This window comes from Fructilactobacillus florum 8D, assembly GCF_000512295.1.
GTDB classification, from domain to species: Bacteria; Bacillota; Bacilli; order Lactobacillales; family Lactobacillaceae; genus Fructilactobacillus; species Fructilactobacillus florum.
The window spans coordinates 1-88,880 of sequence record NZ_ALXG01000045.1; the positions used below are offsets into that span (position 1 = coordinate 1).

An 88,880-nucleotide genomic window follows, 5' to 3' on the forward strand; every position below is an offset into this window, starting at 1 on the left:
GCAGGAGATCACGAGTTCGAGTCTCGTACGGACCGTAAAAAGAACCCTATCATTGATAGGGTTCTTTTTTTGCCTTTAATTAAATATTTTGTTTTTGCTCGAGAGCTTGATAGCTAGAATCATGGTAATCAACAGTAAAATCGTTTTTGAAATTCTGGTAGGTAATAAAAGCGGCGGCTGCGGTTTTTTTCCAAGCCAAACAATCAAATTCACTTTTCCAAGTCGTTAACAAAATTTTTTGATCTTGATTATTTTCAGCCTTTAAATAGTAAACACTTTGCAATCCGTTAGGTTGGTGTGGATTACTAATGAAATCACTGGCTCGTGAATTTAAAACTTTTCGATGTTGTTCGTCAGGAGTTACTTGAATGATGTTGAGATAATCATGCCAGTCATCAGTACCGCTGTGATCAACGACACGATAAGTAATCGGGGTAACGAAAATCGGGCTTTTACCTGAATAATCGATTAGTTGAACACCGCTAGTTCCACTAATCCCGGCAAACAAAGCTAACTGGCGCTTGGGGTAGCGCTTTATAATTTGATTGAGAACGGCTTGCGAGCCAAAAGTTACTGAAATTTTATCAATCATTGTATTATCTCCATTCAATTTGGTTTACATTTAGTGTAGAATAAAGTACCTTAAGTTAAAAGTAAAATTATTTAAAAATGATGAGGTTAGTAAAATGCGTGTAACTATTTTAGGATTTTACGGTGGGTATCCATTTGCAGGCATTGGGACTAGTAGTTACTTGATTGAAACAGGAACCTACAGACTCTTGTTAGATTGTGGAAGTGGAGCGTTGTTGGAATTAGAAAAGCACTGTGACCCTTTACAATTAGATGCAGTTTTATTATCTCATTACCATGCTGATCATATCGCTGATTTAGGCGTTTTACAGTATTATTGGCAACTTCATGACCGACGACCGCGCCGTTCCATTTTGCCAATTTACGGACACCAGCTTGATCAAGCTCATTTTCAGGAATTAACCTGGCCACATGCAACCCAGCGTCAAGCTTACCTGCCTACACAAGTTAATGAGCTCGGGCCCTTTGAGCTTTCATTTTTGCGGACGGTTCATCCAGTACCAGCCTTTGCCATACGGATTGTTGAGCGTGCTACCGGGCATGCCCTGATGTACACTGCTGATTCAGCATTTTTTCCAGGACTTACAAAATTGGCGCAGCGGGCAGATTTGGTTATTGCAGACACTAACTTTGCTGCTAACGATCAACGAAAGCACTGGCATTTGACATCTGTCGAAGCAGGACGCTTGGCTCGTCAAGCACACGTTTCACGACTGTTACTTAGTCATTTGCCCCAAACCATTCCACCTGAGCAATTACGTCAAGAGGCTCAGGCAGAGGCCGGTACAAACGTCACCGTTTTATTACCATCTCAGGGGCAATCATTAGAAATTTAATGAACTAAAGAGGGATTACAGTGAAATTTAAAAAAACGAATGAAGATACAATTAAAGTCTGGGTCGATAGGGCTGATTTAAAAAAGAGACATATTAATTTAATGGAACTGGTTGAGGATCAGGATAAGATTGAGGACTTTTTTTATCAAATTCTAGAAGAAGTTGATGTCAATCATGAATTTTCCAATAATGAGTTAGTTTCATTTCAAGTTATGCCAGTTGCAAGTGGGTTTGAATTAATCATTAGCAAGGATGAAAAATTGGTCGCTAAGATGACTTCTAGTGTCGCTGAACCAGGAGAAAAGTCAGGTGGCGATGAGTTTGATGAAGAGCACTTACAGCGAACGGTTGCACTCCAGTTTACTAATTTCGATGATCTAGTTGCTGCCAGTCAAGCCTTGAGTAAGGCACCGCGTCCTACTGGAGTTGAACTGCAGAGTGCACTTTATCGTAATCAACAAGGGTATGAATTAATTTTAACTTACCGACTGCTACCTAGTGGCGCTACTACTGATTTTTCCGCGGTTAATCAAAAATTAGTTCAGATTGATAACCAACTTGCGCTGGGCTACGAATACGGAAAGTTAAGTCCCCAAGAACCAGTTTATATTGAGAAAAATGACCGTCAGTTGCTGGGAAAGCAGGCGTTGCCGACATTAAATCAGTATTTTGGTTAGAAAATAATCATTTACGTATTTAACTGGGGTCTACAAATGTTAACAGCATGGAATCAGTATCATCAGTTAATTACAGCTAAGGGAGCCAAAGCAGGTCAACCTTATGTCTGCCCGGGATGTCACCAGCCAGTGATTTTAAAACGTGGTCAACAAAAGTTAGCACACTTTGCGCATCAACAGCACCAATTGTGTGGAGCCAGTGAGAGTGAAAGCCCGGAACATTTGCAGGGGAAATGGTTTTTAGCCACTGATCTAAGGACGATTTTTCCTCGAGTTACTTTGGAAAGTTATCTGCATGCGATCCGCCAACGAGCCGACATTAGGTGCGATCAGGTGGTCTTTGAGTACCAGTGTAGTCCACTATCGACCCAGCGACTTTCTGAAAGAATTTATGGATACGCCCAAATTCAGTTAGTTTCTTTCTGGATTCTTGGGAATCGATATTATCAGCAACGTTGTACTGCTTCTTCAGTGCAACGTTTTTTACGTTTTCGAAAGACAATTGGATATTATCTGGTTTTTTTACTAGAACCACAAAATCAGTATCGCTTGCGGTATCAGATCCAATTACACGATCACCACCTGCAGTTTCAAGAACGGAGTTTTACTAGTTTTCAAGCTGTGCAGCATTTTTGGAGCAAGGGGCATTTGCAAACCAAGAAACCCGATTCACTTAGCCATGTAACAAAAACTGTGGCACGGCGATTGCAGCACGGACAGGCTCCCTATCTCGAACTTCAGTTAAGTTGTTATCAGGCCGGGTATAACCTATTGGGATGCCCGTTGATTGTACATTGGCCACGGTTCCAGTCCCCACTAATGAAACCAGATTGGCTGGGATGGCGAATTCGTTGCCTCTTATTGTTGCAAACTAGGCGTGAAATAGCAGTAACAACCCTTTATCAAAGATCTTGCAACTTGATTCGGAGACGAGCAACGTATCCGTGTTTGCACGATGTGAACAATCTGATTTTTGCTCAGTTTGAGGTTTTCTTAACGGCACTAATTCGACAGCGTTTGGTGCAAAGAACTCCAACAGGAGTGATCCTGATAAAAAAAATCCCGTGGTTTTCGGACACTTCTGTTAAACTAAAGGAAATTACAAAACAGGAGGGGAAATAATGACTGCCAAAGCATTGCCTAAAAGAAGTGAGGTTGATCCTCAATTAACGTGGGATTTAACCACTATTTTTGCTAACCAAGCAGATTTTCAAGCAGAGTTAGTGGCTGTAAAAACGTTGGCACAACAGTTAAAAAAGACAGCAGTGACTAAATTTATTAGTGCAAACACGCTTCAAGCAGCGACCGAACAGGTTTTGCAGTTAAATCGAAGATTTGAAAAGGTGCGCGTCTTTGCAGAGTTACAAAATGATGTGGAAACTACTGTACCAAGTACCCAAGCAGCCCTTGTTCAAACTGAACAGCTTGATAATTTAGTCAGTGAAGCTCAGGCATGGTATCCTAATGCGGTGGTAGCCACTGGAGCTACTTTGATTACTACTTGGTTAAAGAGCTATCCGTCATTACAGACTTACCATCGTTTCCTAGAACTAAATTTGCGAGCTGCTGGACACTTGCTTCCAGTAAATCAGGAACAGTTATTGGCGCAGGCAACTCAAATTTTTAATGCGCCAGAAAAAATTTTTAATCAGCTGGATAGTAGTGACTTACCGTTTCCAACGGTAACTGATGAACAGGGAAACCGAGTACAGCTTTCAAATGGTCGCTACGGATTACTATTAGAATCAACTCAGCAAGCAGTGCGGGCTGAGACTTTTCACAAGACTTATGAAGTTTACCAACAATTTCAAAATACGTTTGCCACAACTTTAGGTAGTCAAGTAAATGCTAATAACTTTAGCGCCCGAGTTCATCATTTTGAAAGTGCACAGGCGCAGGCGCTATTCGAAAATGAAGTACCCCAATCGGTGTTTGACACTTTAATAACAGAAGTTCACCGTCACCTGCCACTTTTACAGCGCTACGTGGCTTTACGTAAGCGTTTTTTGCACACGGAACAACTGCACATGTATGATATGTATGTTCCCTTAGCGACTTCGCCCCAAACCAAATATACGTTTGCTGAAGCAAAACAGCTGGCACGACAAGCCTTGCAGGTCCTTGGACCAACTTACCAGCAACTGATGGAGACCGCTTTTAAGCAACGTTGGATCGATGTGGTTGAAAATGAAAATAAGCGAACGGGAGCATACTCTAGCGGATCATACGATACAAATCCGTTTATTTTGTTAAACTGGCAAGATAATCTAAATAATGTATATACTCTAGTACATGAAATGGGACACAGCATCCATAGTGCCATGACTAGAAAGCATCAACCTTATCAAACCGGTGATTATTCTATTTTTGTGGCTGAAATTGCGTCCACAACTAACGAAAATTTATTGACTGACTATCTTTTAGAGCATACTACGGATGACAATCTCAAAAAATACATTCTGAGTCTCTATCTCGAAGGGTTTAAAGGCACAATTTTCCGCCAGACGCAGTTTGCAGAATTTGAAAAATTAATTCATCACGAGGCTCAGCGGGGGACTCCACTAACTGCTAGTCAATTAAACCAGTGGTATCTGCAACTTAATTCGCAATACTACGGTCCCGATTTACAAGCCGATCCTGAAATTCAACTGGAGTGGGCTCGTATTCCTCATTTTTACTATGATTTTTATGTATATCAGTATGCTACTGGTTATGCTGCGGCCATTAATTTGGCAGAAAACTTGGAAACAGGGGGACAAACTGCTCGGCGCCAGTACTTTAACTACTTGCAGGCCGGCAATTCAAAAGCGCCACTAGATATTATGAAAATGGCAGGGGTCGCAATGGATCAATCAGCTTACCTAACTAAGTCCTTTACCCAGTTTGAAAAGCGGCTAGCTGCATTAGAAAAATTAATTTAAAAACCGCCTAGGCGGTTTTTAAAGAATATGAAGATGAGAGTTCGCCGGTGCTTGTGGTTTTTTATTTGTCTCCAGCCGGCTACACAATTCAAATAGCTTGGAATACTCGATATCTTGGATGCGGATCCCCTTGTCAGCAGTAGCGCAGTCAAACAGCACCAAACAATCATGATTGCTCACGCCCATTTCGCGGGACAGCTGTTGATCAGATTGTAAAGCTTTTTCACAGAGTTCTGAATTTCGATCAGTTTTGAACATTTGTAAATCAAGCTGGTTATTCTGCGCAATCTGCCAAACTAGCTCTTCGGAATAAGTTTGTTTTTTGATAAGCAGAGCTTCTTGTAGTTCAGTTAAAAACGAACGCCCCTTCTTACAGCCTTGAAAAAGCGCAGCTTTATAATCTAACGTAAGATGGTAAGCATCTAGGTTACCAGTTAATCCCTCACTAACGGTACTAAGCTCAAACACGGGAATAAATTTAATCCGGACTTTTTGTTGGAGGGCAGTGGCTACTTTTGTAACGTCTTTTTCAGCGGAAATACACTTCGTACAAGTGGGATTAACGAAGAGATACATTTCAAGCATAATTAAACCCTTTCGTGAACTTAAGCTTTTCTTATAGATTAATGTACTTTCAAGAATAACAAATTTTTCCTGATTTTCAATTAATTTGTTTGTGAAGCATAAAAATAAATGTGATATGATTAGCAAAGACATTAGTAGAATTGGGGTGGTTCCGTGATTGAAGACTGGGATTTATTCCTTTTTCCCTACGAACAAGCTGCTAAAGAATGGAAAGATAAATTACGTGGCATTCGTAACGAATATCAAAGTCGTAATCAGCAGTCACCAATTGAATTTGTGACTAGCAGAATTAAGGCAATTGATAGCATCCAAGAAAAAATGAAACGGCGTCAGATTACTTCCGATCGTTTATCAGAAGACATGGAAGATATTTGTGGCTTGCGAATTATGTGCCCATTTTTAGACGATATTTATACCGTAGTTGAAATTTTGCGCAAACGAAATGATATCAGTATTATCTCAGAAAGAGACTATGTGAATAATGAAAAAGAAAGTGGCTATCGATCTTACCACATTGTGTTTTCATATTCGCTACAATTAGTCGATGGGACACGTCAGATTTTAGTTGAAATTCAAATTCGTACCCTGGCAATGAATTTTTGGGCAACATTGGAGCACTCACTTAATTATAAACACGGTGATACTTTCCCAACAGAAATTCATACGCGGCTGCAAAAAGCCTCAGAAAAAGCTTTTCAGCTTGATGAAGAGATGTCTCAAATCAGACATGAACTAGAAAAGAGTAATCCTGCCACGCCGACAGAACAAGAGGAACATTAATAATGCGGATTGCAATCTATGGAAATGATCGAAAAACTTCTAGTGAAGTTGCTACTAAATTATCACAATTAATCCAAAGCTCAGACGAACTCGTTTTAGACGAATTAAATCCGGAAGTGGTAATTTCGGTTGGTGGGGACGGGACGTTACTGTCTGCTTTTCACCACTACAATGATTTGACAGAAAAAGTTCGTTTTGTGGGAATTCACACCGGTCACTTAGGATTTTATACGGATTGGCGTGATAATGAAGTTGAACAATTGGTTAGTAGTTTAGAACATGATAACGGGCAAAGTGTTAGTTATCCGCTCTTAGACATTGAAGTGTCGTATTCTGATCGAGGTAGCAATGATTACATGGTGGCTCTGAATGAATCAACGGTCAAAAAATTATTTGGGACAATGGTTGCTAAAGTATATATTAAGGATCAGTTATTTGAGAATTTTCGAGGAGATGGGCTTTGCATTTCAACACCGACAGGCTCAACTGCTTATAACAAGTCCGTCGGTGGTGCTATTATTTCTCCGAACTTTAATGCCGTGCAAGTGGCTGAGATGGCATCGATTAACAATCGGGTATTTCGCACGATTGGTTCCCCAATTATCGTACCACCAACGGAATCGGTGACAATTGTTCCTATGGTTTCCTTGCATAATGTTCTAACGTGTGATCAGTTGCTGATTGTTGATCGCCCGATCAAAGCAATTACTTACCGAATCTCGCAGCGTCGCATCTATTTTGCAAAATATCGGCATACTCATTTTTGGGAGCGCGTTGGAAACTCCTTCATTGGAGATGATCTAGATGATTAGCTATCAATGGTACCATCAAGGTTCGCAGCCGCTGTTACTGCGAACCTTTTTGTTCCAGCAGGGAGTAACGCGGACATTATTAAAACGGATTAAATATCACGGTGGCTCCCTGTTGGTTAATCAAATTGCGGTTCATAGTGATTTCTCAGTGCAACCGGGCGCTTTAGTGCAAATTATTTTGCCACCCGAGCCGCAAAATCCAGTGTTACAGGTCTCCAATTTACCAATTGAAATTCTACTTGAAACCGAAAATTATTTAGTGGTGAATAAACCAGTCCCACTGGCAACGGTGCCATCACGACTTCATCCAAGAGATACCTTAGCTAACCGAGTTTTGGGTTATTTTGTGCGCTCAAAAGCTGCCAGTCAAGTTATTCATGTAGTCAATCGGTTAGATCGAGAAACGAGTGGTCCCGTTATTTTTGCCAAAAATGCCTTAGCACATGCAATTTTGGACCAAAAATTTCAAACGCACGAGATTCATAAATTTTACGTGGCGGGCCTACAAGGACGGATTCCATGGCGTCATGCTGAGATCAACTTACCGCTGGGCAGAATGGAAGGGTCGTTCTTAAAAAGAACGGTTCGCGAAGATGGCAAACCATCGCGGACGGAATTTTGGCGGGAACGATTTACTGCGACACGTTCCTTAGTTAAAGTCCAGTTACACACGGGGCGGACGCACCAAATTCGGGTTCATTTTGCAGCACTGGGGTATCCGCTATTGGGGGACTGGTTATACAACGACCATCCCACGGATTTTTCACATCAGGCATTGCATTGTTATCAGATGTCCTTTTGGAGTCCGTTGGATCGGTGCCAATTAACGGTTACGGTACCACTGCCAGCTTATTTTCAGACCCTAATTCCAGATTAAAATTTAAGTGCTATGATTAGAAATGGAGAAGCTTATGACGAATCACATTGTACTTTTTGAACCACTAATGCCAGCCAATACAGGTAATATTGCTCGAACTTGTGCTGGGACAGACACGGTCTTAGATCTCATTAAACCGTTGGGATTTAAAATTGACGATAAACATTTAAAACGAGCTGGGTTGGATTATTGGGATCAAGTTCAGGTACATGTTCATGAAAACTTACCATCCTTTTATCAGACGATTGCTGATCCTGAACATGAACTATTTCTTGTTTCCAAATTTGGAACAACGGTTTATAGTAATCGTGATTATACGAATTCAGATCATGAATATTACTTTTTATTTGGTAAGGAAACCACGGGGTTGCCTGCTGGGTTTGAGCAACAACATGCCGATCAGACAATTCGCATTCCGCAAAATGATGATCATATTCGGGCGTTGAATGTTTCGAATACCTGTGCAATTGTAATTTATGAGGTTCTCCGCCAACAGCAGTTTGGATCATTGGACCAGGTTCACCACTATGAGCATGACAAATTAGCAGCTTACAAAGCAAAAATGGGGTGATTTTGTGGCTCGAAAACAAGGAACGAAGCGAAAACCAGCAGCTACTCGGCGTCCACGAAAAAAGCCAGCCAGCAAGCCGTCTCGGGTACATTGGGATCATTGGTGGCGAAAACATTGGCAGGTTTGCATAGGATTTTTATTGGGTGGAAGTTCGCTACTGGGAATTTTTAAACTTGGAATTGTAGGGGTTGGTACGGCAAATTTGATGCGGCTTCTGCTTGGAAATATCTATCTAGCTGGTCTATTGGGGTTGTTATTGATAGGTGGCTGGCTAATTGTAGGACATCCTGCGATTAAAATTGCAATTCATTACTGGATTGGGTTATCGCTAAGTGTCTTGGGCTGGTTGCTCTTTGCTGCGGTTTTGATGTTTAACGAGGTGGAGCAACGCCCCCAATTTTTGCGAATTGTGTGGGAAACTTGGCAACAGCAATTTCAAAGTGGACAGATCACCGCTGATATGGGTGGTGGGATACTTGGAGCCACACTGGCAGCCGGTTTAGTACCGCTCATTTCCAGCATTGGTTGCTTATTTTTGGGAATTTTTTTGGTTGGGAGTGGGATTCTTATTTTCTTCGATGTCCCCTTACTTGCTTGTAGCCGTTTTTTGGTTCAATTAGTGAGTCAAACGTGGCATCGTTTAAATAATGATTGGCACCAGCACCAGCGTAATATTCGCATGCGAAAAGCAGAGGCTGTTGAGCAACCCCCACGTACTAAACAGTCATACACTCCAAAGCCTACTGAGCAAGCGCAGTCCGCAGAGCCGCAACCAGTCATCCACCGAGCTTCGCCAACTGATGATGTTGATGAACCAGACTTTGTCCAACATCCACAAGTGCAGGGTGATTATCAGCTGCCGACAACGGATTTACTAACTAAGTTGGCTCCAACTGACCAAAGTCAAGAAGACCATGATATTGATAAAAATACTGAGATTTTAAAACAGACGCTCCAAAGCTTCGGTGTTGATGCTCAGGTTAAAAATGTGAGCTTAGGTCCATCGGTGACAGAGTACGAAATCCATCCAGCAATTGGGGTTAAGGTTAGTAAAATTGTAAACCTCAGTGATGATTTGGCACTTGCGCTGGCCGCAAAGGATATTCGAATTGAAGCACCAATTCCAGGTAAATCATTGATTGGAATTGAAGTTCCCAATAAAGAGATTGCGACGGTATCATTCCGTGATGTGTTTGAACATCAGGGACAAGCAGCCTGGGAGCAACTTTTGAGTGTTCCACTTGGTAAGGATGTTAATGGAAATGTGCAAACCTGTGATTTAACTAAAATGCCACATCTATTAATCGCAGGTTCAACTGGGAGTGGGAAATCGGTCGCAATCAACGGCTTTTTGACTAGTATTTTACTGAAAGCCGCTCCTTCGCAGGTAAAACTAATGCTGATTGATCCTAAAAAGGTGGAACTAGGAGTTTATAATGGAATTCCTCATCTTTTAAGTCCAGTGGTTTCGGATCCAAAAAAGGCAGCACGTGCTTTGAACAAGGTTGTTGCGGAAATGGAAAAACGATACGAACTGTTTGCGAAAACCGGTCAGCGAAAAATCAGTACTTACAATCAATTTATTAGAGAAAAAAATGAAAAAGAGCAAACTACAGTTCCTCAACTTCCTTACATTGTAGTGGTAGTTGATGAATTAGCTGATTTAATGATGACCGTTTCCAATGAGGTTGAAACAGCGATTATTAGATTGGCACAGATGGGACGAGCGGCAGGCGTGCATATGATTTTGGCCACCCAACGTCCGTCGGTTGATGTCATTACTGGTCTCATTAAAGCCAACGTTCCTTCCAGAATTGCATTTGCGGTTTCTAGCGGAACGGACTCGCGGACCATTTTGGATGCCAATGGTGCTGAGAAACTGTTGGGACGTGGAGATATGCTTTATCAACCAATTGATCAGAATAAACCAGTTCGAATTCAAGGATCCTTCATCAGTGATCAGGATGTTGAAGCCGTAGTTAAGTTTGTTCGTGAGCAGGCTGACCCGGATTATGATGAAGAGATGGTTGTTAGTGACGCTGAACTAGAAGCTGAGGATGAAGCTGCCGACCAAGATCCATTATTTGCAGAAGCGCTTGCATTTGTGGTTTCAGAGCGCAAAGCAAGTACCTCGATGTTGCAACGTCGTTTTCGGATTGGGTATAATCGGGCAGCTCGAATTATTGATGAGTTGGAGCAGCGGGGCTATATCGGAGCGCAACACGGTAGTACTCCGCGAACGGTTTATAAACAGCCTGATGATCAATCATAGCTACAAAAAAAGAAAGGTTTGCGAGGCAACCTTTCTTTTGATTACATACCGCCTAATAATGGAACTACCGCACCAAAGACGACCCCTGCTAGAGTAACGATAATCATGACCCATACAAAGATGAACAGGATTTTTTGGAAGGTAGATCGATCTTTCCATTTCATTCTAAACTACACCGCTTTCTGCTTTACATGGTATTTATTTCAGTGTAACCGTGACATTCTGACTTTGCAAATTTTGTTTAAATGATGGAGGGGTACTTTCAATGGGAACCGTTAAAATTCCAACGACGATCATCGCCTTATTGCAGCAGCAATTGTGGCCGTTAGTATTGTTTGCTGGAGGTGGATTACTGCTGAGCATTTGGCGACGGCTACCATTTTCACCACAGCTAAAACGACTCCGCGTCCTTGATTTCTGGATTTTTCCAGCTAGTTGGTTGGTGCACGTCACGACGTTACAAGCAACCGGAGCCTCATTGCTGCCGATCCTGTTTTGTGGATGGTTTGTGATAGGTTTAGCTTGGTTAAGTTGGCTTTGGTTCGTCGATGGAGAAGTCGTGATGACGCGATTTTGGTTTTTGTTTTGGAGATTTGGAGATTTATACTGGTTATTTTGGTATTTTATTTGTTTAGGTGGAGCGTTGCTAATCCGCATTAAATAAAGCTTTCTTAAAATTTTTTTAAAGGAAGCTTTATTTTTGTGGAGTAAAAATGGAATTAAGTGGTTGAAAGTGGTGCTTTGTGGTAGACTAAAATTAACCGATCAGAAAGCGGGGTGATTTGCAGTGTTTTTTGGTGAATATCGTCACAATATTGATACAAAAGGCCGGCTTATTATCCCTGCTAAATTTAGAAATCAGCTCAAACAACATTTTATGATTACTCGGGGACTAGATGGATGTTTGTTTGGATATACAGCAAGTCAGTGGGAGCAAGTCCAAACCGAGGTTGATCAGTTGCCCTTTAATAAAAGCGCAGCGCGCAAGTTTTCCCGGCTGTTTTTCTCAGCTGCGACTGAGTGTGAACTCGATAAACAAGGACGGGTTAACTTGCCTGAGCCGCTACGAGCATATGCATCCCTCACTAAGCAATGTGTGCTTACTGGTGTTTCCAGCCGTTTTGAAATTTGGGACGCCGCTCGCTGGCAGAAATATAACGAACAAGCTCAAACAGAATTTAATGATATTGCGGAAGATTTGCTGGATTTTTAACAGAAAGGTAGGTGAGATTGATGACGGAGTTTAAACACCAAACGGTTCTATTAACCGAGGCGGTTGATGAGTTGTCAATCAATCCGGCCGGTATTTATGTAGATTGTACTCTCGGAGGTGGCGGTCATAGTCGCCGCATTGCTGAGCGCTTAGAAACAGGTCACTTATTTGCGTTTGATCAGGATGAAGCGGCAATCACTTACAACCAAAGCGAGTTAGCTGATCAAAAGCAAAAGATTACCTTTTTACATGAAAATTTTCGAAATCTAAAGAAAGCACTGCAGGAGCAGGGAATTAGTGAGGTTGATGGGATTGTCTATGATTTGGGGGTTTCTTCTCCACAATTAGACGAGGGGGCGCGTGGGTTTAGCTATCAGCAGGCTGCGCGCTTAGATATGCGAATGGACCGCCGTCAACATTTGGATGCTTGGGAAGTCATTAATCATTATTCATACCAGCAACTAGTGCGAATCTTTTATCGTTATGGTGAAGAAAAGTTTGCAAAGCCGATTGCCCGCAGAATCGAACAAATTCGAACTGAGCATCCGATTGATACGACGACGGAGCTTGCAGACATTGTTAAAAGCGGGATTCCAGCAGCAGCTCGCCGTCATGGTGGTAATCCAGCGAAGCGGGTGTTTCAAGCGGTTCGGATTGCAGTTAATGATGAGTTAGGGGCTTTAGAAAGTTCCTTAGAACAGGCGTTGCAATTATTAAAGTTGCATGGACGCTTGAGTGTAATCACGTTTCAGTCACTAGAAGACCGATTGGTAAAGGGGATCTTTCGAGAAAAGACCACCATACCAGATTTACCAGCTAATCTACCGGTGATTCCGCCGGAATTGAAGCCAAATTTTAAGTTGCCACAGAAAAAACCGATTTTGCCGAGTCAAGTTGAACTGGATAATAATCACCGCGCTCATAGTGCACGGTTGCGGGTCATTGAAAGAATCAAATGATGGTAGGGGGATGCGATCATGATGCAAGATGAATTAGTACGAAAAAGAAATTATGAAGTAACGACGCCGACACCACAGTTGACACCAACGCCAACACGGCAGCCGGTGGTTAACTCACGATTACGTTTATCAGGTTTTGAGAAAACACTGATGGTTACTGGGGTTGTTCTCATTGTTGCACTCATGGTTTCAATCGTGAATACTAAATTTGAAATTGGTCGCTCCCAACGAAAGTTGCAAGACACTACTTCACAAACCACTGAATTGAAAACGCATAATCAAAATTTGAAACAGGAGCTGGACAGTAACGAAAACGATGCCATTGCGAAGATGGTTAAGCAAGACCAACTTTCCATTAACAATGGGCAAGTAAGGGATGTTACGCGATGAATGAACGTCAAAAGATTCAGCAATCAGATAAAGCAGCAAAATCACGTCGAAATTTTGGACGGATTCTGTTGCTTTTTGTCGTTATTGTGTTTGGGTTGATAATTGTATCATTTGCACAAAAGGCAATTTTTAAAACAGCGAATCATGTTAACCTTTCTCGCCAAACTCAGCATTTATATAACAAAACTAGTATCATTAAGGCTCGTCGTGGTAGCATTTACGACGACAAGCAGCAACCATTGGCGGAGGACACTAACACCTATTCGATGTATGCTGTTCTTGACCGAAGTCAGGTTACGGATCGTAAACGTCCAGCGTATGTTCAAGATAAACGCAAAACAGCCCGAGTACTGTCTCAAAATCTCCCAATTTCAGAACAGCGAGCCTATCAGGTTCTAACGGAACATCCGCGCGCCTTTCAAGTTGAATTTGGAAACGCAGGTAATAACATTCCGTTGGCGGTTAAACAAAAGATCGAGAGTCATCGGCTACCGGGGTTAATGTTTATTCCACAGCAAGCGCGTCTCTATCCAAATGGAGTTTTTGCTTCCCACGTTGTTGGGCTGGCTTCCTCAACAACCGATCCAAAAACGAAGCAACCGATGTTGGTTGGTCAAATGGGGATTGAAAAAAACTTCAATGCGGAATTGACCGGTAGAAATGGGCTGAAAAAAAGCCAACATGATAACTATGGCTATCAAATTCCTTCCGAAAAAGGAACAGAGTTACAAGCCCGAAATGGTGACAATGTTCATACTAATATTAACTCCAGCTTAGAGTTGCTGTTGGAGAATCAGATGAACAAGGTTGATGCGGAGGTACATCCGAAGGTTTTGAACGCCATGTTGATGGATGCCAAGACTGGCAAAATTGTGGCAGCAGCGCAACGGCCATCATTTAATCCAACTACTGGAACGGGATTGGACAATGTGTGGCGGGACACTTTGACACAAGATCTTTATGAACCAGGTTCGACCATGAAAATCTTTACAATGGCGGCCTCGATCGATAGTGGAAACTACCGGGGATCTGATTTATACCAGTCGGGAATTTATAAGATTGGTAATCAAATTGTGCCAGACTGGAATCGCAATGGCTGGGGTGATATTTCTTATGACAAGGGTTTTGCACTTTCAAGTAACGTGGCGATGGCTCATTTAGAAGAAAATATGGGACCAAAAACCTGGAATAATTACATCCAACGGTTTCAACTCCTGAAGAACAATGCCTCAAATTTTGATCAACAACCGACTGGAAGCATGCAATTTCAACAACCGATTGAGCAGGCTAATACAGCCTTTGGACAAGGAATTTCCGTTACTGCCCTCCAAATGTTGCAAGGCTTTAGTGCGATTGCCAACGATGGAGAGATGTTGAAGCCCCAGATGATTAATCGGGTAACCACGGCAGATAATCAACATACGGTTAAAAATTATGGAAAAACAGTTGTCGGTCATCCGATTAGTGCAAAAACGGCTGCTGCCGTGCGAAAGCACATGGAAGACGTCGTTTATAAGCCATATGGGATTGGGCAGGATTTCCAGATCCCTGGGTATCGAGTGGCTGCAAAAACTGGAACTGCTCAAATTTCTGATGGCAGCGGTCAATATGAAAATGGTGCTGACAGTTATCTGTACTCTGTTGCAGGAATGGCTCCAGCAAAGCATCCGCGTTATGTCATGTATGTCACAATGAAGCAGCCTCAGCTGGCAACTCAGCCGGCCACGAAGGTGTTGGCAGAGATTTTCAACCCGGTAATGCAACAAGCACTTTCAGTTTCTAAAGGACGCCCCGAACAGGTTCGGATTCCCAATTTAGTCGGAAAAAGTCCAATGGATGCCCAGCAACTATTGAATCAAAAACAAATGGCAAGCGTTGTGATTGGAACCGGTCATGCAATCACGAAACAGAGTCCGGCAGCAGCAGCGCCAAAGGATCTTGCGAGCCGAATTATTTTAATGACAGACGGCCCGATGACCATGCCTGATTTAAACGGCTGGAGTCGTGATGATCTCAATGATCTTGCTCGATTAGTAAATATCAAAATCAATTTTACTGGCGATGGCCACGTGAGCGACCAAAGTATTAAGCCAGGTCAGCAATTTGATGAGAAAAGTACTCTAGATGTTAGTTTGAAATAGCAGCTGAACTCCTAATAGTGAAAGGAAGCGAAATGATGAGTTGGATGATCCCTTTTTTAGCAACATTTTTGATCACAGCTGGATGTACTCCGCTGTTAATTACCTATTTCCGCGCAAAACATGAGGGACAAATGATCCGAGAGGAAGGTCCTAGTTGGCATGAAAGTAAGAGTGGAACGCCGACTATGGGAGGGCTGATGTTCATCATTGCCATTCTGATTGTTGACCTGATTACTGGCTTTGCGATGCAACTATTTGACTCCACGCTCCTAATTCTTCTGTTCGTAATGGTGTTTTATGGTCTGATTGGCATGTGGGATGACAGTATTAAACTGTTTAAACGTCAAAATGAAGGCTTTAAGGCATGGCAAAAATTTGCACTACAAGTACTAGGTTCATTGGTCTTTGCGGTGGTTTATTACTTCAATGGCTTTCCGATGTCACTTCGGTTTTTCGGATTGGGTGAACTACCACTTGGTCCCTTATACATCATCTTCATTGTCATTTGGCTGACCGGTTTTTCCAATGCAGTTAATCTGACGGATGGGTTGGACGGCTTGGTTAGCGGTTTGGCTGCGATTGCTTTTGGAGCTTACGCAGTGATTGCCAACGCACAACAGCAGTATGCGGTCATGTTATTTTGTGTCTCAGTGGTAGGCGCTTTACTAGCCTTTCTCCTGTATAACCACAAGCCGGCTAAAATTTTTATGGGTGATATGGGTTCTTTGGCGCTGGGAGGCTCCCTTGCAGCAGTATCAATCTTATTGCACCAAGAATTGTCTTTGTTGTGGATTGGACTAATCTTTGTGGTAGAAACACTTAGCGTGATCTTGCAAGTGGCATCGTTTCGCCTAACTGGCAAACGAATTTTTAAAATGACCCCCATTCACCATACGTTTGAAATGATGGGCTGGGGTGAATGGAAAATTGATTTTGTTTTCTGGCTGGTTGGCTTGTTTACGGCGCTAACAGGTGTGTTAATCATAATTTAAAAGAGTGGAGTTCAGTGTGATGAAACAGATTAATGCTTATCAAAATAAAAGGGTTTTGGTGTTTGGGGCCGGAATGAGCGGGGTAAATGCGGCTAAGTTACTAGTGAAACTAGGCGCCCAAGTAACTTTAACTGATCAAAAGCCTGCAAATGAAATCCCTGAAGTAGTAGCACTCCAACAACTAGGGGTTAAAATTGTTGCTGGTTCATCCCCAGTGAGCCTGGTTGCCAACCTTGACTTAATGGTGAAAAACCCTGGAATTCCTTACGACGTACCCTTGGTTCAAGCTGCACAAAAACAACAAATTCCCATTATTTGTGAAGTGGAGTTAGCCTATGAAATTTCCGCTGCTCCTGTGATTGGGATCACTGGGAGTAATGGGAAAACAACTACGACCACTTTAATTGCTGAGATGTTAAATGCTGATAAGCACCACGGACATGCTTATGTGGCCGGTAATATTGGTGTGCCGGCGACTAAAGTTGCCGAAAAAGTTACCGCAGAGGATCAGCTTGTGATGGAATTGTCGAGCTTTATGCTGTTAGGCATTACTAAACTACATCCGCACATTGCGGTAATTACAAACATCTTTTCTAATCATCTTGATTATCATAAAACTCGCGAAAATTACGTCAATGCTAAGTTGCAAATTACTAAGAATCAAACGCAATCCGACTATTTAGTGATTAACTTTGAGAAAAAAGAATGGCGCCAGTTGAGTCAACAAAGTCAGGCACAGGTTGTTCCGGTTTCCGTTTCAGGTCGGTATGAGGACGGTGCTTATCAAAAACAGGGTGGCTTATATTTTCGAGATGAGTATCTGTTAGATGCCGATGAGGTTCGCCTTCCTGGTCAATACAATTTAGAAAACGCTCTAGCTGCGATTGCAACAGCAAAATTAGCTGGAGTAGAAAATGCTGCGATTGTAAAGGTGCTCCGTACTTTTGGCGGGGTTCGTCATCGAAATCAATATGTTTTAACGGCTCAGCAGCGGATGTTTTACAACGATTCTAAGGCAACCGATATTGAAGCAACGGAGATGGCACTGTCGAGCTTTAAAAAGCCCGTGGTACTGATCGCTGGCGGCTTGGATCGAGGCTATACGTTTGAAAAGTTAGAACCAGCTTTGCGCCAGCACGTGGTAGCCATGGTTGTTTTTGGCGAAACCGCGGAACTGTTGGCCACGGCTGGGCAACATGCCCAAGTAGCTCATATTAAGCACGTCGCTAATCTTGATGAAGCAGTTGTAAAGGCCTATGAACTAAGCAAGCCGGGAGAGATTATTTTATTATCACCGGCGAGTGCCAGTTGGGATCAGTTTACTAATTTTGAAGAGCGTGGGAATCGCTTTGTTGCGGATGTTTCCAAGTTAACAGGGAAAAAGGAGGAGTAGACAGATGAAAATGGTTGTTTCCGGCGGCGGGACCGGTGGGCATATTTACCCCGCCTTAGCATTGGTTGAAGCATTGCAATCACGCGACCCACAAGCTGAAATCTTATATGTTGGTTCGCAACGGGGGCTTGAAAAGGGGATTGTTACAAAAAAAGGCTTAAAATTTGAAGCATTAAAGATCCAAGGCTTCCGACGTAAACTTTTTTCTTTATATAACTTTGAAACTGTACATCTTTTTTTAAAGAGTGTTCGACAGTCTAAACAAATCTTACGCAGTTTTCAACCGGATGTTGTCGTTGGCACCGGTGGTTATGTCTCTGGAGCCGTTCTGTATGCAGCTGCTAAACTAGGAATTCCAACGGTTATTCATGAACAAAACAGTGTAGTGGGTTGGACCAATAAATTTTTGAGTCGCTATGTTGATAAAATTGCGATTGCCTTTGACGAGGCGCGGTCACAATTTCCTGTTAACAAGGTAGTTTTTACTGGTAACCCGCGCGCTCAGCAGGTGGCAAATGTACGTAGTGATTTTAAATGGTCCCAGCTTGGGTTGCATGATCAGCAACCTACGGTATTAATTTTTGGAGGGAGTCAGGGAGCTTTAAAGTTGAATCAGGCAAGTGTTGCAGCACTTCCAGCCTTTAAAACAAAAGCCTACCAAGTGGTTTTTGTAACGGGGAAGGGAAGATATGATGATGTGATGCAGCAGGTTGATGCTAGTGAAATTGGTAAAAATGTTAAAATCTTACCTTACATTAATAACATGCCAGAAGTGTTGCCAAAAGTTGCTTTGATCGTAGGCCGAGCAGGAGCAACTAGTTTAGCTGAAATTACAGCGCTCGGAATTCCGTCAATTTTGGTTCCGAGCCCCTACGTTACGGCTGATCACCAAACGAAAAATGCCATGAGTTTAGTGAAAAATCGGGCTGCTATTCTGGAAACGGAAACAGATTTATCGGGGAAGTCGTTGGTGACTAAGATTGATTTATTGATGGATGATGAACCTCGACGAGCTGCGATGGCCCAAAATGCTAGGGGACTAGGAGTAGTTGACGCAGCTGACCGATTGCTAGCGGTTTGCGATGCAGCAATCGCAAATCATCAGGTTCATAATAACTAGGTGAGCGACATGAAGGAAAAACGGGGGTTACCTCCTGCTACTGATGGGGGCAATCATTGGGAAAAATATGAGAAACAAAAAAAGCACCGATACAGTCGACAGCGTCCAGGGCGTCAAATCAGACAGCTACAAAAAGAACGGCACCGTAAAAACCGCTTATTTGTCCTACCGGCTTGGATTGCGTTATTGCTGGGAAGTCTAATCAGTGCCTATTTTGCGTCGCCACTGAGTCGAATTGAAACCATTAGATTGGTTGCACCTGCTAAGCAAACGGAACTCCGTCAACATGTTCCCTTTCAAACCGGAGATACGTTAGTTGTGTTTTGGCAACGTAAGGGGCAAACGGTCAAGAAGCTGCAGCGTGCCGATCCTCAGGTTGATCACGTACAAGTTGACCGAAGAAATTGGAATCATATCCAGATTAAGGTGAGTTTATTCCCGATTGTCGCCATGGTTAATCATCATCAGCGACCCTTTCCGGTGTATAGTAATGGCAAGATTGGGGATGTTCCAATTTCCAAACAAGCACAGCAACCCCAACTACGCTTGGATGGTTTGCAAAACCCCGGCCAGATTGCAGAGTTGATTGGTGCAATTCAGCACCTCAATCCTAAATTGCAACGGCAAATTGTAGCTGTGAAGAATCGAGCTACTCGTGATAACCCGCAACGAGTTGAACTGCTGATGGATGACGGTAATGAAGTGGTGCTTGGGATTAATCAAATCAAGGAAAAACTGCCGTATTATCCAGACCTGAAGACAAATTTGAAACAAAAAAGCAGGATTAATTTAGAGTTTAATCCGTATTCGCAACCAATTTAATCTGCTTACTTTTTAAATTTTTTGTTTGTATGGTAAAATTATACTTAATTATAGTAACGAAGCATTATTAAATGAGGGATTAGGAGGTTCCATTCTTATGAAAGAATCTGATATCTGTGTCGGTCTAGACATTGGAACCACTTCGATAAAAGTGATTGTTGCTCAACAAGTTGATGGTCAGACTAACATTATTGGTGTTGGTAATGAAGTTTCTGCCGGAGTTAGTCGCGGAATAATTGTTGATATTGATAAGGCGGCGGCTGCGATCAAAAAAACAATTGCTCAAGCTGAAACGAAATCAAGTGTTGAAATTTCTCGAGTGATTGTCGGCTTACCTGCCGATATGATTAGTATTGACCGCTGTTCTGGAATGATCAGTTTGGATGATAATTCACAAGAAATCAGTGATGCAGAGGTTGTTCAAGTCACCCAAGCTGCCATTGCTAGTAACATTCCTCCAGAACGTGAAGTTATTGATTTGATTCCAGAAGAGTTTAAAATTGACCAGTTTGATGGCATTCCTGACCCTCGTGGAATGGTGGGATCACATCTAGAGTTGAAAGGTCGCATCATTACAGGTCCAAAGACCCTGATTCATAATGTCCGAAAAGCGGTTGAACGGGCTGGACTTGCGATTGACTTGTTGTTGGTTAGTGCTGAGGCAGAGGGTCGCACCATTTTGAGTGATACTGAACAAGATTTTGGTACGATTATCATTAATCTGGGGGGCGGTCAATCGACCGCGTCAGTGGTTCATAATCACGAATTAAAATATGTTGATGTTGATCATGAAGGTGGACAATACATAACGAAGGATATTTCGTCTGTGCTGAACACCTCTCTTAAAGAAGCTGAAAACATTAAGCGCGAGTATGGTTTTGCAGATGTTGAGCAAGCCTCTACTGAAAATCAAATTCCGGTGGAAGTCGTGGGACAAAGCCAACCCGTTAAGGTTAGTGAGTCACTGTTAGCAGAAATTATTCAGGCTCGGCTTGATCAGATTTTTGGTCGTCTGAAGGATAAACTGCAGAGTGCTAATGCTTTAGAATTGCCAGGCGGGCTGGTTTTGACTGGTGGAGTAGCAGCGATGCAAGGCATCGCCGAGTTAGCGGCTAATACCTTTGGAATTAATGTTCGAATCTTTGTCCCCGATCAAATGGGGTTACGACATTCCTCCTTTGCAACCTCGCTAGCTCTGGTCAACTATGCAAATCAGCTAAGTGAAATTGAGCGGGTGATGCGAACAGCATTTGTAACCGATCAAGCAACTCCTAGCAACAACAAGACGAAGCTTGATTATATGGAGCCATCAACTCGTACCGCGCAGATTAAACAGCCTGAGCGAAGTGCGTCCCTGTTCTCGCGAAGGCAATCCAAAGGGGAACCGAAGAAGCCCAAAAAGAGTGGGTCAGGCTTCTCCTTGAAAAATTTCTTTGAATAACAATGGAGGTTAGCAAGATGGATTATGGAATGGATCAAACTACTGGCAAGGGCGCCAATATCAAAGTTATTGGTGTCGGTGGCGGTGGTGGCAACGCTGTTAATCGAATGATTGAAGACGGGGTTGAAGGTGTCGAGTTCATCGCAGTCAACACGGATGTGCAGGCCCTAAATGCCTCAAAGGCGGAAACCAAAATCAATCTTGGTCCAAAGCTGACTAAAGGTTTAGGGGCTGGTTCTAATCCAGAGGTCGGAGCCAAAGCTGCTGAGGAGAGTCAGGAGGATATCACCAATGCGCTTGATGGTGCTGACATGGTCTTTGTAACCGCTGGAATGGGCGGTGGAACTGGAAACGGGGCTGCACCAATTATTGCCAAAATTGCGAAGCAGTCAGGGGCTTTGACAGTGGCAGTTGTCACGAGACCATTTACTTTTGAAGGTCCGGCTCGTTCCCATAATGCTAGCGAAGGTTTAGCTGCATTGAAACAAAATGTTGATACTATGGTGGTTATTTCGAATAATCAGGTGTTAGAAATGGCCGACAAAAAGACTTCCTTCTTAGGAGCCTTGCACGATGCTGACAATGTCTTGCGTCAAGGAGTGCAGGGAATCTCTGATCTAATTACCCGACCAGGATATGTCAACCTGGACTTTGCTGATGTAACTACCATCATGAAAGACAAAGGAACGGCATTAATGGGGGTAGGTTCGGCGAGTGGCGAGAATCGCGCAGCTGAAGCCACTAAAAAAGCGATTAATTCGCCACTATTAGAAGTTTCTATTGATGGTGCCCGTCAGGTACTTTTAAACATCACTGGTGGTTCCGATTTAGGGATTTTTGAAGCTCAGGATGCAGCTAACATTATTCGTGATTCGACTTCGGAAGACACTAACATTATCTTTGGAACTTCGATTGATGAAAATATGGGGGACGAGATTCGCGTTTCTGTGATTGCAACGGGAATTGACAGTGAAAATCCCGAACTTGCTGATCAACCTGATCATGCGGCTTCAAAATCACAACAGTCCGGGCAAGTGGTCCAACCCCAGCGAACTGCTAATCAGATTGTATCGCCAACGAGAAATCCACAAGCTGCTGATGCTACGCAACAACAGCCCGTACAACCTGACCGACGTTTTCAAAATGTGGAAAAGCATGAGTTTGAACCGTTCAGTGCTACTTCAGCTGAGGAACAAGATGCTAGTCAGGACGACAAGAATGATGATATTCCCCCATTTAATTTCAAGTATCGGAATAACAAATAAGGAGGTAAGCAATCATGGCCAAGGGAATTTTTAACAGTTTTTTTGGTGGTATAGATGACGAAACTGAAGATTATCAGCCTAACCCAGCTGATAGCTCAGTTAAGCTGAATCCACGGAAGGTGTTGTCAATGAGTGATAAGCGTATTCCAGACAGTAAAATAAACATTGTTGAGCCACGAATTTTTGCTGATGCGAAAAACATTTCCAACAAATTGATGACAGGGAATGCCGTCTTAATTAAGATGGAAAATGTTGATAATGCTACGGTTCGCCGGATTGTTGATTTTTTAACCGGCACTATCTATGCCATCGATGGCAACTTGCAACAAATTGATGACAAAGTTTATCTTTGTGCCCCTAAAAATTTTGCCGTTGATGGGGATGTTAAACAGCAATTTTATGATCGAAATGAGAACAAAAACTAATGCTATCCACAATAATTGAAATGATTGCCAAACTCTTGAACGATGCGATTAATGTTTATGTATTTCTTATTATTATTGATGCACTAATGAGCTGGTTGCCGGGGGCTCCCAGTTCAAAATTGGGTCAGTTGATTACTCGTCTGGTAACGCCTTTCTTAAAATATTTTGAGTTTGCGCGTATTGGAATTATCGGATTTGGACCGATTTTAGCGGTCATTGCACTAGGTTTTATACAAATTGGAGTTAATGGAATCGCTAACTTTCTAATCACGATCTTCTAATGACAGCAAATGAAAGATTGCAGCAACACGTTCGACCGAGTGAGCGCTTCTTTTTACAAAAAGCAACTGATTGGGTGAGTCAAGCAGATCGCGAGTATCGCCCCGTGCTAACTGATTTTTTAAATCGCCGGGAACGCTACCTAGTGCAAACCATTGTTAATCAGACACCGTCGCTGCAATTCGCCACTAATGGGGGTTTTGCTGATGCTGAGATGCAACGGGGACTGGTTTTTCCAGATTACTTTGTACCACAGCTGTCAGATTTTGAGTTACAGTTGATGGCAATTGACTATCCCATGCGGTTTGCAACGATCAAGCACTATCAAATTTTGGGAGCTCTCTTAGGTACCGGAGTTAAACGTGAAGTGCTAGGTGATGTAATCACAAATCAAAAACACTGGCAATTTTATTGTGAAGCTACCCTTGTTAAATATTTACAAAGTAATCTTACAAAAATTGGATCCACAACAGTTTCAGTATTACCAGTTTCAATGAGCAGTCAACTATTGCCGGAAGATGATTCCGTTCTTGTTCATCAAACCTTGCAGTCATTGCGAATCGATAATGTAATTGCAGCTGCTTTTCATATTTCCCGGCAGGCGGCTAATGATTTGGTGCGACACGGTCAGGTGCGCTTGAACTGGTTTACAGAAGAGCGCCCGGCGGAGTGGTTGACAGTCCAAGACTTGGTTTCGGTTCGTGGTCAGGGACGGTTTGTTTTACAAACAGAAGACGGTTTTTCAAAAAAGGGGAAAATCAAAGCCACTTTGGCGGTAATCAAACATAAATGATGGAGGCAGATCATGGTATTATCAGCAGCAGATATTCATAATAAAAAATTCTCGACCAAGATGCGCGGATATAATATTGATGAAGTTAATGACTTTTTGAATCAGATTATCAAGGATTACCAAATCCTGAAAGAAGAGAATGACCAACTAACAGCTAAATTAAAACAAAGCAGTGATGCGTTGTCTTATTATGATGATTTAAAGGGCTCTTTAAATCAGTCGATTTTAGTGGCACAAGAAGCTGCTGATAATGTCAAACAGACTGCTGATCATCAGGCGCAACAAACGATTGCGGCTGCGCAAAACAAGGCGGATGAATTACTTTCAGCTGCAACTCAACAAGCTAATCAGGTCTTAGCTGAGAGCTCAAAGAAGGCGGCTGCCGTTGTAGTTGCTACTAATGACTATCGGGATAGTATTAAGACTTTTCGGACTAAGATGATTGCGATGCTTCAGACTCAGTTAGAGTTTGCTAACCGTTCGGATTGGACGGAGCTGTTAGAAGGTTCTGATTATCATCAATTCCAAGAGATTAATGATGCCGTTAAACAGCTTGACAGTTTGCGCTCAAACAGTGTAGAATCTGAAAGTAATCAGTCGCTTCCTAAGCGAAAGCAACGATCGGAATATGCAGAACCGACGGTTTTGATTTTTCCAAACGGTGAGGTGCGACCCATTTAATAAAGATATCAAACTAGCTGACTAACTTTTAGCGAGTTGGGGATGGTGAAAGCCCGATAGCATTAGTCAGTTGGCAAATCACTTTATTAACGATTTAAATACAACAAATGAAGAGAATCTTTGGATTCTGAATTTGGGTGGTACCACGAAGACTTCGTCCCTTGCTGACGAAGTTTTTTTGTTTACAAACGGAGGTTAATATGCGAGTTAAAGATACGCTAAATCTAGGAAAAACCAAGTTTAAAATGCGAGGTAATTTGCCGGTTAAAGAATTAGAACGGCAGCAGGAATGGGATGCAAATCAGTTGTACGAACAGCGACAAAAGTTGAATGAAGGAAAACCAACTTTTGTATTACATGATGGTCCCCCTTATGCTAATGGCGATATTCATATGGGTCATGCTTTAAATAAGATTACGAAAGATTTAATTGTTCGATATAAGTCAATGAGTGGTTATCGGGCTCCTTATGTTCCTGGTTGGGATACGCACGGACTTCCGATCGAACAGCAGTTAAAAAATGCTGGTTATGACCGAAAGCAGATGGATACCAACGCTTTTCGCAAATTGTGTCACGACTATGCTTTAAAACAGGTTGATCGGCAACGTGCCGAGTTCAAACGGTTGGGAGTTACTGGCGACTGGGATCATCCATATCTGACCTTACAACCAGAATATGAAGCTGCAGAAATCCGAGTATTTGGTAAGATGGCAGCTCAAGGTTTGATCTATAAAGGATTAAAGCCTGTAATTTGGTCATGGTCATCTGAATCGGCGCTAGCAGAAGCAGAGATTGAATATCATGATGTTGAATCACCATCAGCCTTTTTTGCAGAAAAGGTTTTGGATGGAAAGGGTGTCTTGGATGAACCAGATACTTACATGATTGTGTGGACCACTACTCCGTGGACGATTCCAGCTTCAGAAGGGGTAACCATCGCACCAGACTTTGAATATTCGGTGGTTCAACATGATGATGATCCCAACCGATATGTGTTGGCAACGGAGTTATTGCAAAAGGATGCAGAATTATTTGGTTGGAAAAACGTTCAAACCATTAAGACAGTTCCAGGAAGAGCGTTGGATCGTATAACGGCCTTACATCCTTTTGATGAAAACAAACAATTGGTGACCATGCTTGGTGATTTTGTTACGGCAGATGCTGGAACAGGGATGGTGCATACCGCTCCTGGATACGGTGAAGACGATTATCTAATCGGAAAACAATACGGATTACCGATTTTTGCGCCGGTCGACAATAAAGGTTACCTGACTAAAGCAGCTGGTCCTGATTTTGCTGGTGTTTTCTATGAAGATGCGAATCAAGTTGCACTCGATAAGCTAAAACAGCAAGGTCAATTGATTCATTACATGCCTTATAAGCATAGTTATCCATTTGATTGGCGCACCAAAAAACCGGTTATTTATCGAGCCACTCCGCAGTGGTTTGCGTCAGTTGATCAGATTCGTGATCAGATTTTAGCGGCCATTGAGACGGTTACTTTTCGTCCTAGTTGGGGGAAACAACGCCTTTATAATATGATTAGGGATCGTGGTGATTGGGTGATCTCTAGACAACGGGTCTGGGGTGTGCCACTTCCAATTTTTTACGCAGAAGATAAGACGCCGATCATGACTCCAGAAACCATTAACCACGTGGCAGACTTAATTGCTAAGCATGGTTCTGACATCTGGTTTGAAAAATCGGCCCAAGAATTATTGCCGGCTGGTTTTACTAGTCCGCATTCTCCAAATGGGCATTTTACCAAAGAGACTGATATCATGGATGTTTGGTTTGACTCCGGTTCTTCGCACCAGGGGGTTTTAGCTCAGCGTCCAGAACTAAGCTACCCGGCTGATTTATATCTAGAAGGATCTGATCAATACCGGGGCTGGTTTAACTCGAGTTTGATTACCAGCGTCGCTTTTGCTAAACAAGCACCATACCGCCAACTTGTTTCTGAAGGATTTACGTTGGATGGACAAGGGCATAAGATGAGTAAATCGCTTGGAAATACGGTGGCACCAGCCGATGTTATCAAACAAATGGGAGCAGACATTGTTCGCTTGTGGGTAACTAGTGTTGATACAGATTCAGATGTCCGAGTTTCTATGGAAAACTTTAAAAAAGTTAGCGATGGTTATAAAAAAATCAGAAATACGATTCGGTATCTGTTAGCCAATACCAGTGATTTTGAACCAGATGAAGACGCTGTCTCCTATGAACAGTTGAATCCAGTTGATCAGTTCATCATGATTAAATTAAATCAATTGATTACAGAAGTTCGAACGGCCTATGATCAGTATGATTTTATGACGGTTAATAAAAAGTTGTTTCAGTTTATTACAGGAGACCTCTCTGCGTTTTATTTGGATTTTGCTAAAGATATTCTGTATATCGATAGTGCAAATAGTCAGCGGCGTCGCTCAATGCAGACAGTTTTATATCAATCGCTAGTGGTGCTTACAAAATTGCTGACGCCAATTATTCCGCATACAACCGAAGAAATTTGGCAGTTTTTAGCTGAGCCAGCCTCTTATGTGCAATTGACAGAAATGCCAACGGCGGAACACTTTACTAATGAAGAAGAGTGTCTCGCACAATTTGATGAATTTTTAAAACTAAGAAAAGCTGTTTTAAAGGCGATGGAAAATGCGCGCAATGACAAAGTCATTGGAAAACCTTCTGAAGCTAAGTTGATTTTATATTTAACCGAAGCAGACCAACAGGCGTTATCTAACCTGAAAATTGATGTTGCTCAGATTCTGATGGTTTCGCAGTTAGTTATTAAACCAGTTGTTAGTGCGAATGAAGATGTAACTTCATTTGGAGATCGGCTAGCAATTGAGGTTCAGCATGCTGACGGGGAAACTTGCGAACGATGTCGTTTAATTAAAACCGACGTTGGTAGTGACCCTGATTATCCTGATTTTTGTGCTCGTTGTGCAAAGATTGTTCGCTCGAGTTATCCAGAAACTGCACAGCAGGGTTTTGATGAATAGAAAAGAGCGAGATGCAAGTCTCGCTTTTTTGTTAGGGGGAAATTAGATGCAAGGAGTTGTTAAGAGTTACCAGGCACAGCAAGGGTACGGATATTTGCTTGATCCTGAAGGAAATGACGTTTTCTTTCACATTACTGGCATAATTAGCGGCAGTCCTCAACAAATTCGAGTAAACATGCCGGTTGAGTTCGTTCAAGCCATGGGTAAACATGGCTTTCAAGCTGCAAAAATCAGATTGTTGGGTGCATAATGACATGGAAGCTTGATGATATAATCCTGACATTAGCGGAGGTAAGTATATGGATTTAAAAGAAACTGAAGTAGGTCGTTCGTTAAAATATGATGGCGAAGTGGTTCGCGTAGAACAACTGCGAGTTCGATTAGCTAATGGCGAACTGGCAAATCGCGACGTGGTTTATCATGCACCAGCGGTGGCAATGCTGGTTGTGACCAACGACGATAAGATGGTGCTTGAACGGCAATGGCGGATGCCTGCTAACCAAACACTGTTAGAAATTCCGGCAGGGAAGCTTGATGATCGTGATCAAGGGGAACCATTGTCAGCAGTTGAGCGAGAATTAAACGAAGAACTTCGTTTGCATGCGCAACACGTGCAGCTTTTAAGTGAGTTTTATACCTCTTGTGGCTTTACCGATGAATTTATGTATCTGTATCTAGTTACAGAATTGGAACCGGTTACCCATGATTTGCCGCGTGATCAAGGTGAATTTTTAGAATTGCAGAAAGTCTCACTGCCTGAAGCGTTGCAGTTAGTTGCTGATCATCAAATTAAGGATGCTAAAACCATCATGGCCATCCAAGCTTGGAGATTGATGAAACTGCAGCCGGAGGATAAGGCATGAAAAATGAACCGTCACAATTAAATCAAACTCGCTCGGCCACAAATGACGCTCAAATGTCTGGGGCTGAAGCAGAAACTAGAACTTCACGCTATGGAAAGCAGCCCGGCCAACGGGTGTCAGCGGGTCAATCGGAACAAGAACCATTACCAAAACGTGACTTAGCTTTACAGCGTCAAAATAGACTCGGTCGTCGCTTAAATTGGGCAATTTTTATTTTAGTGGTGTTAATTATTTTAGTATTGCTAATAATGAGGTTTGTTGGTTAATGAATGAAGGGAGCAGGTTTGCATGAAAACTTTTGGAATCATTTGTGCTATGGATGAAGAAATTAAGCTTTTACAGGAGGCATTGACGGATGGTCATTGTCAACAAGTGGGGGCGATTACCTTCTATCAAGGAAAAATTAAGCACCAACCCGTAGTTTTAGTTAAGTCCGGAATTGGGAAGGTCGAAGCAGGAATTACGGCGGCCTTACTATTAACTAATTTTAAAATTGATGTGCTAATCCATTCGGGGTCTGCGGCGGGAATTGGAGAAAACCTTCAGGTCGGTGATGTGGTTTTGTCGACAGAAACGGCTTATCATGATGTTGATTGTACTGCTGATGGAGAAGTACTGGGTCAATTGCCAAACCAGCCGGCGCGGTTTGCTGCAGATGCAGAGTGGCGCGCACGGCTTGCTACAGCCTCGCAAACGGCCCAATTGACCGTGCATCAGGGATTAATTGTAACTGGAGATCAATTTATTGCTGGGGCAGCGATGAAAAAGCGGATTTTAACTGCATTTCCAGATGCACTAGCAGCTGAAATGGAAGGGGCCGCAGTTGGACAAGTAGCGCATCAATTTAAAGTACCTTACGTAGTGGTGCGGGCGATGTCCGATGTTGGTGATGAAAATGCTAACACCAGTTTTAATGAATTTATCGTAAAAGCGGGACAACAAGCTGCGCAAATGTTGGTAGATTTACTAGCAGCGGAACCTCAGATTTAAAGGAAGACGTTATGGAAGAAGTCTATTTAGATAATGCAGCGACAACACCGATTTCTTCGGCAGTTTTGGCAGAATTAACTGATCGATATCAGCATGTTTTTGGCAATGCATCAACCCTCTATGGATTAGGACGAGCGGCTAATCAAGTTCTGGAGCAGGCTCGGCACACCATGGCAACTAGTATTCATGCCGATGACGAGGAGATTGTTTTCACTAGTGGTGGAACTGAAAGTGACAATACCGCAATTATCAAAACTGCCGAAGCTCGCCAAGCACTGGGAAATCATTTGATTACAACTGCTGTTGAACATGAGGCTGTTTTAAAATCAATGGCGTACTTAGAAGAACGTGGTTTTCGGGTTACGTACCTGCCAGTTGATGAAACGGGGCAGCTCTCATTAGCAGACTTGGAAAATGCTCTAGATGATGAGACGATCCTCGTTTCAATCATGAGTGTAAATAATGAAGTTGGTACGCGGATGCCGATTCATGAGATTGGGGAACGGTTAAAAAATCATCAAGCCTGGTTCCACACGGATGCCGTTCAGGCCTACGGATTGGAAGATATTGATGTTAAAAGGGATCACATTGATATGTTATCGACCTCGGCTCATAAAATTAACGGTCCTAAGTTATTAGGTTTTTTATATAGGCAAAAGGATCTTCAATTTTCAAGTTATCTATTGGGGGGCGATCAAGAAGACAAACGACGGGCGGGCACTGAAAATGTCCCGGCGATTGCTGGATTTGCGACGGCGGTAGCAGCCCTTGATGCGTCTGAAAGAACCCAGCGTGCCGAGCGTTTTCAAGCATTTAAACTCCAAATTTTGCAACAGTTCAAGAAACATCAAATTGAGGTTAAAGTAAACGGCACGCTTGATCAGCACACTTCTCCTCATATTTTAAGTCTCTGGTTTCCGGGAATTTCTACTTATGTCTTACAAAATAATTTAGATCTAGAGGGAATTGCGGTGTCTGGTGGGTCGGCTTGTACGGCGGGAAATTTAGCCCCTTCCCACGTCTTGACAGCGCTGTTTGGTAAGCAAAGTCCGCGACTAGAAGAATCTATTCGCCTGAGTTTTGGACAAGCTACCACGAGCAGTGAAATTGAAATCTTTACGACGGCAGTGATAAAAATCATTCGGCGATTAGCCGCACGGAGGTCTTAATCATGCAATTTAAAACAGAAGTTAGATTGCCAAATAGTCCGATGAGTTACCGTTTGAACCCTGAAATCAAGGTGTTTACCCTATTGGATTTAAATTTTACAAAGAGTAAGCGGGGGAATTATGAACTGCAGCAGTCCCTGGGAACCGCACCGGGCAGTGCCAAAGAAATCAAATTAAAATTAACGATTTCAAATGATTTGACAACTTTTAAAATGGCAGTGGTGGACAGCACGGGTCTACAAACGATTAATATTTTTAAGCAACCGGCTGATCAAGCAGTCCAAGAACGATTTAATTTTACAATTCGTCAGTTAGTATTACGAAAGGTTTTAACGGTAACTAAACTACCGGACTAGCGGATTACTTGCGCATTAAATTCTAAATAGTTTATGATACTGATACTGGAATTACGACCTTCAAATCGTGGATTTCTGAATCTATAAGAATGATGGTGATATAAATGAGCGACAAGCAGCGCGTCGTTGTTGGGATGAGCGGCGGAGTGGACTCATCGGTTGCAGCCTATTTACTCAAACAACAAGGTTATGAAGTCATTGGTGTTTTTATGAAAAACTGGGATGATACTGATGAAAATGGGGTTTGTACCGCAACTGAAGATTATAAAGACGTGGCCCATGTAGCAAATCAGTTAGGGATTCCCTACTACTCGGTTAATTTTGAAAAGGAATATCGCGAACGGGTATTTAATTATTTTCTTGCGGAATATCGTCGTGGACGGACACCTAATCCAGATGTATTATGTAACACCGAGATTAAGTACAAAGCTTTTTTAGAGTATGCGCTTGATTTAGGTGCCGACTACATTGCAATGGGGCATTATGCTCAGTTAAAACGTGATGAACAAGGTCATAATCATCTCTTGCGTTCGACCGACTTGAATAAAGATCAGACTTATTTTTTGAGTCAATTATCAACTGACCAGTTAGATCGCATTTTATTTCCGGTTGGTGGTATGACGAAACCAGAAGTTCGAGAAATTGCACACGAAGCACAACTCTATGTTGCTGATAAAAAGGATTCGATGGGTGTTTGTTTTATCGGTCCAAATAATTTTGACAATTTTTTGAGTGAATATTTACCGGCCCAACCGGGAAAAATGATGACATTTGATGGGGAAGTAAAGGGACAACACCAAGGTTTGATGTACTATACCATTGGTCAACGACGCGGGTTAGGCATCGGTGGCGATGGTCATGATAACCAACCGTGGTTTGTCGTTGGAAAAGATTTAGCACACAATGTTTTATACGTTGGGAAGGGCTATGAAAATCCACATCTATACGCTGATTATTTGCTAGCTTCCGGGATGTCATGGGTGGCTGGTAATACGATGGGACAGGATTTTCACTGTACAGCTAAATTTCGGTATCGCCAGCGTGATGTTGGGGTGACTGTGCATGTTGATCCTGATGGTGATCGGGTACGCGTTGATTTTGATGAGCCAGCGCGGGCCGTTACACCGGGACAGGCACTCGTGTTGTATCAGGGAGCTGAATGTCTTGGTGAAGCAACAATTGATGCCGCCTATCAACATTCAAAAAAATTACAATATGTGTAAAAGGCTGACTTTTTAGGTCGGTCTTTTTTTGCGTCTGACAGCGGAAACTGCAATAATAATGGTATCTAAAAAATTCGTAGGATGGTAAGTATGAGACTCTATTTTATCAGGCACGGGAAAACGACGTGGAATTTAGAAAGCCGTTATCAAGGCGCTGGTGGGGATTCTCCACTATTGGCGACTAGTTATTCTGAAATTCGGCAGGCCGGATTCTTCTTGCGGGAACAATCATTTGCACATGTATACGCAAGTCCAATTAAGCGAGCCCGAGTGACAGCAAGTAAATTATTAACCGCAATGAACGTTAAGGTACCGTTATCACTTGACAACCGATTGGAAGAATTCCATCTTGGTCAGCTAGAAGGAATGAAATTTACAGATGCAGCGGCAGCATATCCGCAGGTATTTGATAATTTTAGAAATCATCCTGATCAATATGATCCAACCGAGATTGGTGGCGAAAGTTATGCTGAAGTCGTAGCTCGTATGCGCCAAAAGATTTTTGAAATCACCGCTAATTTTGAAAATTCACAACAAATCCTTCTAGTCAGTCATGGCGCTGCTCTTACTGCTCTGATTAATTCACTCTTACAGGTTCCAATGGCAGATTGGCGCAAACGTGGTGGTCTGGGGAATACCAGCACAACTATTTTGGAAACCCTTGATCATGGGCAAACCTTTTCGTTAATTGCATGGAACCAAACGAACTATTTGAACCGGCCTTTGGAAACTTCTGACTTAATTTGAGGATAGAATATTATGATAGATAAACCGGATGCACATACAAAACAACAGCAGGCGGAGGCAACCCTACACCAGTTAGTACAAGATATTGATAATCATCCGCATGATTATCGTCCTTACTATGATCTCAGTGTGTTGTTAATTGAATTGCACAGTTACACGCAGGCAGAGGAATTGTTGGTAAAGGCTCTGGGATTGTTTCAAGATCGTAGTCGAACCGCTAAAAATCTCTTGACCTATGGGCTCGGTAATGTATACTATTCTGCCGGTCAATATCAAAAAGCCATTACAGAATTTCAACAGGTAAATGATCAGCAACTGCAACACGATGCGTATCTAATGTTAGCGCAAAGCTACATGGGAGAACATGACTATCAACATGCCGTAGCATTTTTGTTGACAGCCCAAGAAACCAGTCGACAAGATCCAACCGTTAATCGACTATTGGGGCAGTCATTATTAGCATTAGGTGATTTTAAGCAGGCAGCTAGTTTTTATGATCAGGTGTTACAGGCGCAACCACAAGATTTAGTAGCAAATTTTGATCGCGGACTAATTGCCCTAGTTTTAGGAGCAACTGCCGAACCGTATTTTGAGAAGGTTAAAACGATTGATCCTCAATATTATTCGCAACAGCAGCAGCGGATTACAGCGATCAAGGAGCAAATTAAAGCTAAGCAACAAAGAACTGATTCGTAAGGAGAGAACAGGTGGCACGGTCGGTGGATTTATTTGCACAAGCAGAACAAGACGATCATTCTACGACTTCAGAAGTGGTCGTAGGGCGAGTTGTAACCACTTTTTTTGCTGGCAAGGATAGTTTTTATAAAGTGCTTCTGGTCAAAGTGGAAGAGCATAGCTTTGCCTGGGATGAGGCAGAGATTGTGGTGACTGGTGATTTTGCAGAAATTGGTGATGATATTAGTTATCGATTCGTGGGAAAGCTGGTTGATCATCCCAAGTATGGAAAACAATTTCAGGCAGTTAACTACCAGCGAAATCAGCAGACTTCTGTTTCAGGTTTGATTAAATATCTAGCTGGAAGTGATTTTCCCGGAGTTGGACCCAAGTCTGCCACTAAAATTGTACAAACCCTTGGACTCAATCTTATTGAACAGGTTTTAAAGAACCCCGCAATTTTGGACCGCGTTCCATTAACAGCACAGCAGAAAAAAACGGTTTTGACGACTTTACAACAAAATAATGGCACCGAACAAGTGATTGTGGGGTTAAATAGTTTTGGCTTTGGGAGCAAATTGGCCACAGCTATTTTTAAAAAATATCATGAAGAAGCACTGACAGTTATCCAAGAGGACCCTTATCGGTTAGTAGGTGATATTCCAAACATTAGTTTTAAACGGGCGGATCAACTAGCGCAACAGCTTGGAATTAGCTATAACGATCCCACCCGGTTGCAAGCCGGACTGATAACCACTTTAGAAGAGCTGGCTAATACTAGCGGTAGTACCTATGCTAATCGTGAAGAAGTTGTAAGAGCTAGTTTTTCCGTCTTAAATACAGATCCAAATCAGACAATTGATGAGCAACAGCTTGGTCAGGCATTGCAACAGTTAGTTACTACACAACAAATTATGGTGGTTGATGAAGAAAAATTTTATTTAAAACGGTTTTATGATGCAGAACGCCAAATTGCGAATCAGTTACAGCGGATTGCAAAGGCGCCCACCGCTACTAAAACGATTGACTATGAAACAGCGTTAGCAACGTGTGCCAATCAGCTGAAGATTAACTATGACCAGTCCCAACACCAAGCAATTTTGGCCGCTTTAAACCAGCAATTGTTTATTCTTACCGGTGGTCCAGGAACTGGGAAGACTACAATTATTAAGGGAATCGTGCAGACATTTGCGGTCGCGCAGGAGCTTTCCTTGGAATTATCGGATTATCACGACCAACCATTTCCAGTCTTACTAGCGGCACCAACTGGTCGTGCTGCCAAGAAAATGAGTGAGGCGACTGGGATTCCGGCCAGTACCATTCACCGCTTGTTGGGATTAAATGGAAATGAAGAACCAGGGACTAGCGAAATTGATGGGCAGTTGTTAATTATTGATGAGATGTCGATGGTTGACACGGAGCTCTTTGCTAAACTGGTACAAGCGATCCCCACAGGAATGAAATTAATCTTAGTGGGGGATCAAGATCAATTGCCGTCAGTGGGTCCGGGTCAAGTCTTTTATGATTTAATCCACTCGCAGACGATTGCAACCCAAGAACTAACCCAGATTCACCGCCAAAGTTCTGATTCAACAATTGTTGACTTGGCTCATGAGATCAGAATGGGAATGTTGCCACCAGACTTACTTAAGAAGGCAGCAGACCGAAGTTTTATTCCGTGTGGCAGTCAACAAGTCGTTCAGGTGATTGAGCAGGTAGTTAAAAAAGCTCATCAACATGAGTTTGCTACGGCAGAAATTCAAGTGTTGGCTCCCATGTATCGGGGAGTTGCTGGAATTGATCATTTGAATACAGCCCTGCAACCGGTACTTAATCCACCAGCTGGTCAGGCTGCGAAGGAAGTTAATTATCGAGATACAACCTATCGAATTGGTGATAAGGTGTTGCAATTAACTAATGATGCAGATCAGAATGTTTTTAACGGTGACATTGGGAAGATTGTTGGGATTGATGTGAACAACCAAAAGAAGCCGTATCTAGATAAGCTAATTATTGATTTTGATGATTCCGAAGTAACCTATAGTCGAAATGATTGGAATCAAATTACGCTGGCGTACTGTACTTCAATTCATAAGGCCCAGGGGAGTGAGTTTCAGTTAGTAGTGTTGCCATTAGTCCCTCAATATGGTCGGATGTTACAACGAAATTTATTGTATACAGCGGTAACGCGCGCCGCCGAAAAATTAATTATGGTTGGTGATCCCCAAGCATTTCAGACTTGTTTGGAGCACGAATCAAGCAATCGGAAAACTTTTTTGGAGCACTGGCTACATCAGGTTTTTACATCTGAAGGCGATTCGACAGTTCCCGCAAGGGAGTTGCAGTCTGAACCGCAGGACAAGCTCTTAACGTTGAGTGCCATTCAAAATAATGAAATTGATCCAATGATTGGAATGGATGGGATCGTCCCGACAGATTTTTTACGTACTAAATCAACGAAAACTACGATATAATAAAAGTGAAAGCAAACCATAATTTGAGAGGAAACCGTATGGGTAAAACAACTGCACATCAACCAATTATTTTTGCCTTAAGTTCCAATGAGCCATTAACGGAAAAAATTGCCGCCGTAAGTGGGATGTCGGTAGGAAAAGCCACCATCAATCACTTTAGTGATGGCGAGATTAAAATCTCAATTGATGAAAGTATTCGTGGTGACGATGTTTATTTAGTACAATCACTTTCTGACCCAGTCAATGATAACTTCATGGAACTGATGATTATGATTGACGCGGTTCGGCGCACGAGTGCCCACCGAATCAATGTCGTAATCCCTTATTACGGCTATTCTCGTTCTGATCGCAAAGCTAAGTCGAGGGAACCGATTACAGCAAAATTGGTAGCGTCATTCTTGCAGAGTAGCGCCGTTGATCGGGTAATTGCGCTTGATTTACATGCTGCTCAAATTCAAGGCTTTTTTGATATTCCGGTTGATCATTTGCAACCGGCGCGTTTGTTTGCTGATTATTTGCGTGCACAGCATTTGGATGAGAATGCCGTAGTAGTTGCTCCTGATCATAATGGAGTAGCACGGGCTCGCTCAATTGCGAAGCTGTTACAGCTGCCGCTTGCAATTGTTGATAATCGTGATCCAGAAGATTCTGGGCATATTCCAGAGTCAGTCATTGGTGACGTAGCTGGCAAGAATGCTTTGATTATTGATGATATTATCGTAACGGGACACAAGTTGTTAGTGTCTGCGGAAGCGTTGAAAAAAGCGGGAGCCCAGCAAACGATCGGAGTGGTAACTCACCCAGTTTTTTCAAAAAATGTTTTGGCAAATTTGAAAAATCCAGCAATTGATCAGTTACTAGTGACTGATTCCGTTCAAGTTCCAGCAGACCAACATAGCGATAAGTTAACTATTATTTCGGTTGGCAAGTTGCTGGGCTCCGCATTAAAGTTGATTCAAAATAATGAATCAACACACTTACTATTTTAGGGGGAAATGTTGATGGTTTATCGAGCAAGTGAACATCGATACGATACAATGAAGGTTCGTAGAGCCGGACAGAGTGGATTACAGCTCCCGGCATTATCATTTGGAATGTGGCATAGTTTTGGCGATGACGCAAATTTTCAAGATAGTGAGAAAATTATTTTGGATGCTTTTGACCGTGGGATTTTTAGCTTTGATTTAGCTAATAACTATGGACCTGGTTCAGGGGCAGCGGAGCGAATGTTTGGGCAGGTCTATCGCCAGGATTTAAAACCATATCGAGATGAGCTAGTGATTACTACTAAAGCTGGTTTTCATATGTGGCCTGGAGTTTATGGTAATTTTTCCTCGCGAAAAACGCTGATTGCAGCCTTGGATCGTAGTTTGCAACGCATGGGATTAGAGTACGTTGATATTTATTATTCGCATCGATTTGATCCTGAAACTAAGCTTGAAGAAACAGCCGAAGCCTTGGATAGTATAGTGCGAGCAGGAAAGGCGCTTTATATAGGAATTTCCAATTATGATGGTCCACAGACGGCTCGCATGATTGAGCTGTTTCAGCAATTGCACACACCATTTGTAGTTAACCAAAGTTCGTATAACCTCCTAAACCGCCAAGCTGAAACCGATGGCACCCTTCAGACGCTGGCTGACCATGATGCAGGGTTTGTTGCTTATGGACCATTGGCGGAGGGCTTATTAACTAACAAATATTTGACCAGCAAACCTAGCAATCTGCATCTCCACTGGACTAATAATTTCTTACTAAAAAATGGTCATGAACGGGCTCTGCAAAAGTTGAAGCAATTGAATGACCTAGCTCAAAACCGAAATCAGACGTTGGCACAGATGTCGTTGGCATGGCTGCTAAATAACCCAACCATTACTAGTGTGGTTACGGGGGCGTCAAAAACCGCTCATTTAGATGATAACCTCGCCGCATTAGATCATCTTGACTTTACAGCTGATGAACTGCGTCGAATTGATCAAATTGTAAAGGAAAACTAATATTAGAACAAAAAAAACATCACCAGAATATCTCTGGTGATGTTTTTTGTTCATAGCAACTTTGGTTACAAATAAGGCTCCTAAACTAATTTTTTTCTTTGCCATTGTTCATAATTAGCATTGGTAAAACTAGGGGACTACGTTCTGTTTTTTCGTAGAGAAAGTTTGATAAATCATTGACGATCGCTTTTTGAATTGATTTTTCGTCTGCTTTTTTATTGCTCATGGCACGTCGAATCGTGCGAAAAACTAATTTTCGACCTTGATCTAGCAATTCGCCTGATTCACGCATGTAAACAAAACCACGTGACAGTAGATCAGGACCGGACTGGATTTCTTGGTGTTTAAGGTTAATGGTAGCAACTACTACAACTAGACCTTCCTCTGACAATAACTGACGATCTTTGATAACGGCTTCGTTGACTTTATCGACGCCATTGCCGTCAATGTAAACATCATCGGCTACAAAGCTACCAGCCATGCGAGCGTGATCTTTGGTTAAAGCTAAGACTTGCCCATTTTTGAGGATGAAACAATGGTCAGCAGGAACGCCACACTGTTCTGCTAAACCAATGTGAATTTTTTGCATCCGATACTCACCGTGAATGGGGACAAAGAACTTGGGCTTCATGAGACGAATCATTAGTTTCTCTTCTTCTTGGCCACCATGACCAGAAGTATGGATATGATTTTCATATCCTTTGATGACTTTGGCACCAGCAGCCTCTAATTCGTTTAAAATGCGATTAACGCTGAGAACGTTTCCAGGAATCGGATTACTTGAGAGAACCACTGTGTCACCAGGTTCGATCGAAACCTGACGATGAGTCCCATTAGCAATCCGTGAAAGAGCAGCCATCTGCTCTCCTTGAGAACCAGTACAAAGAATCATTACCTTATTTGCTGGCAGTGATCGGAGCTGGTTGGCATCAATGAAAGCACTGTCAGGAACTTTAATGTAACCAAGGGCGCGACCATTCACGACGGCTGCTTCCATACTGCGTCCAAATACGGCAATCTTACGACCGCGTTGATAAGCAGCATCAATTGCAGTCATGACACGAGAAAGGTTAGAGGCGAAGGTGGCAAAAATAATCCGACCATCAATTTTATCAAAGATGTTACGCACAGATTGACTGACATAGTTTTCAGATTTAGTCCAAACTGGTTTTTCTGCATTGGTGCTGTCGCCCATTAAGCAAAGCACGCCTTCTTCGCCTAGACGAGCCATTTCTTGTAAGTCCGGTGGGGTATTGGTAACGGGAGTTAGGTCAAATTTGTAATCTCCTGTTTCCACGATCACTCCATCAGGAGTGTGCACCGCCACTCCTAAAGTATCTGGGATGGAATGGGTTGTGCGAAAAAAGGAAACACTAGTCTTTTTAAAGCGGAGAACTGATTTTTCGTTGATTTCATGTAACTCCGTTTGCTTCAGGAGATTATGTTCCTCAAGCTTGTTTTTTATCATCGCTAGGGCTAACGGACCAGCATAAACGGGCACGTTAATCGCCTGTAGGATAAAGGGAATCCCCCCAATATGGTCTTCGTGTCCGTGGGTAATTACCAGACATTTAATTTTAGCTTGGTTTTCAACTAGGTATTGGTAATCAGGAATTACGTAGTTAATCCCCAACTGATCTGATTCTGGAAACTTGATTCCGGCATCAATTAGGACAATTTCATCCTGAAATTGAACTCCGTAGGTATTTTTACCGATTTCTCCCAAGCCACCAACGCCGTAGATAGCAGTTTCGTTATTTTTGACGTTTAATTTGCTCATTATTTTTTAAACTCCGTTATTTTAAAAGTCGGTTCTTGTTGTTCAAATTCGAGGTGTTTACCACTAATTTGCTGAATAAATTCAATTTCATAATCAGTGTGTTTAGCAACTAGTTCGCGAACCTCTGCTTCAGTAGTTGCGTCTAAATAAAGCGCCTTAGTAGTTTCGCGTTTGGGGTTTTGTTGAGGTTTAGGTTGATATAAAACTTTAAAAATCAAAATAATCGCTCCTTCATAATAAGTTAATTGATAAATTTTAATGTCGAACAAAAGGTTGTGACAGCACAACAGCTAACCTAATTTTAGCATATCGGAGAAAATAAGTATAGAAAGCTTGTTTTAGCAACTGAGTGCGTTCATAATTTAGAAGCATATTAGTAGGGAGTGAACATCTTTGCATTTAATCAGCGAATTGATTGTGGGTACGGTTGTAGCAGTTGTCATTTATAATATTTTGCATCATTTTTTAGTAGTGATCCCTAATCGGAGGCATCAACAACAGACGAAAACCTTTGTTGACCAAGTCGTCTACACTAGTTTGCGCCGGCTCTCACAACAAACAAAGGGGGCGGTGGCAGCTAAGCCACAGTCGTCACGGGTGTTGTCGAGTGTATGGGGGAGAGGGGTGATGGTGTTTGAATACCGTTATCAATTACAGGATACGAATTCTTTAGACATGCTCCAACCAGCAATTAAAAATCAGATCGAGCAGGTTGCTAAAGATAATGGTTTGATCAACCATAAGCACGACTCACGATTGTTAGTTACAGATTGTTGGCAACAAGCTGACGTACTGGTTTTTAATGTAGCAGACGTTAAAAATAATGCAACGACCGAGTTTATTCATGATCTCAAAAAAATTGATGAAAAATAGCGCTTGGTTTCAAAGTAGTCTTACTAGTCAGAAGGGGAATGTAGCTACCTAAAGTTTTCCTTAAACGATTAGACAATAAAATCTAACGGCAGTGCTTTGACTGAATGTTAGTAGTTGTTTAGCTTACAATACATTCAAAAAATAAAAGACGTCATCCCCAGTTGAAAGTTAATTCAATTAGGATGACGTCTTTATTAGAAATGGCTGACTTAATTGCTCTAATCGATAAAAATTTCGCTTCGATCCCTGCGGAAGGGCTGGTTTTTATCGATATGATCATAAAATAAAGTCCCGTGTAAATGATCGATTTCATGTTGCACAATAATAGCTGGATAGTGTTTTAAGCGAACCTGATGTTCAGCACCATCAAGGTCCTGATAATGAACTGTAATTCGATCAGATCGCGGAACATAGCCCGGGAATTCCTTGTCGACCGACAGGCATCCTTCACCTACAGTCAGGGCCGCCTGCTGAACCGAACTAGAGACGATCACGGGATTGACCATGATTGCTTTGAAGGGAGAAATCTGTTCAGGATCATCTTCATCCGGAGGAGTTAAAACTGCTGCCATCAGTTTGCCGACTCCTACTTGAGGTGCAGCTAAACCAACGCCGGCACGGAGCTGATATTTTTCACATTGCTCCGGATCCTGACTAATTTCTAAATACTGCATCATCTTTTGACCAAGTTTGCGATCTTCAGCACTCAGGGGGTAAGGAACGGTTTCAGACTGTTGACGTAAAATTGGGTTACCATCGCGGGTAATGTCTTTCATTAAATACAAACGAGAAACCTCCATTCACTAACATAAGAATACCTTTAATATTATATGGTAATTTGAAAATAATGGGAAATCGAACTAAAATTTAAGAAAAACTTTGTTTTTTTACAGTGGAATGTTAAATTATTACCAGATTAGTATCTCAACTAAAAGGAGTTGGCGACTTATTGAACCATTACAAATCATGATCGTTGGAGATCAACAGCGGATTCGCCAGTTTATTCAAACATTAATCATGCATGATTGGCCGTTAAAAGTTATTGTAACGGATTTAGCAGCTTTTGAGCCAGAAGTGGTGGCTCAGCGTGGATGCCGTCGCTTTCAACTTCAATCGGTGTCAACGGACTTAACGAAAACGGCTGTTGTAATTTGGCTACCAGACACGACTTTTTTTGATGCTAAAGTAGTGGAGCCGACTGAGGTAGCGCTCTCCTTACGAACGATGATCGACGAATTACGGAGTACCGTTAATCGTCTGGTTTCTGCTGGGTTTGCTGGCAAAATGATTTTTGACGTCCCTCACGACGAAATTTTCACTTATTTTGCAGCTTACTTTTCGGGATTTGCGGTGGAGCAGATTATTGGGGTAGGAACGTTGCCACAAGAAATGCTGTTGCGCAACGAATTGTGTAACCGGTTAGGAGTAGCAAGTGATGATTTAAACGTAAACACCTTAGGATTGAATACCAATAGCTTTGTGGCTTGGAGTCGAATTTATTTAGGTTCGATGAACCTTTTATCATATTTAAAAAGTGAGGACAATAACTTAGATTTGGACTTGTTAGAAGAACTGCAGGCGACTATTTCGGATCAAGCAATCGTTGGCAATGAGATTATTCAGCAAAAAGCAATTTTAAAATTGTTAGATGCCTTATTTTACCAACACGCAATTTTGTACACTGGGGTAGGTCTTAAAAAGAATAAAGACCAGTTACAATTAGCATTGGTTAACAGAATTATTAATACCAAAGGGATGCAGCATGAACTTCAGCTGCCACTTTCAGACCAAGAAGCCCAGGACTTAGCAACGGATTTGGATTTTGCAAATGAAGTCATTACGGCGATTAAAAAGGAAAATTCAGCTGATGGAACGACGAAGTGATAATTATGAATACCCATTATTTGACGATTGGACAACCGCAGAACTGATGGAAGTTTTAGAATTTTTTCGTAATATTGAGCGTGCTTATCAAGATCCTCGCGGGGTACAACGTGAGCAACTTTTGCAAAGTTATCGTAATTTTCAAAAAATCAACCCGGCTCCAGCTGATCAGCACCAATTACAACGTTCGTTTGAAGCTCGGTCCGGATTAGATGGCTTCCATCTAATTAAGAAAGCACGAGATTGTCCGGAGTTGAACTGGATTAAAGCAAAGTAGCGCGGTTCGGTCGTTGACACAATCAGATTTGTTGTGGTAGGATGAGAGACAGAGTTATGACGAATCAGAAGGCAAACGAATTTTAAATTAGATATTAGTTTGAACTAAGGCTGTGACCGTGTCACAGCTTTTTATCTGAATTTACGCTATTCCCGCTGGAGTTGTTCGTTTTACCCACCCTAAAAGGAGGAAATACTTTGAAAACTAGAGATGACATTCGTAACATTGCAATTATTGCCCACGTTGACCATGGGAAGACGACCTTGGTGAATGAACTTTTAAAGCAGTCTGATACGCTGAATGGTCATGATGAAATTCAAGACCGAGCTTTGGACTCTAACCCAATTGAGAGAGAGCGTGGTATTACGATTCTTTCAAAAAATACAGCGGTTAAATACGATGGCAAACAAATTAATATCCTAGATACTCCCGGACATGCCGATTTTGGTGGGGAAGTAGAACGGATTATGCGGATGGTTGATGGAGTTTTATTAGTGGTTGATGCCGCCGAAGGAACGATGCCTCAGACTCGGTTTGTGCTTAAAAAAGCTTTGGATCAACACCTTACTCCCATTGTTGTCATTAACAAAATTGATAAACCTGGAGCTCGTCCAGAAGAAGTGGTTGACGAAGTGTTGGATCTCTTCATCGAACTTGGTGCTGATGAGAGTCAGTTGGAGTTTCCGGTTGTGTATGCTTCGGCCATGAACGGAACTTCTAGTACAGATCCAGCTCTGGACTCGCAAGAACATACGATGAAACCAATTTTTGACGCCATTTTGTCAAACATTCCGGCTCCAATTGACAACTCTGATGAACCACTTCAATTTCAGGTTGCCATGCTAGATTATGATGATTTTGTGGGTCGCATTGGAATTGGTCGGGTCTTTAGAGGTACCATCAAGATTGGCGATAACGTCGTGGTGATGAAGCTCGATGGTTCCCAGCAGAAATTCCGTGTTACTAAGATTATGGGATTTGTTGGTTTGAACAAGGTTGAAATTAAGGAAGCCCGTGCGGGAGACCTGATTGCCGTTTCCGGAATGGAAGATATCAACGTGGGAGAGACGGTTGCAGCTGCTGATTGTCTTGAGGCATTACCTATTCTACGTATTGATGAGCCCACAATGCGAATGACCTTTGGAACCAACACTTCCCCCTTTGTTGGAAAAGAAGGTAAATTTGTGACCGCCCGTCAATTGATTGACCGGTTAAGTCGGGAACTTCATACTGATGTTTCATTACGAGTTGATGAAACTGATGATCCAGGTTCATGGGTGGTTTCCGGTCGTGGAGAACTGCATCTTTCGATTTTAATTGAAACCCTACGTCGTGAAGGATTTGAACTCCAAGTTTCTCGCCCCGAGGTAATCTATAAGGAAGTTGACGGAGCCAAATGCGAACCATATGAAATGGTTCAAATTGATACTCCAGAAGAATATTCTGGTACGATTATTGACACCCTGTCCCAACGAAAGGGTGAAATGCAAAACATGGAAAGTGTGGGGAATGGTCAAACGAGATTGAGTTTCTTAGTACCTTCTCGAGGCTTAATTGGCTACTCTACTCAATTCTTGTCCATTACGCATGGATATGGAATTATGAATCATAGCTTTGAAAAGTATGCTCCGGTAGTTAAAAATTGGGATCCCGGTCGTCGTAATGGGACCTTAGTTTCGATTAACACTGGGAAAGTTACCACTTATGCTATCATGGCGGTTCAAGATCGAGGACAGATCTTTACCGATCCTGGAACTGAGGTTTATGAAGGGATGGTTGTTGGTCAAAATTCGCGTGATAATGATATTTCTGTTAACATCACTCGTGGTCGCAACCAGACCAATGTGCGGGCTGCTGGTTCCGAAGATATCGCCAAAGTTAAAGCTCCTGTTCATTTAACGTTGGAAGAATCACTTGAATTTTTGAATAGTGATGAACTATGCGAAGTTACGCCGGAACATATTCGCCTGCGGAAACGAATTTTGAACACGAATGAACGAGAAAAAGCGGCAAAAAAACAAAAACATAACCACTAAGCTTAAAAAAACCACTCCTAACGAGTGGTTTTTTCGTAAGGTTTGCTGGAGCGATTAGTAAAGGTATGAAAATCTTCTCAAAGACTAGTACAATGAAACTACTAGCAAACAACGATGTCTGAGGAGCGTTTCCATGAAAAAATTTTTAAATGGAATTGATTGGTATTTGTTTTTTCCTTATATTATCCTGTGTGGAATTGGAATCGTGATGGTTTATTCAGCCAGTGCAGGGATGGGGATGTTACATCAAGGAATGGCACAGTCCTATTTGCATAAACAAATTTTATTTGTAATTATTAGTCTGATGATTGTGTTAGGCATGTCTCGCTGTCGCTTCGTTTATTTGAAAAATATCACTTTTTTGATGGTAGCAGTTTCAACAATGTTTTTTATTTTGATTGCACTGCTTTTTTTGGGAAAAAGTATCAATGGAGCTTCTGGCTGGATTACACTAGGATCATTTAGTATTCAACCAGCGGAATTGTGTAAATTCTTGTTCATCGTCTACTTTGCCCACCTTTTTTGGAAGCGACGTTTTTTGATTGCTCAAAATGGTGCTTTGAGAACCTTTTTTTGGCCCAAAAAATTTTATCCTTTAATGCTTCCAGTGGTAATGATCTGGCTGATTTTTATTCAACCGGACACTGGTGGCGCTCTGATCAACACGTTTATTATTTTGGTGATGTTTGGAACAACAATTACTAGTAAGCGATGGTTGACGCTGTATTCGCTACTAGTCATGATTGGACCGCTAGCCTTATATCGAATTTTCAAAAAACCAATTGGGCTTTTTTTTGCAAATAGTCATCATTATCAATTTCAGCGGTTTGTTGCCGTTTATAATCCGTTTCTTCATCCGCAATCATCAGGACAACAACTTATTAATTCATTTTATGCAATTAGTAATGGTGGTTTATGGGGTCGGGGTCTAGGTAATAGTATTCAAAAAATGGGATATTTAGCTGAACCTAACACTGATTTTATTTTGCCGATCATTTCTGAAGAATTAGGATTAGTTGCCGTTATTTTTGTGCTTGGCTTATTGTTAATGTTAATTGTTAGATCAATTGATATTGGATTTCGCAGTAATAACATTTATTACAGTTCGATTTGTTATGGAACCGCTGCCTATTTATTTGTCCAGACACTTTTAAATGCGGGTGGGTCTGTTGGATATATTCCGTTAACCGGAGTGGCTTTGCCCTTTGTTAGCTACGGGGGTTCGAGTATTGTGACTCTAAGTCTCTGTTTGGGTATGGTAATGAGTATTAGCCGAATTGAACAACATCAAGGATTACTATAGTCGTTAAGGAGGAGATTGATCGTGAGCGAAATTCCAGCACGGACTGAGCTGATTATTGGGTTCCTTAACCAACGGTCACTGAGGCAACTAGCTAAGTTTGGAGATATGCGTTACGCTTCACTGAAAATGCACTATGCGATTATGTATGTAAACCAGGCCGATGAACAGCAACAAATTGAAAAGATCAAGCAGTTACGTGGGATTAAATCGGTTGCAGTTGCACCAACGGCAACTTTGGCAGCTGATTTTGCGGAACTAAATCAGCAACTAAGTGAGGATAGTCAGTTATCATGAGAATTATTGGCGGGACTCATCGAGGACAGCGACTAGTACCAGTTGCGGGCCGTCAAACGCGTCCAACAACTGATAAGGTTCGCGAAGCGCTTTTTAATATGATCGGTCCCAGCTTTCGTGGCGGGCATTTTTTAGATTTATACGCTGGTTCTGGAGCCGTTGCCCTAGAAGCACTGTCACGTGGAGTTGATCAAGCCGTGGCGATTGATCGCCAGTATCAGGCAGTTAAAACCATGGAAAAAAATGCGGCGAACCTTAAAATCACAAAAACAAAATTTCAAATAAAAAAAATGACGGTGGCGCGGGCGATAGAAATCATGGCTGGCTCTGAGACTCAGTTTGACTATGTTTTTTTGGATCCTCCATATGCACAGCAACAAATGCAAATAGATTTAGATAAACTAGCCCAGCAGGGGTTGTTAAAACCAGCAGCGTTAGTAATCTGTGAAACCGATCGAGCAACAAAATTGCCTAAGGTCGTAGATTATTCGATGGTGCGTCAAAAAAGCTATGGGTTGACAACGATTACAATTTATCAATATAAGGATTAAATCATGAAAAAAGCAGTTTATCCGGGTAGTTTTGACCCCTTAACTAATGGTCATTTGAATATTATTCGTCGAGCTAGCACAATTTTTGACGAAGTGACGGTGGCAATCGGAAGAAATCCCGAAAAGAAGACCTTGTTTTCAGTTAGCGAGCGGATTCAGCTACTCCAATGTTGTACAACTGAATTGAAAAATGTTACTATCAAATCCTATCAGGGGCTGACTGCTGATTTTGTCCGTTCAGAACATACTAACATTGTGATTCGTGGCACTAGAAACTCCCGCGATTTTGTATATGAACAAGAGATTGCCAATCTTAATAATCTGTTGGATGCGGATATTGAAACAATGCTATTATTTGCTAATCGTGATTACGAGTTAATTTCTTCATCGATGGTTAAGGAAATCAATCGGTTTGATGGTGATGTGCGACAGTTCGTTCCTGATCAAGTTTTCAAAGCACTGAAGGAGAAGAATCATGAAAAAAATTAGTAAGCAGCTACAACACTATCGCATTCTAATTTTATTGTTAGCTGCGCTTTCATTTTTACTGTGGTTTTTCTTTTGGCCACTTAATACAGTGGTGGAAGCTCCGGGAGAAGCAGTTAATTTGCAACCAATGGTCAAGATTTCGGGACAGCCACCGCTCAAAAAAAATCAATTTATGATCACAGCTGTTTCGTTATCTCAAGCGCGTCCGGTAACTTATGTTCAATCATGGTTTAATCCACATTTGACAATTGAAAATGCAAATAACATTACCGGTGGACAAAGTGGCAGTCAGTTTAATGATGTTCAAAATGTTTATATGGAAAGCGCAATTAATAATGCGATTTATGTTGCATACCAGCACGCAAATCGACCGGTACAACGAAGTTTCCATGGAGTCTATGTTTTGAATCTACTACCTAATTCTGATTTTAGAGATAAATTAGAACCGGCTGACCTGATTGAATCGATTAATGGAAAGCAGCTGAAGCAAAGCACAGATTATGTCAAATATATTCGGTCGCTGCCAGAAAACGCTAAGTTAAAAATAGATTTCAAAAGAAAAGGAAAGCCCCACACTACCACTGGGTTTAAACGCGAAATTGCAAAGGGATTTAATGGAATCGGGATTACAATGACTGATGATGTTTCTGTGAAATCAAATCCGGCCGCTAGTATCAAACCAGGTGAAATTGGTGGTCCTTCCGGAGGTTTGATGTTTGCACTCCAGATTTATTCACAACTAGAACAAAAAACATATCAACCACAAAAAATTGCAGGAACGGGAACGATTGCTGCTAATGGTCAAGTTGGTGAAATTGGTGGGGTTGACAAAAAAATTATTGCAGCCCATGATAGCGGTGCAAAAGTTTTCTTCTGCCCGTACGTAAAGCCAACGAAGACCAATTTGGCAATGGAAGAAAATCATCAGACTAATTATCAGGTGGCTAAAACTACGGCGGCTAAATATGCACCAGGAATGAAAGTTGTCCCTGTAACCACTTTCCAAGATGCTATTAATTATTTAAATAAACAATAAAGATGCTGTAATGGGCATCTTTTTTCGTATTTAAAATTATAGAAAGGGGAATAAGATGGATAAGTATCGAGAAAAGTTGGTTGAATTAGTTCAAGATCATGGTGCAAAATTATGGATTGTGATAATTGGAATCATGGTCGTCATTAGCGGGTACTTTTTATGGCCGCAATCGGTCGCTAGTAGTGAGAATCAGCAACAGGTGACACAGCCGGTGTCACCTAAGTCTCAACCAATCCACCAAAAAGGGATGCTGAAAAAGACCTTTGTAGTGGAAGTTAAGGGAGCAGTTCAACGTCCGGGGGTATATCATTTGCCACCGGGAACTCGTTGCGAGACGTTGATACAACAGGCGGGAGGTTTTACACCCACGGCTGACCAGCGACAAGTAAATTTGGCAAAAAAGCTTCTTGATCAAGAAAGCCTGTATGTTCCAGCTCAAGGAGAAACTAAGGCAATTACTATGCCGACTGGGGGTGGATCAGAACAACCGTCGGAACCGATCAACTTAAATGAAGCGGATGTCACCAAATTGCAACAAATCGATGGGGTTGGTGCAAAAAAAGCAGAAAAGATTGTGGCTTATCGACAAGCACATGGTGAATTCAAGTCTGTGGATGATCTCAAAAACGTAGCGGGTTTTGGTGTTAAAACTGTCGCAAAATTGAAAGATAATTTGACAATTTGAACCACCAATAATTGCTGTTATACTTGAGAAAATCAGCTACAGGAGGTGGTCTTGTATGAAGCGAGAAAGAATTCCCTGGGATCAATACTTTATTCTACAAGCAATTTTAATTGCTAGTCGCAGTACTTGTAAGCGTCGTTCAGTCGGAGCGGTTTTAGTGCGCAATAAGCGGGTAATTGCCTGCGGCTATAATGGTTCAGTTGCCGGTGATGATCACTGTTTGGACGTCGGTTGTTACTTAGTAAATAATCATTGCGAACGGACAATTCATGCCGAAATGAATGCAATTTTGCAATGTGCGAAGTTTGGTGAATCAACGGATGGAGCGGTCATTTATGTAACTGATTTTCCATGTTTGCAGTGCACAAAAATGTTGTTACAAGCGGGAATTACTGCGATTAAATATGTAAGAGAATATCATAACGATCCATATGCAGAGCAATTGTTACAAAAAAAACAGGTTCAGGCGACGCAGGTAATGATTGACCAGCAACAATTTGATAACTTACCCTTTGCAGACTACTTATCTATCGATGAATAATTAAAGAAAATTTTTGGATTTTTACAGCCGTCTGGTGGGCGCTTTTAGCGGTATTTTTCTTCGTTTCGCCGATCTATGGTGCGATTGGAATGATAGTATGGGCAGTTCGTCTAGCCTGCTTGCAAGTTAGGTGGTTTTTCCTTATAAATTGTTGTCTCCTAATAATTCCGGCAGGATGTTTTTTTAGTTGGCAACAATTCCGTGCTAGCCAATTACAAACATTTCAACAAGCAACCGGTAATCATGTTACCCTGCAGGTTCGGATTACTCCAGACAATCTGAGGTGGTCGGGCAGTCGTTATAGTGGGTTGGTAACCGTTCCTAGTCTCCATCAACAGCTTTATTTGCGCGGACAAGCAACATCACGAATGCTTGCTACGTTGCATACTACCAAAAGTTTATTAGTAACTGGTCGACTACAGCCTTTGGCGCCAAGCGGGAATCAAAATCAATTTGATGGAGGCGCTTTTCAACGCCAACGCGGGATTAATGGACAACTACAGGTTCAGCAACTCCGGTTGATTGCTAAGCAACCACCAGCAACTTTTTTAGAAAAATTACACGAGTTGCGATTTTGGGGATTATGGCAGTTACGGCGGTTTCCTCACTTGGTTCGGTTATACGCTGCTTGTTTGTTATTTGGTTATCAAACCGAAGACTTCCGGCTTGATTTGAATGGAGTGCAACAATTAGGTTTGATCCACTTGTTTACGATTTCGGGACGCCACGTCTACTTTCTTTTACAGTTAGCAACCTATTTATTGACTCGATTACGGCTTCGTCGCAAATGGATCGATTGGTTTAATTGCTGCTGGCTTCCAGTGTATTGTGTGATATCAGGCTTTGGCGTTGGACTATGGCGAGCCTGTTTGGGGACAGAATTACGAATTCAAGCGCGGTTACTACAGGTTAACTTAAGGGGGCTGGATCTTTGGGCAGTGACCTTGATGCTCCATTTATTGATTAATCCATGGGTTCTTTGTCAATTTGGCGGTCAGCTGGCTTATTTGTTATCATTTACAATGTTAGTTACAAATACATCTCGTTACTGGCAACAAATGCTTTGGATGAACCTAATTGGGCTTCCCCTGATTTTATATCATGGTTACACCTGGCATTGCCTCTCTTTTTTGGTAAGTTTATGGATGGTGCCAATTTTTGGTAGATTAGTGTTTCCGTTAATTTTAGTTAGTTATTTGCTGGGGGTTTTTCGGTTACCTGGTTTGCAAATTAGTAATTGGCTGTTGCAACAGATCACAGTGGTAATCAATGGAATTAGTCAATTCCCAGGGGAAATTATTTTTGGAAAGCCCCAGCTGGTTCTCGTGGTCTTGTTATTGTTGGTCGGCTTGGGAGCATTTTTTAAACAAGTTTGGCAACGGTGGATCACGTTTTTTTTATTACTATTACTGTCATTTGGACAAATTCATTTTCCAACGACTGGGGAAATCACCTTCTTTGACGTGGGTCAAGGTGATAGCATATTGATCAGAGCACCATTTAATCAGACGGTGACTTTGATTGATACTGGTGGTCGGCTTGATTTTGGCAATCGTCGAAGACAAGGACAGCGCTATCAAGCAGAACAAACGTCAATTAATTATTTACACAGTATTGGAATTCATCGGATCGATAATCTATGTTTAAGTCATCAGGATTCTGACCATATTGGTATATGTATAGAAGAAAGCCTTTGTAAAAACGTTTATAAGCTATTTTATATAAAGTTACCGCAAAAGTTACCACAATTCGTTAAATTTGTCAGCTAAATTAACATCGTTCTCAGGGTTTCTCTCTGTATAAACAGACAGAGTCATTTGCGGAGAAGAATGCCCAAGTGATGCCGACACTTCAGAAACAGGAACGCCTGAATTTAGTAAAAAACTAGCATACATGTGTCTGAAAGTGTGCGCAGTAAAACTGCCGACTAGGTATCCTAAGTCAGCTCTTTTGAGAGTATTACGAAGTCTGAGAGATATACCAGTATTAACCAGTGGATTAAGATATTCGCTTTGGAGCACAAAAGTTGTATCATCGAATTTTATTCCTTTTTGTATGAATTGCTGAGACACTTTTAGACGATACTTTTTTAATAGACTAGCTAGTTGTTTAGAAATATTAATAGTTCTTTTGCTGTCTTTAGTTTTAGGGGAACGAACTCCATTGTAATCACGTGTGCGATTGATACTAATAGTTAATTTATTAAAGTCAATATCATGCCATTGCAATCCGCAAAGTTCTCCTTGACGCATACCTGTTTGCTCAAGCGTATACATTATGACTTGAGTTAGAAGTGACTCATGATTTAATTGAGCATTGAATTTATTAAGTTCAACTTTAGTCATAATTCGTTTTTGTTCCTTTCCCGTATCGGGAATTTGAACGTGCGATATTTTATTACGATCGATGAACTCATTATCAACTGCGTCATACATAATTGTCATCATTCGATTGTGGCAACTGAGAATTGTATTGCGCTTATATCCTTTTTCTACCATTGGATTAATTAGTTTGCTAGTGTAATTAATCTTGTTTAAATTGCTTAACTTTATATTTCCAATTGCAGGAATTATATGTTTATTAAAAGCCGTCCAATAGCTAACGCTAGTGGATTTTTTTATGTTGTTTTTATGGTTGTCCATGTAAATTTTAATATATTGTTGAACAGTAATATTTTGATTTTTAACAAGGTTGACGTCATTGCTTGCAAGCTTAGCTTGATCAGCTAGCATAGCACGATTAGCGTCATTCTCAGACTCAAAGCCACGCTTTTGTTTCTCATGACGATTATGTAGCTCATCATAGTAAGATAGGCGATAACCCCATATAATGCCTGATTTTGCTTTATATTGAAAAATGTGCGGATGCCTTTTTGAATACTTCAATTTATACATATTGTCTCCCAGAACGTATGTTTTTAATTGTTTAAAATAAAAAGCTCTTACGAGCTTATTTAAGTATTATTTTATTTGCTCCAAACATTTGCTCATACTCACTATTAGGATATGTGTATACTCCCTTGTTGCTATATTTTTGTAAATCCCAAGTATTTCCAAAAGTTACTGAATATTTAGTGTATCCAGGATAATCTAGTGGATCAACTTTAACAGTTTTATTTTTTCCATTTTTTTGTATTTCATTTTTAATGTATTGATATCTTCTACTTATAGAATTATTTGTTTGCTTAGAGTCAATAAATCCTGTACTTAATGATATTAAAGTGATTATTGATAATGATATTATTGAAAATGCCATTATTGATTTAATAATAGGGCTATCAATATTTTTAGGTATTAAACTAATAGTTGCAATTATAAGAAAAACGAATCCATTAAAGAATACTCTATCCTGATTATCTGTTAGTTCAGGAGATAACGCCATAGCATAAATCATTGCAAAGCTACTAATAAACCAAACCAATGAATACATAACGATCTCTTTATTTTTAAATATAAAAATATTCAAACAAGCAAGAGCTATAAATACTAATATAATCCATATTAAATATTGGGAAATAAATACATTGATTTGTGGAATTCTTATCTCAATCCTATTTATAAAATTCTTGTTTATAAAATCTTTGTCTAAAACTTTTGCTCTCTTTTCATTTCCGGGAGCTAAGATTAACGCTAGATATGAAAAAATATATATAACAATCAATAAACATTTTTTAATATTAATTGTAAAATTACGTTTATAAAAATAATTCAGTAAATACATACCAATTAATAATAATATAACGCCTCCACCAGTATTTTCATTTGACCAACCTGAAACTATTGCTAAAGGAATCATCAAAATGTAAAGAATTGTTTTATTTATAATTTTTACTTTGTCTATATTAATAAACAACCAAACAAATACTAAATTTGCAGTTAGTGTCCATAAATAGTTACCACTGCCGCTTGTCCATAAAAATACTTGTCCAAAAGTAGGGGTCAAAAGAAATAATGAAATAATAATAAAAAAGTAACTAATGAATGACTCTTTTGTACTTTGCAATTTATTTTTGGAAAGCCTTAGCATTAAAATGCTAAGTAAAATAAATACCAAAGAATTTAAAATTCCAAAAATAGGTCTTGGCAATGTAACAAGTAACCGTGATATGCCTTCGCCAAAAACACGTCCAGACCAATTGTTATATGCAATTATTTGTGTATTTATTATTTGAGAAAAATTAAGCCCGACGCCATTAACAATGGAACGCCAATCATCAGTCCATAAAGGAGTTATGGTTGACCAATAAGCCATAAATAGAAATATAAAGAAGATGAATATATATATATAATTTTTCTTCAAATAATTTACCAATGTTTTCCTCCAAATATTTAAAGATTGATCTAAATACTAGATCTCAATGTATCGTCTTTATCGCAAGCAATCCATTTACATCTACAATTTTTATGTAAGTTTTTACTTATTTTTTGAGCTTCATCAATAGAGTAAGGATTGTTTTCCCACAATTTATCGCAAATATCACATACGTTTTCATCGCCTTCAGTTATGAAATGTACATAGTCAATTTCAGTATTTTTAAATTTGTTTAATGTATTTTTATCCATATTTTCCTCCTAGAACATCTTCATTTCCATTTTAACAATACCAATAATTTTCCCAGACTTATCTTCATTAAGCACAATTGGCTCATACTTAGGATTGTCAGGAATTAGAAAAACGCTGTCTTTAATATGCTTAATCCGTTTCAGCGTTGCCGTCGTATCATCATCCAGCAGTACCGCAGCGATCTGCCCATCGTCAGCGTCAGGTTGTTCACGTATCAAAACATTAGATCCGTTAGTTATCGTTGGCTCCATGCTATCTCCACGGCACTTAAGTACGAAGTAGTTACCATCCTTAACGTTATCGTGCGGAATTGGAAGATATCCGTCGATATTTTGCTCAGCGATGATAGGTTCTCCGCAAGCAATTTCTCCGATGATAGGGACGTTGACTAGATCATCGTTAGAAATTCTTTTCATGTTATCAGGCAACTGCGTTGTTAGACCAGCCATTTCAAAAATTTTATTTTCTGAAATTCTTAAGCCCTTAGCTAGTTTTTTTAAAGTATCGGGTTTTGGTATATTTCTTTTACCACGTTCTAAAAGCGATAAGTATCCTGGATCGATTTTAGCTTGTAACGCAGTTTGCCTGAGCGTAAAGTTCTTTTCTTGCCTTATATTTCTAATTTCAGATCCAAAATTATTTTCATTTGCCATCATTACGGTTTCCTTTCGAAATAAGTTTATCAAAAATGCAATATATTTTGTCAAAAATACAAATTATTTTATCAAAAGTGTTGACAAATGACATTATGGGTTATAGTATTGAATCAAGAAAGGAGGGAATCATGAAATACAAAGTAAAAGATACTAAAGAACTAAATGGATTAATTGCAACATCTGGATTTACAGTAACTGGATTTGCAAAGCATATACATGCGTCAGGATCGTATTTTAAAGACGTTTTGGAAAAAAGAAAAAGTGTTTTTCCTCCTTACGCAAAGAGAGTAGCTAATTCTTTAGGGGTATCTATAACAGATATTTTTTTTGAACAAGATGATGTCAAATGACATCAAGATAATTGAAAGGAGGCGATAAATATGAAAAGCGAAAACGATCCAGTAATCATCATTCATCCTGCTAATGGCAACGAAATCCTAAATGCAAGATTGTACGACAGAATTGAAATTGTTTCTGACGATGGCAAAAAAATAGCAGAAATCACAACTGCTGATGTGATTCCTGCTAAAGGATATTTGGCTAAACTTTATCCTGCAAAAGATTAGCCTTTAGGCGGAAATGGGTCAGTACCATAACTCCATCTACGTTTAATTTTTCCATCTTTTCCATGTATAAAAAGTTCTGCATTTTGATTTTTAGCAACGATTTGTGCATAAGCAATTGCCTCTTGCTGACCGTCAAAATGTTCGGAAGCCTTGGAAGAATTATCAGATTTTACATCCCAACCGCCATTGGGATTTGTAACAACATGTTCTTGTTTTGACATTATAACCACCTCCTTTCTTGAGATGATTATAACAAATAAAAATTTAAAAAAAGGAGAAGAATATGGACGATACAGCAATTTTGGAACTTCATCGCAAAGTTGCTGAAGAAGTTGCAGAACAGCTATTAGTACCGATTGCTAAGAACTTGAAACTCAAGTACGCAGTTATCGATACAAAGCTAGCTCAAGAGATATCTAGGCAGTCGACGACTGGATGGTCTGAGATTGCTGGATCTCCTGAACTTCGAGCAATTGAGCATCACAAGAAAAATAAAAATGGGAATTTTGGCAGGTCTATCTACTACTATCCCGATGAGTTCTACAAAGCGTTACGTGATTATACAGAAAGGGTGTGGGACTAATGATTGACCTGATCACTAAAGCAATTTGTTTATTCATCATTAATTTCAGAACAATTTTGCTAACAATTATCGCTATACCAATCGTTATAACCATTATCCAAATTATTATCGATTGTTTTAACGGAACTATTAAAGACTTCAAACTTAAAGATTTTTTTGAATAAAAAGGAGATAAGAAAATGAAAAAGGAAGAATTACAGACACAACTAATTGTTGACGAATATGTAAAAGAAGCTAACAAATCAGGTGCTTATCTAAGCGACAAAGCAATGGAATTACGTGATCAACTAGTCGAAGCATTTGGATTTAATTCAGACGAAGAAATCGATTTAGACACGATTATCAATTTTAAAGGTTACGGATATGCTTACAATTTTGAAACTGACAAATATGAAAAGGTGGCTTAGCTATGAATAAAACAAAAAAAGACTACTTGCGCACAACAAGTAGTCGAGAAAACTTAATTTTTTTAAATATTAAACAATTCAATTCTAGCGCAAGAACGTTTAGAAAGCAACCGACTATCTTGCAAAGAATTGTTAGAAAGGCGGTGCGCTAATGGCTTGTGACTACTGTGCGTCAAGAAACTCAATTCCAAAGCAAGAGTACGGACTAGGATACTTTTCAATCGACCGATATAACCACGAAATTCAATACTGGAATATCTGGGATATTCGAGATAAGTACGACCTTTTGTACCCTGGAGATCCGACCGACGAACAAGTTAGAGAGTATATGGATGAATATAATCCTGACGACTCAATCAAAGTTAATTTTTGCCCTTTTTGCCGAGATTTTATAGGAGAGACAGACGATGAATAGCAAGGAACTTTTTATAGACGAAACAACTACGATCACTTACAAACCACAACCAATCCACATTAGAAACTTTGACACTCTGCAAGCCAAAATTGAAGATATTAGAGCAAAGTACGATGGCTTAGTAGTCACTGCTGACTCTTACCAAAATGACAAGAAAACTAAGCAGGAATTGAATAAATTGTTCAATCGTCTTGATGAACAGCGTCGCAAAGTTAAACGTGACTATATGGCTCAAATTAAGCCCTTTGAAGATGCTATCAAACCGCTTGAAGATGATATCAAGGAAACTAGCGTCAACATTGATAAACAGCTCAAAACTTATGACGAGAAATGGAAAGAAGCTAAACGTACACAAATTCAGCAGTTTATTAATGACGTTGCTCCAAACTACGGCGTTTCAGCTGATACCATCACAATCGATCCACGCTTTTTGAACAAATCTACTACCAAGAAGCAATGGCAGGATGCAATTGTCGAACAAATTAAGCTGGCACAAGCGGATGAACTGCGTCGTAAACAAAATGTTGAAGTTCTTACTAAGTACGCTCATAAAGCAGGTGTTGATCCAGTACCATACGTCCATCTACTGAGCAACGGCGGTACTGTTCTAGAAATCCAAGATATCATCGATAGCGATATCAAGCGTGCGGAAGAAGAGAAACAACGTCGTGAGCAGGACGAAGTTAAAGTCAGTGAGACTAAATCAGTAGACAGGTCAACTGGCGAAGTCATTGACAAAGTTCTAGTTAGCTATGAGTTATCAGGAACTAAAGAGCAGATTAAAGCTTTAGAAGCTTATATGGATAACGCAGGATTAATCTACAGAAAGCGTGGCTAAGCATGACAGAAGAAACCAGCACAAATAACATCAATTCGATTTATTCGAAAATCTCACAATTATCATCAGTTTTTAAACAGCCAAAAAAGAACGCAATCAATCCTTTTACACAGTCAAAATACGCAGACTTAAGCGAAATCATCGAGTCACTCAAGCCAGCCTTAGCTAGCGTCGGGCTTGGCTTTGTGCAAGTTCCAGTAACTAATACCAACGAAAATGGGCAAACCAGCGTAGGAATCAAGACAATTGTTTTTGACAAAGATAATCAAGTCGAGTTTAAAGCGTTTTCATTGCCACTACTAAAGACTGACCCGCAATCAGCTGGCTCAGCACTAACATATCTACGCAGATACACGCTATCAGCTATCTTTGGTATCGCTGCCGACGATGACGACGGTAATCAGTCTAGCGGACGCACTCAGCAGTCTCAGCAACGTCAACGACCAGCGCAACGGCAACAACGTAGCCAGCCAGCACAACGACAACAGAACAGCCGTCCTGCGCAACAACAGCAACCAGCTAAGCAGACTGATAGTTCTCCTGCTGGCGACAAAGCCAAGCAACTCATCAAGGATCTCAACGCAAAGTACAGCAAGCTAATCAACAAGGATGAAAGTGAGTCGATGGAAGAACAGCTCAATATCTGCAAGATTAAAAACCCTAAAAATATGACTGTTAAGCAAGCACGTGAGCTATATCAGAGTCTAAAGATTTTTTACAACAATGCAGTGAAAGCAGGCGAAAACTTTGATTAATACAGTAGCGCTAACAGGTCGTCTTACAAGAGATATCGACTTGAAGTACACGCAAGCAGGGAAAGCAGTAGGCAACTTTAATTTGGCTGTTAATCGAAACTTCAAAAATGCCAATGGCAACGTTGAAGCAGACTTCATCAGTTGCACAATTTGGGGCAAATCAGCTGAGAACTTAGCTAACTTTGCTCACAAAGGAACTCTGATCGGCGTGGAGGGAAGTATCCAAACCCGCAACTACGAAAATAAGCAAGGTCAGAAAGTCTACGTGACTGAAGTGAGAGTACAGACTTTCTCACTGTTAGAAACAAGGAATAGTCAAAATAACGGCTATCAAAATCAACAGAACAACAGTTGGGGCAATAGCCAAGATGGAATCAACGTTACTGATGACGATCTACCGTTCTAAGGAGATGAACTCATGACAAAAATCAATCGTAATCGAGAATCTACATTCACATCTGCTGATAATAAGCTTGTGAGAGATGAGCGACTAAGCTGGAAAGCACGTGGTATTTTCATCTATCTATTTTCTCAAAGTGAAAACTGGGAATTTTACGAAACTGAAGTTATGAATCATGCAACTGATGGCAGAACGTCTTTACGAAGTGGATTAGCAGAACTAGAAAAGTACGGATATCTAGTTCGTAAGCAGTTAAAAAATGATAAAGGTAAGTTTTCTGGGTGGGAGTGGATTATTGATGATATTCCAATGTTGCAAAAGCCGAAGTTGCAAAACGTGACTTCGGAAAACGAGACACTAAGAACTAACAATAAAAGAACTAACAATACAAGTAATACTAATAGTAAGAGAGAAGCATTGTCGAGTTCTGACGAACCCGACGCCGTCTCCACCAAAAATCAACCAACCGAGAAAACGGACTGCCAAATTATTATCGACTATCTCAACGCTGAAACAGGCAAGCATTATCTCAACACGTCTGCTAACCGAAGACTCATCGAAGCCCGCTTTAAAGATGGCTTTACGGTAAGCGACTTCAAAACAGTCATCGATAATCAATCTTTTGCATGGTCTAGAGATCGGAAGATGAGTCAGTATCTGCGTCCTGCAACGCTGTTCCAAGCGTCTAAATTTGAGGGGTATTTGAACAACATTCCAACCATAAACAACGGAAGAGAGGAGGACTTGCACGATGAAGAGCTTGGTTTCTAGCTTTGACGTCAAGACGCTAGAAGAAACCTGTCCTTTTCATCCTGATACTCATCTAATCCAGTCCAAGTACGGCAATGCCTTGGCACGGGGAACGGTGCAAGCTAAGTCTATGGAAGCAGGCTATGCTGAGAACGTAATGCCAAACACGATTATCGTCGCTGAGAATGTTGTAGGAGGTTTCTATGCCGTTACTAATCTTGACAGTGCGACAGGTGGCTCAGATGCTGAGACTGACGAGCAGTTACGCAATCGTATCCTAGTCAATAATCGTCACGTTCCTAGCGAGACGAAGAGTGGGATTGAAACAGCGATTAAAAACATCGCAGGAGTCACGGATTCACGATTGATTGCGAACAATACAATGCAAGACGATTCATACGGTAACCCCCCAAAATCTTGTCATCTTTATGTGATCGGTGGCGATGATACCGAGATTGCAACGACATACTTTAACCATCTGACGCCAGTATCAACGACAGTTGGAAAAATTAGCGTTGAAGTTCTTGATATTGCGAAAAAGCCAGTAGAGATTAAATTCGATCGTGCCAAAACAGTACCTATTTATATAGACGTTGTCCTAACTGTTGATGATACTCAGTTCAACGCTGACTCAGCCCCTGAAACAATCAAAAAGAACATTTTATCCTATCTTAGCTTGCTAACGATGGGGTCGGATGTTCTTTTTTCACAGTTATTTGCGCCTGCATACTCAGTATCAGGCGTTAAAAACGTTCAAATTAAGCTAGGTACTAGCCAAGACTCAATGAGTGAGAACGATATATCGGTCGACCAGTTTGAGTTGCCAGTCAGCAGTCGTGATCTAATTTCCATTGAAGTTAGGAGCTGATAATCATGTTTGAAACTGATACTGACCTTTCAAATGAAGCGATTGAGAGACAGATACAGACGTCGCTACCATCAGTTCTGAGCCAACTGCCAGATAGCAATAACCAGCGACTATTACACATCATCTCTGACTTGGCTTGTCTTGGTAAAGATAACCTGCTGAGTGTCTATAAATGTAAACAGTTGAAGTATTCAAGTAATGCTTGCTTAGATTTGATTGCCGAAGAGTACAACATCAAGCGAATTGATGATGATGATGAGTTTTTGCGGTTTATGGTTCGTACGAAAATTATGCAAAACACGTATGGCTCAACGACAAACGAACTTAAGAAGATGATATCGATTGTCATGGAATTGCCAATCGATCAATTCGATTTTGAAGCCACGGCTAATCCTGAAGAACTTGTCATAACTAATATTCCATTCGATTTCATCTCAGGAGCCAAGACTGAAGTAAAGCGAAAGCTTGTGGTTGAAGCGATTCAAGATATGCTACCGCCTGAGTATCTACTGGCTGACGTGCGTTACAGCAAGTCAACATATCTAAATGTCATCTATGCACTATCGTCATCACGTAACAAGCTCAACAACGGTCTTCCAAGCTATGAATACTCTCACAAGCAAGCTATCAATGCAACGGCTAAATTTATCTCAAACAAGAACAAATTAAAGGAGTGATCTAATGCCAACTTACAATCAGGCAACAATTACAAACGCAGGATTAAAGCTACTAGGCTCAGCCAATGGCGGTACGGATACCATCACATATACACGGATGGTTTTTTCATCGATGGACAATTCCAAGTTATCAGATGACCAGCTCAAGGCTGTAACTGACGTAGTTCCTGCTGATCTAGTATCTAAACCTGATACCTATCAAAATAGTACGACAGGGGAATCTAATGTACGGGGTTATGTAAATAATACTGGTCGCCAAAAAGGGCTGTATGTAAAGACTTATGGCGTCTACGCAACTAATAAAGCGGGCAAAGAAATTCTTTTTGCGATTGAGTGTGCAGATAACCCCGATTACTTGATTCCTAATCCTGATGGAAAGCATCCGTCAGGATTAATGTATACGTTCAAAATTGCTGTTAATGACACTGATAACGTTACTTTTACTGCTGATAAAGATGTTTATGCCACTTTAGATGACGTTAAAAAATCATCTAGCGATATTAAAACTGATTTAAACAATTTACAGCAAACGGTCACTCAGTCAAATAAACTCACTGACCAAAAAATAGTTTCTTTAACATCAGGGCAATGGCAACAGTTACATTTAATCAGCTACCCATCTGAAAGTAATAGCGCTATTTCAGTAAAAATTGTTGGAAATATTTTATTTGTATCAGGATGGATAACGCTAAATGAGCCTTTAAATATCCAAGCCGATCAAATTCAAATTTCAGACAACAAAATTAAAGAGTTCTCTAGAATTAATCAGACGATTGTTCAAGCGCTTAACTTCCAGTCAGTTAGATTAGGCGGTAGTAACAGCAGTGTACAGGCAGTCTTATCTCAAGATGGATACTTATATTTGCGTTCTTGGCAATCTGTTTCTGCGGACTATTTCATCGGAAACTTTAGTATAGCTCTTGATTAGGAGATGATCATATGCGTAAAAATACTAATCAAAATAGATTTATTGCGATTGCAGGGCTTGAGACGACTGCTCTTGGAATCTATTTGCTAGTAATTAAAAATGTTTTTGCGTCCGAATCAGATTTTCTTGCTCACTTTCTTGTCCATGCACAAGACCCGATTATCGTGTATTTTCTAATCGCAATCGGAGTTTTCAGCTTTATTGTCGGCTCATCGGGTATTACAAAGCACCACATGCACAGGCTATCAATATCTTTGATGGTAGGGGTATGGACAACGTACCTTGTCATCTTTATGTGGCACGATGCTAATGCCCCAGGGATACCTTTCCATTTGTCATCAGTTTTAATGATTTTTCTCATCATCAATCTTTTTGTTGAGATGATTGGAGGCAACCACTATGAGTGACGCAATCATCGTAGCTGTTATCACGGGAGCGCTAGCCTTTGCTGGCACTTGGTACTCTGATAAGAAAAAGGAGCTTAGCGATAAGCAGAAAAATAAAGTTGACTTAGAACTTGCCTATGCTAATCACATGCCCGAGCTCTTAGACAAAATAGATATTATCACAAAGCAACGTGATGACCTTAGAGACCAAGTCAGCAAGCTATCTGACCGAGTAGAAGAACAATCAGCAATCATTAAGACGTTAAAAGATACAAACCAATCACTTAATAATAAATTGAATCGCCTGCTCAATAAGCAGACTACAGAAAGGATTAACAATGAACGAACTAATTAAATTAATTGATCCAGCTACTGCTTTAGTTATTATCACAGCTATCATCAAACTAATCGCACCAACCGTAAAAGCTATCCATCTTACTAATCGTCAGCAAGCACTTTACAATCAAGCTAAGGCAGCGGTTACTTTCGCAGCACAGCAGACTGGACTTGATGATGACCAGCGCCGTCGCTTAGCTGAGCAAGACTTAGCTCACTTTGCAACCGATCACGGAATCCACGTTTCAGAAACGACAATCGAAAATGTTACTGAGTATGCTTATCAAATTCTCAAGAATAGCGATTCTATCAACATCTCAAGCTATGAGCCTAAAGATAAGCTTACGGGCGACGCTAGCTTACCAAAGATGGACGACAGTACCATCAAAGCTATTAAAGATAGTGAGCCCGCTGGTACTGATAAAGCTCAAGAACTAGCAGAACAGAACAAAGAATTAGATGGGGGTGCTAAATAATGGCTGATTTTCCTTTAGTAATTGACGTTGCGAAGTTCCAAGATAGTTCACTGGATTTTTTTCAGCAGATGAAAAGTGCTGGAGTTAAAGCTGTAATTGTACAGCTCACGGCTGGCAGTAAAGGTCATCCTTACTCACAAAATCCGAAAGCGGGAGCGCAGGTAGCTAATGCCCGTGCAGCTGGATTACGAGTTCACGCTTATCACTACTCTTATGCCTACGGTCACGATGATATGCTGACCGAAGCCGACAACTTCATCACACAGTATCATGCGCTAGGATTGAATCCTGACACTGACTTTGCTTTTCTAGACGAAGAAGATAACTCTAACAACCCTAATCCAGCTACTGACGACTGTAATACGTGGCTAGACGCTTGCGCTAACGCTGGAATTAAGAATCTAGGTGTTTACTCAATGCAGTCGTGGTTCATTTCAGGACAAATCAATCAGAACTCACTTCACACTAACTGCTTGTGGGTTGCTAATTACGGTGTTAGTTCTCCAGGCGTTGATAACTGCTCAGTATGGCAATTTACAGACAACTACTACGGAGCTGACTGCTCCTACGATTTCTTTAGCAAGCTTGTCGATGGCTCTAATGCTGGAACATGGCAACCACCTAAAGAACAGCCACAGCAACCATCACAGCCTACGTCACAGTGGAAGCCAATCACTTATGTAATTCAGTCGGGAGATACACTCAGTGCTATTAGCGCAAAGACTAAAGATAGCATGGATACCATCGTCGCTAATAACTATGATATTTTCCACGGGAATAAAAATGCTACGATCTACCCAGGACAAAAACTGCTAGTTAACGACCACAGTGCTAACGGACTCACGCAACACGTCTATACCATACAATCAGGCGATACTGCTAGCGGAATCTCTTACAAGATCGGAGATAGACTAGCAACCATTATCGCTAATAATCCTGACGTTTTCCACGGGAACGCTGGAGCTACTATCTATCCAGGGCAAGCTATCTTGTACTACAGATAACCTAGTGCTATGAAAGGAGGTGTTAACATGGCTAAAGGTAAGAAAGGCAAAGGCGGTTGCGGTAAATAAGTATAAAGAAAAAGCTCACACATAATTGTGTGGGCTTTTTTATTTGCTATTTTTTATCCAAATAATTTTGATAGCTTTCCTTTTGTATACTTTGGAGTTCCAATAATCTTACCAGTTTTTTTATCACTTGTTATTACTTCGTATAATATATCGCTTTTATCATTCTTATACCCATATAAATCGTAATTAACATTTGGAAATGCAATAACTTTCATATGTTTTGGTGGTTGAGTATTGTGTTTCATAAATTCTTTTACATAATCATCTGAAACAGTGTCTTTATTTTCTAGTATTCCCATTAGTTTAAATCCCTTTCCTAATAGTCTTGATAACGGTTTTTATTTTAATCTCAATTTTAAAATTTTGCAAATTAATAAAAAAGTTAAAAAACTTTGAAAAAAAGCATTGACTTTATAAACGTTTAAACGTATAATAAATATATACTAAAGAAAGGAGGAAAGCAGTTGGAAAAGCAAAATAAAAAGAAGTTTTCAAAAGTTAAGATAACCTTCCAAATATCCTTAACTTCGATAAGCTTCTCATTAGAAATTGAGCGATAAGCTCAATGCTTAGATTGACGGCAGAAATGCCGTTGGTTTAAGCATATCAAATTTTGCAAACTGCGTAAATAAAAATGAAATTAATTAAATTCTCAAAAACGGCTGATAAAAATTGCAGAAATTATAGTTTAAAGATTTCAAATTTATTAATTATACCGACTATAATAATTGCAATTTATCTACTAAGAAAGTAAGGAGAACAATGGCTACTGAATCTCAAAAACGATCGCGTGATAAATGGAATAATGATGCTAAAAATAAAGCCAGAAGAAAATATTATGTTTTAAAATCAAATGCCAGAGCATATATTAGAAATGAATTTACAACTGATGATGACTTAAATGAATTGATTGAAATGGCTAAAAATAGGAGATATATCATGACAAAACAAGAATTAGTTGACAGCTATGTAGCAGTTTACAACAGAGAAGTTTCAGGTACTACGATGAGCAATAACGCCTTGGAAGCTCAGTTCGATTTGCTAGCTGGATTTGGAATCGACGCTAGTGATCCAGCTAACTTGCCAAACGTTGAAGATGTGGTCAAATTCAGCGATTATGGTTACAATTATGACAGTGCTGATGATGAATTCAAAGAAATTTAGGAGAAACCACATGACGCAAAAATTAGAAGGGTATAAAAAGCTTTCAAAATTAAGCTATGACGATGCCATAGCTTTTTTGCTTAAAAAGTATGGGTCAGCTAAAGATGACTACTTCAAAGAAAAGTCTTATGAAAGATTTTTAAAAGGAGAAATTAAGAGCCCTGCTAAAAATCCAATTCAAAGGACTGACGAAGGTCTCTATGTGCATCATATCGATGAAATTAGCGCACCTGATATTTCTAACAAAACTTTTATCCAACTACTTAATTATGAATTTGACCTACAAAAAGCTGATCGGCTTGTTTACTGTGATTTAGTTGAGCATTTAATTTTACACTTTATCATAACTAGAGAAGCGACTGGAGCTCAAGGTCAAGGAGGTGTTGTTAATTTTCTAGCACCTGAATACATAGTTTGGTATATCGATGGAACAAAGCCAAAAGCAGACAATCCGAGATCTGTTTGGAAATTAAATTGCTATAAAAAATCGTTTTTAAGCAAAGAAGAAGCAACCGAACTATTAGACTTTTTACTAAGCAACTCAACAATAAATTATGAGGACGTGAGAATAGATGAATTTCGTGCAATTATTCGCAAAATAGCATCATACAAATCAGAACAGGATATCAAAGATCAGTGGAGTTAGTCCAATATCGCTACAACATGCTGGCGATAGTAGCCTAGATAGGCTAGCTGTTCGTCACATTAAAGCCTTAGCACTGGCTACTGGTATCAGCCCAGCAAAGTGTCTAACTGAACTAATAGCCATTTGCGGTAATCCAATAGTTGAGTTCATTCAGAAGCACCCTAATTTGGATCGTGACACGGTCAAAGAAGTTGAAGATTTAATCATTGAATTAGGCGAAAAAGGAGCTCACTTTAATAACATCTCATTCAATCGATACTACTTTGAGGGAGAAGATACCGACGAACGTGCAGAGATTGCTATGCAAAATCTAATCGTACAATTGAAAGACTTTAAACAGAATCTCTAGAACAGCATTAGCTGTTCTTTTTTGTTACCGCAAAACTTACCACTAATTTTTAAAATACATAGAAATATATGGAAAACAAAAAAATAATAACTGATGTTTTCTGTTGATTTAATAAGTTATAATTAAACATAGAATTATATACTTACACACTGACCATATTGGAGATTTGCCTGCTTATCTAAAAACCATGCAAATTAAAAGAATTTATTTTCCCTGGGGAATGGAACGGAATCGTAGTTTTATGCACCGCCTAGTCCACTTAAAACAAGGAACGGAGTTAATTCCTGCTCGAGCTGGAATGAAGATTGCAAAGACATCTCTTCGGGTGCTCCATCCGCATCATCCCGGATTTGGACACAATGAAGATTCACTGGTCTTGTGGGGTAAAATTGCGGGACTTAAATGGATATTTACGGGTGACTTGCCACGAGTAGAAGAGGTCAAGTTGTTGCAACAGTACCCCAAGCTCCAAGCAGATGTTATCAAGTTGGGTCATCATGGTAGTAAAACAGCTTCTGATCCCAGTTTTTTGCGGAGACTGGCACCTCGATTTGGGATTATCTCAGCCGGAAGAGCCAATCGATATGGACATCCTAATCACCAGACCCTGGATACGTTACAGCGCTTGAAAATTAGGTCGTTTAGTACGCAAACACAGGGGATGATTTCATTTGAATATCGAGCAGGGCAAGCCGGCAGATTTAAAACAAAGTGGAAAGGAAAATCAGATGACCATCAGTCAACAAGTAGCCAAAATTACTAGTCAACAAAAATCGATTTATTTGGTAATTGGTCAGAATGAATTTTGGGAAAGCAAAATTTTGGAACGCTTGCAACAGTTGATTCCTATAACAGAACAAACCATGAATTTTGCAAGTTACGACCTAGAAGCAACTTCACTAGGAACTGCACTGAACGACGCGCGCTCACTTCCTTTTTTTGGGAATCATCGAATAGTGGTGATTAAAAATGCTGCTTTTTTAACCGGTCAGGCGAAAAGCACTGCCAGTCCAGCAGAAATATCTGATTTGTTGAAATATTTACAACAACCAGTGGCAGAAACCACTTTAGTAATTTTTGCCCCCTATGAAAAGCTTGATAGTCGTAAAAAAATCACCAAAGAATTAAAAAAGCAGGCTGAAATCATCGATTTTAATCAATTATCAGAGAGGGAAATTCGTGATTTTATTAAAAAGTATGTCAAAAACAAGCATTATCAAATTGAACCGGCAGCACTCGAAGAATTAATCAGTCGCACGCAAGCAGATTTGACCATGACAATGAACGAACTGCAAAAAGTTTTTTTATATTGTTATCAGCAACCAAATATTACTGTTGCGGTAGTTGATCAAGTTGTTTCTAAATCTTTAGATCAAAATGTTTTTTCCTTAGTTAATTACTTATTGCGTGGTGAAACGACGCAAGCAATTTCTTTTTATCATGAATTAATTGAGGAGGGGCAGGAAGCCATTAAATTAAATGCCATTTTAGAAGGTCAGTTTCGGCTACTTCTACAAGTGGCAATTCTTAGCCGTCAGGGGCGTCGTCAGACCGAGATGGCAACCATCCTGAAAGTCCATCCTTATCGGGTTAAACTAGCACTAAAAAACGAGCAGCAGTTCACTTTGCAAGAACTACGGACTGCATACTTAAATTTAATTGAGATTGAATGCCAACTAAAAAGCAGCTCTAGTAATCCAGAACTGCTCTTTGAAAATTTTGCACTTCAACATAGCAAAAAAAAGAACCCGCAATAACGGGTTCTTTTTTAATTGGTTTTGTTTTTTAGTTTAGTTAAATGAGACTTCTTACGGTTAGCGCTGTTAGTTTTAATCAAACCCTTTGATTTCGTGTGGTTGATTGCAGCAATTGCGTTGCGGTAAGCTGTTTCTACATCTTCGGAACCATTCTCAATTGCACTTTCGAATTTCTTTACAGCGGTCCGCATCTCATTTTTTTTAGAGGCATTGCGCTTGCGTGCGATTTCATTGGTTTTCATCCGTTCGATGGCTGATTTAATGACTGGCATTTTTTCACCTCCATATCGGAATTAATCATAAAATTCTTGGTTACAACGTCCTTAATTATACAAAATTAAGGGAATAATTGCAATACCAACGCAGATGATTACTTGGAATATCTTGCGTTATTAATTGAGATAGTGTATATTAAATTGTATAACTCAAACTTAGTTTTACGAGTCACTGACGTATTACCCAGCTTGAGCAGTTGTCACTATATTTAGGAAGGTGGAATTAAACATGGCATTAACTAAGGAACAAAAAACCGAAATTATTAATAAATATGCACAGCACGAAGGTGATACCGGTTCAACCGAAGTGCAGATTGCAGTTTTGACTGCTGACATTAACGAGATTAATGATCACATGAAGACTCATAAGAAAGATTTTCATTCCCAGCGAGGCTTGATGAAAAAGATTGGTCATCGAAGAAATCTATTAGGCTACCTGCGGAAAAAAGATGTACAAAGTTATCGTGAACTAATTAAGAGTTTAGGTTTGCGTCGTTAAACAAGATAAAAAAGATGTGCCAAGTTCACTTGGCACATCTTTTTTTATCCCCGATTATATTGAAAGTATGGTACACTAACAGATAAGAAAGATTAGGCTGATTGAAGGGTTCCTTCATAAAATACAATTAAAAATTATCTTGAGGTGTAATTATTTATGAAAAAAAATATTAAAATCATTCCTTTAGGAGGAGTGCGCGAAGAAGGTAAGGACTTATTTGCGATTGAAGTTAATGATCAAAGTATCTTTATTTTAGATTGCGGTTCTAAATTTCCCCTTGATGAAATGCTGGGGATTGATTTTGTGATTCCAGACTTTACTTACATTCGCGAGAATGCTGATAAGGTTGTGGGGATCTTTTTAACGTCTGGACACTTAGATTCCATTGGAGCACTGCCTTACCTTTTGAGTGAGTTTGATGTGCCAGTCTTTGGTACTGATTTAACCATCAGACTAGCCCGTCATCTGGTCAAACAACATCATGATAGTCGAAATTTTGATAATTTCCAGGTAATTAATGAAAAAAGTGAAATTGTGTTTGATGATGGGACGGTTACCTTTTTCTCTGTAACGCACTCGATTCCAGATGCGATGGGAATTGCTTTAAAAACAGATCAGGGCACGGTTGTCTACACCGGCGATTTCAAATTTGACCAAACAGTTCCGGCTGATTACCAAACTGATTTTCCAGCAATTATCGGCACTGGCAAAGAACGAGTTTTAGCACTACTTGCTGATGCTAGAAATGCTGAAGCACAGGGGCAACTGGCCGAAGAACGAGTAGTACAGGCTTATCTGAGTGATACCTTTGAATTTCAAGATAGTCGACTGGTGCTCACCTGTATGGCTGAAAACTTGTTGCGGTTGCAAGAGATTTTTAATGCGGCGGCTGCGAGTGAGCGAAAAATTTATTTTGCAACTGAGCACGGACAGACAATCTTTAAAATTGCGCAACAAGCTGGCAAATTAAAGCTACCTGATCCAAAGATTGTTATCAAATCAGCCCAAGAATTAGCTAAACTTGATGATGGTCAGATCATTATTTTGCATTTGGGTCAGCCGGGCGAAGCAATGCGTTCCCTGGCAAGAATGGCGAATCAGCATGATCCACACGTTCAGATTGAAACGGGGGATCTGGTACTGCTAACCACTGCTCCTTATCGTTCGATGGATAACGCCTGGGCTAAGACACGTGACTTGGTTTATCAAGCTGGCGGAACGGTTACTAGTGTTACTGAAGCATTAACGGTTGCTGATGATGCTACTCGTAGCGATTTACAGTTAATGTTGGGAATGGTAAAGCCGGATTACTTTTTGCCAGTACAAGGTGAGTATCGCCAACTGGCAGCAGCAAAAGAGGCTGCGCTGGCCAGTGGATATCAGGATGATCAGATTTATTTAGCAGCAAAGGGTGATCAGCTTCAGTTTGATGATCAGGGACTCACCCTTGGTGAGGCGGCTCCAGCAGCCGATACGATGATCGATGGGATTGGAGTTGGTGATATTGGAAACATTGTCTTGCGGGATCGAAATGTTTTATCACAAGACGGTGTCTTTATTGCAGTCGTTACTATTGATCGTAAGAAGCGGCGGATTGTTGAAAAGCCTAAAATCACATCACGCGGGTTCATCTATAATCGTGCCCATCATAAATTATTGAAGGATGCTAGCGACTTAGTAATTAAAACGGTAGAAAGTAACCTTGATAATCAGGATTTTGATTGGTCTCATTTGAAACAGGATGTCCGAGAAAAATTAAGTTCCTTTCTCTACAAAAAAACTGATCGGCGGCCGGTAATTTTACCCGTGATCATGGAAGTTAATCAACATCATCGGCGCAGTAAAGCCAATAAAAAGAAAAAGGATGATTAAGAATGGGGTTTCTAACCCGATTCTTTTTTAATAAGGTGGAGCAAATGACTGATTCTCAACTTAAACTTTTAAAAAAAGCAGAAACTGATTATCGACGAAAGAACTATTCAGCAGCGGTGGTGGGCTTTTCGCAGTTATATAACGAGCTAGAAGTGGTGCCCGATCCGGTCGTAGTCGGATTGACATCAAGTTTGTTAGCGGTTAAGCGTCCTAATGAAGCTGCTCAAATTGTGGATGATCACTTTTCATTTTTTAGTCAGCATCAATTGAGCTTGTTGGTTCAGACGCTACTACAAGCTCAGCGGTTGCTCGACGTGCAGTTGTTAAAGCAGTACGTAACAGATACCGAGCAAATCAAATTAAACGAACAATTATCCGCAGCTGAAACAAGGGCGACAAAAGATGCTACCGTCCAACGGGTGGCTCGCCAGTTTAAACATCTAGGTGCTGTAGAAATTCCACAACAACAAGCAATTGTACAACAGGCGGAACGCTTGACACTAAAACTTTATCGGGCGGGGGTTGAGGTTAATTTACAAGATGCCGATGTTAGCCCGGTTTGGCGTGCACAAATGTTAAATAATCTAATGCGGTTAAAAGTTACCAATCCAGTTTCCTTTCGCTTTTTGGATAACAAACTTTATCAGGTAACCCCAGCCCAGCTGCAAGATGTGAGTGAAACGGTAGTTGCACAAATCCTTGAGCAACAACTACAGGATCAGTTTGGTCAAAAAGATCCAATTAAAGTTCAACAACTTCAACAAATGATCCAAACAGTATTACAACTCTTGTTTCCGTTTGTTGATCAAATCATCCGTGACCCCGCCCAATGGTTCACGGTGTTTACGAAGATGCAGGAGCCAGATTTTGATATTCAGACAGTGGCTACTGAAATTCGGCGTTGGTTACTTCCAATCGAACAAATTTTGCAAGCGTTGGTAAATTAGGAAAATAAGACTTTTGTGTTTACAAATATTTATCGAGTAGCTATAATTAACAAGTGAATTCTTTGGACTTGGCGGGCTTTATTTTTTATAATAATGTAGTATAATTAATTATAAGGATGCTTTGGCGTCAAACCAAAGAAAGTCTTACGAAAATAATAGGAGGGTTTCATAATGGCAAAAGAACATTACGAAAGAACTAAGCCCCACGTTAATATTGGTACGATTGGCCATATTGATCACGGGAAGACTACTTTAACGGCAGCAATTACAAAGGTTTTATCAGAAAAGGGCTTGGCTAAAGCTGAAGATTTTGCTGATATTGATGCTGCACCAGAAGAAAAAGAACGTGGTATTACAATCAATACTGCTCACGTTGAGTATGAGACTGAAAAACGTCACTATGCTCATATTGATGCTCCTGGACATGCCGATTATGTTAAAAACATGATTACCGGTGCTGCCCAAATGGATGGTGCCATTTTGGTTGTAGCTGCAACTGATGGTCCAATGCCTCAAACCCGTGAACACATTTTGTTAGCTAAGCAAGTTGGAGTTGACTACATCGTGGTCTTCTTAAACAAAACTGACATGGTTGACGATGAAGAGTTAATTGACTTGGTTGAAATGGAAGTTCGTGACCTCTTATCCGAATACGGTTATGATGGTGACAATATTCCGGTTATTCGTGGATCAGCTTTGAAGGCTCTTCAAGGGGACAAAGAAGCTGAAGACCAGATCATGGAATTAATGGATACCATTGATGAGTATATTCCAACACCAGAACGTGATGAAAACAAGCCATTCTTGATGCCAATCGAAGATGTCTTTACGATTACTGGTCGGGGAACGGTTGCTTCTGGACGAATTGATCGTGGAACTGTAAAAGTCGGTGATGAAGTTGAAATTGTTGGGTTAGTTCCTGATGTATTGAAGACGACTGTAACCGGATTGGAAATGTTCCGTAAGACCCTTGACGTTGGTGAAGCTGGTGACAACATTGGTGCTTTGCTTCGTGGTGTTAACCGTGATCAAGTTGTTCGTGGACAAGTTTTGGCTGCTCCTGGTTCAGTTCAGACTCACCAGAAATTCAGTGCCGAAGTTTATATCATGACCAAAGAAGAAGGTGGACGTCATACTCCATTCTTCTCAAATTACCGTCCTCAATTCTACTTCCACACCACTGATGTTACTGGTGTAATTGAATTAGATAAAGGAACTGAAATGGTAATGCCTGGTGATAACGTTACTTTCCATGTGGAATTAACTAAACCAGTTGCCATCGAAAAAGGTACTAAGTTTACTATTCGTGAAGGTGGTCACACCGTTGGTGCCGGTACAGTTACGGAAATCCAAGACTAATAGTAATTTTCAAAAGATTGAAGAGGTTGCTCTTCAATCTTTTTTTTGTTGCAAATGGGTAAAATGTTTACATTTAAGAGCCCGTACGGTAGAATTAAGGATGTATATTAATTACTTGAATGGGAATACTCCCCATTCATGTTGGAGGATTTAAAATGGCAGAATGGAATAAAAAAGATGGCAACAAAGGTGAGTTAACTTTTAAAATTGATTTGGATAAGATTAAAGAAGGCCTTGACAAAGCTTTTAATAAAAATAAAAAGTCAATTAAGGTTCCTGGTTTCCGTAAAGGAAAAGTTTCTCGACAAGTTTTTAATCAGTTATACGGAGAAGAAACCTTATACCAAGATGCATTGAACATTCTTTTGCCTGATTCATACGCAGGAGCAGTTGCTGACGCTGGGATTGAAGCGGTTGGTCAACCTGAAATCAACGTTGAATCAATGGAAAAGGGCAAACCTTGGGTTTTAAAAGCAGTAGTTAGTGTTAAACCAGCGGTTGAGTTAGGAGAATATAAAGGAGTCGAGGTTCCAAAACAAAATACGCGGGTATACAAAAAGGACATCGATGAAAAGCTTGATAGCATGCGCAAATCGCAAGCTGAGTTAGTTCTAATTGATGGAGCTGCTAAAAAGGGTGATACTGTTACCATTGATTTTAAAGGCACTGTTGATGGGAAGGCTTTTGAAGGCGGTGAAGCCACAAACTATTCGCTTGAATTAGGTTCTGGTTCGTTTATTCCTGGTTTTGAAGATCAGTTGATTGGTAAAAAAGCTGGTGACGACGTCGATGTCAAGGTCACTTTCCCTGAAGATTATCAGCAAAAAGATTTAGCTGGTAAAGCAGCTGTCTTTGCAACGAAAGTACATGAAGTTAAAGAAAAACAGCTTCCTCAGCTTGACGATGATTTTGCTAAAGATGTTGACGAAGATGTTGATACTTTAGACGAATTAAAAGAAAAACTAAAAAAAGAGCTTAAGGAACAAAAAGAATCAGCTGCACACGATGAAATCCAAGCCGCTGCCGTGACCGCAGCAACTAAAAATGCAACTGTCAAGGATATTCCACAAGTGATGTTAGATGAAGATATTCAACGTCAAACGGATCAATATCTAGCCGGCTTACAACAACAAGGCATTTCGGCTGACATGTACTTCAAGATGACTAACACAAGTAGTGATGATTTGAAGCAACAGTTTTCTAAAGATTCTGACGAACGAGTTAAAACCAGCTTGGTTTTGGAAGCCATTGTTAAAGCAGAAGCAATTAAACCCTCTGATGAAGAAATTAATCAAGAAGTTAAAAATTTGGCAGATCAATATGGCATGAAAGAAGCAGCAGTTCGTGGAGCACTCTCTGATGAAATGTTGAGTCATGATTTGGCGATTCAAAAAGCTGTTGATTTGATCGTGGATAATGCTAAACTAATTACTCCAGAAAAAACTGAGGCTAATGACCAAGCCAACAAATAAATTTTAAGATATGGATCAAAGGGTCTCTCAACGCTTATCGTTGCGACCCTTTTTTGTAATAAGGCTTCTTTAGCGAAAAAAACTAATTTTTATGCTAACGTGTTGGAGCAGTAGCATAAAATTAGCTGATAAGGAGAATTTAAATGTTTGACAATAGTGATCCGGATAAACAAATTGCCTGCTCGTTTTGCGGGAAAACGCAAGATCAGGTTAAAAAAATTGTTGCTGGTCCAGGAGTCTATATCTGTAATGAATGCATTGATTTATGTAAGCAGATCATTGACGATGAAAAAACGCAAGCTCAATCGGAAGAAATCAATGTTCTAACCCCGCAACAGATTGTCACGAAACTTAATGACTATGTGATTGGTCAGACGGATGCGAAAAAAACACTTGCAGTGGCTGTCTACAATCACTATATGCGGATTAAAGAATTGTTGCGGACTGAATCGGATGCAACGGACCGCATTACACCTGATTTTCCGGAATTAGAAGCGGATACTGAAATTCAAAAAAGTAATATTTGTATGATTGGTTCAACTGGATCAGGAAAAACTTACATCGCCCAAACGCTAGCTAAAATTATCAATGTCCCGTTTGCAATTGCTGATGCAACTACATTGACAGAAGCTGGCTACGTCGGGGAGGATGTCGAAAATATTCTGCTTAAGTTATTGCAGAATGCTGATTACGATGTGGAACGCGCTGAACATGGAATTATCTATATTGATGAAATTGATAAGATTGCCAAAAAGAGCGAAAATGTTTCGATTACCCGAGACGTATCCGGTGAAGGAGTGCAACAGTCGCTGCTTAAGATTTTGGAGGGGACTGTTGCCAATGTTCCACCAAAGGGTGGTCGGAAAAATCCACAGCAAGAATTTATTAAAATTGATACCAAAGATATTTTGTTCATTGTTGGAGGAGCGTTTCCTGGGATTCAAGAGATTGTGAAGCACCGCTTAGGTGATCAAACCATCGGGTTTAATTCTAAACATGCGGTCACTAAAGCAATGAATGAAAACGTAATGCAGTCAGTTATTCCAGAGGATTTGATGAAATTTGGCTTGATTCCTGAATTTATTGGAAGACTACCAATTTTGACCATTCTGAACACTTTGACGGAAGCTGATCTAGTTCGTATTTTAACGGAACCGAAAAATGCACTGGTCAAACAGTATCAAAAGCTATTTGCGCTGGAAGGGGTTAAGTTATCTTTCGAACCAGATGCATTGCGAGCGATGGCTAAAGAGGCAATCGCCCGTCAAACGGGAGCTCGGGGATTACGTTCGATTATTGAAAATGCGATGCGGGACATTATGTACACGCTTCCTAGTCGAGATGATGTTTCTGAAGTTATCATTACGAAAGCAACTGTCGTCAAGCAGCAGGAACCTCGGATCATCTTGAAAACTCCTGCCAAATAATGCTTAGCTTTAGCGGAGGTAAATTATGAAAGTGACCGATGTACAACTAGTGATGAGTGCCGTTTCGCCCTCTCAATATCCAACGACTGGTTACCCAGAAATCGGGTTTTTAGGTCGATCCAATGTCGGTAAATCATCTTTAACGAATGTCTTGATTCAAAGAAAAGACTACGCTCATACTTCTGGGCAGCCGGGTAAAACCCAGACCCTTAATTTTTACGAATTAAATCACAAATTATACTTTGTGGATGTGCCCGGGTATGGTTATGCCAAAGTTTCAAAACAAGCACGTGAAAAATGGGCAGAGATGATTGAAACCTATCTAACCCAACGTTCCACCTTAGCGGGGGTCGTTAACTTGATTGACAGTCGACATGCTTTGAGTGATTATGATCGGCAAATGCATGATTGGTTAGCTTACTATCAGATTCCGACTTTGTATGTGGCAACTAAAATGGACAAGTTAGCTAAAAGTAAGGTCAAAGCTCAAGCAAAAGATTTGCAACAGCAATTACACTTAACCGCTGATCAGTCGCTGGTCATGTTTTCAGCTAAAACTAAACAGGGGGCTCCGGAAATCTGGAACTGGATTACGGACCAAACAAAAAATCAGCTGCAACGCAGCTGATTTTATAATTTATTGGTTGTTTTTGTGATGAAATAAATGGTGCTTCTTTTTTTGTTCGTCAATCTCTGATGATTTAGGTGCGGGTTTCAAAAAATCAGTGTGCTGATTATTTTTAGGATTAATTTTGGCAAATTTGTTTAGCATCTCGTCGAGATCGTTTTGTTTATTGATATGCAGTCCCATAAGATCACTCCTTTCGTTCATCATACCAAAAAGCAACTTGACTGTCATTTAATATACAAAGAAGCTGTGGTTAACTATAATTTAAGCATAGGCTGGGTGAAAGGAGAAAGTCGATGGCATCCAAGTACATTGAGGATAAACTGACATTGCTACCGGAAAAACCCGGTGTTTATATTATGAAAGACCGCAACGGGAAGGTGATTTACGTTGGTAAATCCAAAAATCTTAAAAATCGAGTGCGATCCTATTTTAAAAGCCGTCAAGTTGGTCGCCGAGAAAAATTAGTTAACAATATTGCTGATTATGAAACTATCATTACCGCAAACGACAAAGAAGCTTTTTTGTTAGAAATTACACTCATCCAAAAGTATCGACCATATTATAATGTGAGCCTGAAAAATGGTAGCGGGGGCTATCCATATATTAAAATCACTAATGAGCGTAATCCTAAAATGTTGGTAACTAGCTTTCAGCGCCATGACGGGGCCTACTATTACGGACCCTATCCTAATATCTATGCAGCAGATGAAACTTTGAAATTTTTGCAAAAAATGTATCCGTTGCGTCGTTGCAATGGGTATCAAGGACGTCCTTGTCTGTATTATCATATGGGTCAATGTCTTGGTAGTTGTTTTAAAACGGTTCCTAAGCAAGCATATCAACAGCAAATCAAGCAAATTAAATCATTTTTAAATGGTAATGTAATTCAGGCAAAACAACTCTTGCAACAACGAATGGAGACAGCAGCAGCGCAACAAGAATATGAACGGGCGGCTGAGCTTCGGGATCAATTGCGTTATATTCAAGCAACCGTAGAAAAACAAAAGATCATCTCAAATGATTATACACAACGAGATATTTTTAACTTTTATGCCGATCATGGCTGGTTATCAATTCAAATTTTCTATATTCGGCAGGCGCGGTTGATGAAACGCACTAAGCGACTCTTTCCGATTGTTAGTACTTCAGAAGAAGAGGTTACAAATTTCATTGTTCAGTTTTACAATCAGAAACAACAGCTTAAACCAGTTGAAATTTTAGTTCCAAGCGAAATTGACCCTGAGATTATCTATCAGTTAACTAAGATTCCGACAAGAGTCCCGCAGCGGGGGCAAAAACGGGCACTGCTTCAGATGGCGCGGGAGAATGCTAAATATGTTTTGGATGAAAAATTTCGGTTATTAGAATTGAATCAACAAAAGACCACTGGAGCGATGACAGAGTTACAGCAGGCTTTGAATTTATCGCAACTAAATCGGATTGAAGCGTTTGATCATTCACATCTTGATGGAGCTGATTTAGTGTCGGCCATGGTGGTGTTTGAAAATGGAAAACCGAATAAAAATAAGTATCGCAAATATAAGTTACGCACGGTTGATCATGCTGATGAAACCGCTAGTACGAAGGAAGTCATTCGCAGACGATATACGAGATTGTTAAAAGAACATGCTGACTTACCAGACCTGATCTTGATGGATGGTGGTGAGATTCAAATGAATGCGGTTAAGGATGTCTTAGAAAATGAGTTGGCTTTGGAGATTCCCGTGGCTGGGATGGTAAAGAATTCCAAACACCGGACGGCAGACTTACTGTATGGTGATCAAGATGAGCATGTTGCCTTGAATCCGCAAAGCCAGGCCTTTTATCTGGTTCAACGGGTGCAAGATGAGGTACACCGTTTTGCAATTTCATTTCATCATGAACTTCATAGTAAAAATTCAATGACATCAAGGTTAGACAACATCAAGGGCGTCGGTCCCAAGACGCGAAATAAGCTTCTAAGGAATTTTGGTTCCATGAAAAATATTGAGAACGCCAGCGTGGTTGAGTTACAACAACTCGGAATTTCAAAGACCGTTGCGCAGACCATTAAGTATACGTTTGCTAAGACAACCCCGATGGCAAAAATGCGAAAAGCATAGGCAGATTGGAGAAAGCATGTTTGTAGATCAAGTTAAATTTAATGTAAAGGCCGGCAAGGGCGGCGATGGAATGGTTGGTTTTCGCCGAGAAAAATACGTTCCAAATGGTGGCCCATCAGGCGGCGATGGTGGCCGAGGTGGCAATGTTGTTTTTAAAGTTGACGCTGGTATGAATACGCTCATGGATTTTAAGTATAAGAAATTGTTTCAAGCCAAAAATGGTGGTAATGGTGGTAATAAAAAAATGACGGGAGCTAGTGCGCCGGATTTGGTTGTAAAAGTCCCCGAAGGAACAACTATTTATGATAGTTCTACTGATCAACCACTAGCTGATTTAACCCAGCCAGGAGAAACTAAGGTGATCGTTAAAGGCGGTCGTGGTGGTCGGGGGAATGTTCATTTTGCGACTGCTAAAAATTCGGCGCCAGAAATTGCTGAAAATGGTGAACCTGGCGAAGAATTAACGGTCAAATTACAACTTCGATTGTTAGCAGACGTTGGTTTGGTGGGCTTCCCATCAGCAGGGAAGTCAACCCTCCTTAGTGCTGTTACTAGTGCAAAGCCTAAGATTGGCAGTTATCACTTTACAACCTTAGTTCCTAATCTTGGAATCGTGCGGACTGATGATGGTGCTGATTTTGTGATTGCGGATCTGCCTGGATTAATTGCGGGAGCTTCTCAAGGAGTCGGGCTCGGTTTCGAATTTTTGCATCATATTCAACGAACGCGGGTAATTTTACATTTGGTTGATATGAGTGGTACCGAGGGACGTGATCCCTATGCTGATTTTCAACAGATTAACCAGGAACTTAGTGATTTTGATAGTTCGTTATTACAACGCCCTCAAATTGTGGTTCCTACTAAGATGGATTTGCCTGATGCAACTACTCATCTGACTGAATTTAAACAGAAATTAGCAACGGATTCGCAATATCGGGATGTTAAAGTTGATCCAATCTCGGCAGTGACCCATGCAGGTGTGCGTCAGTTACTTCGCGATACGGCAGAAATCTTAAAAACAGCCCCAACTTTTGCAATGGAACCAGAAACTTCAGAACCAGAAACTCAGTTTACGGCTGACACAGAGCCATCCTTTGTGATTAATCATGATGAAGACGGCAATTGGATTCTATCTGGACGTAAAATTGAGCGGCTTGTTCAAATGACAAATACTGAACACACGCAAAGTACCCTGCGGTTTGCGCGTCAATTGAGAAGTATGGGGGTTGACGAGGCTTTGCGAAAAGCTGGAGCGCAAGATGGAGATCAGGTTAAAATTCTTGATTTTATGTTTACGTACACTAATTAATAAAGATTATCTAATTTATCGAAAAATCGCGGTCTTTTACTGGTTTTTAAGTTCGTGGTTTCGTATACTAATCGTAGATAAATAGTTAGTGGTATTTCTAACAATTATTGTGATGGCTAACAACCAGAAAGCGAGGCATAATATGTCAGATAAATTACGTACTCAAGAAGGCCAACCTTGGTCGGATAATAATCATTCCTTAACTGCTGGGGAACGCGGTCCGGTTTTGATGCAGGATTATGAATTACTTGAAAAATTAGCCCACTTCGATCGGGAACGTATTCCAGAACGAGTGGTTCATGCCAAGGGAGCAGGAGCTAAGGGAACCTTTAAACTGACCCATGATATGAGCAAGTACACGAAAGCAGACTTGTTTAACGGTGTTGGCAAAGAAACTCCGATGTTATTGCGGTTCTCACAAGTTGCTGGTGAATCAGGTTACCCTGATACTATCCGAGACGTTCGTGGTTTTGCGCTTAAATTTTATACGCAAGCAGGAAACTATGACATTGTTGGCAATAACACGCCCATTTTCTTTGTCAATGACCCGTTAAAATTTCCTGATTTCATTCATTCACAAAAGCGTGATCCTAAAACTCATCGGCGTAGCAATGAGATGCAATTTGATTTTTGGTCCCATTCTCCAGAATCAGTTCATCAAGTAACTTACTTGATGGGTGATCGTGGTAATCCTGCTAGTTATCGCGAAATGAACGGTTATGGTAGTCATACCTTTAAATGGGTTAATGCTGATGGGGAACCATGCTGGGTTAAGTACCATTTCATTAGTGAGCAGGGTGTTAAGAACATGACTGATGAGATGGCAGCAAAGATTGCCAGCGAAGATACGGACTTTTTGCAAAATGATCTTTTTGATGCCATTGAGAGTGAAAATTATCCATCTTGGAAAGTAATGGTGCAAATTATTCCTTACGAAGAAGGGTTCCACTACAAATCAGATATTTTTGATGTGACTAAGGTGGTTTCACATCACGATTATCCACTGATTGAGGTTGGCGAGTTTACTTTAAACGAAAACCCTGAAAATTATTTTGATGAGATTGAAGAAGCCGCATTTTCACCGGCAAACTTTGTTCCAGGAATCGAAGCATCTCCAGATAAATTGTTACAAGGTCGATTATTCAGTTATAAGGATGCTGAGCGCTATCGGTTAGGAGCTAATTTTGAAAAATTGCCTTCAAATCGTCCAGTCGTTCCAGTTAAAAATTATGAACGTGACGGTTTTATGTCCAGTGGTCAAGACAGTTCAGTAAACTATGAACCAAACAGTAAGAATGGACCTAAAGAGGATCACACTGCTCATATTCAACCTTACGAAGTTGCTGGTAAAGCAGATCATTATCAAGCATATGATCAAGATTTTTATTCCCAAGCAGGAGATTTATATAATTTGATGAGTGCAGATGAGCAAGACCGGTTGATTAAGACGATTGTAACTAACTTGGGCTCTGTTCATGATGAGAACATCAAAAAATTACAAACGGAACAATTTTACAAAGCTGATCCAGTTTATGGACAACGTGTCGCTGATGGTCTGGGAATCAAACTAGATCTTGATTAGCGATTAGCAATCAAAGCAAATTCATAGAACCCTTGGACGGAGAATCTCGTCGGGGGTTCTTTTTTTATCCGAGAATTATTTGGTTAGCTGCTCGACGAAAACCAAACAGCATTTGGGGTGGTTGAGCGGCCGTTTTTAACGGTAGTTTTGGAGATAAGTTTTTAGTACGAGTATTGAATTGGTCAAGCGTAAGCGGTTTGTTAGAAGCATGGCTGGCTAGACAAAGTTGTTGATTTATTAGCAACAGGTTTGTAACCGGTTGTAACCCAGTTTTGGTATGTACAAATAATTTTAAGTTAGGATTTAAATCACCAGTCGCTAAATTGAAATTACCAAGTTCCATGAGATTCCTCCGATTTTGGTTCAGGATTTGCTTCACTATGCTACAATTATAAGGGAACTTTACGATTAGAAATAGAAAACGTCCTAAAAGGAACGGTAGAAAATATGCAATTAGAGTTTTTTGGTACTGGAGCCGGTATGCCCGGTAAATTTCGCAATGTTGCCAGTGTAGCCTTACGCTTACTCGACGAAATTAATGAGATTTGGTTGTTTGACTGTGGGGAGGGAACCCAGCAGCAGATGTTAGAGTCAACGATTAAGCCCCGTAAGATTGATAAAATTTTTATCACCCACCTTCATGGCGACCATATTTTTGGCTTGCCAGGCTTGCTGTCTAGTCGCTCTTTTCAAGGTGGCCATGATGCAGTGACTATCTACGGACCAGTCGGGGTTAAGGACTTTGTGCAAACTTCTTTGCGGGTCTCTCAAACTAAACTAGCCTATCAGATTAATTATAAAGAGCTAACTCAGCCTGGGATGATCTATCAGGGGAAAAAATTTACGGTAATGGCAGATCGTTTGGATCATCAAATCGAATGTTGGGGTTATCGAGTAATTGAACATGATCATCCCGGCGAGCTGTTGGTTGATAAACTTCACGCAGCTGGGATTCCCTCAGGACCATTGTATGGACAATTAAAACAAGGTAAAGCTGTTAAGCTCGCAGACGGACGGACAATTAATGGAGCGGACTTTATTGGTGCGCCACAAAAGGGTAGAATTGTCACTATCCTAGGTGATACGCGCAAGACTGCTTCCATTGTTACGTTAGCAGCCAACGCTGATATCCTGGTTCATGAAAGTACCTTTGGTAAGGGAGAATCCAAGCTGGCGAGAAATTACTATCATTCGACCAACCTCCAAGCAGCTCAAACAGCTGCTCAGACAGGGGTTCATCAACTCTTGTTGACACATATTTCGGCGCGGTATACTAGTAAGATGGCGCGGGAATTGCAAAAAGATGCCCGTCAGTGTTTCTCTCAGACCAAGGTGGTTCGTGATTTTGATGTAATTGATGTTCCGTTTCCAAAGCGAAAGGAGAAACAACCATGAAAAAACAAGTAGCTGTAATTTGTGGAATTATCATCGTGTTTCTACTAGCAATTTTTGTGTTATTAAATATGGAGGATACAGCAATTAACTTTGGCTTTGCTACGGTTAAAATGCCACTGATTTTGGTAGTTTTAACTAATCTTTTGATTGGGGCACTGCTGGTGTTCTTGTTCTCATCGGTAACCTCATGGAAAGCCAGCCGTGAAAGTAAAAGTTCCCAAAAAGAGATTGAGGCACTAAAACAGGAGAAAGCTGACCTGTTAAAACAAATTGAGAGCTTGAGCCAAACCCAAAAGCAAGTTCGGGCAAAGTCTCCCCAAGAATCAGAAAATAACAACAAATAGGTGAAAGAGGAATGATTGGTGCTGGATAAGAAGTATGAATGGAAATTAGCTGCTTCAGTAAGTGATGATCCGCTGATCCAGCAACTGAAGGAAGAAACTGGGCTTAGTTCACTAGCTGCCCAACTATTGATACGGCGAGGATATCGTAATCTTGATCAAGTTAAGCATTATTTAAGTCCGACAACTGCTGATTTATTGGATCCGTTTGATTTACATGATATGCAAAAAGTGGTTACTCGGATTGAAACGGCAATTGCAGCTGGCGAGCAGATTACAGTATACGGAGACTATGATGCGGATGGGCTAACTAGTACTGCAATTTTATATGAAACCCTGTTGGAAATGGGCGCCCAAGTTAATTATTACATTCCCAAGCGTCTGCAGGATGGTTATGGACCTAATCAAGCGGTTTTCGAACGGCTCATTGCTGGGGGCACGAAGCTCTTAATAACAGTTGATAATGGAGTGAGCGGACAGGCAGAAGTTGCTTCTGCCCAGGCAAGTGGTTGTGATGTCATTATTACCGATCATCATGAGTTGCCAGAGCAACTTCCAGATGCTTTTGCAATCGTTCATGCTGATCTAAGTCCAGACTATCAGTTTAAATCCTTATCGGGAGCCGGCATTGCTTTTAAGGTTGCGACCGCCTTAAATGATGAAATTCCGCAGGAAAAATTAGATTTAGCAGCGATTGGGACGATTGCTGACTTAGTATCACTAACTGGTGAAAATCGAGCTTTAGTGCAATTCGGTTTAAATGTTGTTCATTTGACCGAACGACCTGGTTTAAAGGCACTCGTTCAGCAAGCCAAAGTTAAATTAAACCAGGTTAATGAAGAAACAATCGGGTTTCAACTGGCACCAGCCTTAAATTCTCTTGGTCGGATGGGTGATGCTGCTCCCGGAGTAGATTTGTTGACAACGACTGATGAAACAGTGGCACAAGCACTAGCAAAAGATACTACGAAAAAGAACGCAACTCGTAAACAGCTGGTGACTGACATTGTTAGTGAAGCCGATGAGCAGGCACAAAGTCAACAAGATCAAGCAATTTTGCTAATTACCGGATCAGATTGGGCGCCTGGAGTATTGGGGATTGTTGCGAGTCGCCTGAAGGATAAATACAATAAACCAACTATTGTCCTAGCCAAAACAGATGATGCTGACTACAAGGGTTCGGGACGCAGCATTTCTGGTTTCAATCTTTTCCGCAGTATTGAACCAATTCATGATCAGTTAGTGGCATTTGGTGGGCATGCAATGGCAGTAGGATTAACAGTCTCTCCAAGTCAATTGCCAATCCTCCAGCATACATTAGCAACTGCTGGAAAAGAACAATTAGCTAAACTAGCTGGTAAACCAACCTTAACTTTAGATTATGCAGTTAAGGTGGATGACTTAACTCCCCAGCTGATAGAGGAATTACAGCAACTAAGTCCATTTGGAACTGACAATCCTAAGCCACGATTTTTAATTAATCCGATTAATTTAACTGGATTAAAACAGTTGGGGCAACACCAGGAACATTTGAAATTTACGTTAGTTGGGAAAAATCGGCAAGTTGATGCAATTTCCTTTGGCAGAGGACCGCAGGCAGTTGAATTAGCAACAGTGGCAACGAGTTGTCAAATTGCTGGAACGCTTGGTGAAAATGAATTTCGCGGGCATCGTCGCTTACAAGTTTTAGTTGATGATTTTCATGCAGTTGGTCCCGTCATCCTTGATCGACGGACTAAACGTCTAGTTCCAGAAATGTTTTCAAGGACGGGACTGTACATCTTTTTTGATGAAAATTTAAGAAAACAATTAAAACCATATTTTACGGATACGTCGAAAGCGGTATTAGCTACTGAACTTTCAGAAATTCCGAAATGGAATCAAGCTTTTTTCGTTGACTGTCCGCCAACCAGCGCCGCGTTTACAACTGCTTTGCAGCAGCTGAAGGCCGATGAGATCACCATTTACTTTTATAAAAAACGGTATTTGCTTGACGGTGGGATGCCAACTCGCCAGCAGTATGCTAAACTGTTTAAGTTCTTAGAAACTCATCAACAAATTGAATTACGATCTAGTTTGACTCAGGTAGCGCAGCGGTTAAAAATTGATGGTCATTTGTTGATTTTCATGATCCAAGTTTTTTCAGACTTAGGTTTTGTCACTATTTCAGCTGGGCATCTACAAGTGGTTACGCAACCCAAGCATCAAACTCTGAGTACTTCATCGTCATATCAACATCGCTTACAGGAAATAGACTTGGAAAAGGAACTAATTATTAGGGAGCAAAGCCAGTTAATGCAGTTAATTCGGCAAGCATACAAATCGTGAAAGGGGACCATTGCATGTCACTTAATTTAAAAGATTACGTTGCTAGTTATCCTGATTTTCCGGAACCTGGAGTATTGTTTCGTGATATTTCACCGCTCCTTGAAAATGGGGAAGCTTACCATCAAGCGACCAATCAAATTGTAGACTATGCTAAAAAGTTAAACGTTGACGTAGTGGTCGGACCAGAAGCTCGAGGATTTATCGTTGGGTGTCCAGTTGCTTACGACCTTAATATTGGGTTTGCCCCTGCTCGGAAGAAGGGGAAATTACCTGGGAAGACGGTTACAGCCACTTATGGATTAGAATATGGGCAGTCGTCCTTATATTTACATGAGGATGCCATTAAGCCAGGTCAACGAGTACTAGTAACCGATGATTTGCTGGCAACGGGTGGTACGATTGCAGCAACCAGCCGGCTTGTCGAGGATCTTGGTGGAGTAGTTGCTGGGATGGCATTTTTAGTAGAATTAGTCGATTTACACGGACGTGATAACATAAAACAATACGATATTTTGAGTTTGATGAAATATTGAGAAATTCATTATGAGAGTTGCATTTAGAGCTATTTAAATGTATATTTAAATAGTGTCTCATGGAGAGTTGGCAGAGTGGTAATGCACCGGACTCGAAATCCGGCGAACCGGCTTTATAACCGGCGCGCAGGTTCAAATCCTGTACTCTCCTTAAAATAGGATTTATATATATTATATAAATGCCGATATAATAGGAAACAGTGTCAATATACATCAAATGTTTTTGCACATATTTTGCACATTATATAAAAAGAACGGTGCTAATTAATTTTAGTATCGTTCTTTTTTGTTTGTATTAATTTATTTATTGACTGATCTATTTTATCATCTGATTTTTGTGTATATTCATCGATTAAATATGAATATACTCGAGTGGTTATACCAATGTCAGAATGTCCTAATCTTATTACTAATAATGTAAATATCAATGCCTTGTGATAGTAAATAAGCCACATGTGTGTGCCTCAAGGAATTAAAATGGAAACCACGTCTATTATGTTTAATTTATTTAAAGTTTCTCTAAGCGTCTTATTTACAGCTGAAAAAGTAGGGGATAGTCTTATATCGGTTAATAAAAACTGGATTACTTGCTTGTTTACCTTTAAAGTATCCTTTGCAGCGCATGCTTTTTTTATTTTGTATTATTTTTATTAAATTTTGGGTTTCCATAAGTGATTGACCACATGGTTATTCCAACAATTGATGTAACTCCTAAAGCAATTGCACTACCACCAACAATAATTGAACCAATTAAAAGTGGGGTATTTCCGTTATATTTTTTGTTTTTCATATTAATTAATCCTTATTAGTCTATTTAAAAATTAATACCTCGTCAAATTTTCTTACCATATTTAAGCTCTTTAAAGCGATTATATTTTTGAGTAGTATCTTAGGTCTTTTCTACTTTATAATTCCACTAACAATTTCTAAAATTTATTATTTAATTAAAATCTAGCGGTTTAAACCAGTATTCTCTTGGAACAAATGCTCCATAATTTATTATGTTTTTATTTATTACATTTTCTCCTGATAAGATTAAGCGAGATTCACGTTGCCTGCTGTATTCGTCTCTTTTAGTTGTTAACCAATCTACGTATTCATTTGTGTCAATTGTAGTTTTGTCTGATATAAACATTTGGCTTTGAAAGTATAACCTATCTGAATCATATGTTACATTCCTTAAAAGCAAATAAATTTCTTGATCTTTAAAGTGCTTATTAATCTTACAGACTAATTTGTCCATATTAGAATCGCTAATTACAGAAAAATTTCTATCTCTAGTGAGTTCAGAATTAAAAACATCATTTTTAAATTTATCAGTAAATATTATTTTTATTTTTTCTTCATTAGTTGTGGATGATTTAATATCTTTAGCATAAACCCTAGTCAAACTAATTATCTTAAATTTGTCAGCAAATGTAGGAAGGTAAATTCCACCATTATTACCTAAAACAGCACCGTCAATTTTGTCTCCTTTACCTTTTGGTAATTTCCTTTCATCTTCAAAAACTCTAGCATTTGAAAAATAAAATTTTCCATTTATAAAATCATTAAAATTTTTTCATTTATCATCCGCCCTAATAAAAAATAATGGCTTTTCAACTTCCGTAATATATTCCTCTTAAATTAATTTATGCTTAATTCTAATTTTATTAAAAAATTTTGCAAATAGCAATCTTGCACATATAAATCAAAAAATTTTCTAAAAATAATAATGTTCAGTACTTAATTCGGTTCTTAAATCTAATTTACATTGATCTTTTTAACGATATATTCTTTACCATTATTGATAATTACATAAACTGTTTTAAATTATTTTACTATCATTATTTAACCTCATATTTTAATATACGTAATGTATAAACAAATCTAGTTTAATAAATAGAAAATACAAAAACGGAATCCGTTGGCCAGTAAGTTGGGAAAAGATTCAATAACTATATGTAATGGAAGAAACTAATTATTTTTGTTGGTAAATATTTGGTAATTATTAAATTTATTTGCCACGTTTATGCTGTAAAGGTTAGTATATTAGGAAATTAAATTCGTGTACTCTCCTTAATCGCTGATTTTATACTATGTTTTACTGAAATAAGCTGTATATGTTTGAATTAAATGTGTACGAATTGTGTAC

General features: G+C 40.3%; 100 protein-coding genes and 1 tRNA gene. 84 read left to right on the top strand and 17 right to left on the bottom strand.

Features of this window, described 5'->3' with window-relative positions; genetic code table 11:
* Nucleotides 1-79: 79 nt before the first annotated feature.
* Nucleotides 80-592, bottom strand: a complete 513-nt coding sequence (locus B808_RS05290; RefSeq protein ID WP_009167193.1) for a hypothetical protein — start codon at nt 590-592, stop codon at nt 80-82.
* 94 nt (nt 593-686) lie between these two features.
* Here B808_RS05290 and B808_RS05295 point away from each other — a divergent pair, with 94 nt between their 5' ends.
* From B808_RS05295 to pepF, 4 genes are read left to right on the top strand one after another with little or no spacing between them, the layout of a single operon-like run.
* Entirely contained in the window at nt 687-1,427 is a 741-nt protein-coding gene (locus B808_RS05295) for an MBL fold metallo-hydrolase (RefSeq protein WP_009167192.1), read from the top strand.
* Between the two features lie 20 nt (nt 1,428-1,447).
* Nucleotides 1,448-2,104 carry an adaptor protein MecA gene (locus tag B808_RS06395; RefSeq protein ID WP_051393822.1) on the top strand — a complete coding sequence of 219 codons (657 nt, stop codon included), beginning with the start codon at nt 1,448-1,450 and terminating at the stop codon, nt 2,102-2,104.
* A gap of 36 nt (nt 2,105-2,140) precedes the next feature.
* Nucleotides 2,141-3,226 carry a competence protein CoiA gene (locus B808_RS05305; protein WP_009167190.1) on the top strand — a complete coding sequence of 362 codons (1,086 nt, stop codon included), beginning with the start codon at nt 2,141-2,143 and terminating at the stop codon, nt 3,224-3,226.
* The gene (gene pepF / locus B808_RS05310; protein ID WP_009167189.1) at nt 3,226-5,025 is read left to right on the top strand and encodes an oligoendopeptidase F; all 1,800 of its coding nucleotides are present in this window, start codon (nt 3,226-3,228) and stop codon (nt 5,023-5,025) included. The genes B808_RS05305 and pepF overlap by 1 nt, the downstream gene beginning before the upstream one ends.
* An 18-nt stretch (nt 5,026-5,043) precedes the next feature.
* Here pepF and B808_RS05315 read toward each other — a convergent pair whose 3' ends face one another.
* Nucleotides 5,044-5,610, bottom strand: coding sequence for a DsbA family protein (locus B808_RS05315; protein WP_051393823.1), 567 nt, complete (start codon nt 5,608-5,610; stop codon nt 5,044-5,046).
* Nucleotides 5,611-5,763: 153 nt separating this feature from the next.
* Here B808_RS05315 and B808_RS05320 point away from each other — a divergent pair, with 153 nt between their 5' ends.
* The 5 genes from B808_RS05320 to B808_RS05340 are packed head-to-tail and all read left to right on the top strand — an operon-like array spanning nt 5,764 to nt 10,922.
* Nucleotides 5,764-6,390: a GTP pyrophosphokinase gene (locus B808_RS05320; RefSeq protein ID WP_009167187.1), complete on the top strand. Its 627-nt coding sequence runs from the start codon at nt 5,764-5,766 to the stop codon at nt 6,388-6,390.
* Nucleotides 6,391-6,392: 2 nt separating this feature from the next.
* Complete coding sequence (locus B808_RS05325) at nt 6,393-7,202, top strand: NAD kinase (RefSeq protein WP_009167186.1); 810 nt, start codon at nt 6,393-6,395, stop codon at nt 7,200-7,202.
* The gene (locus B808_RS05330) at nt 7,195-8,079 is read left to right on the top strand and encodes an RluA family pseudouridine synthase (RefSeq protein ID WP_009167185.1); all 885 of its coding nucleotides are present in this window, start codon (nt 7,195-7,197) and stop codon (nt 8,077-8,079) included. Before B808_RS05325 ends, B808_RS05330 begins: the two co-directional genes overlap by 8 nt.
* A gap of 34 nt (nt 8,080-8,113) precedes the next feature.
* The gene (locus B808_RS05335; RefSeq protein WP_009167184.1) at nt 8,114-8,650 is read left to right on the top strand and encodes a tRNA (cytidine(34)-2'-O)-methyltransferase; all 537 of its coding nucleotides are present in this window, start codon (nt 8,114-8,116) and stop codon (nt 8,648-8,650) included.
* A 4-nt stretch (nt 8,651-8,654) separates the two neighbouring features.
* Nucleotides 8,655-10,922, top strand: a complete 2,268-nt coding sequence (locus B808_RS05340) for an FtsK/SpoIIIE family DNA translocase (RefSeq protein ID WP_009167183.1) — start codon at nt 8,655-8,657, stop codon at nt 10,920-10,922.
* A gap of 41 nt (nt 10,923-10,963) precedes the next feature.
* Here the strand turns inward: B808_RS05340 and B808_RS06505 are convergent, their stop codons facing one another.
* Complete coding sequence (locus tag B808_RS06505) at nt 10,964-11,086, bottom strand: DUF4044 domain-containing protein (RefSeq protein ID WP_009167182.1); 123 nt, start codon at nt 11,084-11,086, stop codon at nt 10,964-10,966.
* A gap of 101 nt (nt 11,087-11,187) precedes the next feature.
* Here B808_RS06505 and B808_RS05345 point away from each other — a divergent pair, with 101 nt between their 5' ends.
* The 28 genes from B808_RS05345 to B808_RS05480 all read left to right on the top strand — a co-directional run bounded on the left by B808_RS05345 (nt 11,188) and on the right by B808_RS05480 (nt 38,332).
* Nucleotides 11,188-11,586: a DUF3397 family protein gene (locus B808_RS05345; protein ID WP_009167181.1), complete on the top strand. Its 399-nt coding sequence runs from the start codon at nt 11,188-11,190 to the stop codon at nt 11,584-11,586.
* Between the two features lie 123 nt (nt 11,587-11,709).
* Complete coding sequence (mraZ, locus tag B808_RS05350) at nt 11,710-12,135, top strand: division/cell wall cluster transcriptional repressor MraZ (RefSeq protein WP_009167180.1); 426 nt, start codon at nt 11,710-11,712, stop codon at nt 12,133-12,135.
* Nucleotides 12,136-12,155: 20 nt separating this feature from the next.
* A complete protein-coding gene (rsmH, locus tag B808_RS05355; RefSeq protein ID WP_009167179.1) occupies nt 12,156-13,094 on the top strand; it encodes a 16S rRNA (cytosine(1402)-N(4))-methyltransferase RsmH in 939 nt (312 codons plus the stop codon).
* A gap of 18 nt (nt 13,095-13,112) precedes the next feature.
* Complete coding sequence (locus tag B808_RS05360) at nt 13,113-13,484, top strand: hypothetical protein (RefSeq protein WP_009167178.1); 372 nt, start codon at nt 13,113-13,115, stop codon at nt 13,482-13,484.
* Nucleotides 13,481-15,625 (top strand): penicillin-binding transpeptidase domain-containing protein, encoded by a 2,145-nt coding sequence (locus B808_RS05365; RefSeq protein ID WP_009167177.1) that lies wholly within the window; start codon nt 13,481-13,483, stop codon nt 15,623-15,625. The genes B808_RS05360 and B808_RS05365 overlap by 4 nt, the downstream gene beginning before the upstream one ends.
* A 32-nt stretch (nt 15,626-15,657) precedes the next feature.
* Nucleotides 15,658-16,617 carry a phospho-N-acetylmuramoyl-pentapeptide-transferase gene (gene mraY, locus B808_RS05370; protein ID WP_035422373.1) on the top strand — a complete coding sequence of 320 codons (960 nt, stop codon included), beginning with the start codon at nt 15,658-15,660 and terminating at the stop codon, nt 16,615-16,617.
* Nucleotides 16,618-16,636: 19 nt separating this feature from the next.
* Nucleotides 16,637-18,010 carry a UDP-N-acetylmuramoyl-L-alanine--D-glutamate ligase gene (gene murD / locus B808_RS05375; RefSeq protein ID WP_009167176.1) on the top strand — a complete coding sequence of 458 codons (1,374 nt, stop codon included), beginning with the start codon at nt 16,637-16,639 and terminating at the stop codon, nt 18,008-18,010.
* A 4-nt stretch (nt 18,011-18,014) separates the two neighbouring features.
* Nucleotides 18,015-19,130, top strand: a complete 1,116-nt coding sequence (gene murG / locus B808_RS05380; protein ID WP_035422376.1) for an undecaprenyldiphospho-muramoylpentapeptide beta-N-acetylglucosaminyltransferase — start codon at nt 18,015-18,017, stop codon at nt 19,128-19,130.
* A 9-nt stretch (nt 19,131-19,139) separates the two neighbouring features.
* Nucleotides 19,140-19,952 carry a cell division protein FtsQ/DivIB gene (locus B808_RS05385; protein WP_009167174.1) on the top strand — a complete coding sequence of 271 codons (813 nt, stop codon included), beginning with the start codon at nt 19,140-19,142 and terminating at the stop codon, nt 19,950-19,952.
* A 97-nt stretch (nt 19,953-20,049) separates the two neighbouring features.
* Nucleotides 20,050-21,393 carry a cell division protein FtsA gene (gene ftsA, locus B808_RS05390; protein WP_009167173.1) on the top strand — a complete coding sequence of 448 codons (1,344 nt, stop codon included), beginning with the start codon at nt 20,050-20,052 and terminating at the stop codon, nt 21,391-21,393.
* Nucleotides 21,394-21,410: 17 nt separating this feature from the next.
* A complete protein-coding gene (ftsZ, locus tag B808_RS05395) occupies nt 21,411-22,658 on the top strand; it encodes a cell division protein FtsZ (RefSeq protein ID WP_009167172.1) in 1,248 nt (415 codons plus the stop codon).
* 14 nt (nt 22,659-22,672) lie between these two features.
* A complete protein-coding gene (locus B808_RS05400; protein ID WP_009167171.1) occupies nt 22,673-23,083 on the top strand; it encodes a cell division protein SepF in 411 nt (136 codons plus the stop codon).
* Nucleotides 23,083-23,364: a YggT family protein gene (locus B808_RS05405; protein WP_009167170.1), complete on the top strand. Its 282-nt coding sequence runs from the start codon at nt 23,083-23,085 to the stop codon at nt 23,362-23,364. Before B808_RS05400 ends, B808_RS05405 begins: the two co-directional genes overlap by 1 nt.
* Complete coding sequence (locus B808_RS05410; protein WP_009167169.1) at nt 23,364-24,155, top strand: YlmH family RNA-binding protein; 792 nt, start codon at nt 23,364-23,366, stop codon at nt 24,153-24,155. Before B808_RS05405 ends, B808_RS05410 begins: the two co-directional genes overlap by 1 nt.
* Nucleotides 24,156-24,167: 12 nt before the next feature.
* Nucleotides 24,168-24,836, top strand: coding sequence for a DivIVA domain-containing protein (locus tag B808_RS05415; protein ID WP_009167168.1), 669 nt, complete (start codon nt 24,168-24,170; stop codon nt 24,834-24,836).
* A gap of 200 nt (nt 24,837-25,036) precedes the next feature.
* A complete protein-coding gene (ileS, locus tag B808_RS05420) occupies nt 25,037-27,838 on the top strand; it encodes an isoleucine--tRNA ligase (protein WP_009167166.1) in 2,802 nt (933 codons plus the stop codon).
* 46 nt (nt 27,839-27,884) lie between these two features.
* Nucleotides 27,885-28,088, top strand: coding sequence for a cold shock domain-containing protein (locus B808_RS05425; RefSeq protein WP_009167165.1), 204 nt, complete (start codon nt 27,885-27,887; stop codon nt 28,086-28,088).
* 49 nt (nt 28,089-28,137) lie between these two features.
* Nucleotides 28,138-28,701 (top strand): NUDIX hydrolase, encoded by a 564-nt coding sequence (locus B808_RS05430; protein WP_009167164.1) that lies wholly within the window; start codon nt 28,138-28,140, stop codon nt 28,699-28,701.
* A complete protein-coding gene (locus B808_RS05435) occupies nt 28,698-28,967 on the top strand; it encodes a hypothetical protein (protein WP_009167163.1) in 270 nt (89 codons plus the stop codon). Before B808_RS05430 ends, B808_RS05435 begins: the two co-directional genes overlap by 4 nt.
* 22 nt (nt 28,968-28,989) lie before the next feature.
* Entirely contained in the window at nt 28,990-29,691 is a 702-nt protein-coding gene (locus tag B808_RS05440) for a 5'-methylthioadenosine/adenosylhomocysteine nucleosidase (protein ID WP_009167162.1), read from the top strand.
* A gap of 11 nt (nt 29,692-29,702) precedes the next feature.
* Nucleotides 29,703-30,860 (top strand): cysteine desulfurase family protein, encoded by a 1,158-nt coding sequence (locus tag B808_RS05445; protein WP_009167161.1) that lies wholly within the window; start codon nt 29,703-29,705, stop codon nt 30,858-30,860.
* Nucleotides 30,861-30,862: 2 nt separating this feature from the next.
* On the top strand, nt 30,863-31,216 hold the full coding sequence (locus B808_RS05450; RefSeq protein WP_035422380.1) for a hypothetical protein: 354 nt from the start codon (nt 30,863-30,865) through the stop codon (nt 31,214-31,216).
* A gap of 104 nt (nt 31,217-31,320) precedes the next feature.
* Nucleotides 31,321-32,439 carry a tRNA 2-thiouridine(34) synthase MnmA gene (gene mnmA / locus B808_RS05455; protein ID WP_009167159.1) on the top strand — a complete coding sequence of 373 codons (1,119 nt, stop codon included), beginning with the start codon at nt 31,321-31,323 and terminating at the stop codon, nt 32,437-32,439.
* 90 nt (nt 32,440-32,529) lie between these two features.
* Nucleotides 32,530-33,186, top strand: a complete 657-nt coding sequence (locus tag B808_RS05460; RefSeq protein WP_009167158.1) for a histidine phosphatase family protein — start codon at nt 32,530-32,532, stop codon at nt 33,184-33,186.
* Between the two features lie 12 nt (nt 33,187-33,198).
* Complete coding sequence (locus tag B808_RS05465; RefSeq protein ID WP_009167157.1) at nt 33,199-33,882, top strand: tetratricopeptide repeat protein; 684 nt, start codon at nt 33,199-33,201, stop codon at nt 33,880-33,882.
* Nucleotides 33,883-33,905: 23 nt separating this feature from the next.
* Nucleotides 33,906-36,335, top strand: a complete 2,430-nt coding sequence (gene recD2, locus B808_RS05470) for an SF1B family DNA helicase RecD2 (protein WP_449751278.1) — start codon at nt 33,906-33,908, stop codon at nt 36,333-36,335.
* Nucleotides 36,336-36,373: 38 nt separating this feature from the next.
* A complete protein-coding gene (locus B808_RS05475) occupies nt 36,374-37,324 on the top strand; it encodes a ribose-phosphate diphosphokinase (protein ID WP_035422387.1) in 951 nt (316 codons plus the stop codon).
* A gap of 12 nt (nt 37,325-37,336) precedes the next feature.
* Nucleotides 37,337-38,332 carry an aldo/keto reductase gene (locus B808_RS05480; RefSeq protein ID WP_035422388.1) on the top strand — a complete coding sequence of 332 codons (996 nt, stop codon included), beginning with the start codon at nt 37,337-37,339 and terminating at the stop codon, nt 38,330-38,332.
* 85 nt (nt 38,333-38,417) lie between these two features.
* On the opposite strand, the gene rnjA is transcribed toward B808_RS05480, so the two are convergent.
* The gene (gene rnjA, locus B808_RS05485) at nt 38,418-40,112 is read right to left on the bottom strand and encodes a ribonuclease J1 (protein ID WP_009167153.1); all 1,695 of its coding nucleotides are present in this window, start codon (nt 40,110-40,112) and stop codon (nt 38,418-38,420) included.
* The gene (locus B808_RS05490; RefSeq protein ID WP_035422390.1) at nt 40,112-40,330 is read right to left on the bottom strand and encodes a DNA-directed RNA polymerase subunit epsilon; all 219 of its coding nucleotides are present in this window, start codon (nt 40,328-40,330) and stop codon (nt 40,112-40,114) included. Before B808_RS05490 ends, rnjA begins: the two co-directional genes overlap by 1 nt.
* Before the next feature lie 175 nt (nt 40,331-40,505).
* On the opposite strand from B808_RS05490, the gene B808_RS05495 reads away from it, so the two are divergent.
* The gene (locus tag B808_RS05495; protein ID WP_035422392.1) at nt 40,506-40,985 is read left to right on the top strand and encodes a hypothetical protein; all 480 of its coding nucleotides are present in this window, start codon (nt 40,506-40,508) and stop codon (nt 40,983-40,985) included.
* A 218-nt stretch (nt 40,986-41,203) separates the two neighbouring features.
* On the opposite strand, the gene def is transcribed toward B808_RS05495, so the two are convergent.
* On the bottom strand, nt 41,204-41,770 hold the full coding sequence (def, locus tag B808_RS05500) for a peptide deformylase (protein WP_009167152.1): 567 nt from the start codon (nt 41,768-41,770) through the stop codon (nt 41,204-41,206).
* A gap of 112 nt (nt 41,771-41,882) precedes the next feature.
* On the opposite strand from def, the gene B808_RS05505 reads away from it, so the two are divergent.
* The 11 genes from B808_RS05505 to B808_RS05555 all read left to right on the top strand — a co-directional run bounded on the left by B808_RS05505 (nt 41,883) and on the right by B808_RS05555 (nt 51,850).
* Nucleotides 41,883-42,869: a Rossmann-fold NAD(P)-binding domain-containing protein gene (locus B808_RS05505; RefSeq protein WP_155830462.1), complete on the top strand. Its 987-nt coding sequence runs from the start codon at nt 41,883-41,885 to the stop codon at nt 42,867-42,869.
* Nucleotides 42,853-43,146 (top strand): UPF0223 family protein, encoded by a 294-nt coding sequence (locus tag B808_RS05510; protein ID WP_009167150.1) that lies wholly within the window; start codon nt 42,853-42,855, stop codon nt 43,144-43,146. Before B808_RS05505 ends, B808_RS05510 begins: the two co-directional genes overlap by 17 nt.
* Before the next feature lie 197 nt (nt 43,147-43,343).
* Nucleotides 43,344-45,182 carry a translational GTPase TypA gene (gene typA, locus B808_RS05515; RefSeq protein ID WP_035422394.1) on the top strand — a complete coding sequence of 613 codons (1,839 nt, stop codon included), beginning with the start codon at nt 43,344-43,346 and terminating at the stop codon, nt 45,180-45,182.
* A 133-nt stretch (nt 45,183-45,315) separates the two neighbouring features.
* The gene (locus B808_RS05520) at nt 45,316-46,485 is read left to right on the top strand and encodes an FtsW/RodA/SpoVE family cell cycle protein (protein ID WP_035422397.1); all 1,170 of its coding nucleotides are present in this window, start codon (nt 45,316-45,318) and stop codon (nt 46,483-46,485) included.
* Between the two features lie 21 nt (nt 46,486-46,506).
* Nucleotides 46,507-46,779, top strand: coding sequence for a YlbG family protein (locus B808_RS05525; protein WP_035422399.1), 273 nt, complete (start codon nt 46,507-46,509; stop codon nt 46,777-46,779).
* Entirely contained in the window at nt 46,776-47,330 is a 555-nt protein-coding gene (gene rsmD, locus B808_RS05530; RefSeq protein ID WP_009167146.1) for a 16S rRNA (guanine(966)-N(2))-methyltransferase RsmD, read from the top strand. The genes B808_RS05525 and rsmD overlap by 4 nt, the downstream gene beginning before the upstream one ends.
* A 3-nt stretch (nt 47,331-47,333) precedes the next feature.
* Complete coding sequence (coaD, locus tag B808_RS05535; protein WP_009167145.1) at nt 47,334-47,819, top strand: pantetheine-phosphate adenylyltransferase; 486 nt, start codon at nt 47,334-47,336, stop codon at nt 47,817-47,819.
* Nucleotides 47,806-48,855: a SepM family pheromone-processing serine protease gene (locus B808_RS05540; RefSeq protein ID WP_009167144.1), complete on the top strand. Its 1,050-nt coding sequence runs from the start codon at nt 47,806-47,808 to the stop codon at nt 48,853-48,855. The genes coaD and B808_RS05540 overlap by 14 nt, the downstream gene beginning before the upstream one ends.
* A 55-nt stretch (nt 48,856-48,910) precedes the next feature.
* Entirely contained in the window at nt 48,911-49,540 is a 630-nt protein-coding gene (locus B808_RS05545) for a helix-hairpin-helix domain-containing protein (protein ID WP_009167143.1), read from the top strand.
* Between the two features lie 55 nt (nt 49,541-49,595).
* Entirely contained in the window at nt 49,596-50,081 is a 486-nt protein-coding gene (locus B808_RS05550) for a ComE operon protein 2 (RefSeq protein ID WP_009167142.1), read from the top strand.
* A 71-nt stretch (nt 50,082-50,152) separates the two neighbouring features.
* Nucleotides 50,153-51,850, top strand: coding sequence for a ComEC/Rec2 family competence protein (locus tag B808_RS05555; protein WP_225349224.1), 1,698 nt, complete (start codon nt 50,153-50,155; stop codon nt 51,848-51,850).
* Here B808_RS05555 and B808_RS05560 read toward each other — a convergent pair.
* The 4 genes from B808_RS05560 to B808_RS05575 are packed head-to-tail and all read right to left on the bottom strand — an operon-like array spanning nt 51,821 to nt 55,300.
* Complete coding sequence (locus tag B808_RS05560; RefSeq protein ID WP_035422404.1) at nt 51,821-52,975, bottom strand: tyrosine-type recombinase/integrase; 1,155 nt, start codon at nt 52,973-52,975, stop codon at nt 51,821-51,823. The two genes, B808_RS05555 and B808_RS05560, sit on opposite strands and share 30 nt — an antisense overlap.
* A 55-nt stretch (nt 52,976-53,030) precedes the next feature.
* Nucleotides 53,031-54,392, bottom strand: a complete 1,362-nt coding sequence (locus B808_RS05565; RefSeq protein ID WP_035422406.1) for a DUF3329 domain-containing protein — start codon at nt 54,390-54,392, stop codon at nt 53,031-53,033.
* Nucleotides 54,393-54,421: 29 nt separating this feature from the next.
* Nucleotides 54,422-54,643 carry a hypothetical protein gene (locus tag B808_RS05570; protein WP_035422408.1) on the bottom strand — a complete coding sequence of 74 codons (222 nt, stop codon included), beginning with the start codon at nt 54,641-54,643 and terminating at the stop codon, nt 54,422-54,424.
* A 9-nt stretch (nt 54,644-54,652) separates the two neighbouring features.
* A complete protein-coding gene (locus tag B808_RS05575) occupies nt 54,653-55,300 on the bottom strand; it encodes a LexA family protein (protein WP_081716750.1) in 648 nt (215 codons plus the stop codon).
* Between the two features lie 128 nt (nt 55,301-55,428).
* Here B808_RS05575 and B808_RS05580 point away from each other — a divergent pair, with 128 nt between their 5' ends.
* On the top strand, nt 55,429-55,650 hold the full coding sequence (locus tag B808_RS05580) for a hypothetical protein (protein ID WP_035422412.1): 222 nt from the start codon (nt 55,429-55,431) through the stop codon (nt 55,648-55,650).
* Nucleotides 55,651-55,680: 30 nt separating this feature from the next.
* Nucleotides 55,681-55,866: a hypothetical protein gene (locus B808_RS05585; protein WP_035422414.1), complete on the top strand. Its 186-nt coding sequence runs from the start codon at nt 55,681-55,683 to the stop codon at nt 55,864-55,866.
* On the opposite strand, the gene B808_RS05590 is transcribed toward B808_RS05585, so the two are convergent.
* Nucleotides 55,863-56,087 carry a DUF2188 domain-containing protein gene (locus B808_RS05590; RefSeq protein ID WP_035422416.1) on the bottom strand — a complete coding sequence of 75 codons (225 nt, stop codon included), beginning with the start codon at nt 56,085-56,087 and terminating at the stop codon, nt 55,863-55,865. The genes B808_RS05585 and B808_RS05590 overlap by 4 nt on opposite strands.
* 62 nt (nt 56,088-56,149) lie before the next feature.
* On the opposite strand from B808_RS05590, the gene B808_RS05595 reads away from it, so the two are divergent.
* The 13 genes from B808_RS05595 (at nt 56,150) to B808_RS06405 (ending at nt 64,689) form a co-directional block, all read left to right on the top strand.
* Nucleotides 56,150-56,449 (top strand): hypothetical protein, encoded by a 300-nt coding sequence (locus B808_RS05595; protein ID WP_035422418.1) that lies wholly within the window; start codon nt 56,150-56,152, stop codon nt 56,447-56,449.
* 179 nt (nt 56,450-56,628) lie between these two features.
* On the top strand, nt 56,629-56,856 hold the full coding sequence (locus tag B808_RS05600) for a hypothetical protein (protein ID WP_035422420.1): 228 nt from the start codon (nt 56,629-56,631) through the stop codon (nt 56,854-56,856).
* Nucleotides 56,857-57,263: 407 nt separating this feature from the next.
* Nucleotides 57,264-58,109, top strand: coding sequence for a DUF1351 domain-containing protein (locus tag B808_RS05610; protein WP_035422424.1), 846 nt, complete (start codon nt 57,264-57,266; stop codon nt 58,107-58,109).
* 2 nt (nt 58,110-58,111) lie between these two features.
* The gene (locus tag B808_RS06400; protein WP_051393824.1) at nt 58,112-58,864 is read left to right on the top strand and encodes an ERF family protein; all 753 of its coding nucleotides are present in this window, start codon (nt 58,112-58,114) and stop codon (nt 58,862-58,864) included.
* Nucleotides 58,857-59,270: a single-stranded DNA-binding protein gene (gene ssb / locus B808_RS05620; RefSeq protein WP_035422426.1), complete on the top strand. Its 414-nt coding sequence runs from the start codon at nt 58,857-58,859 to the stop codon at nt 59,268-59,270. The genes B808_RS06400 and ssb overlap by 8 nt, the downstream gene beginning before the upstream one ends.
* Before the next feature lie 12 nt (nt 59,271-59,282).
* A complete protein-coding gene (locus B808_RS05625; RefSeq protein WP_051393825.1) occupies nt 59,283-60,035 on the top strand; it encodes a conserved phage C-terminal domain-containing protein in 753 nt (250 codons plus the stop codon).
* Nucleotides 60,016-60,882 carry a baseplate J/gp47 family protein gene (locus tag B808_RS05630; protein ID WP_035422427.1) on the top strand — a complete coding sequence of 289 codons (867 nt, stop codon included), beginning with the start codon at nt 60,016-60,018 and terminating at the stop codon, nt 60,880-60,882. Before B808_RS05625 ends, B808_RS05630 begins: the two co-directional genes overlap by 20 nt.
* A 5-nt stretch (nt 60,883-60,887) precedes the next feature.
* Nucleotides 60,888-61,559, top strand: a complete 672-nt coding sequence (locus tag B808_RS05635; RefSeq protein WP_035422429.1) for a hypothetical protein — start codon at nt 60,888-60,890, stop codon at nt 61,557-61,559.
* 4 nt (nt 61,560-61,563) lie between these two features.
* Nucleotides 61,564-62,487, top strand: a complete 924-nt coding sequence (locus tag B808_RS05640; protein ID WP_035422431.1) for a hypothetical protein — start codon at nt 61,564-61,566, stop codon at nt 62,485-62,487.
* An 11-nt stretch (nt 62,488-62,498) separates the two neighbouring features.
* A complete protein-coding gene (locus tag B808_RS05645; protein WP_035422433.1) occupies nt 62,499-62,894 on the top strand; it encodes a hypothetical protein in 396 nt (131 codons plus the stop codon).
* Nucleotides 62,887-63,228, top strand: a complete 342-nt coding sequence (locus B808_RS05650) for a hypothetical protein (protein ID WP_035422435.1) — start codon at nt 62,887-62,889, stop codon at nt 63,226-63,228. The genes B808_RS05645 and B808_RS05650 overlap by 8 nt, the downstream gene beginning before the upstream one ends.
* Nucleotides 63,212-63,685, top strand: coding sequence for a phage holin, LLH family (locus tag B808_RS05655; protein ID WP_035422437.1), 474 nt, complete (start codon nt 63,212-63,214; stop codon nt 63,683-63,685). Before B808_RS05650 ends, B808_RS05655 begins: the two co-directional genes overlap by 17 nt.
* A complete protein-coding gene (locus tag B808_RS06405; protein WP_051393826.1) occupies nt 63,685-64,689 on the top strand; it encodes a GH25 family lysozyme in 1,005 nt (334 codons plus the stop codon). The genes B808_RS05655 and B808_RS06405 overlap by 1 nt, the downstream gene beginning before the upstream one ends.
* A 122-nt stretch (nt 64,690-64,811) precedes the next feature.
* Here B808_RS06405 and B808_RS05665 read toward each other — a convergent pair whose 3' ends face one another.
* Nucleotides 64,812-65,057, bottom strand: a complete 246-nt coding sequence (locus B808_RS05665) for a hypothetical protein (RefSeq protein ID WP_035422438.1) — start codon at nt 65,055-65,057, stop codon at nt 64,812-64,814.
* A 463-nt stretch (nt 65,058-65,520) separates the two neighbouring features.
* Between B808_RS05665 and B808_RS05670 the strand changes: the two genes are divergently transcribed.
* The 5 genes from B808_RS05670 to holA all read left to right on the top strand — a co-directional run bounded on the left by B808_RS05670 (nt 65,521) and on the right by holA (nt 68,674).
* Complete coding sequence (locus tag B808_RS05670) at nt 65,521-65,922, top strand: hypothetical protein (RefSeq protein WP_035422440.1); 402 nt, start codon at nt 65,521-65,523, stop codon at nt 65,920-65,922.
* 10 nt (nt 65,923-65,932) lie between these two features.
* On the top strand, nt 65,933-66,568 hold the full coding sequence (locus B808_RS05675; RefSeq protein WP_051393827.1) for a hypothetical protein: 636 nt from the start codon (nt 65,933-65,935) through the stop codon (nt 66,566-66,568).
* Between the two features lie 166 nt (nt 66,569-66,734).
* A complete protein-coding gene (locus B808_RS05680; protein WP_035422442.1) occupies nt 66,735-66,917 on the top strand; it encodes a hypothetical protein in 183 nt (60 codons plus the stop codon).
* A gap of 220 nt (nt 66,918-67,137) precedes the next feature.
* Nucleotides 67,138-67,680, top strand: a complete 543-nt coding sequence (locus B808_RS05685) for a ComEC/Rec2 family competence protein (protein ID WP_155830463.1) — start codon at nt 67,138-67,140, stop codon at nt 67,678-67,680.
* Entirely contained in the window at nt 67,589-68,674 is a 1,086-nt protein-coding gene (gene holA / locus B808_RS05690) for a DNA polymerase III subunit delta (RefSeq protein WP_225349223.1), read from the top strand. The genes B808_RS05685 and holA overlap by 92 nt, the downstream gene beginning before the upstream one ends.
* Before the next feature lie 11 nt (nt 68,675-68,685).
* Here the strand turns inward: holA and rpsT are convergent, their stop codons facing one another.
* Nucleotides 68,686-68,946 carry a 30S ribosomal protein S20 gene (gene rpsT / locus B808_RS05695; protein WP_009167139.1) on the bottom strand — a complete coding sequence of 87 codons (261 nt, stop codon included), beginning with the start codon at nt 68,944-68,946 and terminating at the stop codon, nt 68,686-68,688.
* A 232-nt stretch (nt 68,947-69,178) separates the two neighbouring features.
* Between rpsT and rpsO the strand changes: the two genes are divergently transcribed.
* From rpsO to yihA, 7 genes are all read left to right on the top strand, one after another.
* Nucleotides 69,179-69,448, top strand: coding sequence for a 30S ribosomal protein S15 (rpsO, locus tag B808_RS05700; protein WP_009167138.1), 270 nt, complete (start codon nt 69,179-69,181; stop codon nt 69,446-69,448).
* A gap of 156 nt (nt 69,449-69,604) precedes the next feature.
* Nucleotides 69,605-71,320, top strand: a complete 1,716-nt coding sequence (locus tag B808_RS05705) for a ribonuclease J (RefSeq protein WP_035422450.1) — start codon at nt 69,605-69,607, stop codon at nt 71,318-71,320.
* A 44-nt stretch (nt 71,321-71,364) separates the two neighbouring features.
* Nucleotides 71,365-72,267: a hypothetical protein gene (locus tag B808_RS05710; RefSeq protein WP_155830464.1), complete on the top strand. Its 903-nt coding sequence runs from the start codon at nt 71,365-71,367 to the stop codon at nt 72,265-72,267.
* A 171-nt stretch (nt 72,268-72,438) separates the two neighbouring features.
* Complete coding sequence (tuf, locus tag B808_RS05715) at nt 72,439-73,626, top strand: elongation factor Tu (RefSeq protein ID WP_009167135.1); 1,188 nt, start codon at nt 72,439-72,441, stop codon at nt 73,624-73,626.
* A 155-nt stretch (nt 73,627-73,781) separates the two neighbouring features.
* On the top strand, nt 73,782-75,098 hold the full coding sequence (gene tig, locus B808_RS05720) for a trigger factor (RefSeq protein WP_035422455.1): 1,317 nt from the start codon (nt 73,782-73,784) through the stop codon (nt 75,096-75,098).
* A 143-nt stretch (nt 75,099-75,241) separates the two neighbouring features.
* A complete protein-coding gene (clpX, locus tag B808_RS05725; RefSeq protein WP_009167133.1) occupies nt 75,242-76,525 on the top strand; it encodes an ATP-dependent Clp protease ATP-binding subunit ClpX in 1,284 nt (427 codons plus the stop codon).
* Nucleotides 76,526-76,550: 25 nt separating this feature from the next.
* On the top strand, nt 76,551-77,153 hold the full coding sequence (yihA, locus tag B808_RS05730) for a ribosome biogenesis GTP-binding protein YihA/YsxC (RefSeq protein ID WP_035422458.1): 603 nt from the start codon (nt 76,551-76,553) through the stop codon (nt 77,151-77,153).
* A gap of 9 nt (nt 77,154-77,162) precedes the next feature.
* Here yihA and B808_RS06570 read toward each other — a convergent pair whose 3' ends face one another.
* Nucleotides 77,163-77,336, bottom strand: a complete 174-nt coding sequence (locus B808_RS06570; RefSeq protein WP_009167131.1) for an SPJ_0845 family protein — start codon at nt 77,334-77,336, stop codon at nt 77,163-77,165.
* Between the two features lie 113 nt (nt 77,337-77,449).
* Here B808_RS06570 and uvrC point away from each other — a divergent pair, with 113 nt between their 5' ends.
* The 3 genes from uvrC (at nt 77,450) to B808_RS05745 (ending at nt 82,149) form a co-directional block, all read left to right on the top strand.
* A complete protein-coding gene (gene uvrC / locus B808_RS05735) occupies nt 77,450-79,258 on the top strand; it encodes an excinuclease ABC subunit UvrC (protein ID WP_009167130.1) in 1,809 nt (602 codons plus the stop codon).
* Between the two features lie 16 nt (nt 79,259-79,274).
* The gene (gene obgE / locus B808_RS05740) at nt 79,275-80,567 is read left to right on the top strand and encodes a GTPase ObgE (RefSeq protein WP_009167129.1); all 1,293 of its coding nucleotides are present in this window, start codon (nt 79,275-79,277) and stop codon (nt 80,565-80,567) included.
* 142 nt (nt 80,568-80,709) lie between these two features.
* Nucleotides 80,710-82,149, top strand: coding sequence for a catalase (locus B808_RS05745; RefSeq protein WP_009167128.1), 1,440 nt, complete (start codon nt 80,710-80,712; stop codon nt 82,147-82,149).
* 64 nt (nt 82,150-82,213) lie between these two features.
* On the opposite strand, the gene B808_RS05750 is transcribed toward B808_RS05745, so the two are convergent.
* Nucleotides 82,214-82,492 carry a hypothetical protein gene (locus B808_RS05750; protein ID WP_009167127.1) on the bottom strand — a complete coding sequence of 93 codons (279 nt, stop codon included), beginning with the start codon at nt 82,490-82,492 and terminating at the stop codon, nt 82,214-82,216.
* A 104-nt stretch (nt 82,493-82,596) separates the two neighbouring features.
* Here B808_RS05750 and rnz point away from each other — a divergent pair, with 104 nt between their 5' ends.
* From rnz to B808_RS05775, 5 genes are all read left to right on the top strand, one after another.
* Complete coding sequence (gene rnz / locus B808_RS05755; RefSeq protein ID WP_035422461.1) at nt 82,597-83,544, top strand: ribonuclease Z; 948 nt, start codon at nt 82,597-82,599, stop codon at nt 83,542-83,544.
* On the top strand, nt 83,541-83,888 hold the full coding sequence (locus B808_RS05760; RefSeq protein ID WP_009167125.1) for a LapA family protein: 348 nt from the start codon (nt 83,541-83,543) through the stop codon (nt 83,886-83,888). The genes rnz and B808_RS05760 overlap by 4 nt, the downstream gene beginning before the upstream one ends.
* 18 nt (nt 83,889-83,906) lie before the next feature.
* Nucleotides 83,907-86,213 carry a single-stranded-DNA-specific exonuclease RecJ gene (gene recJ / locus B808_RS05765; protein WP_035422464.1) on the top strand — a complete coding sequence of 769 codons (2,307 nt, stop codon included), beginning with the start codon at nt 83,907-83,909 and terminating at the stop codon, nt 86,211-86,213.
* A 14-nt stretch (nt 86,214-86,227) separates the two neighbouring features.
* On the top strand, nt 86,228-86,746 hold the full coding sequence (locus B808_RS05770) for an adenine phosphoribosyltransferase (protein ID WP_009167123.1): 519 nt from the start codon (nt 86,228-86,230) through the stop codon (nt 86,744-86,746).
* A gap of 61 nt (nt 86,747-86,807) precedes the next feature.
* A tRNA-Ser gene (locus tag B808_RS05775) sits at nt 86,808-86,897 on the top strand.
* Between the two features lie 480 nt (nt 86,898-87,377).
* Here the strand turns inward: B808_RS05775 and B808_RS06630 are convergent.
* Nucleotides 87,378-87,536, bottom strand: a complete 159-nt coding sequence (locus B808_RS06630) for a hypothetical protein (protein ID WP_164476869.1) — start codon at nt 87,534-87,536, stop codon at nt 87,378-87,380.
* Nucleotides 87,537-87,686: 150 nt separating this feature from the next.
* Nucleotides 87,687-88,136 carry a hypothetical protein gene (locus tag B808_RS05785; RefSeq protein WP_009167120.1) on the bottom strand — a complete coding sequence of 150 codons (450 nt, stop codon included), beginning with the start codon at nt 88,134-88,136 and terminating at the stop codon, nt 87,687-87,689.
* Nucleotides 88,137-88,880 lie beyond the last annotated feature (744 nt).

What these genes read in the sequence shown, in the direction of transcription:
- B808_RS05625 (WP_051393825.1), top strand. Translation starts at nt 59,283, where the DNA reads ATGACAAAAATCAATCGTAATCGAGAATCTACATTCACATCTGCTGAT.
- rsmD (WP_009167146.1), top strand. Translation starts at nt 46,776, where the DNA reads ATGAGAATTATTGGCGGGACTCATCGAGGACAGCGACTAGTACCAGTT.
- B808_RS05435 (WP_009167163.1), top strand. Translation starts at nt 28,698, where the DNA reads ATGAAAAATGAACCGTCACAATTAAATCAAACTCGCTCGGCCACAAAT.
- B808_RS05540 (WP_009167144.1), top strand. Translation starts at nt 47,806, where the DNA reads ATGAAAAAAATTAGTAAGCAGCTACAACACTATCGCATTCTAATTTTA.
- B808_RS05325 (WP_009167186.1), top strand. Translation starts at nt 6,393, where the DNA reads ATGCGGATTGCAATCTATGGAAATGATCGAAAAACTTCTAGTGAAGTT.
- tig (WP_035422455.1), top strand. Translation starts at nt 73,782, where the DNA reads ATGGCAGAATGGAATAAAAAAGATGGCAACAAAGGTGAGTTAACTTTT.
- B808_RS05520 (WP_035422397.1), top strand. Translation starts at nt 45,316, where the DNA reads ATGAAAAAATTTTTAAATGGAATTGATTGGTATTTGTTTTTTCCTTAT.
- B808_RS05345 (WP_009167181.1), top strand. Translation starts at nt 11,188, where the DNA reads ATGGGAACCGTTAAAATTCCAACGACGATCATCGCCTTATTGCAGCAG.
- B808_RS05290 (WP_009167193.1), bottom strand. Translation starts at nt 592, where the DNA reads ATGATTGATAAAATTTCAGTAACTTTTGGCTCGCAAGCCGTTCTCAAT.
- B808_RS05415 (WP_009167168.1), top strand. Translation starts at nt 24,168, where the DNA reads ATGGTATTATCAGCAGCAGATATTCATAATAAAAAATTCTCGACCAAG.
- B808_RS05745 (WP_009167128.1), top strand. Translation starts at nt 80,710, where the DNA reads ATGTCAGATAAATTACGTACTCAAGAAGGCCAACCTTGGTCGGATAAT.
- clpX (WP_009167133.1), top strand. Translation starts at nt 75,242, where the DNA reads ATGTTTGACAATAGTGATCCGGATAAACAAATTGCCTGCTCGTTTTGC.
- ileS (WP_009167166.1), top strand. Translation starts at nt 25,037, where the DNA reads ATGCGAGTTAAAGATACGCTAAATCTAGGAAAAACCAAGTTTAAAATG.
- tuf (WP_009167135.1), top strand. Translation starts at nt 72,439, where the DNA reads ATGGCAAAAGAACATTACGAAAGAACTAAGCCCCACGTTAATATTGGT.
- B808_RS05450 (WP_035422380.1), top strand. Translation starts at nt 30,863, where the DNA reads ATGCAATTTAAAACAGAAGTTAGATTGCCAAATAGTCCGATGAGTTAC.
- B808_RS06405 (WP_051393826.1), top strand. Translation starts at nt 63,685, where the DNA reads ATGGCTGATTTTCCTTTAGTAATTGACGTTGCGAAGTTCCAAGATAGT.
- B808_RS06570 (WP_009167131.1), bottom strand. Translation starts at nt 77,336, where the DNA reads ATGGGACTGCATATCAATAAACAAAACGATCTCGACGAGATGCTAAAC.
- B808_RS05675 (WP_051393827.1), top strand. Translation starts at nt 65,933, where the DNA reads ATGACGCAAAAATTAGAAGGGTATAAAAAGCTTTCAAAATTAAGCTAT.
- B808_RS05480 (WP_035422388.1), top strand. Translation starts at nt 37,337, where the DNA reads ATGGTTTATCGAGCAAGTGAACATCGATACGATACAATGAAGGTTCGT.
- ftsA (WP_009167173.1), top strand. Translation starts at nt 20,050, where the DNA reads ATGAAAGAATCTGATATCTGTGTCGGTCTAGACATTGGAACCACTTCG.
- B808_RS05430 (WP_009167164.1), top strand. Translation starts at nt 28,138, where the DNA reads ATGGATTTAAAAGAAACTGAAGTAGGTCGTTCGTTAAAATATGATGGC.
- mnmA (WP_009167159.1), top strand. Translation starts at nt 31,321, where the DNA reads ATGAGCGACAAGCAGCGCGTCGTTGTTGGGATGAGCGGCGGAGTGGAC.
- murG (WP_035422376.1), top strand. Translation starts at nt 18,015, where the DNA reads ATGAAAATGGTTGTTTCCGGCGGCGGGACCGGTGGGCATATTTACCCC.
- B808_RS05410 (WP_009167169.1), top strand. Translation starts at nt 23,364, where the DNA reads ATGACAGCAAATGAAAGATTGCAGCAACACGTTCGACCGAGTGAGCGC.
- B808_RS05505 (WP_155830462.1), top strand. Translation starts at nt 41,883, where the DNA reads ATGTTAAATTATTACCAGATTAGTATCTCAACTAAAAGGAGTTGGCGA.
- B808_RS05365 (WP_009167177.1), top strand. Translation starts at nt 13,481, where the DNA reads ATGAATGAACGTCAAAAGATTCAGCAATCAGATAAAGCAGCAAAATCA.
- uvrC (WP_009167130.1), top strand. Translation starts at nt 77,450, where the DNA reads ATGGCATCCAAGTACATTGAGGATAAACTGACATTGCTACCGGAAAAA.
- B808_RS05460 (WP_009167158.1), top strand. Translation starts at nt 32,530, where the DNA reads ATGAGACTCTATTTTATCAGGCACGGGAAAACGACGTGGAATTTAGAA.
- B808_RS06630 (WP_164476869.1), bottom strand. Translation starts at nt 87,536, where the DNA reads ATGAAAAACAAAAAATATAACGGAAATACCCCACTTTTAATTGGTTCA.
- B808_RS05550 (WP_009167142.1), top strand. Translation starts at nt 49,596, where the DNA reads ATGAAGCGAGAAAGAATTCCCTGGGATCAATACTTTATTCTACAAGCA.
- B808_RS06505 (WP_009167182.1), bottom strand. Translation starts at nt 11,086, where the DNA reads ATGAAATGGAAAGATCGATCTACCTTCCAAAAAATCCTGTTCATCTTT.
- B808_RS05295 (WP_009167192.1), top strand. Translation starts at nt 687, where the DNA reads ATGCGTGTAACTATTTTAGGATTTTACGGTGGGTATCCATTTGCAGGC.
- B808_RS05655 (WP_035422437.1), top strand. Translation starts at nt 63,212, where the DNA reads ATGAACGAACTAATTAAATTAATTGATCCAGCTACTGCTTTAGTTATT.
- B808_RS05305 (WP_009167190.1), top strand. Translation starts at nt 2,141, where the DNA reads ATGTTAACAGCATGGAATCAGTATCATCAGTTAATTACAGCTAAGGGA.
- B808_RS05575 (WP_081716750.1), bottom strand. Translation starts at nt 55,300, where the DNA reads ATGATGGCAAATGAAAATAATTTTGGATCTGAAATTAGAAATATAAGG.
- B808_RS05585 (WP_035422414.1), top strand. Translation starts at nt 55,681, where the DNA reads ATGAAAAGCGAAAACGATCCAGTAATCATCATTCATCCTGCTAATGGC.
- yihA (WP_035422458.1), top strand. Translation starts at nt 76,551, where the DNA reads ATGAAAGTGACCGATGTACAACTAGTGATGAGTGCCGTTTCGCCCTCT.
- B808_RS05665 (WP_035422438.1), bottom strand. Translation starts at nt 65,057, where the DNA reads ATGGGAATACTAGAAAATAAAGACACTGTTTCAGATGATTATGTAAAA.
- ftsZ (WP_009167172.1), top strand. Translation starts at nt 21,411, where the DNA reads ATGGATTATGGAATGGATCAAACTACTGGCAAGGGCGCCAATATCAAA.
- rnjA (WP_009167153.1), bottom strand. Translation starts at nt 40,112, where the DNA reads ATGAGCAAATTAAACGTCAAAAATAACGAAACTGCTATCTACGGCGTT.
- B808_RS05750 (WP_009167127.1), bottom strand. Translation starts at nt 82,492, where the DNA reads ATGGAACTTGGTAATTTCAATTTAGCGACTGGTGATTTAAATCCTAAC.
- rsmH (WP_009167179.1), top strand. Translation starts at nt 12,156, where the DNA reads ATGACGGAGTTTAAACACCAAACGGTTCTATTAACCGAGGCGGTTGAT.
- B808_RS05760 (WP_009167125.1), top strand. Translation starts at nt 83,541, where the DNA reads ATGAAAAAACAAGTAGCTGTAATTTGTGGAATTATCATCGTGTTTCTA.
- B808_RS05465 (WP_009167157.1), top strand. Translation starts at nt 33,199, where the DNA reads ATGATAGATAAACCGGATGCACATACAAAACAACAGCAGGCGGAGGCA.
- B808_RS05405 (WP_009167170.1), top strand. Translation starts at nt 23,083, where the DNA reads ATGCTATCCACAATAATTGAAATGATTGCCAAACTCTTGAACGATGCG.
- B808_RS05635 (WP_035422429.1), top strand. Translation starts at nt 60,888, where the DNA reads ATGTTTGAAACTGATACTGACCTTTCAAATGAAGCGATTGAGAGACAG.
- B808_RS05440 (WP_009167162.1), top strand. Translation starts at nt 28,990, where the DNA reads ATGAAAACTTTTGGAATCATTTGTGCTATGGATGAAGAAATTAAGCTT.
- B808_RS05400 (WP_009167171.1), top strand. Translation starts at nt 22,673, where the DNA reads ATGGCCAAGGGAATTTTTAACAGTTTTTTTGGTGGTATAGATGACGAA.
- B808_RS05640 (WP_035422431.1), top strand. Translation starts at nt 61,564, where the DNA reads ATGCCAACTTACAATCAGGCAACAATTACAAACGCAGGATTAAAGCTA.
- B808_RS05335 (WP_009167184.1), top strand. Translation starts at nt 8,114, where the DNA reads ATGACGAATCACATTGTACTTTTTGAACCACTAATGCCAGCCAATACA.
- B808_RS05710 (WP_155830464.1), top strand. Translation starts at nt 71,365, where the DNA reads ATGACTGATTCTCAACTTAAACTTTTAAAAAAAGCAGAAACTGATTAT.
- pepF (WP_009167189.1), top strand. Translation starts at nt 3,226, where the DNA reads ATGACTGCCAAAGCATTGCCTAAAAGAAGTGAGGTTGATCCTCAATTA.
- B808_RS05705 (WP_035422450.1), top strand. Translation starts at nt 69,605, where the DNA reads ATGAAAAAAAATATTAAAATCATTCCTTTAGGAGGAGTGCGCGAAGAA.
- B808_RS05545 (WP_009167143.1), top strand. Translation starts at nt 48,911, where the DNA reads ATGGATAAGTATCGAGAAAAGTTGGTTGAATTAGTTCAAGATCATGGT.
- B808_RS05590 (WP_035422416.1), bottom strand. Translation starts at nt 56,087, where the DNA reads ATGTCAAAACAAGAACATGTTGTTACAAATCCCAATGGCGGTTGGGAT.
- B808_RS05560 (WP_035422404.1), bottom strand. Translation starts at nt 52,975, where the DNA reads ATGTATAAATTGAAGTATTCAAAAAGGCATCCGCACATTTTTCAATAT.
- B808_RS05600 (WP_035422420.1), top strand. Translation starts at nt 56,629, where the DNA reads ATGAAAAAGGAAGAATTACAGACACAACTAATTGTTGACGAATATGTA.
- rpsT (WP_009167139.1), bottom strand. Translation starts at nt 68,946, where the DNA reads ATGCCAGTCATTAAATCAGCCATCGAACGGATGAAAACCAATGAAATC.
- B808_RS05510 (WP_009167150.1), top strand. Translation starts at nt 42,853, where the DNA reads ATGGAACGACGAAGTGATAATTATGAATACCCATTATTTGACGATTGG.
- B808_RS05630 (WP_035422427.1), top strand. Translation starts at nt 60,016, where the DNA reads ATGAAGAGCTTGGTTTCTAGCTTTGACGTCAAGACGCTAGAAGAAACC.
- B808_RS05425 (WP_009167165.1), top strand. Translation starts at nt 27,885, where the DNA reads ATGCAAGGAGTTGTTAAGAGTTACCAGGCACAGCAAGGGTACGGATAT.
- B808_RS05595 (WP_035422418.1), top strand. Translation starts at nt 56,150, where the DNA reads ATGGACGATACAGCAATTTTGGAACTTCATCGCAAAGTTGCTGAAGAA.
- mraY (WP_035422373.1), top strand. Translation starts at nt 15,658, where the DNA reads ATGATGAGTTGGATGATCCCTTTTTTAGCAACATTTTTGATCACAGCT.
- B808_RS05445 (WP_009167161.1), top strand. Translation starts at nt 29,703, where the DNA reads ATGGAAGAAGTCTATTTAGATAATGCAGCGACAACACCGATTTCTTCG.
- B808_RS05770 (WP_009167123.1), top strand. Translation starts at nt 86,228, where the DNA reads ATGTCACTTAATTTAAAAGATTACGTTGCTAGTTATCCTGATTTTCCG.
- B808_RS05610 (WP_035422424.1), top strand. Translation starts at nt 57,264, where the DNA reads ATGAATAGCAAGGAACTTTTTATAGACGAAACAACTACGATCACTTAC.
- rpsO (WP_009167138.1), top strand. Translation starts at nt 69,179, where the DNA reads ATGGCATTAACTAAGGAACAAAAAACCGAAATTATTAATAAATATGCA.
- B808_RS05385 (WP_009167174.1), top strand. Translation starts at nt 19,140, where the DNA reads ATGAAGGAAAAACGGGGGTTACCTCCTGCTACTGATGGGGGCAATCAT.
- B808_RS05650 (WP_035422435.1), top strand. Translation starts at nt 62,887, where the DNA reads ATGAGTGACGCAATCATCGTAGCTGTTATCACGGGAGCGCTAGCCTTT.
- B808_RS05670 (WP_035422440.1), top strand. Translation starts at nt 65,521, where the DNA reads ATGGCTACTGAATCTCAAAAACGATCGCGTGATAAATGGAATAATGAT.
- obgE (WP_009167129.1), top strand. Translation starts at nt 79,275, where the DNA reads ATGTTTGTAGATCAAGTTAAATTTAATGTAAAGGCCGGCAAGGGCGGC.
- B808_RS05330 (WP_009167185.1), top strand. Translation starts at nt 7,195, where the DNA reads ATGATTAGCTATCAATGGTACCATCAAGGTTCGCAGCCGCTGTTACTG.
- B808_RS05360 (WP_009167178.1), top strand. Translation starts at nt 13,113, where the DNA reads ATGATGCAAGATGAATTAGTACGAAAAAGAAATTATGAAGTAACGACG.
- B808_RS05570 (WP_035422408.1), bottom strand. Translation starts at nt 54,643, where the DNA reads ATGGATAAAAATACATTAAACAAATTTAAAAATACTGAAATTGACTAT.
- B808_RS05580 (WP_035422412.1), top strand. Translation starts at nt 55,429, where the DNA reads ATGAAATACAAAGTAAAAGATACTAAAGAACTAAATGGATTAATTGCA.
- B808_RS05685 (WP_155830463.1), top strand. Translation starts at nt 67,138, where the DNA reads ATGGAACGGAATCGTAGTTTTATGCACCGCCTAGTCCACTTAAAACAA.
- rnz (WP_035422461.1), top strand. Translation starts at nt 82,597, where the DNA reads ATGCAATTAGAGTTTTTTGGTACTGGAGCCGGTATGCCCGGTAAATTT.
- B808_RS05315 (WP_051393823.1), bottom strand. Translation starts at nt 5,610, where the DNA reads ATGCTTGAAATGTATCTCTTCGTTAATCCCACTTGTACGAAGTGTATT.
- B808_RS06400 (WP_051393824.1), top strand. Translation starts at nt 58,112, where the DNA reads ATGACAGAAGAAACCAGCACAAATAACATCAATTCGATTTATTCGAAA.
- murD (WP_009167176.1), top strand. Translation starts at nt 16,637, where the DNA reads ATGAAACAGATTAATGCTTATCAAAATAAAAGGGTTTTGGTGTTTGGG.
- B808_RS05645 (WP_035422433.1), top strand. Translation starts at nt 62,499, where the DNA reads ATGCGTAAAAATACTAATCAAAATAGATTTATTGCGATTGCAGGGCTT.
- coaD (WP_009167145.1), top strand. Translation starts at nt 47,334, where the DNA reads ATGAAAAAAGCAGTTTATCCGGGTAGTTTTGACCCCTTAACTAATGGT.
- B808_RS05475 (WP_035422387.1), top strand. Translation starts at nt 36,374, where the DNA reads ATGGGTAAAACAACTGCACATCAACCAATTATTTTTGCCTTAAGTTCC.